This is a genomic window from Ralstonia mojiangensis, from assembly GCF_023955645.1.
Taxonomy (GTDB): Bacteria; Pseudomonadota; Gammaproteobacteria; order Burkholderiales; family Burkholderiaceae; genus Ralstonia; species Ralstonia mojiangensis.
Map to the genome: position 1 here is coordinate 1,076,634 of NZ_JAMXHU010000001.1, position 107,568 is coordinate 1,184,201.

General features: G+C 61.4%; 130 protein-coding genes, 3 tRNA genes and 1 pseudogene (2 of these 134 running past the window's edge). 95 read left to right on the forward strand and 39 right to left on the reverse strand.

Going from position 1 to position 107,568, the window contains the following annotated elements; all coding sequences use genetic code 11:
* On the reverse strand, positions 1–1,212 hold the 5' portion of the coding sequence (locus NG898_RS05140; RefSeq protein WP_252691347.1) for an AAA family ATPase. 585 nt of this gene lie to the left of the window's left edge; only the first 1,212 of its 1,797 coding nucleotides appear in the window; the start codon lies at positions 1,210–1,212; its stop codon lies beyond the left edge, outside the window.
* Between the two features lie 257 nt (positions 1,213–1,469).
* Between NG898_RS05140 and NG898_RS05145 the strand changes: the two genes are divergently transcribed.
* Together NG898_RS05145 and NG898_RS05150 are read left to right on the forward strand one after the other, a co-directional pair.
* Positions 1,470–2,096, forward strand: coding sequence for a recombinase family protein (locus NG898_RS05145; protein ID WP_252691348.1), 627 nt, complete (start codon positions 1,470–1,472; stop codon positions 2,094–2,096).
* Between the two features lie 8 nt (positions 2,097–2,104).
* Entirely contained in the window at positions 2,105–2,608 is a 504-nt protein-coding gene (locus NG898_RS05150; protein ID WP_252691349.1) for a GNAT family N-acetyltransferase, read from the forward strand.
* 25 nt (positions 2,609–2,633) lie between these two features.
* Here the strand turns inward: NG898_RS05150 and NG898_RS05155 are convergent, their stop codons facing one another.
* Positions 2,634–2,876, reverse strand: a complete 243-nt coding sequence (locus NG898_RS05155) for a helix-turn-helix domain-containing protein (RefSeq protein ID WP_252691350.1) — start codon at positions 2,874–2,876, stop codon at positions 2,634–2,636.
* A gap of 140 nt (positions 2,877–3,016) precedes the next feature.
* Between NG898_RS05155 and NG898_RS05160 the strand changes: the two genes are divergently transcribed.
* The 5 genes from NG898_RS05160 (at position 3,017) to NG898_RS05180 (ending at position 7,803) form a co-directional block, all read left to right on the forward strand.
* Positions 3,017–4,621 carry a lysozyme inhibitor LprI family protein gene (locus NG898_RS05160; RefSeq protein ID WP_252691351.1) on the forward strand — a complete coding sequence of 535 codons (1,605 nt, stop codon included), beginning with the start codon at positions 3,017–3,019 and terminating at the stop codon, positions 4,619–4,621.
* Between the two features lie 76 nt (positions 4,622–4,697).
* A complete protein-coding gene (locus tag NG898_RS05165) occupies positions 4,698–5,432 on the forward strand; it encodes a lysozyme inhibitor LprI family protein (protein WP_252691352.1) in 735 nt (244 codons plus the stop codon).
* A 73-nt stretch (positions 5,433–5,505) separates the two neighbouring features.
* Positions 5,506–6,069: a hypothetical protein gene (locus NG898_RS05170; RefSeq protein ID WP_252691353.1), complete on the forward strand. Its 564-nt coding sequence runs from the start codon at positions 5,506–5,508 to the stop codon at positions 6,067–6,069.
* Positions 6,070–6,154: 85 nt separating this feature from the next.
* Positions 6,155–7,033, forward strand: a complete 879-nt coding sequence (locus tag NG898_RS05175) for a TIR domain-containing protein (RefSeq protein WP_252691354.1) — start codon at positions 6,155–6,157, stop codon at positions 7,031–7,033.
* A gap of 8 nt (positions 7,034–7,041) precedes the next feature.
* Positions 7,042–7,803, forward strand: a complete 762-nt coding sequence (locus tag NG898_RS05180; RefSeq protein ID WP_252691355.1) for a hypothetical protein — start codon at positions 7,042–7,044, stop codon at positions 7,801–7,803.
* A gap of 123 nt (positions 7,804–7,926) precedes the next feature.
* On the opposite strand, the gene NG898_RS05185 is transcribed toward NG898_RS05180, so the two are convergent.
* On the reverse strand, positions 7,927–8,529 hold the full coding sequence (locus tag NG898_RS05185) for a DUF1780 domain-containing protein (protein ID WP_252691356.1): 603 nt from the start codon (positions 8,527–8,529) through the stop codon (positions 7,927–7,929).
* A 167-nt stretch (positions 8,530–8,696) separates the two neighbouring features.
* On the opposite strand from NG898_RS05185, the gene NG898_RS05190 reads away from it, so the two are divergent.
* Positions 8,697–9,821 (forward strand): restriction endonuclease, encoded by a 1,125-nt coding sequence (locus NG898_RS05190; protein WP_252691357.1) that lies wholly within the window; start codon positions 8,697–8,699, stop codon positions 9,819–9,821.
* Here the strand turns inward: NG898_RS05190 and NG898_RS05195 are convergent.
* From NG898_RS05195 to NG898_RS05205, 3 genes are all read right to left on the reverse strand, one after another.
* Positions 9,799–10,452, reverse strand: a complete 654-nt coding sequence (locus tag NG898_RS05195; protein ID WP_252691358.1) for a DUF6988 family protein — start codon at positions 10,450–10,452, stop codon at positions 9,799–9,801. The two genes, NG898_RS05190 and NG898_RS05195, sit on opposite strands and share 23 nt — an antisense overlap.
* 45 nt (positions 10,453–10,497) lie before the next feature.
* On the reverse strand, positions 10,498–11,046 hold the full coding sequence (locus NG898_RS05200) for a hypothetical protein (RefSeq protein WP_252691359.1): 549 nt from the start codon (positions 11,044–11,046) through the stop codon (positions 10,498–10,500).
* A 335-nt stretch (positions 11,047–11,381) separates the two neighbouring features.
* Positions 11,382–11,458, reverse strand: a tRNA-Arg gene (locus tag NG898_RS05205).
* Between the two features lie 667 nt (positions 11,459–12,125).
* On the opposite strand from NG898_RS05205, the gene NG898_RS05210 reads away from it, so the two are divergent.
* On the forward strand, positions 12,126–12,329 hold the full coding sequence (locus tag NG898_RS05210; RefSeq protein WP_252691360.1) for a hypothetical protein: 204 nt from the start codon (positions 12,126–12,128) through the stop codon (positions 12,327–12,329).
* 17 nt (positions 12,330–12,346) lie between these two features.
* On the opposite strand, the gene NG898_RS05215 is transcribed toward NG898_RS05210, so the two are convergent.
* From NG898_RS05215 to wrbA, 3 genes are read right to left on the reverse strand one after another with little or no spacing between them, the layout of a single operon-like run.
* Positions 12,347–13,759 carry an FAD-binding oxidoreductase gene (locus NG898_RS05215; RefSeq protein ID WP_252691361.1) on the reverse strand — a complete coding sequence of 471 codons (1,413 nt, stop codon included), beginning with the start codon at positions 13,757–13,759 and terminating at the stop codon, positions 12,347–12,349.
* A 6-nt stretch (positions 13,760–13,765) separates the two neighbouring features.
* Positions 13,766–14,158 (reverse strand): DUF2069 domain-containing protein, encoded by a 393-nt coding sequence (locus NG898_RS05220; RefSeq protein WP_252691362.1) that lies wholly within the window; start codon positions 14,156–14,158, stop codon positions 13,766–13,768.
* Positions 14,155–14,748, reverse strand: coding sequence for an NAD(P)H:quinone oxidoreductase (gene wrbA, locus NG898_RS05225; RefSeq protein WP_252691363.1), 594 nt, complete (start codon positions 14,746–14,748; stop codon positions 14,155–14,157). The genes NG898_RS05220 and wrbA overlap by 4 nt, the downstream gene beginning before the upstream one ends.
* 68 nt (positions 14,749–14,816) lie before the next feature.
* Between wrbA and NG898_RS05230 the strand changes: the two genes are divergently transcribed.
* Positions 14,817–16,127 (forward strand): YihY family inner membrane protein, encoded by a 1,311-nt coding sequence (locus NG898_RS05230; RefSeq protein WP_252691364.1) that lies wholly within the window; start codon positions 14,817–14,819, stop codon positions 16,125–16,127.
* Between the two features lie 4 nt (positions 16,128–16,131).
* Here the strand turns inward: NG898_RS05230 and NG898_RS05235 are convergent, their stop codons facing one another.
* From NG898_RS05235 to NG898_RS05245, 3 genes are read right to left on the reverse strand one after another with little or no spacing between them, the layout of a single operon-like run.
* Entirely contained in the window at positions 16,132–16,449 is a 318-nt protein-coding gene (locus tag NG898_RS05235; protein WP_252691365.1) for an Mpo1-like protein, read from the reverse strand.
* A 27-nt stretch (positions 16,450–16,476) separates the two neighbouring features.
* Positions 16,477–17,301 (reverse strand): alpha/beta fold hydrolase, encoded by an 825-nt coding sequence (locus tag NG898_RS05240; protein WP_252691366.1) that lies wholly within the window; start codon positions 17,299–17,301, stop codon positions 16,477–16,479.
* Entirely contained in the window at positions 17,301–18,635 is a 1,335-nt protein-coding gene (locus NG898_RS05245) for an O-acetylhomoserine aminocarboxypropyltransferase (RefSeq protein ID WP_252691367.1), read from the reverse strand. The genes NG898_RS05240 and NG898_RS05245 overlap by 1 nt, the downstream gene beginning before the upstream one ends.
* A gap of 239 nt (positions 18,636–18,874) precedes the next feature.
* Here NG898_RS05245 and NG898_RS05250 point away from each other — a divergent pair, with 239 nt between their 5' ends.
* The 4 genes from NG898_RS05250 (at position 18,875) to aroC (ending at position 23,016) form a co-directional block, all read left to right on the forward strand.
* On the forward strand, positions 18,875–19,330 hold the full coding sequence (locus NG898_RS05250; RefSeq protein WP_009240853.1) for a CBS domain-containing protein: 456 nt from the start codon (positions 18,875–18,877) through the stop codon (positions 19,328–19,330).
* Between the two features lie 83 nt (positions 19,331–19,413).
* The gene (locus NG898_RS05255) at positions 19,414–21,321 is read left to right on the forward strand and encodes an MFS transporter (protein WP_252691368.1); all 1,908 of its coding nucleotides are present in this window, start codon (positions 19,414–19,416) and stop codon (positions 21,319–21,321) included.
* 95 nt (positions 21,322–21,416) lie between these two features.
* The gene (locus tag NG898_RS05260; RefSeq protein WP_252691369.1) at positions 21,417–21,830 is read left to right on the forward strand and encodes an FKBP-type peptidyl-prolyl cis-trans isomerase; all 414 of its coding nucleotides are present in this window, start codon (positions 21,417–21,419) and stop codon (positions 21,828–21,830) included.
* 85 nt (positions 21,831–21,915) lie between these two features.
* Complete coding sequence (aroC, locus tag NG898_RS05265; RefSeq protein ID WP_024975495.1) at positions 21,916–23,016, forward strand: chorismate synthase; 1,101 nt, start codon at positions 21,916–21,918, stop codon at positions 23,014–23,016.
* A gap of 68 nt (positions 23,017–23,084) precedes the next feature.
* On the opposite strand, the gene NG898_RS05270 is transcribed toward aroC, so the two are convergent.
* Positions 23,085–24,770 carry an electron transfer flavoprotein-ubiquinone oxidoreductase gene (locus tag NG898_RS05270; RefSeq protein WP_252691370.1) on the reverse strand — a complete coding sequence of 562 codons (1,686 nt, stop codon included), beginning with the start codon at positions 24,768–24,770 and terminating at the stop codon, positions 23,085–23,087.
* A 210-nt stretch (positions 24,771–24,980) separates the two neighbouring features.
* On the opposite strand from NG898_RS05270, the gene NG898_RS05275 reads away from it, so the two are divergent.
* The gene (locus NG898_RS05275; protein ID WP_045203199.1) at positions 24,981–25,766 is read left to right on the forward strand and encodes an SDR family oxidoreductase; all 786 of its coding nucleotides are present in this window, start codon (positions 24,981–24,983) and stop codon (positions 25,764–25,766) included.
* Between the two features lie 11 nt (positions 25,767–25,777).
* Here NG898_RS05275 and NG898_RS05280 read toward each other — a convergent pair whose 3' ends face one another.
* On the reverse strand, positions 25,778–26,323 hold the full coding sequence (locus NG898_RS05280) for a LuxR C-terminal-related transcriptional regulator (RefSeq protein WP_004636022.1): 546 nt from the start codon (positions 26,321–26,323) through the stop codon (positions 25,778–25,780).
* A 153-nt stretch (positions 26,324–26,476) separates the two neighbouring features.
* On the opposite strand from NG898_RS05280, the gene NG898_RS05285 reads away from it, so the two are divergent.
* From NG898_RS05285 to NG898_RS05355, 15 genes are all read left to right on the forward strand, one after another.
* A complete protein-coding gene (locus NG898_RS05285; RefSeq protein WP_024975497.1) occupies positions 26,477–27,178 on the forward strand; it encodes a CoA transferase subunit A in 702 nt (233 codons plus the stop codon).
* Positions 27,179–27,188: 10 nt separating this feature from the next.
* Complete coding sequence (locus tag NG898_RS05290; protein ID WP_252691371.1) at positions 27,189–27,824, forward strand: 3-oxoacid CoA-transferase subunit B; 636 nt, start codon at positions 27,189–27,191, stop codon at positions 27,822–27,824.
* 22 nt (positions 27,825–27,846) lie between these two features.
* Positions 27,847–28,626: a 3-hydroxybutyrate dehydrogenase gene (locus NG898_RS05295; protein WP_065856452.1), complete on the forward strand. Its 780-nt coding sequence runs from the start codon at positions 27,847–27,849 to the stop codon at positions 28,624–28,626.
* 144 nt (positions 28,627–28,770) lie between these two features.
* Positions 28,771–29,640, forward strand: a complete 870-nt coding sequence (locus NG898_RS05300) for an alpha/beta fold hydrolase (protein ID WP_252691372.1) — start codon at positions 28,771–28,773, stop codon at positions 29,638–29,640.
* A 30-nt stretch (positions 29,641–29,670) separates the two neighbouring features.
* The gene (locus tag NG898_RS05305) at positions 29,671–30,039 is read left to right on the forward strand and encodes a RidA family protein (protein WP_252691373.1); all 369 of its coding nucleotides are present in this window, start codon (positions 29,671–29,673) and stop codon (positions 30,037–30,039) included.
* Positions 30,040–30,078: 39 nt separating this feature from the next.
* Entirely contained in the window at positions 30,079–32,304 is a 2,226-nt protein-coding gene (locus NG898_RS05310; protein ID WP_252691374.1) for a RelA/SpoT family protein, read from the forward strand.
* A 22-nt stretch (positions 32,305–32,326) separates the two neighbouring features.
* Positions 32,327–32,403, forward strand: a tRNA-Val gene (locus tag NG898_RS05315).
* A 382-nt stretch (positions 32,404–32,785) separates the two neighbouring features.
* The gene (gene thrS / locus NG898_RS05320) at positions 32,786–34,693 is read left to right on the forward strand and encodes a threonine--tRNA ligase (RefSeq protein ID WP_252691375.1); all 1,908 of its coding nucleotides are present in this window, start codon (positions 32,786–32,788) and stop codon (positions 34,691–34,693) included.
* Positions 34,694–34,735: 42 nt separating this feature from the next.
* Entirely contained in the window at positions 34,736–35,260 is a 525-nt protein-coding gene (gene infC, locus NG898_RS05325) for a translation initiation factor IF-3 (RefSeq protein WP_369812430.1), read from the forward strand.
* Between the two features lie 167 nt (positions 35,261–35,427).
* Positions 35,428–35,625, forward strand: a complete 198-nt coding sequence (rpmI, locus tag NG898_RS05330) for a 50S ribosomal protein L35 (RefSeq protein ID WP_004636003.1) — start codon at positions 35,428–35,430, stop codon at positions 35,623–35,625.
* A 28-nt stretch (positions 35,626–35,653) separates the two neighbouring features.
* The gene (rplT, locus tag NG898_RS05335; RefSeq protein ID WP_012762124.1) at positions 35,654–36,010 is read left to right on the forward strand and encodes a 50S ribosomal protein L20; all 357 of its coding nucleotides are present in this window, start codon (positions 35,654–35,656) and stop codon (positions 36,008–36,010) included.
* Between the two features lie 142 nt (positions 36,011–36,152).
* The gene (pheS, locus tag NG898_RS05340; RefSeq protein WP_027681227.1) at positions 36,153–37,187 is read left to right on the forward strand and encodes a phenylalanine--tRNA ligase subunit alpha; all 1,035 of its coding nucleotides are present in this window, start codon (positions 36,153–36,155) and stop codon (positions 37,185–37,187) included.
* Between the two features lie 54 nt (positions 37,188–37,241).
* Positions 37,242–39,671 (forward strand): phenylalanine--tRNA ligase subunit beta, encoded by a 2,430-nt coding sequence (gene pheT, locus NG898_RS05345; protein WP_252691376.1) that lies wholly within the window; start codon positions 37,242–37,244, stop codon positions 39,669–39,671.
* Between the two features lie 78 nt (positions 39,672–39,749).
* The gene (locus NG898_RS05350) at positions 39,750–40,166 is read left to right on the forward strand and encodes an integration host factor subunit alpha (protein ID WP_092969979.1); all 417 of its coding nucleotides are present in this window, start codon (positions 39,750–39,752) and stop codon (positions 40,164–40,166) included.
* A gap of 71 nt (positions 40,167–40,237) precedes the next feature.
* Complete coding sequence (locus NG898_RS05355; RefSeq protein WP_252691377.1) at positions 40,238–40,669, forward strand: MerR family transcriptional regulator; 432 nt, start codon at positions 40,238–40,240, stop codon at positions 40,667–40,669.
* Positions 40,670–40,927: 258 nt separating this feature from the next.
* Here NG898_RS05355 and NG898_RS05360 read toward each other — a convergent pair whose 3' ends face one another.
* Together NG898_RS05360 and NG898_RS05365 are read right to left on the reverse strand one after the other, a co-directional pair.
* On the reverse strand, positions 40,928–41,998 hold the full coding sequence (locus NG898_RS05360; protein ID WP_252691378.1) for a tyrosine-type recombinase/integrase: 1,071 nt from the start codon (positions 41,996–41,998) through the stop codon (positions 40,928–40,930).
* The gene (locus NG898_RS05365; protein ID WP_252691379.1) at positions 41,995–42,243 is read right to left on the reverse strand and encodes a hypothetical protein; all 249 of its coding nucleotides are present in this window, start codon (positions 42,241–42,243) and stop codon (positions 41,995–41,997) included. Before NG898_RS05365 ends, NG898_RS05360 begins: the two co-directional genes overlap by 4 nt.
* A gap of 99 nt (positions 42,244–42,342) precedes the next feature.
* Between NG898_RS05365 and NG898_RS05370 the strand changes: the two genes are divergently transcribed.
* Positions 42,343–42,651 (forward strand): hypothetical protein, encoded by a 309-nt coding sequence (locus NG898_RS05370; protein ID WP_252691380.1) that lies wholly within the window; start codon positions 42,343–42,345, stop codon positions 42,649–42,651.
* 44 nt (positions 42,652–42,695) lie between these two features.
* Here the strand turns inward: NG898_RS05370 and NG898_RS05375 are convergent, their stop codons facing one another.
* Genes NG898_RS05375 through NG898_RS05400 form a run of 6 tightly spaced genes read right to left on the reverse strand, consistent with a single transcriptional unit; the run spans position 42,696 to position 44,321 of the window.
* A complete protein-coding gene (locus tag NG898_RS05375) occupies positions 42,696–43,079 on the reverse strand; it encodes a hypothetical protein (protein WP_252691381.1) in 384 nt (127 codons plus the stop codon).
* A complete protein-coding gene (locus NG898_RS05380) occupies positions 43,079–43,360 on the reverse strand; it encodes a hypothetical protein (RefSeq protein ID WP_102065065.1) in 282 nt (93 codons plus the stop codon). Before NG898_RS05380 ends, NG898_RS05375 begins: the two co-directional genes overlap by 1 nt.
* Before the next feature lie 22 nt (positions 43,361–43,382).
* On the reverse strand, positions 43,383–43,562 hold the full coding sequence (locus NG898_RS05385) for a hypothetical protein (protein WP_206275325.1): 180 nt from the start codon (positions 43,560–43,562) through the stop codon (positions 43,383–43,385).
* Positions 43,563–43,593: 31 nt separating this feature from the next.
* Positions 43,594–43,740 carry a hypothetical protein gene (locus NG898_RS05390; RefSeq protein WP_252691382.1) on the reverse strand — a complete coding sequence of 49 codons (147 nt, stop codon included), beginning with the start codon at positions 43,738–43,740 and terminating at the stop codon, positions 43,594–43,596.
* Positions 43,737–44,168 carry a hypothetical protein gene (locus NG898_RS05395; RefSeq protein WP_252691383.1) on the reverse strand — a complete coding sequence of 144 codons (432 nt, stop codon included), beginning with the start codon at positions 44,166–44,168 and terminating at the stop codon, positions 43,737–43,739. Before NG898_RS05395 ends, NG898_RS05390 begins: the two co-directional genes overlap by 4 nt.
* A gap of 9 nt (positions 44,169–44,177) precedes the next feature.
* Positions 44,178–44,321 carry a hypothetical protein gene (locus NG898_RS05400; RefSeq protein WP_252691384.1) on the reverse strand — a complete coding sequence of 48 codons (144 nt, stop codon included), beginning with the start codon at positions 44,319–44,321 and terminating at the stop codon, positions 44,178–44,180.
* A 209-nt stretch (positions 44,322–44,530) separates the two neighbouring features.
* On the opposite strand from NG898_RS05400, the gene NG898_RS05405 reads away from it, so the two are divergent.
* Both NG898_RS05405 and NG898_RS05410 read left to right on the forward strand, forming a co-directional pair.
* Entirely contained in the window at positions 44,531–45,010 is a 480-nt protein-coding gene (locus NG898_RS05405) for a hypothetical protein (protein ID WP_252691385.1), read from the forward strand.
* Positions 45,007–45,771: a DUF1828 domain-containing protein gene (locus NG898_RS05410; protein ID WP_252691386.1), complete on the forward strand. Its 765-nt coding sequence runs from the start codon at positions 45,007–45,009 to the stop codon at positions 45,769–45,771. Before NG898_RS05405 ends, NG898_RS05410 begins: the two co-directional genes overlap by 4 nt.
* 222 nt (positions 45,772–45,993) lie before the next feature.
* On the opposite strand, the gene NG898_RS05415 is transcribed toward NG898_RS05410, so the two are convergent.
* From NG898_RS05415 to NG898_RS05425, 3 genes are all read right to left on the reverse strand, one after another.
* Entirely contained in the window at positions 45,994–46,794 is an 801-nt protein-coding gene (locus NG898_RS05415) for a hypothetical protein (RefSeq protein ID WP_252691387.1), read from the reverse strand.
* 92 nt (positions 46,795–46,886) lie between these two features.
* A complete protein-coding gene (locus NG898_RS05420; RefSeq protein ID WP_252691388.1) occupies positions 46,887–47,702 on the reverse strand; it encodes a hypothetical protein in 816 nt (271 codons plus the stop codon).
* A 126-nt stretch (positions 47,703–47,828) separates the two neighbouring features.
* Complete coding sequence (locus NG898_RS05425; RefSeq protein WP_252691389.1) at positions 47,829–48,317, reverse strand: hypothetical protein; 489 nt, start codon at positions 48,315–48,317, stop codon at positions 47,829–47,831.
* A 578-nt stretch (positions 48,318–48,895) separates the two neighbouring features.
* Here NG898_RS05425 and NG898_RS05430 point away from each other — a divergent pair.
* Complete coding sequence (locus tag NG898_RS05430; RefSeq protein ID WP_045203155.1) at positions 48,896–49,420, forward strand: phage regulatory CII family protein; 525 nt, start codon at positions 48,896–48,898, stop codon at positions 49,418–49,420.
* Positions 49,421–49,460: 40 nt separating this feature from the next.
* Positions 49,461–49,658, forward strand: a complete 198-nt coding sequence (locus NG898_RS05435; protein WP_252691390.1) for a hypothetical protein — start codon at positions 49,461–49,463, stop codon at positions 49,656–49,658.
* Here NG898_RS05435 and NG898_RS05440 read toward each other — a convergent pair.
* Positions 49,642–49,821 carry a hypothetical protein gene (locus tag NG898_RS05440; RefSeq protein ID WP_252691391.1) on the reverse strand — a complete coding sequence of 60 codons (180 nt, stop codon included), beginning with the start codon at positions 49,819–49,821 and terminating at the stop codon, positions 49,642–49,644. The genes NG898_RS05435 and NG898_RS05440 overlap by 17 nt on opposite strands.
* Before the next feature lie 541 nt (positions 49,822–50,362).
* Between NG898_RS05440 and NG898_RS05445 the strand changes: the two genes are divergently transcribed.
* The 5 genes from NG898_RS05445 to NG898_RS05465 all read left to right on the forward strand — a co-directional run bounded on the left by NG898_RS05445 (position 50,363) and on the right by NG898_RS05465 (position 53,161).
* Entirely contained in the window at positions 50,363–50,551 is a 189-nt protein-coding gene (locus NG898_RS05445; RefSeq protein WP_252691392.1) for a hypothetical protein, read from the forward strand.
* Between the two features lie 7 nt (positions 50,552–50,558).
* A complete protein-coding gene (locus NG898_RS05450; protein WP_252691393.1) occupies positions 50,559–51,560 on the forward strand; it encodes a hypothetical protein in 1,002 nt (333 codons plus the stop codon).
* Positions 51,557–51,856, forward strand: a complete 300-nt coding sequence (locus NG898_RS05455; RefSeq protein ID WP_252691394.1) for a hypothetical protein — start codon at positions 51,557–51,559, stop codon at positions 51,854–51,856. Before NG898_RS05450 ends, NG898_RS05455 begins: the two co-directional genes overlap by 4 nt.
* A gap of 31 nt (positions 51,857–51,887) precedes the next feature.
* A complete protein-coding gene (locus NG898_RS05460; RefSeq protein ID WP_232042578.1) occupies positions 51,888–52,256 on the forward strand; it encodes a hypothetical protein in 369 nt (122 codons plus the stop codon).
* 224 nt (positions 52,257–52,480) lie between these two features.
* Positions 52,481–53,161 (forward strand): hypothetical protein, encoded by a 681-nt coding sequence (locus NG898_RS05465; RefSeq protein WP_252691395.1) that lies wholly within the window; start codon positions 52,481–52,483, stop codon positions 53,159–53,161.
* A gap of 1 nt (position 53,162) precedes the next feature.
* On the opposite strand, the gene NG898_RS05470 is transcribed toward NG898_RS05465, so the two are convergent.
* Complete coding sequence (locus NG898_RS05470; RefSeq protein WP_252691396.1) at positions 53,163–53,903, reverse strand: hypothetical protein; 741 nt, start codon at positions 53,901–53,903, stop codon at positions 53,163–53,165.
* 200 nt (positions 53,904–54,103) lie between these two features.
* On the opposite strand from NG898_RS05470, the gene NG898_RS05475 reads away from it, so the two are divergent.
* The 28 genes from NG898_RS05475 (at position 54,104) to NG898_RS05610 (ending at position 76,361) form a co-directional block, all read left to right on the forward strand.
* A complete protein-coding gene (locus NG898_RS05475; protein ID WP_252691397.1) occupies positions 54,104–54,748 on the forward strand; it encodes a hypothetical protein in 645 nt (214 codons plus the stop codon).
* Positions 54,745–56,691 carry a phage terminase large subunit family protein gene (locus tag NG898_RS05480; RefSeq protein ID WP_252691398.1) on the forward strand — a complete coding sequence of 649 codons (1,947 nt, stop codon included), beginning with the start codon at positions 54,745–54,747 and terminating at the stop codon, positions 56,689–56,691. The genes NG898_RS05475 and NG898_RS05480 overlap by 4 nt, the downstream gene beginning before the upstream one ends.
* 8 nt (positions 56,692–56,699) lie before the next feature.
* Positions 56,700–56,906, forward strand: coding sequence for a phage head-tail joining protein (locus tag NG898_RS05485; RefSeq protein WP_147213642.1), 207 nt, complete (start codon positions 56,700–56,702; stop codon positions 56,904–56,906).
* A complete protein-coding gene (locus NG898_RS05490; protein WP_252691399.1) occupies positions 56,903–58,408 on the forward strand; it encodes a phage portal protein in 1,506 nt (501 codons plus the stop codon). Before NG898_RS05485 ends, NG898_RS05490 begins: the two co-directional genes overlap by 4 nt.
* On the forward strand, positions 58,398–59,492 hold the full coding sequence (locus NG898_RS05495) for a head maturation protease, ClpP-related (RefSeq protein ID WP_252691400.1): 1,095 nt from the start codon (positions 58,398–58,400) through the stop codon (positions 59,490–59,492). Before NG898_RS05490 ends, NG898_RS05495 begins: the two co-directional genes overlap by 11 nt.
* A gap of 23 nt (positions 59,493–59,515) precedes the next feature.
* Entirely contained in the window at positions 59,516–59,851 is a 336-nt protein-coding gene (locus NG898_RS05500; RefSeq protein WP_252691401.1) for a head decoration protein, read from the forward strand.
* 29 nt (positions 59,852–59,880) lie between these two features.
* Positions 59,881–60,882, forward strand: coding sequence for a major capsid protein (locus NG898_RS05505; RefSeq protein ID WP_252691402.1), 1,002 nt, complete (start codon positions 59,881–59,883; stop codon positions 60,880–60,882).
* 1 nt (position 60,883) lies between these two features.
* Positions 60,884–61,201: a head-tail joining protein gene (locus NG898_RS05510; RefSeq protein WP_252691403.1), complete on the forward strand. Its 318-nt coding sequence runs from the start codon at positions 60,884–60,886 to the stop codon at positions 61,199–61,201.
* On the forward strand, positions 61,186–61,728 hold the full coding sequence (locus tag NG898_RS05515; RefSeq protein ID WP_252691404.1) for a phage tail protein: 543 nt from the start codon (positions 61,186–61,188) through the stop codon (positions 61,726–61,728). Before NG898_RS05510 ends, NG898_RS05515 begins: the two co-directional genes overlap by 16 nt.
* Positions 61,718–62,230, forward strand: a complete 513-nt coding sequence (locus NG898_RS05520) for a hypothetical protein (protein ID WP_252691405.1) — start codon at positions 61,718–61,720, stop codon at positions 62,228–62,230. Before NG898_RS05515 ends, NG898_RS05520 begins: the two co-directional genes overlap by 11 nt.
* Positions 62,211–62,885 carry a phage baseplate assembly protein V gene (locus NG898_RS05525; protein ID WP_252691406.1) on the forward strand — a complete coding sequence of 225 codons (675 nt, stop codon included), beginning with the start codon at positions 62,211–62,213 and terminating at the stop codon, positions 62,883–62,885. The genes NG898_RS05520 and NG898_RS05525 overlap by 20 nt, the downstream gene beginning before the upstream one ends.
* Before the next feature lie 72 nt (positions 62,886–62,957).
* Entirely contained in the window at positions 62,958–63,275 is a 318-nt protein-coding gene (locus NG898_RS05530) for a GPW/gp25 family protein (RefSeq protein WP_252691407.1), read from the forward strand.
* Positions 63,272–64,159 (forward strand): baseplate assembly protein, encoded by an 888-nt coding sequence (locus NG898_RS05535; RefSeq protein ID WP_252691408.1) that lies wholly within the window; start codon positions 63,272–63,274, stop codon positions 64,157–64,159. The genes NG898_RS05530 and NG898_RS05535 overlap by 4 nt, the downstream gene beginning before the upstream one ends.
* Positions 64,152–64,772 carry a phage tail protein I gene (locus NG898_RS05540; RefSeq protein ID WP_252691409.1) on the forward strand — a complete coding sequence of 207 codons (621 nt, stop codon included), beginning with the start codon at positions 64,152–64,154 and terminating at the stop codon, positions 64,770–64,772. Before NG898_RS05535 ends, NG898_RS05540 begins: the two co-directional genes overlap by 8 nt.
* Positions 64,765–66,486, forward strand: coding sequence for a phage tail-collar fiber domain-containing protein (locus tag NG898_RS05545; protein ID WP_252691410.1), 1,722 nt, complete (start codon positions 64,765–64,767; stop codon positions 66,484–66,486). The genes NG898_RS05540 and NG898_RS05545 overlap by 8 nt, the downstream gene beginning before the upstream one ends.
* An 11-nt stretch (positions 66,487–66,497) precedes the next feature.
* On the forward strand, positions 66,498–66,962 hold the full coding sequence (locus NG898_RS05550; RefSeq protein WP_252691411.1) for an XkdW family protein: 465 nt from the start codon (positions 66,498–66,500) through the stop codon (positions 66,960–66,962).
* Positions 66,963–67,080: 118 nt separating this feature from the next.
* Positions 67,081–67,314: a hypothetical protein gene (locus NG898_RS05555; protein ID WP_252691412.1), complete on the forward strand. Its 234-nt coding sequence runs from the start codon at positions 67,081–67,083 to the stop codon at positions 67,312–67,314.
* Between the two features lie 106 nt (positions 67,315–67,420).
* Entirely contained in the window at positions 67,421–68,584 is a 1,164-nt protein-coding gene (locus tag NG898_RS05560; RefSeq protein ID WP_252691413.1) for a phage tail sheath subtilisin-like domain-containing protein, read from the forward strand.
* 12 nt (positions 68,585–68,596) lie between these two features.
* A complete protein-coding gene (locus NG898_RS05565; protein ID WP_315862491.1) occupies positions 68,597–69,100 on the forward strand; it encodes a phage major tail tube protein in 504 nt (167 codons plus the stop codon).
* A gap of 23 nt (positions 69,101–69,123) precedes the next feature.
* On the forward strand, positions 69,124–69,444 hold the full coding sequence (locus NG898_RS05570; RefSeq protein ID WP_252691415.1) for a phage tail assembly protein: 321 nt from the start codon (positions 69,124–69,126) through the stop codon (positions 69,442–69,444).
* An 83-nt stretch (positions 69,445–69,527) separates the two neighbouring features.
* Positions 69,528–71,840 (forward strand): phage tail tape measure protein, encoded by a 2,313-nt coding sequence (locus tag NG898_RS05575; protein WP_252691416.1) that lies wholly within the window; start codon positions 69,528–69,530, stop codon positions 71,838–71,840.
* An 11-nt stretch (positions 71,841–71,851) separates the two neighbouring features.
* On the forward strand, positions 71,852–72,730 hold the full coding sequence (locus NG898_RS05580; protein ID WP_252691417.1) for a phage tail protein: 879 nt from the start codon (positions 71,852–71,854) through the stop codon (positions 72,728–72,730).
* Positions 72,705–72,911, forward strand: a complete 207-nt coding sequence (locus NG898_RS05585) for a tail protein X (protein WP_252691418.1) — start codon at positions 72,705–72,707, stop codon at positions 72,909–72,911. Before NG898_RS05580 ends, NG898_RS05585 begins: the two co-directional genes overlap by 26 nt.
* 3 nt (positions 72,912–72,914) lie before the next feature.
* The gene (locus NG898_RS05590) at positions 72,915–73,982 is read left to right on the forward strand and encodes a phage late control D family protein (protein WP_252691419.1); all 1,068 of its coding nucleotides are present in this window, start codon (positions 72,915–72,917) and stop codon (positions 73,980–73,982) included.
* Between the two features lie 71 nt (positions 73,983–74,053).
* Positions 74,054–74,692, forward strand: coding sequence for a glycoside hydrolase family 19 protein (locus NG898_RS05595; RefSeq protein WP_252691420.1), 639 nt, complete (start codon positions 74,054–74,056; stop codon positions 74,690–74,692).
* The gene (locus NG898_RS05600) at positions 74,693–75,037 is read left to right on the forward strand and encodes a hypothetical protein (RefSeq protein ID WP_252691421.1); all 345 of its coding nucleotides are present in this window, start codon (positions 74,693–74,695) and stop codon (positions 75,035–75,037) included.
* Positions 75,038–75,301: 264 nt separating this feature from the next.
* Positions 75,302–75,823, forward strand: a complete 522-nt coding sequence (locus tag NG898_RS05605) for a lysis system i-spanin subunit Rz (RefSeq protein ID WP_252691422.1) — start codon at positions 75,302–75,304, stop codon at positions 75,821–75,823.
* 139 nt (positions 75,824–75,962) lie between these two features.
* Positions 75,963–76,361: a hypothetical protein gene (locus NG898_RS05610; protein ID WP_252691423.1), complete on the forward strand. Its 399-nt coding sequence runs from the start codon at positions 75,963–75,965 to the stop codon at positions 76,359–76,361.
* Positions 76,362–76,516: 155 nt separating this feature from the next.
* Here the strand turns inward: NG898_RS05610 and NG898_RS05615 are convergent, their stop codons facing one another.
* A complete protein-coding gene (locus tag NG898_RS05615; protein WP_252691424.1) occupies positions 76,517–77,164 on the reverse strand; it encodes a BRO-N domain-containing protein in 648 nt (215 codons plus the stop codon).
* Positions 77,165–77,656: 492 nt separating this feature from the next.
* Here NG898_RS05615 and NG898_RS05620 point away from each other — a divergent pair, with 492 nt between their 5' ends.
* Genes NG898_RS05620 through NG898_RS05640 form a run of 5 tightly spaced genes read left to right on the forward strand, consistent with a single transcriptional unit; the run spans position 77,657 to position 82,355 of the window.
* Positions 77,657–79,069, forward strand: a complete 1,413-nt coding sequence (locus NG898_RS05620; protein WP_252691425.1) for a cytochrome-c peroxidase — start codon at positions 77,657–77,659, stop codon at positions 79,067–79,069.
* A gap of 37 nt (positions 79,070–79,106) precedes the next feature.
* On the forward strand, positions 79,107–80,483 hold the full coding sequence (locus tag NG898_RS05625; protein WP_206275731.1) for a porin: 1,377 nt from the start codon (positions 79,107–79,109) through the stop codon (positions 80,481–80,483).
* A gap of 35 nt (positions 80,484–80,518) precedes the next feature.
* Positions 80,519–81,079, forward strand: coding sequence for an FMN-binding protein (locus NG898_RS05630; RefSeq protein ID WP_252691426.1), 561 nt, complete (start codon positions 80,519–80,521; stop codon positions 81,077–81,079).
* A gap of 8 nt (positions 81,080–81,087) precedes the next feature.
* Entirely contained in the window at positions 81,088–81,870 is a 783-nt protein-coding gene (locus NG898_RS05635; protein ID WP_252691427.1) for an FAD:protein FMN transferase, read from the forward strand.
* A 17-nt stretch (positions 81,871–81,887) separates the two neighbouring features.
* Entirely contained in the window at positions 81,888–82,355 is a 468-nt protein-coding gene (locus NG898_RS05640; protein ID WP_252691428.1) for a hypothetical protein, read from the forward strand.
* 104 nt (positions 82,356–82,459) lie between these two features.
* Here the strand turns inward: NG898_RS05640 and NG898_RS05645 are convergent, their stop codons facing one another.
* Complete coding sequence (locus NG898_RS05645) at positions 82,460–83,110, reverse strand: BRO-N domain-containing protein (RefSeq protein WP_252691429.1); 651 nt, start codon at positions 83,108–83,110, stop codon at positions 82,460–82,462.
* Positions 83,111–83,248: 138 nt separating this feature from the next.
* Between NG898_RS05645 and NG898_RS05650 the strand changes: the two genes are divergently transcribed.
* Both NG898_RS05650 and NG898_RS05655 read left to right on the forward strand, forming a co-directional pair.
* Positions 83,249–83,485 (forward strand): hypothetical protein, encoded by a 237-nt coding sequence (locus tag NG898_RS05650; protein WP_252691430.1) that lies wholly within the window; start codon positions 83,249–83,251, stop codon positions 83,483–83,485.
* Between the two features lie 349 nt (positions 83,486–83,834).
* On the forward strand, positions 83,835–84,446 hold the full coding sequence (locus tag NG898_RS05655) for a hypothetical protein (RefSeq protein ID WP_252691431.1): 612 nt from the start codon (positions 83,835–83,837) through the stop codon (positions 84,444–84,446).
* A 51-nt stretch (positions 84,447–84,497) separates the two neighbouring features.
* Here NG898_RS05655 and NG898_RS05660 read toward each other — a convergent pair whose 3' ends face one another.
* Positions 84,498–84,698 (reverse strand): hypothetical protein, encoded by a 201-nt coding sequence (locus NG898_RS05660; RefSeq protein ID WP_252691432.1) that lies wholly within the window; start codon positions 84,696–84,698, stop codon positions 84,498–84,500.
* 11 nt (positions 84,699–84,709) lie between these two features.
* Positions 84,710–84,991: a type II toxin-antitoxin system HicB family antitoxin gene (locus NG898_RS05665; protein WP_252691433.1), complete on the reverse strand. Its 282-nt coding sequence runs from the start codon at positions 84,989–84,991 to the stop codon at positions 84,710–84,712.
* A gap of 138 nt (positions 84,992–85,129) precedes the next feature.
* Here NG898_RS05665 and NG898_RS05670 point away from each other — a divergent pair, with 138 nt between their 5' ends.
* From NG898_RS05670 to NG898_RS05695, 6 genes are all read left to right on the forward strand, one after another.
* Positions 85,130–87,682 carry an RHS repeat domain-containing protein gene (locus tag NG898_RS05670; RefSeq protein WP_252691434.1) on the forward strand — a complete coding sequence of 851 codons (2,553 nt, stop codon included), beginning with the start codon at positions 85,130–85,132 and terminating at the stop codon, positions 87,680–87,682.
* Between the two features lie 2 nt (positions 87,683–87,684).
* The gene (locus tag NG898_RS05675) at positions 87,685–87,999 is read left to right on the forward strand and encodes a hypothetical protein (RefSeq protein ID WP_252691435.1); all 315 of its coding nucleotides are present in this window, start codon (positions 87,685–87,687) and stop codon (positions 87,997–87,999) included.
* Positions 88,000–88,125: 126 nt separating this feature from the next.
* Complete coding sequence (locus tag NG898_RS05680) at positions 88,126–88,449, forward strand: hypothetical protein (RefSeq protein WP_252691436.1); 324 nt, start codon at positions 88,126–88,128, stop codon at positions 88,447–88,449.
* On the forward strand, positions 88,443–88,742 hold the full coding sequence (locus NG898_RS05685; RefSeq protein ID WP_252691437.1) for a hypothetical protein: 300 nt from the start codon (positions 88,443–88,445) through the stop codon (positions 88,740–88,742). The genes NG898_RS05680 and NG898_RS05685 overlap by 7 nt, the downstream gene beginning before the upstream one ends.
* Before the next feature lie 53 nt (positions 88,743–88,795).
* Positions 88,796–89,269, forward strand: a complete 474-nt coding sequence (locus NG898_RS05690) for a hypothetical protein (RefSeq protein WP_252691438.1) — start codon at positions 88,796–88,798, stop codon at positions 89,267–89,269.
* A 166-nt stretch (positions 89,270–89,435) separates the two neighbouring features.
* On the forward strand, positions 89,436–89,753 hold the full coding sequence (locus tag NG898_RS05695) for a hypothetical protein (protein WP_252691439.1): 318 nt from the start codon (positions 89,436–89,438) through the stop codon (positions 89,751–89,753).
* A gap of 153 nt (positions 89,754–89,906) precedes the next feature.
* On the opposite strand, the gene NG898_RS05700 is transcribed toward NG898_RS05695, so the two are convergent.
* The 4 genes from NG898_RS05700 to NG898_RS05715 all read right to left on the reverse strand — a co-directional run bounded on the left by NG898_RS05700 (position 89,907) and on the right by NG898_RS05715 (position 92,553).
* Positions 89,907–90,842 carry an SOS response-associated peptidase family protein gene (locus NG898_RS05700; protein WP_252691440.1) on the reverse strand — a complete coding sequence of 312 codons (936 nt, stop codon included), beginning with the start codon at positions 90,840–90,842 and terminating at the stop codon, positions 89,907–89,909.
* A 191-nt stretch (positions 90,843–91,033) separates the two neighbouring features.
* Positions 91,034–91,567 (reverse strand): hypothetical protein, encoded by a 534-nt coding sequence (locus NG898_RS05705; RefSeq protein ID WP_252691441.1) that lies wholly within the window; start codon positions 91,565–91,567, stop codon positions 91,034–91,036.
* A gap of 343 nt (positions 91,568–91,910) precedes the next feature.
* The gene (locus NG898_RS05710) at positions 91,911–92,204 is read right to left on the reverse strand and encodes a hypothetical protein (RefSeq protein ID WP_252691442.1); all 294 of its coding nucleotides are present in this window, start codon (positions 92,202–92,204) and stop codon (positions 91,911–91,913) included.
* Between the two features lie 10 nt (positions 92,205–92,214).
* Positions 92,215–92,553, reverse strand: a complete 339-nt coding sequence (locus NG898_RS05715) for a hypothetical protein (protein WP_252691443.1) — start codon at positions 92,551–92,553, stop codon at positions 92,215–92,217.
* A gap of 126 nt (positions 92,554–92,679) precedes the next feature.
* On the opposite strand from NG898_RS05715, the gene NG898_RS05720 reads away from it, so the two are divergent.
* Together NG898_RS05720 and NG898_RS05725 are read left to right on the forward strand one after the other, a co-directional pair.
* A complete protein-coding gene (locus NG898_RS05720) occupies positions 92,680–93,903 on the forward strand; it encodes a patatin-like phospholipase family protein (protein ID WP_289812983.1) in 1,224 nt (407 codons plus the stop codon).
* The gene (locus tag NG898_RS05725; protein ID WP_252691445.1) at positions 93,881–94,885 is read left to right on the forward strand and encodes a ComEC/Rec2 family competence protein; all 1,005 of its coding nucleotides are present in this window, start codon (positions 93,881–93,883) and stop codon (positions 94,883–94,885) included. The genes NG898_RS05720 and NG898_RS05725 overlap by 23 nt, the downstream gene beginning before the upstream one ends.
* Before the next feature lie 16 nt (positions 94,886–94,901).
* Here the strand turns inward: NG898_RS05725 and NG898_RS05730 are convergent, their stop codons facing one another.
* Positions 94,902–95,204: a hypothetical protein gene (locus NG898_RS05730; protein ID WP_252691446.1), complete on the reverse strand. Its 303-nt coding sequence runs from the start codon at positions 95,202–95,204 to the stop codon at positions 94,902–94,904.
* Between the two features lie 320 nt (positions 95,205–95,524).
* Positions 95,525–95,601 (reverse strand) — tRNA-Pro (locus tag NG898_RS05735).
* A gap of 164 nt (positions 95,602–95,765) precedes the next feature.
* Between NG898_RS05735 and NG898_RS05740 the strand changes: the two genes are divergently transcribed.
* On the forward strand, positions 95,766–96,191 hold the full coding sequence (locus NG898_RS05740; protein ID WP_252691447.1) for a nuclear transport factor 2 family protein: 426 nt from the start codon (positions 95,766–95,768) through the stop codon (positions 96,189–96,191).
* Positions 96,184–96,639 carry a MerR family transcriptional regulator gene (locus NG898_RS05745; protein ID WP_252691448.1) on the forward strand — a complete coding sequence of 152 codons (456 nt, stop codon included), beginning with the start codon at positions 96,184–96,186 and terminating at the stop codon, positions 96,637–96,639. Before NG898_RS05740 ends, NG898_RS05745 begins: the two co-directional genes overlap by 8 nt.
* A gap of 19 nt (positions 96,640–96,658) precedes the next feature.
* Here NG898_RS05745 and NG898_RS05750 read toward each other — a convergent pair whose 3' ends face one another.
* The gene (locus tag NG898_RS05750) at positions 96,659–97,573 is read right to left on the reverse strand and encodes a cupin domain-containing protein (RefSeq protein WP_252691449.1); all 915 of its coding nucleotides are present in this window, start codon (positions 97,571–97,573) and stop codon (positions 96,659–96,661) included.
* A gap of 114 nt (positions 97,574–97,687) precedes the next feature.
* Here NG898_RS05750 and NG898_RS05755 point away from each other — a divergent pair, with 114 nt between their 5' ends.
* Positions 97,688–98,023 (forward strand): carboxymuconolactone decarboxylase family protein, encoded by a 336-nt coding sequence (locus tag NG898_RS05755; protein ID WP_252691450.1) that lies wholly within the window; start codon positions 97,688–97,690, stop codon positions 98,021–98,023.
* Between the two features lie 9 nt (positions 98,024–98,032).
* Here the strand turns inward: NG898_RS05755 and NG898_RS05760 are convergent, their stop codons facing one another.
* Complete coding sequence (locus NG898_RS05760; protein ID WP_252691621.1) at positions 98,033–98,971, reverse strand: aldose epimerase family protein; 939 nt, start codon at positions 98,969–98,971, stop codon at positions 98,033–98,035.
* 314 nt (positions 98,972–99,285) lie between these two features.
* Here NG898_RS05760 and NG898_RS05765 point away from each other — a divergent pair.
* The 9 genes and pseudogenes from NG898_RS05765 to NG898_RS05805 form a co-directional block, all read left to right on the forward strand.
* Positions 99,286–99,655, forward strand: a pseudogene (locus tag NG898_RS05765) (hypothetical protein).
* A 172-nt stretch (positions 99,656–99,827) separates the two neighbouring features.
* A complete protein-coding gene (gene dinB / locus NG898_RS05770; RefSeq protein ID WP_260771880.1) occupies positions 99,828–100,901 on the forward strand; it encodes a DNA polymerase IV in 1,074 nt (357 codons plus the stop codon).
* A 191-nt stretch (positions 100,902–101,092) separates the two neighbouring features.
* Complete coding sequence (locus NG898_RS05775; RefSeq protein WP_282562356.1) at positions 101,093–102,523, forward strand: branched-chain amino acid transporter BcaP; 1,431 nt, start codon at positions 101,093–101,095, stop codon at positions 102,521–102,523.
* Positions 102,524–103,065: 542 nt separating this feature from the next.
* A complete protein-coding gene (locus NG898_RS05780) occupies positions 103,066–103,356 on the forward strand; it encodes a DUF1488 family protein (protein ID WP_092970102.1) in 291 nt (96 codons plus the stop codon).
* 187 nt (positions 103,357–103,543) lie between these two features.
* Positions 103,544–104,293 carry a fumarylacetoacetate hydrolase family protein gene (locus NG898_RS05785; RefSeq protein WP_252691451.1) on the forward strand — a complete coding sequence of 250 codons (750 nt, stop codon included), beginning with the start codon at positions 103,544–103,546 and terminating at the stop codon, positions 104,291–104,293.
* A complete protein-coding gene (locus NG898_RS05790) occupies positions 104,290–105,060 on the forward strand; it encodes a fumarylacetoacetate hydrolase family protein (protein WP_252691452.1) in 771 nt (256 codons plus the stop codon). The genes NG898_RS05785 and NG898_RS05790 overlap by 4 nt, the downstream gene beginning before the upstream one ends.
* Complete coding sequence (gene hpaE, locus NG898_RS05795) at positions 105,057–106,538, forward strand: 5-carboxymethyl-2-hydroxymuconate semialdehyde dehydrogenase (protein WP_252691453.1); 1,482 nt, start codon at positions 105,057–105,059, stop codon at positions 106,536–106,538. Before NG898_RS05790 ends, hpaE begins: the two co-directional genes overlap by 4 nt.
* A gap of 44 nt (positions 106,539–106,582) precedes the next feature.
* Positions 106,583–107,452 (forward strand): 3,4-dihydroxyphenylacetate 2,3-dioxygenase, encoded by an 870-nt coding sequence (gene hpaD / locus NG898_RS05800; RefSeq protein ID WP_252691454.1) that lies wholly within the window; start codon positions 106,583–106,585, stop codon positions 107,450–107,452.
* Between the two features lie 10 nt (positions 107,453–107,462).
* On the forward strand, positions 107,463–107,568 hold the 5' end (the start) of the coding sequence (locus tag NG898_RS05805; protein WP_252691455.1) for a 5-carboxymethyl-2-hydroxymuconate Delta-isomerase. Its footprint extends 284 nt past the window's final position; the window shows 106 of its 390 coding nt (coding positions 1–106); the start codon lies at positions 107,463–107,465; its stop codon lies off the right edge, out of view.

Genomic DNA, 107,568 nt, shown 5'->3' on the forward strand with positions numbered 1-107,568 from the left:
AATTGCTGCTCTCACTTCATCTCGAAACGCTGTGGATTGGCTTAGGGCTTCCACTGCGGCGCCAATCTCGCTGAATTGGTCAACGTCAATTATGGCGCCGCTTGGCATGTCCCGAACCTCGAAGCCATCGATACCAAATTGGTCCTTCATTCCCATAAGGAAAGCTGGGCTGTGTGTCGTGATTACAAACTGCACTTTGGGAAAAAGTCTTATTAAGCTCGGCAGAACCGTTCGCTGTAGATGCGTGTGAAGGTAGACCTCTGCCTCGTCAATGATCGCAATGCCTTCAATATCTTGAAGATTTCGCTGTTGGTGTAATGTGCCTTGGTTGGCAATCGTACCGAACATAGATAGAAGCATCGACTGCCCCGCAGAAAGATGGCCCAGCGATGGAATAGCGAGGCGACGCAGATTTTGAACCGGAATGTCTGCGGCAGGTAGGCTAGTGAAAATTTGTACCCGTGGCCATATATTACGAGGCGCTATTGCAAAATGCGCTGTCGAATCCTCCAAAATGGTTTGCAAGATTCGGTTCGCCACAAGGATGCCGGCATCGGGATAGCCGGTTGCCGCATCAAGTAATCCATCCATAATCCATGTTGCCGTCTCTTCCGCTGCTGTCTCTATGATCATTCTTTTACTCAAATGATTGCCGAAACGCTGCTTATTTGAGTAGGTCTCAGGATGTAATCCTTTTTCTTGCAGCCAATGAGGTGCTTCGCGGCGTCCGCTTGGGAAGAAAACGTAAGCTCCGTTTTTTAAACACAAAGCCGCTTGTTCAATGTTCGGAGACCAGATCTTTTCCCCGGATGTGCCGCCGCTCATTACGAGATTGTCCGGCAGTTCTAAACGTCGCCGTATTTCTGCAACGCCCGTGCTTGGCCCTATATGGTCTACGTAGTGCACGTCCTGCGCTTCACTCTCGTAACGAATATGAGTTACGGAATATTCTGCTCCGATCCGGGTGTCGTAACTGCGCAAGCGATAGTAGAACGTGCCCATGCCATTCGGTGTTAGCACATCGCTGAACTTTGTGGCTGCACCTTGAAGGAGGGAATCAGCAATAAAGGATAGGGCGGTCGTCTTCCCAGACCCATTTTCGCCGACGAGGATGAGAGGCTTCGGCAAGCCCTCGATAGTGAATGGAAACGTAATGCTGAGGTTCTCTATTGCAGCAGCATTCTCAATAACTAAGCTTTTCAGCTTGAGCATAGTCTCTTCCTATCAGCCGACGTTGAATATAAGCAATATGGTGCTGACAGTGAGACTACAATTTTTGTGCGCAGTCCTCCACCCTCCCGCTTGGCGGCGCGGTTCAAAGGCGGGTTCTAGCGCGGGTCTTGTCATGGTTCGAAATGCGTATAGGTCAGGCGAACCGGTCTGGCATTGGTTCGATATGTGGCTTGACTAAACCCTAATCGAACCGATATTATGCGAACCATCCTAAGCGAACTGATCGGGGTGATTCCATGTTCGTCCGTGCCTACCTTCGTGCTTCCACTAAGGAACAAGATGCCAGTCGGGCTAAGAATGACCTGATCGAGTTTGCACGGGATCGCGGTCTTCAAATCGCGGCTTTCTACGTCGAGAACGAATCGGGCGCATCGCTTCAACGACCTGAACTGTTCCGACTGCTGGCCGATTGCCATGAAGGCGACCTGTTGCTGTGCGAACAGGTGGATCGGCTGTCCAGACTGGACAACGAAGACTGGCAGCGCCTGAAGGCCGAACTGCAATCACGTCGCATCCGTGTCGTGGCGCTCGATCTGCCGACTTCATGGATGCTGACGACCAACACCGATGACATCACCGGTCGGATGATGGATGCGCTGAACGCCATGATGTTGGACATGCTGGCCGCCATCGCAAGGAAGGACTACGACGACCGGCGTCGCCGTCAGAAGCAAGGAATCGAGAAGCTGAAGGCCGAAGGTGGATACAAAGGCCGCAAGCCCGATGTCGAACGGAATGCGGGCATCATGCAGATGCTGCGACGTGGTGATAGCTGGAACTCGATTGTTGCAGTGACCGGGTGTTCTCGGTCCACGTTGTCGCGGCTTGCTCGGCAGGTCAAAGAAGAATCGATGGCGGAGTAGTCCAACAGATGAGCCGAATTCGAGTACAGCCGGTCATTCGTGCTGATGCCACCGATCTGATCAATGGGAACAGGGCAAGTCAGCACTACCACTTGCCGTGGGTAACGTCCTTCACCGATCAAACGGGATTTGATCAGTGGTTTGCACGTACGCTTACCGGGTCACATGTCGGATTGATTGCCCGAGAAGCCGTGTCGGAACAGATCGTCGGTGTCATCAACATCACCGAAATTGTTCACGGAGCCTTCCAGAGTGCCTATCTGGGCTACTACGGAATGGCTGGGTTCAGCCGGAAAGGGTTGATGACCGAAGCACTGAACGCTGCGGTCCGGTATGCATTCGATGGTCTGGGGCTGCACCGCTTGGAAGCGAACATCCAACCGGAGAACACCGCGTCCATTGCACTCGTCAGCCGCGTTGGGTTCAAGAAGGAAGGCTTTTCTCCACGGTACCTGCGCATCAACGGGAAGTGGTGCGACCACGAGCGTTGGGCGCTGTTGGCAGATGCGTGACGCGGATCGGCGGTCGGTAGCTACTTCATAAGCCCGCTTCGGCCATCAACTCGGCCAAAGTCATCCCAAGGGCGTTCGCCAGTCTCTTCAGTGTCAGCGTGGCGGCGTTGTTGGTACCGCGTTCCACGCGTCCCACATAGCTGCGGTCCACATCGGCAAGCAGCGCCAAACTTTCCTGCGACATTTCTCGGGCCTCGCGAAGGCGACGAATCGCGTCTCCAAGCGCGACTAATGACGGGTCCCTGCGTTGATCGGTGCGAATTGGCATGCCCGCATCGTGTGCGGTAAGATCGCGCCGGACGACGGACCATGGTCCCCAAATATGCGAGGGCTGTGTGGCGGTCAGCGACTGTTGCCGGTTATCGGGGCGTGTCTGTCCAAAAAAGTAAGCAATAAGGGAGGGAGCACATGCAGAACAACCAGAATCAACCGATCTGGAACCCGTCAACGGTTACCGGTCTCAGTTTCATATTCACGCCTGCCTTCGGCAGCTACCTACAAGCATCGAACTGGACCGCGCTAGGTCAGGCGGGACGGGCATCGACTTCGAAGGCTTGGTTCTACTTCAGCTTGCTGTTCTTGGCTGCGGTGGCCGTTGGGGTCTGTTTTGCAGACAAGGCAGGTGGTGACGGCGATGCCGGTCGCGGGGTCATGAATGTCGCCGGACTGGTCTATTTCTTCATTTGGTACGTGCTGTCTGGCCGTAAGCAGGCCAGCTACGTGAAGGATGCCTTCGGTAAGACCTATGCGAAGAAGTCGATGGTCAAACCTGTGCTGGCGGCGATTGGGGCGGCTGTCCTGTATACCGCTGCTGTCTTCGGACTTCTGCTTGCCACCCAAGGGACCAGTGATGCTGCCGACAAGCCATCTGGCGGGCCGTTGTCGAACCTCACAGCCCTGCTTGGTCGCACCGGCAAGCTGGATTGCGCGGCCAAAGACGTGAAGGGCGTCATCACGGAAACCTATGCAGAACAGCTTGCAGAGACCGGTTCGCCCGATTTGGTGATGGCAATCGCGAAGGAACGCATCAAGTTCCGTGTCGAGATGATCACCGAGGTGGCGCGGAACAACCAATCCAAGAACGTCGCGTGTTCCGGCAAGCTGGTGGTCGAATTTCCCAAGGAAGACTTGGTGAAGGCTGCACAGGTCAAGGAATCCAAGGTGGTGGAAGCGGCCATTCGTGGATTCCGTATCCCGACCGATCCGGTGTTCAGCACGACACTGTCCTATCTGGTGTCCACCCCCGCAGACAAGGCCGAGAAGCAGAACGGTCCGATTGTGAAGATGACCACTCGTGCAGGTGTGAATGCGGGCGAGAGCGATCTCGGTCCTTACATGGTGGCTTACACCATGCTGGCCTATGCCGCCCCTGACATCACCGCGTCGTCCAAGAACACGAAGCCGTGGGACAAGGAGTGGAAGACCCTCGCCCTTCAAGGGTGCACTGAACACCAAAGCTCCGAACTGTGTGCATGCAAGATGGCGCAATTCGAGAAGCTGGTGACACAGGAAGACATGCAGCGCATTGGGTACACCATCCAGTCCAATGCACTTGTGGCGGCGAAGTACACCAACTTCATCGCGCTATCCGAAGCATTGAACAAGCAGTGCCCGCTGCCACAAGGCATCGCCAGTGTTCTTGCGCCGTCTGGGCAAGCCGTACCGGCACCGGCTCCGGTTGAGGAACCGGCGAAGCTAGTTGTCCAAGCAGCACCAGTGCCGACACCTGCCGCACCGGCCACGCGACCCGTACTGGCTGCCATCACTGCATCGTTTGATTGCAGCAAGGCATCGTCCAAGATCGAAAAATTGATCTGTTCCACACCTGAGACTGGTGATGCGGACCGCCGCCTTGCTGCCGCATATGCGTCCGCCAAGTCGAAGTCCTTCGATGCCAACGCACTGCGGTCTGACCAATTGGCATGGATGAAACAGCAGCGCAATGCATGTAATGACACGGCGTGTCTTCTGAAGACGACCGAAGCCCGCATCCAAGCCCTGTCGGCGATGTAAGGCGCCAGCCAACATCAATACCAACCGCCGTCTATCGGCGGTTTTTCATCATTCGACCTTTGAACCGGGAAACCCTATGAACATTCGCCATCTAATTCTGGCTGCTCTGATTGTGTCGCCGCTGGCACACGCCACTTCATTCGACTGCAAGAAGGCATCGACCTTCGTGGAGAAGACCATCTGTGCCAGCCCATTGCTTGGCAAGCTGGACGATGCCCTGAAGGAGAACTATGACGCCATGCTGGCAACCGACTTGGGTGATGGCGGTGCCTCCTTGAAGAAGGAACAACGTGCATGGATCGGCCAGCGCAACAAATGCGCCACTGAACAGTGTCTGGTCGATCTGTACCGCAAGCGCGTAGACGATGTCTGTGAGGCGCCGGTAGTCACTGGGATGCATGCATCGTGCGTTCAGGCCAGCGACATCAATGCAGGCTCGGCGACGGCCGCGTCCCAAGGTGGTTCGCAACCGGCCACCGTGCCGGTCAAGGACAACCCGGTCATCGAATCGTGGATGAAGTCGTGCATGCCATTTGCCGCACCGATGGACCTTGATGGTCAGACTCGTGCGGGCAACGTGGCCGTCCGTGGCATCAAGGTGGCAGCAGTGGAAAGTGCTGACGGTGGGTCTTCCAGCGTGGTGCCCGTGCGGTTGGATGTTCCGGTGGCCGACTTCAAGGCCAAGAACCCGGACTTGGCGAAGACGGTCAAGTTTCCGAAAAACAAGACCTGTCCTGCTGGCATCCAGCGGTCACTGACCAGCGCCAAGGGCGCGACCATTGAGTGCAACTGCGCCACGGGCGGGGACTGATCGACATCTGCCGGCGTGTCGCTGCATCATGCATGTGTAAGGAATGATCGGTGACATTTGGAGGTGCTGCGCGATGATCTCATTGTCCAAGGAAGTAGAGGAAGCCATGTGGGGCGATGAAGCGATTCTTCGTTACCTCGATCTCGGGCGGCAGCATTTCGAGGCGGGCGACCCCGGCGCCCTTATGGGAGTGTTGTTTTTATGCGCCCGATTTCAGGCCGTGATACCAGAGTGGGCGGCTGATGCCCTGCTCGACATCGAAGATCGTCTGAACGCTGGCGGGCTTACCGATTTCAATGAGGCGTTTGGGTGGGGTGGCGCGAATAAAGCAACGCGCCGAGCGACAGCGCGCCAAGCCCACGTTAGGGTGGAGGTGCTTGGTGAACTTCAAGCCGCACGTCTCGCCGGAGCCAGTCTAGGTCCCGACGACATCTTCGATGTCGTTAGAGGCAAACTGGCGGCCAGAGGTGTTCAGGTAAGCCGTCGGGACATTGAAGCCATCTACAAAGAACATGGGCAGTTTGTAAAGACCTTGCCGCGCGAACCGGAACCGCACGATGTGTATGGGCAAGTTCATCTATCCATTCCTCGCGCTAGGCGCAAGGGGCGCTCCATACTGAGCGACGCGAAGAAGTAAAACACAAGTTTCCAGAAAAGCGTGTTTGTCGCGGCGGTTGGATTGCAGAAAACTGCGATCAACCAATTCGCGGAGGCACGTAAACATGACAGATGCTGCTACCTACGGCATGGGGCGCCCGGCAGCGGCGGTAGAATCTTCGGGAATTCCAGCGAGTGGAGCGAGGGTTCCTATGCCGACGTGCTTTGTGATTCAGCCGTTCACTGACATCTACAACAAGCGGTTTGACGATTTGTACAAGCCAGCCATCGAAGCCGCAGGGATGACGGCCTATCGCGTCGATCAGGATTCGTCTGCCACGGTGCTGGTCGAGGCAATCGAGAAGAACATCAAGCGGGCCGCCGTCTGCCTTGCTGACATTACGGAAGACAACCCGAACGTCTGGTACGAACTTGGGTTCGCATATGCGGCGGGGCGGCCCGTCGTCATGGCTTGTTCAGACGAGCGACAGAAGGCCGGGAAGCGGTTCCCGTTCGACATCCAACATCGGGCAATTGTCACCTACAAGACCGAATCCCAAAGCGACTTTCAATCGTTCAAAGTCAACTTGACCGCAAGGTTGAGGGCCATGCTCGAACAGGGTGAAGTGCTGGAGGAGATGGCGGAACAGGCCAACGTCGTTGACCTTGACGGTTTGTCCTCGCAAGAGTTGACGGTACTTCGAGTGATCGCCAGCAGCGTGTCTCGCGATGACAGCGCGACACCACTGTGGGAAGTCAAAAATGACTGCGAACGCGCCGGTTTGAACAATCTAGGCTTCAATCTTGGGCTGCGTCGGTTGAAGGCCAAGATGTTCGCCGAGATAAAGGACATGAGTGATAGCGGAAGCTACGACACTTATGATGGGGTTTGTGTGACCGAGAAAGGCTGGCGGTGGATCGAGGCCAACGAAAGCAAGTTCACTTTTCATACGACAGGCTCCAAAAAGGAGGCCGACCCGTTTGACGATGAGCTTCCGTTCTAGTGTTCACTATGAGTCTCACCAAGGCGCAGCGCAGAAAACGTGCCGAGTCATTCTATTTTGAACGTGCGCAAGGGCTGCTGACTTGCTGGCCGCATGGGACTGTCGATGCAACAGGTGAGGAACCGGACATTCTTGTGGGCGGACCAGAAGGGCGGTACGGCGTTGAAGTGACCGAGCTGCTGCGCAGCGACGTGCGTGCGGTCGAAGAAACTCGCAGGCTAATCTGCGAAAGGGCACAGAAGCATTTCCTACGAAGCATCAATGCCGATTGCCTTGATGTGAAGGTGGTTTTTCGCGAACACACCGCACTGAGTCCGAAAGACCAAGATGCAGCAGCGACCGACCTTGTGGCGATAGTCAGGTCCCGGATCAATTCGATGCCTTCGGGCGTGCTGTCGGCTAGGTTAGAAGATGGTACGGACTTCGAGTCGGCCTTGTTCACTTCGGTCTGGTTACACCATCATCCAAGTTGTCCTCGTTCCCGATGGCAACCTGTCGGAGCATGGTGGGTACCGGTGGCATCGCCAGTGGATATACAAGCAACGATTGATAGAAAAGAACGCAAAGTTGCGGCGTACCGGAAACGTGTCGATGATGTCTGGCTATTGATCGTGTTGCAGGGATTCAGCGGGTCGGCAGCGTGGTCATTGGACGATGCGGTGCTCGTACATCGATACATGACAACGTTCGATGGCGTAGTGCTGCTGGACTACGCGATGAATCGTGCCCACCTGTTGGCAATCAATACGCGGACGCAGCCGCCCGGCTAATGACGTTCGATGGCTTGGGCTGCCTGATCGATCTCGGTTGTCCGGCAAAGCAGTCGGATTGCCGGGCTTGAAATCCGGGTTGGAAGGTCGTTCACTGAACAGCGCACCGGTGCTACGCCAATTTTAGGGGCGATGCGAGACGTGACCTACCGCTTGCCGGATGAAGCTTGGTGCGTCTGGGCTGGCATAGAAGCAGCTACTGTACCGGTCCATTACAAATGAAACCGAGCGCCATCCAGTTGCCGCCAGTTCAGAGGTGTTCGGATAGGGCCGCCCTGCAAAAAAAATCACTTCTTGCAGGTTGACATACAGCAGCAAGTCCGTCTGCTTCTTGAAGTCGTTCGAGTACTTGATATGCCTTATGGCTTCGTTGTGGCAAAGCCGGTATATCTCGACAAGATCAATGTCCTTTGGCGTGAATTCCTTCAGCAGGTCTCGGGCTTTGGTGATCTCGCGCACGCGTGTCAGTTCCCGCTTGTACTCGTCGTGGCGCCGCCGTCCGGGGTCTAGAATTTCTTTGATCTCGAAACGAGCATCCCGAAACTCCACATCGGGCGGATCGTCCTTGACGCTGACGATTTCACCTTCTGTGGGGACAATATCAAGGTTTCGAAGGAATGCGTCGGCCACCCAACGTTCGCGTTCCTCCTTGTTTTGACGTTTGAAGAAAGAAATGGCGTCTTCAAGGTCTTTGACGCGTTGCGCGATGAATTCTTGTTCATCCATACCGAAGATTTCTCGTCGTGGTGGGTACGACCCAGTCAGACAATCTTATCGCCGGTTCGACGGAAGATGAGCGAGAGTATTACTTCGGCATGATCTGATTGTGGCGCTTGACACCTTGGTACGAAACCGCCCATCCAAGGCGGTTTTTGTATTATTGATAATCGGTCATGCGCGTGGCCGAACATTCAACCGCTTCGGGGGATGCTGTGACAAAGATGTGGATGCTCAGAGCCGATGGTGGCCGTCTCTACGATGATTTTCGCCAGAAGGGTATCGCCGGTATTGGTTGGACGCAGCTTGCGCACCATGCCAAGCCGGGCATGACGAAGAAAGAACTGGCCGATCTGCATCTATCCATCGCGCCGGAAACGAAAGAGAAGATGGCGGTTTCAGTAGCGTCGCAGGTTTGGCGCTTCATGAATGAGATCAAGGTCGATGACTTGGCTGTCACGTACTCGCCAGCCAGCCGCACCTATCTGATCGGTAGGGTTACTGGTGCGTGCGAAAGCCGGGCTTATCTGGTGGATGCGGGCATGCCATTGGCGCGAACGGTTGTGTGGCAGGACAGGGAGGTCAACCGCGACGACTTGACAGATACCGCCAAGAACAGTCTTGGATCAATGCTGGCGGTGTTCGTGGTGCCCACTTTCGCCGTGCATGAATTGCTTGGTACTGCCGCCGGTCAGCCGGTTCAGGACACCCCAGAGGTCTTGCAAGAACCAGCAGAGGTCGATTCATCCCCGGAGATGGAATGGTCCCTCGATGCGCTTCAGCAATTGGAATGGAAGCGATTCGAGATGCTGTGCGTCTGGTACTACGAAGCGAAGGGTTTTACTGTCGAGACGGTGCCACAAGGCGCTGATGGCGGTGTCGATGCAACCTTGTACATGAAGGGGAAGCCTGATCCCATCGCACTGGTTCAGTGCAAGGCATGGAGTGAGCCAGTCAAGGTGACACCTGTGCGTGCGCTTGGCGGCGTCATGCACGCCAAGAAGGTCGAACGGGGCATTTTCTGGTCACTGACGGGTTTTATCGGCAAACCGGTGCAGGACTATGCCAAAGAAGCTGGTATTCAGTTGCTGGATGGCGCGGGCATTGTTGAACGCATCCGGGCTTTGGATACTGACAAGCGAGATGAACTGCTGACACGGGCGTTCGAAGGCGATTACCAGACGCCAACCTGTGCGGCCTGCGGGATAAAGATGGTGGTCCGGCAAGGTGATGGCGGGTCGTTCTGGGGGTGTCACAACTTCCCGAAGGGGTGTCGGGTCAAGATTCCACGTGCGGCTTGATGATTGGCACGCAGTCCGCGAAGTCCACGTGCAGCTTCTGGACCGGGTGCATGTTCTCCGCATCGCCGGACAGTATGGATACCAACTGTGCCGTGATGCAGACAAGTGCATTGGAATTCCGCAGGGCATCGGTTGCAAGCTGCGCCGGGTAGCCGGTAAGTGTTCTCGACAGCGGATGGATGCCACCGTGCGTGTAACTGCTCAGGGCTTTCCACGAGACATCTCGGAACTGCTTCAGTTGATCAATTAGTTGAACTGGGGCGTCGCTGACATCCAACTGTTTCAGCATGTCGGCCAACATCAGACCTTCGTTCGCCTTTCGCGCACTGTCCACGGTCAGCGGTTCGGTAAGCTTGTCCACCCAGTTGGCGTTGGCAGCATGGAGCAACCAGATGCCACGGACGAGGGTTTCAAATTGAGGTCGCACCAAGGCAATGCCAGAAGCGCACAAGCCGTTGCCGATCAGAACCAGCGCACCCGTCGCGTGTTCCAGCGACAGCATCCCGGCTTGGAACGAGACGACGAATCGCTTCTCCGGGTAAGGGGTGACGCGGTTTACATGCGCAGCTACGGCTTCATGCAACTGTGCCGTGCGATCCAGCGTGGTGGATAGCTTTTCTTCTTCGGTCATCGCGGGCCGGATGCGGTCAAGCCACGGATCAATAGGGCAGGCACGTCAAGGCCGAGGTACCGATTGTTTCAGCATCTGGGAATGACTTTGCGGTACGACTTCACATAATTGAGGGTGGCCCACGGCAAGTAGCAACACATCCTGCCACCTCGTCGCCTGAATAGCATTTGAATAAGTCTCGTTACCGATCCGAATGGCAATAACCCCCGATTCCCAGAATTCTCGGAACACATGAGGCCATACGAGGGCGGTGTTCCGCAGATTCCGCAATGTGAGCCACTTGGCAGCCTTCCCCGCGACGATGATCAACGTCACCGCCGCGCAAAGCCGCAACCACAATGGGAGATTGACCAGAAAAATGCCGACTGCCACAACACTTGCCACGAACCATATAAGCGCGGCACGAAGAAAAGGCCCACTTCCTGAAGCTTCGCTGGCAAGTTCGCGTGCTCTGTTCAGCTTAGTGACCGTGATTGCATGGTCAACGCATACGTGAAACGCCTTTCCATCAAGTCCGGCGAGACAGTTGGAAGCCCATTTGTCTCGATCTGCCGGGCTTAGGGTCTTCCAACGACTTGCGAAGTCGTCCTTCATCACATCCCCCGGTGCTTTTGTTCTCTGGCGCATGCTAGGGATGGCCTGAACCGGCGTCAATGCTAGTCACCGGGTCGAATCGAAGGGGCGCACCTGACAGGTCCGAACGGGCATCGAGTCAAGCGGTGGGCGGGTGGTTGATTGCAGGACCAGCAGGACTTGATGTGCACCGGACCAATCGGCAGCAGGTGGTCATTGTCCGGTGACGATCAGTGGAGATCGTGAGACACGTGCCAAGGGTAAAATCCGAGCACACTTTGAGCACACTTTCCCGCGCTCACTTGTTAAACCGTCGCAGTGACGCTCAACGTAAGTGCCTGATTCATAGAGGTTCGTGGCCTGCCCAGAGGGATTCGAACCCCCGACCGTCGGCTTAGAAGGCCGATGCTCTATCCAACTGAGCTATGGGCAGATATGCGGATGTGCTGGCTGCCCAGGCATACCAAAAACGCGCGGCCTCCGGGTGCCTGGGAGGCCGCGATTCTAACAGATGGGATGTTGCGCAGCGCTAATGCTGGGGCGGGATCTCCGGCGGTAGCTCCCCGGGTGGCAGTTCGATTGGGGGCGTTTGGGGTTCAGGGTCATGCACCGGGTCGTGGGCCGGTTCGTCGGGCGGCGGCATTTCCGGCGGCGGGTGCGGGGGCTGTTCGGGCCGCTGCGGCGGCGTGATGTGGGCGCGCTTGGTCAGATCGGGCAAAGCGGGCATGGGCTGCCTCCATACATGGGTCGAATTCCGGGTTTGCCCTAATCCAGCCCGCAAGCGTCGTTCCTGCGCATCATCCAAAAGGTCATATACCTAAAATACGTACCCCCCAATTGGGGGGATTTTTGATACATTTCGTGGCGTCGGGTAGTGCCACACAACAATAACGTTTCATTCGAAATTCCGCGCAAAGACGCGGAACACCGTGCCTACGCGCGCCAAACGGGCGTGACGAAGCCTTTTGGGTTCCGACCAGACGGGAAATGAGGGAGTCTTGTTTGGGCAGCCATGGAGTGATCCATGGGGCTGCTGTGTTTCGCCATGGCTGCAGGGAGCCGGGGCGAGGCGCTAGCCATGGGGCAGGGAGGAAACAACAATGAGCACGCGTCATGCACGACGCCCGGCAGGGGCGTCCCGCAGTACCTACATCCGTAGCGCCCAGAGCGGGCGCATTGGCGACCGTTCCAACGCCAGCGATCATCGTCTGCCGCCCAGCGGCGTACCGCGCATGCTGTTGTGGCTGCTGGGGGCAACGGTCCTCTTGGCGGTGGCGAACTACACGCTGAAGCTGTTCGGCTGAAGCAAGGCCGGATCGCTTTACAACACTTTCCCCGGATTCATCAGGCCGCGCGGGTCCAGCGCCTGCTTGATCGCGCGCATTGCCGCCAGTTCAACGGGGCTCTTGTAACGCGCGTTGTCTTCGCGCTTGAGCTGGCCGATGCCGTGTTCGGCTGAGATGGAGCCGCCATGCGCATGCACGCTGTCGTGCACGATGCGGTTGATGCCGTCTTGGTTGGCCAGGAAAGCGTCGTGCGCGTGGCCTTCCGGTGGCGATACGTTGTAGTGCAGGTTGCCGTCGCCAAGGTGGCCGAACGTCACCATGCGGATGTTGGGGTAGGCGGCGGCCAGCGCGCGGTCGGTTACGTCGATGAAGTCGGCAATGCGCGAAATGGGCACGCCAATATCGTGCTTGATGTTCTTGCCTTCATCGGCCTGCGCCAGCGGAATATGTTCGCGCAGGCTCCAGAAGTCGCGCGACTGGGCCACCGATTCCGCCACCGCCGCATCGTCGATCACGCCTCGCGCGAGCGCGTCTTCCATAAGCGATTCGAACAGCGTGCGCGCATGCTCTTCGCTTTCCAGATCGGACAATTCCAGCAGCACGTATTGCGGATAAACCTGCGTGAACGGCACGCGCAACTGCGGGTAATGCTTGCGCACCAGTTCCAGGCAAAACGCCGACATCAGCTCGAAGCCCGTCAGCAGCGTCCCTGCATGGCCTTGCGCCAGCGATAGAAACTCCAGCGCTTGCCGCGGCGATTGCAGCGCCGCCAGCGCCGTCACCTTGGCGCGCGGTTGCGGAAACAGCTTCAGCATCGCCCCGGTGATGATGCCGAGTGTGCCTTCCGCGCCGATCAGCAGGTCACGCAGGTCGTAGCCGGTGTTGTCCTTGCGAAGGCCGCGCAGGCCGTTCCACAGTTCGCCGTTGGGCAGGACCGCTTCGATGCCCAGACACAGCTCCCGCGCATTGCCATAGCGCAGGACGGCGGTGCCGCCCGCGTTGGTCGCCAGATTGCCGCCGATCGTGCAACTGCCTTCGGCCGCTAGGCTCAGGGGGAAGAGGCGCTCGGCATCGGCGGCGGCCTGTTGCACGTTGGCCAGGATGCAGCCGGCATCCACGGTGATGGTGTTGTTGATGGGGTCGACGGCGCGCACGCGTTGCATGCGCTGCAACGAAATCACGACTGCGTTGCCTTCCATGTCGGGCGTGGCGCCGCCGCAGAGGCCGGTGTTGCCGCCTTGCGGAACGATGGGCGCGCCGTATTCGCCGCACAGGCGTACGATTGTTGCCACCTCGTTGGGGCTGGCCGGGCGCAACACTGCGCGTGCGCGCCCCGTGAAACGCTTGCGCCAATCGGTAAGGTAGGGCGACTGATCTTCCGGCGCTGTCAGGACGTGTGTTGCGCCGATGGCATCAACGCAGGCTTGCAGGAAGGCATCGTGAGTCATGGCGGGTCAGGTGCTGTGGCCGGCGCGGGCTTTTGCAGCGCGCTTGAACGGGCGCAGGTAGAGGATGGTTGCGGTAAAGAACACCACGCTGAGCGCCACCTCGCCCCATGCCAGAGAGCGCGAAAGCCCAACGTCCGATGTCGCCCGCACGATGCCTTCGGTAAAGAACAGCAGGATGAACATCGACGCCCATTGCATCGTGTAGCGGTTCTTGCGCAGCACGCCGGGCAGCGGCCACGCCAGCAGCAGCGCCTTCAGCGCCAGCCACGAGCCGCCCGGGCGCACGGGCGCGAGCCACAACTCCCACGCGGCGCACAGGACGATCAATGCGATGAGACTGCCTGCACTCAGCAGAGCCAGTGCGCGGGATTCGGTGACGGCGTTGTCGGCGGGGATCATGCGGCGAGCTTGAGAGCGGTCTGCGCCAGCCGCCGGCCCATGGCTGTGGCGAGCGTGCGTTCGTGGGCGGTCAGCGGTGCGGTATCGCCGCGGTGAGCGACGTGTGACGGCCCATATGGCGTGCCGCCGGCATCGGTGGAAAGCAATTCGCTGTGCTGATACGGCAGACCGAGCACGACCATGCCATGGTGCAGCAGCGGCAGCATCATCGAGAGCAGGGTGGTTTCCTGCCCGCCATGCATGCTGCCCGTGGAGGTGAACACGCATGCCGGTTTGCCCGCCAGCGCGCCCGCCAGCCATTGCGGTGTGGTGCCATCCAGGAAGTACTTGAGCGGCGCGGCCATGTTGCCAAAGCGTGTGGGCGAACCCAGCGCCAGGCCCACGCATTCCTCCAGGTCGTGTACTTCTACGTAGGGCGGGCCGCTGTCGGGCACGTCGGGCTGCGTGGCTTCGCAGACGGTGGAGACGGCGGGCACTGTGCGCACACGCGCCTGAGCGCCGTCGACGCTTTCAATGCCTTGCGCAATGGCTTCGGCCAATGCGCGCGTGCTGCCGTGACGGCTGTAGTACAAGACCAGGATATCTTTCATAACAAAGCGTTGAGAGCGTCGCGGTATTATAGTTGCGCCCCCCAACCCCGCCTCCCGCCTCATTTTTCATGCTTTTTGACACCCGTGCGCTTCGTCAATGGAATGCCGCCAAGCTGCGTGCGCTGGCGCGTTACGCCTTGCGCCGCGCCGGTGAAGATCGCCTTCCGCAAGTGGCCAGCAGCCTGACGTTCACGACGGTGCTGTCGCTCGTTCCCATTCTGACGGTGGCGTTTGCGCTGTTCACGGCATTCCCGATGTTCAAGAGCTTCCGGGCGGACATCGAGGGCTACATGTTCAGCAATCTCGTGCCGGGCAACATCAGCCGGCCGATCCTGACGTATCTCAACCAGTTTTCAAGCAACGCCAAGGGGCTGACGGCAGCAGGCCTGATCGGCCTGGTCGTGACCTCGGTGATGACCATGCTCACCATCGAGAACGCGTTGAACGCCATCTGGCGCGTGCGCCATCGTCGGCCGCTCGCGCAGCGCGTTCTGGTGTTCTGGGCTCTGATGACATTCGCGCCGGTGCTGATTGGCGCAAGCCTGTCGGTCAGTTCGTACCTCGTGTCGATCTCGGCCGGCTATGTGCACAAGCTGCCGTTCGGCCTGGGTGTGATTGTGGGCTTGGTCCCGATCCTGCTTTCGGCGATTGCGTTTGCGATGCTGTACGTGTTCGTGCCGAACACCAATGTGGAACGGCGCGATGCCTTTATTGCCGGCCTGATTGCTGCGGCGGCATTCGAAATCGCCAAGCGCGTCTTTGGCGCTTACGTCGCGCACATCCCGACCTACACGGCCGTCTACGGCGCGTTTGCCACGCTACCGATCTTCCTGACGTGGATCTACGTGAGCTGGCTGGTGACGTTGCTCGGCGCAACCATCGCGTCGACGCTGCCGATCATCCGCCAGGGTTACTGGCAACGACGCACGTTTCCGGGCAGTGAATTCTTCGATGCGCTGGGTGTTCTTCTGCTGCTGTATCGCGCCCGCGAACAGGCGCCACGTACGGTGGCCGAGCTTGATATCGGCCGGCGCCTGCAACTGGAAGCCGATTACCTGGTTGACCTGCTGACCAAGCTGAAGGCGCTGCATTTGATCGGCAAGCTGCAGCAGGATCGCGGCGAGACCCATTGGGCGCTGCTTTGCGATGCGCGCACAACCACGCTGCGACCGCTCTATGAAAGGCTGGTGTTGAATCTGCCACGCTTGCCGCGCACCGCGCTGGCACGCCATCTGGGTGACACGCGCGCGCTGGTCAGCCAACTGCAGAATCCTGCGCTCGACGCAACCTTGGAGAGCATTTTCACGACGGGCGAACGCGGCGTGGCAGCGGCCGCGCAGGCGGCTGCGGCGTCTGCAATGGCCACTGCCCGCGCCTGATGTTTCAGAACGGGATCTTGCCGGTCCAGATGTCGCGATACATCACCCAGTCGCCCATCAGGCTGTAAAACGGATGGCGAAACGTGGCGGGCCGGTTCTTCTCGAATCCGAAGTGCCCGACCCACGCGAACGCGTAACCGCTCACCGCCGCTCCCAGCAGCCACCACAGGTTGCCCGTAAGGACAAGCAGGATCAGGCATACCAGCGCCACCGTCGAGCCGGCAAAGTGCAAACGCCGGCAGGTGCGGTCCTGGTGCTCGCTCAGGTAGTACGGATAGAACTCGGCAAAGCTGCCGAAGCTGCGGGTGTCGGTGGTGGCCATAATGCGTCTCCGGGAGGCGACTGCGACTTATGCGGCGACCGGATCTCGTTCTCGCGCAAACGCAATCAGCGCGTCGAGTGTGCCGTCGGGGCATTCTCCCATGATCGCGTGGCCGCCTGGCAGCCCGACAACGCGGCTGCCGGTCAATCCTGCCGCAACCTGACGTCCAGCTTTCGCTGGGGTCATCTGGTCTTTCTCTCCCACGATGACGAGTGACGGGCACCGCACGGCGGCCATGGCTTCGGCGCCACGTGCATAGGCGTTGCAGGCGGCAAAATCCGTGTGGAAGACGGGCGCCTCGGTACCGCGTGCGATCCGTTCCATTAGCCGCTGGCTGCCGCCATGCATCCAGAAGCCCGGCCCAGGCGACGATGGCTTGTTTGCGAGGCTGGAATGCGACCACGTATTCACCATGTCAATGGCGCCAGCCGTGTTGTTGAGCGCCGCGTCGAGCAGCGCGTCTGACACCTTCATCGGCCAAGCCGTCGCCACCAGGGCGATGCGGCGCACGCGATTTGCGTACCGTGACGCGCACTCCAGCGCAATCAACGAGCCCATGCTGTGCCCGACGACGATGACTGGCTGCCCGACGCCAGCCGCGTGTACCAGCGCCATCACCCAGTCAGCCATGGCTTCCACCGTCTGCAGCGGGGCGCCGGCGCTGCGGCCGTGTCCGGGCAGATCCACCGCCAGTACGCTGAAGCCGTGGTGCGCAAACCAGCGCGTCTGCAGCCCCCAGACCGAATGGTCGTTCTGCGCTCCGTGCACGAACACGACGCACGGCAACTCGGCGTTGAACGGCTTGCCGCCGGTGTAGGCGTAGGCGCGCTCGCCTTGTACGGTCCATTCCATCAGCAGGCTCCCGTTGCGTTTGCGGCGGCTTTGCCCGGTGCGGCGGACATCGCGCGCTCGGCGGCTTTCAGGCCGCGCTTGAGATCGTCGATCAGGTCGTCGGCGTCTTCCAGGCCGATGGAAAGGCGGATCGTGCCTTCGCTGATACCGGCTGCGGCCAGCGCGTCGGCGTCCATGCGGAAGTGGGTCGTCGATGCGGGGTGGATGACCAGCGAGCGTGCATCGCCCACATTGGCGAGGTGCGAGAACAGGCCGAGCGACTCGATGAATTGCTGGCCGGCACGCCGGTCGCCGCGCAGGTCGAAGCTGAACACCGCACCGCTGCCGCGCGGCAGCAGGCGCTTGGCCAGCGCGTGATCGGGGTGCGATTCCAGCTCGGGGTAGGCGACCGACGCCACCATCGGGTGGCTTGCCAGGAAGGCTACGACCCGGCGGGCGTTGTCAACATGCCGCGCCATGCGCAGCGGCAGTGTCTCGATGCCTTGCAGCAGTTGCCACGCGGCCATCGGGTTCATGCAGGCACCGAAGTCGCGCAGGCCTTCGCGTCGCGCGCGCAGCAGGAAGGGTGCGACGGTGCTTTCCTCGGCAAACACCATGTCGTGGAAACCTGCGTACGGCTCGGTCAGCTCAGGGTGCTTGCCGGCGGCCACATAGTCGAATGTGCCCCCGTCCACCAGCACGCCGCCGATGGTCGTGCCGTGCCCACCCAGGAACTTGGTAGCCGAGTGGTAGACGAGGTCTGCGCCATGCGCGAACGGCTGCAGCAGCCACGGCGTGGTGAAGGTCGAATCGACCAGCAGCGGCACACCCGCGTCATGAGCAATTGATGCAATGGTCGGGATGTCCAGCACATCCAGCGCTGGGTTGCCGAGCGTCTCGCCAAACAGCAGCCGCGTGTTCGGGCGGATGGCCGCGCGCCAGCCATCGATGTCGCTGGGCTTGACGAAGGTCGTCTCAATGCCGAAGCGGCGCAGTGTGTAATGCAGCAGATTGTGCGAGCCGCCATACAGCGCCGAAGACGCGACGATATGCGAGCCGGCACCCATCAGCGTGACGATGGCCAGATGCAGCGCCGCCTGGCCCGAAGCCGTGGCGATGGCGCCTACGCCGTTTTCCAGCGCGGCCATGCGTTCCTCAAACACGGCAACGGTCGGGTTGGAGATGCGCGAATAGACGTGGCCTGCGCGTTCCATATTGAACAATGACGCCGCATGTTCGCTGTCGCGGAACACAAAGGACGTGCTCAGGTGAATGGGCGTGGCGCGCGCGCCGGTGGCCGGGTCTGGCGCGGCACCGGCATGCAGGGCCAGCGTGTCGAAGCGGGCTTTGGACATGGATTCAAGCACCCCGAAACGGAGCGGGAGCGGGTTTGGACGGGGCATGCTAGCACTGCTCCCTGTTGCAGCGCATTCCGGGCAAACGCCGAGCGGGCGCGGTTTTTGACAGGTTTTTTCTGCGCTGCATGCTTGTCGAAGCGATCCGGTTTGGGCTAGGATCGAAACACAACCATAACCACAACCCGCGCGCGGTCGCCCCCCGGCAGACCGGCACCCCGAACTCTGGGAGACGCAATATGAAAGTCAGCGACATCCTCCACGTGAAGGGCAACACGCTCTACACCGTGGCACCTGAAACCAAGCTCCAAGTGGCCGTGCAGACGATGGCGGAAAAAGACATCGGCTCGCTCGTGGTCATGGAGTACGGTGAACTGGTCGGCATGCTGACCTTCCGGGAAATCATCAAGGTTGTCGCCAAGAACCATGGTTCCGTGGGCGACGGCACCACCATCCGCAAGGTGATGGACGATCATCCCGTCACCTGCACGCCCGAAACCGAGGTCAACGAAGTGCGTCGCATCATGCTGGAGCACCATGTGCGCTACCTGCCCGTGCTCGACAGCCGCACGTTGATGGGCGTGATTTCCTTCTACGACGTGGCCAAAGCCGTGTTGGAAGATCAAAGTTTCGAAAACAAGATGCTCAAGGCGTACATTCGCGACTGGCCGGAAGAAAAGGCCAACGAAGACTGATCTGCGCGATCTCTTTACCGCATTCATGAAACCCGCCCGCCGTTGCGAGCGGGTTTTTTTGTTGAACCAACAGCCTCCTGCCGATGAGCCAATCGAGCCAGTTTTCCCTGCTGAAGCAGCGTCGTTTTGCACCGTTTTTCTGGACCCAGTTCCTGGGCGCGATGAACGACAACGTTTTCAAGGTGGCGTTTTCCTCGCTGGTCACGTACCACGCCGCGCTGTTCGGCAATGCTGACCCGGCCTCGGCGGCGTTTCTGATCTCTGCGATCTTTATTGCGCCGTTTGTGCTGCTATCGGCCACCAGCGGACAGATTGCCGATCGCATGGACAAGGCGCGGCTGATCCGATTGGTGAAGACGCTGGAAATCGCCATCATGGTGATCGGCTGTGCGGGTTTCGCGCTGCGCCACGTTGAACTGCTCTACCTGTGCACGTTCCTGATGGGCGTGCATTCGACGCTGTTCGGGCCGGTGAAGTACGCGTATCTGCCGCAGCATCTGCAATCGACGGAACTGGTGGGCGGCAACGGGCTGGTGGAAATGGGCACCTTCGTTGCCATCCTGATCGGCACCATCGGCGGTGGCGAGCTGGCCAATTACACGCGCAACGGCGAGCTGATCGGTCCGATGTTCACGGGCATCGCATGCATTGTCATTGCCGTGGCCGGCTGGCTGACCGCGCGTGGTGTGCCGGTGTCGCCGGCGTCGCAGCCGGACTTGCGCATCAACTGGAACCCGATCTCCGAGACCTGGCGAAACCTGAGGCTGGCGAGCAACCAGCGCGCGGTGTTCCTGAGCCTGATGGGCATTTCGTGGCTGTGGTTCGTGGGCGCGACGTTCCTCACGTCGTTCTTTGCCTTCGCGCGCAATGTGCTTGCTGGCGACCAGAACGTCGTGACGCTGCTGCTGGCGGTGTTTTCAGTCGGCATCGGATTGGGCTCGGTGCTGTGCGAAAAGCTCTCGGGGCGCAGGGTGGAAATCGGCTTGGTGCCGTTTGGCTCGATCGGCATGACGGTGTTTGCAGTGGATCTGTACTTTGCGTCGCACGCCGAGGCATTGGTTGCGCACGACGTGCTGACGGGCATTTCCGGCTTCCTGCAGAACCACCGTCATTGGCGCGTGCTGGCTGACCTGTTCCTGCTGGCAATGTTTGGCGGCTTCTACAGCGTGCCGTTGTACGCGTTGATCCAGAGCCGCTGCGAACCGACGCACCGCGCGCGCATCATTGCCGCCAACAACATCCTCAACGCGCTGTTCATGATCGCGTCAGCCGTGCTGGCGATGGTGCTCACGCGTGCCGGATTCACGATCCCGCAGTTGTTCCTCGTTACCGGCATCCTCAACGCCGTGGTGGCGATCTACATCTACACGCTGGTGCCGGAATTCCTGATCCGCTTTGTGATGTGGCTGCTGATCCATACCGTTTACCGCGTGAAGGTGGAGGGCTCGGAGCAGATTCCCGATGAAGGTCCATGCCTGCTGGTCTGCAACCACGTGAGCTTCGTCGATGCCGTGGTGGTGGGCGCGTTCGTGCGCCGGCCCGTTCGCTTCGTGATGGACCACCGCATCTTCAAGGTGCCAGTGCTGTCGTGGTTCTTCCGCACGGTCAAGGCGATTCCGATTGCGCCAATGCACGAAGACCCGGAGATGCTCCAGCGCGCCTACGACACGATTGCGGCGGCGCTGGCGGAAGGCGAGGTCGTCTGCATCTTCCCTGAAGGCAAGATCACCGCCACGGGCGAGATGAACCCGTTCAAGGAAGGCATGCGCCGCATCATCGAGCGCACACCTGTGCCGGTGGTGCCGATGGCGCTGCGCGGCCTCTGGGGCAGCTTTTTCTCGCGCAAGGGCGGGGCGGCGATGTCGCGGCCGTTCCGTCGCGGTTTCCTCAACAGGCTGGAGCTATGCATCGGCACGCCGGTGCCGGCGCATGCCGTATCGCCGGAAGCGATGCAGGCCGCCGTGCTGGCACTGCGTGGCGAGCGGCTCTAGCGCGTGGCGGGCCTCCGGACTTCGATACACTGCCGGTCGGCCTGCAATCGGCCTTCATGCGTTTTTTCTGACCTCCAACTCTCCCGTTACCTGCCATGAAACACGTTTCCCCGCTGCTGTGCGCTTCGTTGCTTGCCCTGGCTGCCGCTACCGCGCAAGCCGCATCGCCGGCATCTGAGACGCTGCCCTCCGGTGTGATCGTCCAGACGCTGACCAAGGGCACCGGCCCGTCGCCCAAGGCCAGCGACACGGTCAAGGTGCACTACCGTGGCACGCTCACCAACGGCACCGAGTTCGACAGCTCCTACAAGCGCGGTCAACCGATCTCGTTCCCGCTGAATCGCGTCATTCCCTGCTGGACCGAAGGCGTGCAGAAGATGCAGGTGGGCGGCAAGGCCAAGCTGACGTGCCCGGCAGCCACCGCTTACGGCGAACGCGGCGTGCCCGGCACGATTCCGCCCAATTCCACGCTGAACTTCGAGGTCGAACTGCTCGGTATCGGCGGCTGACCAAAGGGCCGATAGATCGGCCTTACAATAGCGTTTTCCCGATGTTTCGCGCCGCGGCAGTCGCGGCGCTTTCCCGAGCTCGATCATGTCTGGCAATACCCTGGGCCTGCTGTTTTCCGTCACCACCTTCGGCGAGTCGCATGGCCCGGCCATCGGCGCTGTCATCGACGGCTGCCCGCCCGGCATGACGCTGTCGGCAGAAGACATCCAGCCCGATCTGGATCGCCGCAAGCCCGGCACCTCGCGCCACGTCACGCAGCGCAAAGAAGAGGACCTCGTCGAGATCCTGTCCGGCGTGTACGAAGGCAAGACCACGGGCACCCCGATTTGCCTGCTGATCCGCAATACCGATCAGCGCAGCAAGGATTACAGCAACATCGCCGAGACCTTCCGTCCCGGTCACGCCGATTACACGTACTGGCACAAATACGGCGTCCGCGACCCGCGCGGCGGCGGCCGTTCTTCCGCACGTTTGACGGCGCCGACGGTGGCTGCAGGTGCCGTCGCCAAGAAGTGGCTGCGTGAGAAGTTCGGTATCGAAATCCACGGCTTCATGTCGCAGCTGGGCGATATTCACATCCCGTTCATGGACTGGAACGAGGTGCCGAACAACCCGTTCTTCGCGCCGAATGCCGAGATCGTTCCCGAGCTGGAAACCTACATGGATGCACTGCGCAAGGACGGCGATTCCGTCGGCGCGCGCATTGAAGTGGTGGCCACTGGCGTGCCGGTCGGCTGGGGTGAGCCGCTGTTCGATCGCCTGGATGCCGATATCGCGCACGCGATGATGGGCCTGAACGCGGTGAAGGGCGTTGAGATTGGCGCCGGGTTCCACGCAGTCAGCCAGCGCGGCTCCGAACATGGCGATGAGCTGACGCCGGAAGGCTTCGTCGGCAACAATGCCGGCGGCATCCTGGGTGGGATTTCGACGGGGCAGGACATCTCCGTGTCGCTGGCGATCAAGCCGACGTCGAGCATTCGCACGCCGCGCCGTTCGATCGACAAGGCGGGTGATCCGGCGGTGGTGGAAACGTTCGGTCGTCATGACCCGTGCGTTGGCATCCGTGCCACGCCGATCGCCGAAGCGCTGCTGGCGCTGGTGCTGATCGACCACGCGCTGCGCCATCGCGCGCAATGCGGCGATGTGTCGGTGCAGACGCCGGCCATCGCGGCAAAAGCTTCCTGAATCGATTCGCTCAGGCAACAAAAAAGACGGCTTCAAGCCGTCTTTTTTGTTGGGCGCTCGCCCGGTACTTACATGCCGACGTAGTTCGGCCCGCCGCCGCCTTCCGGCGTGACCCACACGATGTTCTGTGTCGGGTCCTTGATATCGCATGTCTTGCAATGCACGCAGTTCTGCGCGTTGATCTGCAGACGCTCGGTGCCTTCGTCGCTCTTGACGAACTCATACACGCCAGCCGGGCAGTAACGCTGCTCGGGGCCGGCAAACTGCGTCAGGTTGATGCGCGTCGGAACGGTCGGATCCTTCAGCGTCAGGTGGGCCGGCTGGTTCTCTTCGTGGTTCGTGTTCGAGATGAACACCGACGACAGGCGATCGAACGTGATCTTGCCGTCCGGCTTCGGATACTCGATCTTCGGGCATTCCGATGCCGGCTTGAGCGACTGGTTATCCGATTTCGTGCCGTGCAGCGTCCACGGCGGGTTGCTGACGCCAATCTTGGGCAGCAGCCATTGCTCGATGCCGGTCATGATCTTGCCCAGCGTCGGGCTCTTCTTGAACCACAGCTTGAAGTTGCGCGACTGGTCCAGTTCTTCCTTCAGCCAGCTCTGTTCGAAGGCGGCGGGGTAAGCCGACAGCTCGTCAGCGGAACGGCCGGCCGTCACGGCTTCGAACACGGCTTCACCGCACATCATGCCGCTCTTGATGGCCGCGTGGCTGCCCTTGATGCGTGCCGCGTTCAGATAACCGGCGTCGCAACCCACCAGCGCGCCACCCGGGAACACGGTTTTCGGCAGCGCTTGCGGCGTGCCGTTGTTGATGGCGCGGGCGCCGTAGCCGATGCGCTTGCCGCCCTCGATGTGCGCACGGATGGCCGGGTGGGCCTTCCAGCGCTGCATTTCTTCGAACGGGCTCATCCACGGGTTCTTGTAGTCCAGCCCGATCACGAAGCCGAGCGTGACCTTGTTGTCTTCCAGGTGATACAGGAAGCCGCCGCCAAAGGTGTCGCCTTCCATCGGCCAGCCAGCAGTGTGCACGACGAGGCCGGGTTTGGCCTTGGCCGGGTCGATCTCCCAGAGTTCCTTGATGCCGATGGCGAAGGTCTGCGGGTCTTTGCCGGCGTTGAGCTTGAACTTCTCCAGCAACTGGCGGCCCAGATGGCCGCGCGCGCCTTCCGCGAAGATGGTGTACTTGCCAAGTAGCTCCATACCGAGTTGGAAATTCTCGGTGGGCTCGCCGTCCTTGCCGATGCCCATGTTGCCGGTGGCAACGCCGCGCACAGCACCCTTGTCGTCGTAAAGCACTTCTGCGGCAGCAAAACCCGGGAAGATCTCCACGCCCAGCGCTTCGGCCTGCGTGGCCATCCACTTCACCACGTTCGATAGCGAGACGACGTAGCAGCCGTCATTGTGGAAGTTGCGCGGCACGAGCCAGTCGGGCGTACGCTTGGCGTCGGTCTCGCTCAGGAAGAGCACGTCGTCGCCGGTGACTGCCTGGTTGAGGGGGGCGCCGTCGGCCTTCCAGTTCGGGAGGAGTTCGTTGATGGCGCGCGGGTCCATCACCGCGCCCGAAAGAATGTGTGCACCCGGCTCGGAACCCTTCTCCAGCACGACAACGGACACGTCCTTGCCCGTCTCGGCAGCCAGTTGCTTGATGCGAATCGCAGTCGCCAGGCCGGCGGGGCCGCCGCCAACGACAACGACGTCATACTCCATGGACTCTCGCGGGCCGTATTGTTCGAGGAGCTGTTGCTGGTTCATAAGTGTCTCTTCGCTTGTAGGGCGTTTGCTTATTGGTATGACGGATTGCTGCATTAGAATTTTCCGCATTGTCCGGGACACGCCCGGATGCGGCAAGGGAAATTTCTGAACGATCGTTCGATTTTTTGCTAAGCTGCGCCCAAATCACATGCCGGTGCTGCTTCGGAGCAGCCCGGCGCATGTCGAACCAACACACGGGGAACACGCATCATGGGTTTGTCGATCAATTTGGAAGGCAAGGTCGCGCTGATCACGGGCGCGTCAAGTGGCCTGGGCGCGCGTTTCGCGCACACGCTGGCGGCCGCTGGCGCAAAGGTCGTGCTGGCCTCGCGCCGTGTCGAGCGCCTGAAAGAACTGCGTGCCGACATCGAATCGAAGGGCGGCAGCGCCCACGTCATCCGGCTGGACGTGACTGATCCGGACAGCATCCGATCGGCCATCGCCCACGCTGAAACCGAAGCCGGCACGATCGACATCCTGGTCAACAATTCGGGCGTTTCAACCACGCAGCGCATGGTGGACGTTACGCCGGACGACTTCGATTTCGTATTCGATACCAACACGCGCGGCGCCTTCTTTGTGGCGCAGGAAACGGCCAAGCGCATGATTGCGCGGGCCAAGGGCGCCGAGAAGAACGGCTCGCCGCTGCCGCAGTCGCGCATCGTCAACATCGCATCGGTGGCTGGGCTGAAAGTGCTGTCGCAGATTGGCGTGTATTGCATGAGCAAGGCGGCCGTGGTGCACATGACCAAGGCCATGGCGCTGGAGTGGGGGCGTTATGGCATCAATACCAACGCGATTTGCCCGGGGTATATCGATACCGAAATCAATCATCATCATTGGGAAACCGAGCCTGGCCAGAAGCTGGTGCAGATGCTGCCGCGCAAGCGCGTCGGTAAGCCGGAAGACCTGGATGGGCTGATTCTGCTGCTGGCGTCGGATCAGTCGGACTTCATCAACGGTGCCGTTATCAACGCCGACGACGGCATGGTGTAAGGCGCTGGGGCTTAGTGCCCCATCAGCCGCTGCACAAGTTCGAGCGAGGTGTTGGCGGCGTACTTCTTCATCAACCGCGCGCGGTAGATTTCGACCGTGCGCGGGCTGATTTCCAACTGCTTGCCGATCTGTTTGCTGGTTTTGCCCTCGACCAGTTGCGCGGCGATGTCGCGTTCGCGCGGCGTGAGCGCTGCTGTAACAGGGCGATGCGCAGACAGATCTTCGAACGTCCAGATGCCTTCGCCCAGCGGCTTGGCGCGGTCGAGCGCCCGGCCCGTGACGTGGCACCAGAACAGCTCGCCATTGGCGCGCTTCATGATGCGTTCGTCCGAATAGCTGCCGCGCGCATTCATGACGGGGATGATGCGCGCGCCGGTGCGCTCGTATTCGTCGTGCGTTGGATAAAGCAGCTCGAAGGACTGCCCGATCATTGTCGTGCGTGCGTGGCCGAAGATGCGGGCGGCTTCGTCGTTGACGTCGAGCATCACCCGCTCGCGGGACATCACCATGCCGACAGGGGCAAGCTGGAACGCAGTTTGGTAGTCGAGGGCGGGCATATGTATTCGTACGTATTGCTGCGTCGCGCGACGCTTGCGTATTCTCGCCAGATTGTATCGTTACTATTTTCCGGCGCTGCATCGCACAAACCCCAACTGTGTGATCGGTCAAAACCCTGCCGGATTTGTTGGACCACCAAGGAAGGAGCACGCATGAACAAAATCTTCGCCAGCGCGAGCGAGGCGCTCGCGGGCGTCGTCAAGGACGGCCAGACCATCGCCGTGGGCGGCTTCGGCCTGTGCGGCATTCCGGAAGCGCTGATTGCCGCACTGCGCGATTCGGGCGTCAAGGGCCTGACATGCATCTCCAACAACGCGGGCGTTGACGGCTTTGGCCTGGGCCTGCTGCTGGAAACGCGCCAGATCAAGAAAATGATTTCGTCCTATGTGGGCGAGAACAAGGAGTTCGAGCGCCAGTACCTGGCTGGTGAGCTCGAGCTGGAATTCACGCCGCAAGGCACGCTGGCAGAAAAGCTGCGCGCGGGTGGCGCCGGCATCCCGGCATTCTTCACCAAGACCGGCGTCGGCACGCTGGTAGCCGAGGGCAAGGAGCTGCGCGAGTTTGACGGCGAGACGTACGTCATGGAGCGCTCGCTGGTGCCCGACGTGGCGCTGGTGAAGGCGCAGGTGGCCGACAAGTCCGGCAACCTGCGTTTCAACCTGACCGCGCGCAACTTCAACCCGGCTGCGGCCACCGCCGGCAAGATCTGCATCGTCGAAGTCGAAGAGATCGTTGAAGTGGGCGATTTGGCACCGGACGACATTCATCTGCCGGGCATCTACGTGCACCGCATGGTGCTCAATGCCACGCCCGAGAAGCGCATCGAAAAGCGCACCATCCGAGCAGCCAACTAAGGAGACCGACATGGCCTGGACACAAGACCAAATGGCGGCGCGCGCTGCCCAGGAGTTGCAAGACGGCTTCTACGTCAACCTCGGCATCGGCATCCCGACACTGGTTGCCAACCACACCGGCGACAAGGAAGTCTGGCTGCAAAGCGAAAACGGCATGCTCGGTATCGGCCCGTTCCCCACGGAAGACGAAGTTGACGCCGACCTGATCAACGCGGGCAAGCAGACCGTGACCACACTGCCCGGCAGCGCCATCTTCGGCAGCGACCAGAGCTTTGCGATGATTCGCGGCGGCAAGATCAACTTGTCGATTCTCGGCGCGATGCAGGTGAGCGAAACGGGCGACCTCGCCAACTGGATGATTCCCGGCAAGATGGTCAAGGGCATGGGCGGCGCAATGGACCTCGTGGCCGGCGTCAAGCGCGTGATCGTGCTGATGGAGCACACCGCCAAGAAGAAGGACGGCACCGAAGACCTGAAGCTGCTGCCCAAGTGCACGCTGCCGCTGACGGGTGTGGGCGTGGTGGATCGCATCATTACGGACCTTGGCGTGATCGATGTGACCGAGCAGGGCCTGAAGCTGATCGAAACCGCGCCGGGTGTTTCGCGCGAAGACATCCAGGCCAAGACTGGTGTCAATCTGCTGTAATCGCTGACCTCCGGAGACACGTATGCTGCAAGGGAAAACCGCCCTCGTTACGGGCTCGACCAGCGGGATCGGTCTGGGTATCGCCTGTTCGCTGGCCGCGCAGGGCGCCAATATCATCATGAACGGCTTTGGCGATGTGGAAGCGCCCAAGGCGCAGATCGCGGCGGCAGGCAAGAACGCCATCCGTATCGGATACCACGGCGCCGACATGAGCAAGCCGGCTGAGATCGAGGCAATGTTCGCCTATGCCGACGCGGAGTTCGGCGGCGTGGACATCCTCGTCAACAACGCCGGCATCCAGTACGTGGCCAACGTCGAGGATTTCCCGACAGAGCGCTGGGATGCCATCATTGCCATCAACCTCACCTCGGCTTTCCACACGACGCGGCTTGCTGTGCCGGGCATGAAGCGCAAAAACTGGGGTCGCATCATCAATATCGCGTCAGCGCATGGCTTGGTGGCATCGGCGCAGAAGTCGGCGTATGTGGCGGCCAAGCACGGTATCGTCGGGTTCACCAAATCGGTGGCGCTGGAGACGGCGCAGACGGGCATCACGTCCAACGCGATCTGTCCGGGCTGGGTGCTGACGCCCCTGGTGCAGAAGCAGATCGACGCGCGTGCTGAGAAGGATGGCCTGTCCGCGCTCGAAGCGAAGAAGGATCTGCTGATGGAAAAGCAGCCTTCGGGCGAGTTCGTTACGCCCGATCAACTTGGCGCGCTAGCGGTGTTCCTGTGCAGCGATGCGGCGGAGCAAGTGCGCGGCGTCGCGTGGAACATGGATGGTGGCTGGGTCGCGCAGTAAGCCGATCTGCTTCTGAAAAAGCCTCGCTCCGGCGGGGCTTTTTTGTTTTTGATGACAGCGCATGTCTGCTGCGCCGCCGCATGCCTGCGGGGCCGCGTACAATCAGGCTTCGCTGTCTCCGTCATTCACGTGTAGGAGTTGTTCATGCCAGTTTCGCCGCGCCTTGCCTTCGTGCAATGCCTGAGCCCGTCCGGCTTGCATCGGATGGCGTATCACGAGTGGGGCGACTCGCAGAATCCGCGTGTGCTGGTTTGCGTGCATGGCCTGTCGCGCACGGGGCGTGATTTCGACGTGCTGGCGCAGGCGCTGTGCAATGACTATCGCGTGATCTGCCCCGATGTGGTGGGCCGCGGGCGCTCCGATTGGCTGGCCGATCCGAAGGGTTATGTGCTGCCGCAGTACGCGTCCGACATGGTCACGCTGCTCGCGCGCGTAAATGCGGAGTCCGTCGATTGGTTCGGTACCTCGATGGGCGGCCTGATCGGCATCGGCTTGGCAGGCTTGCCGAAATCGCCGATTCGCAAGCTGCTGCTCAACGATGTGGGCCCGCGCGTGACGGAATCGTCGTTGACGCGCATCGGTGCTTACCTGGGCCTGAACGTCCGCTTCAAGACCTTTGATGAAGGGCTGACGTACCTCAAGACAATCAGCGCTTCATTTGGTCCCCACACGCCGGAGCAATGGCGTGAACTGAATACCGCGATCCTGAAACCCCAGGGCGGCGAATGGATTCTGCATTACGATCCGCGCCTGGCTGAGCCATTCAAGAACACCACGCCGGAAATGATCGCCGCTGGCGAAGCTACGCTGTGGAAACTGTTCGAGGCGATTCCTGGCGAGGTGTTGGTGGTGCGCGGCGCGCATTCCGATTTGCTGACGCGCGAGACCGTCGAGGCCATGATGCAACGCGGCCAACATGTGAACACGGTGGAAATTCCCGATGTGGGCCATGCGCCGACTTTCATCCAGCCGGATCAGGTGGCGATCGCCCGCAAATTCTTTCTCGGTCAATGACCGGTTGCTTGACCTTATTCGATTTGCAAGATGAGCACTGAACTGAAGCGTTACAACGTCGAACATCGCTATTCCGACGCAGCTGTCTACAACGGCGTCGTCTATGTGGCAGGCCAGGTGCCTGAGACCACGCTCGACGCCGGCATTGCCGAGCAGACGGTGGAAGTGCTCGCCATCATCGATCGCGTGCTGGCCGCCAACGGCAGCGACAAGACGCGCATCCTGATGTGCCAGATCTTCCTGAAAGACATCGGCGAGATTGGCGAGATGAATAAGGTGTGGGACCAATGGGTCGCCGCCGATTCCAAGAACTCGCCGCCGCGCGCCACCGTTGAGGCTGCGCTGGCCAATCCGAAGTACCGCATCGAAATCGTCGTGACGGCCGCACAGAAAAGCTGAGCCCGTCGCGCAACAGGCCAGACGCAAGCAGGACGCATCATGGAGAACAAGACCGAACGGCCGGCCGAGGGGTCCGGATCGGCGGCAGAGCAGGTCGCACGAGCGATCGAATATCTCGCGGCCAACGCCGTAGACAGCGTCACGCTGACCGGCGAGCCGCTGGAGTCGCACGCGCGCGGCACGATCGCTATTCTTGAAGGGCTGCGTGTCGATACGCCGTCGTTGCAGGCCGCAGCGCTGTTTCTGTTGCCCACGCTGGCAATGGACAACGAAAAGGCGCTCGAGCCCGCGTTCGGTGCCGAGGTTGTCAAGCTCGTGCACGACGTGCGGCAACTGCTGCGCATTGGCGCGATTGCCGGTCTCGCCAGCCCGACCGATGCCGGCATCACGCGCAAGAACGAAGCCGAAGCGCGCCGCGCGCAAGTCGAGGCATTGCGCAAGATGTTGCTGGCTTTCGCGCAGGATATTCGCGTGGTGCTGATCCGGCTGGCGTCGCGGCTGCAATCACTGCGCTGGCTTGCGCAGACGAAGCGCTCGGCGCCGGAGGGCATGGCGCGCGAGACGCTGGATATCTACGCGCCGCTCGCAAACCGTCTGGGCATCTGGCAGCTGAAGTGGGAGCTTGAAGACCTCGGTTTCCGCTTTGAGGATCCCGATACCTACAAGCGCATCGCCCGCCTGCTGGACGAAAAGCGCATCGAGCGCGAGAAGTTCATCGGCCAGGCCATCGAGCAACTCCAAAAGACCTTGCACGATGCCGGCATTCAGGCGGAGGTCAGCGGGCGGCCCAAGCACATCTACAGCATCTGGAAGAAGATGCGCGGCAAGGAACTCGACTTTGCCGATCTGTACGATGTGCGAGCCTTCCGCGTCATCGTCGACGACATCAAGGATTGCTATACGGTGCTCGGTTTCGTGCACCACATGTGGCAGCCGATCCCGAAGGAGTTTGACGACTACATCTCGCGCCCGAAAGCTAACGGCTACATGTCGCTGCACACAGTGGTGATCGGCGACGACGGCCGCGCGCTCGAGGTGCAGATCCGCACGCGCGAGATGCACCACTTTGCCGAGTACGGCGTGGCCGCGCACTGGCGCTACAAGGAGGCGGGCAACAAGGGCTATGCCGGCCAGTTCTCCGCCAGCGAGCGCTACGACGAGAAAATCGCCTGGCTTCGCCAATTGCTCGCCTGGAAGGATGACGCCGAGCACATCGTCGCGCACGAGGATTCCCCGTGGGAGCAACTCAAGCACACCGAGCTGGATGATCACATCTATGTGCTGACGCCGCAGGCGCGCGTGATCGCGTTGCCGCAAGGCGCGACGCCGGTCGACTTCGCTTATTACCTGCACAGCGATCTCGGCCACCGCTGCCGCGGCGCGCGCGTCGACGGCACGATGGTGCCGCTGAATACGCCGCTCAAGAACGGCCAGACTGTCGAGATCGTCACCGTCAAGCAGGGCGGGCCGTCGCGCGATTGGCTGAACGCCGAGCTGCACTATCTCGTCAGCCCGCGTGCCCGCACGAAAGTGCGCGCGTGGTTCAACGCGATGGAGTTGGAAGAGACGCTTGCGCAGGGCCGTGCGCTCATCGACAAGACGCTGCAACGCGAAGGCAAGACCGCCGTCAACCTGGAAGAGCTGGCCGCCAAGCTCGGCTACAAGACGCCGGACGATCTCTACGCTGTGGTCGCCAAGGACGAGCTGAGCCTGCGTCGCATCGAGGCAGTTTTGCGCTCTGATGGGGCACCGCCGCCCGCGCCCGTCGACGACGAAGCGGCCATTACCAAGAAGAGCCGCGCCACCAGCGTGGCTCGTGGCGCCAAGAGCGGCGTATTGGTGGTGGGCGTCGACTCACTCCTTACGCAGATGTCGCGCTGCTGCAAGCCGGCGCCGCCCGATCCTATCGTCGGCTTTGTCACGCGTGGCCGCGGTGTCTCGATCCACCGTCAGAGTTGCGCGACGTTTCAGCAGTTGGCTGCCCGTGCTCCTGGCCGCGTGATCCAGACGGAGTGGGGCCAACGCAGCGATTCGGTCTATCCGATCGACATCCAGGTCGAGGCCCTGGACCGGCAGGGCTTGTTGCGCGACATTTCGGAAATTCTCTCGCGCGAGAAGATCAACGTGACCGGCGTGCGCACGCTGTCGAGCAAGGGCGTCGCAAAAATGCAGTTCACCGCGGAGGTGTCAGAGGCGACACAACTGCAGCGCGCGCTGACTTTGATCGAAGAAGTGCCGGGGGTATTGACAGCCCGAAGGAAGTGACGGTATAGTTTTGTTCTTCGGCAGGCTCGTAGCTCAGCTGGTTAGAGCACCACCTTGACATGGTGGGGGTCGTTGGTTCGAGTCCAATCGAGCCTACCAACGCATTTAGCAGGGCGCGTCGGGTAGGGTGTCCAAGCCGTCATCCTCGCAATTCCCGGGTTTGTCCCGTACAACTGAACACAAGGCGAAATATGATTCAGGCACCGCGAACTACAACCGCTTCGGAGCGACAGTAGTCAAGGTGCGTTTTTCGCCCTTTGCGGTCTGCCCAAGCGGTAGATGACGCAAATGAAAACGCGGCCTTGGCCGCGTTTTTTTTCGTCCGCAGTTTCGTGTCACGCGTGGCGATCAAGCTGAAAGCGCTTCGAAGCATTCGATTCGACAACCTGCTGCGCTGACTTGGCGTGGCGCACGACAGAATAACGACCGCTGTGCATCTCTGAAACCTGAAATGCGCAACGGTGACTCCACAGGAGCAAGCATGATCGCAATCACGTTGCCGGATGGTTCCCGGCGTGAGTTTCCCGGCCCGGTGACGGTCGCAGACGTGGCGCAAAGCATCGGTGCAGGCCTGGCCAAGGCAGCCCTTGCGGGCCGCGTGGACGGCCAGATGGTCGACACGAGCTACACGATCGACCGCGATGCCAAGCTCGCCATCATCACCGACAAGGACTCCGACGGCGTCGACGTGATCCGTCACTCTACGGCCCACTTGCTGGCTTACGCCGTCAAGGAGTTGTACCCGGACGCGCAGGTCACCATCGGCCCGGTCATCGAGAACGGTTTCTACTACGACTTCGCCTACAAGCGCCCCTTCACGCCCGAAGACCTCGTCGCCATCGAAAAGAAGATGACGGAGCTCGCCAAGAAGGACGAGAAGGTCACGCGTGAAGTGCTGAGCCGCGACGAAGCCGTCAAGCTGTTCCAAGGCATGGGCGAAAAGTACAAGGCCGAGATCATTGCCTCCATTCCTGAGGATCAGGAAATTGGTCTGTACCGCGAAGGCAATTTCGTTGATCTCTGCCGCGGCCCGCACGTGCCGTCCACGGGCAAACTCAAGGTCTTCAAGCTGATGAAGGTGGCTGGCGCCTACTGGCGCGGCGACCACAACAACGAGATGCTCCAGCGCATCTATGGCACGGCCTGGGCCAAGAAGGAAGACCAGGAAGCCTACCTGCACATGCTGGAGGAGGCCGAAAAGCGCGACCATCGCAAGCTCGGCCGTGAGCTGGACCTCTTCCATATCGACGAATACTCGCCCGGCACGGTGTTCTGGCATCCGAAGGGCTGGACGCTCTGGCAGGAGATCGAGCAGTACATGCGCCGTGTGTATCGCGAGAACGGCTACCAGGAGGTGAAGGGTCCGCAGATTCTCGACAAGACGTTGTGGGAGAAGACCGGCCACTGGGACAAGTACCGCGAGAACATGTTCATCACGGAATCGGAAAAGCGCGAATACGCGCTCAAGCCGATGAACTGCCCTGGCCACATCCTCATCTACAAACAGGGGATCAAGAGCTATCGCGATCTGCCGCTGCGCTTCGGTGAATTCGGTGCCTGCCACCGCAACGAGCCTTCGGGCGGCTTGCACGGCATCATGCGCGTGCGCGGCTTCACGCAGGACGATGGTCACATCTTCTGTACTGAAGACATGATTCAGGCCGAAGTGACGGCATTTACGACGCTGCTCCAGAAGGTCTACAAAGATTTCGGCTTTACCGAGATTCTTTACAAGCTATCGACGCGGCCGGACAAGCGCATCGGCACCGAAGAAAGCTGGGATCGCGCCGAAGCCGCGTTGGCCGAAGGTTTGCGTGCCTCGGGTTGCGAGTTCGAGTATCTGCCAGGCGAGGGTGCGTTCTACGGTCCGAAGATCGAATATGTGCTTAAGGATGCGCTTGGTCGTCAATGGCAATGCGGCACGATTCAGGTCGACCCGAACCTGCCGGAGCGCCTGGATGCTGAATTTGTCGGCGAAGACGGCGCGCGCCATCGCCCGATCATGCTGCACCGAGCTATCGTTGGCAGCCTCGAGCGCTTTATCGGTATCTTGATCGAGCAATATGCCGGAGCGCTGCCGACGTGGCTTTCCCCGGTGCAGGTTGCGGTGCTCAGCATCACCGATTCGCACGCCGAGTACGCACAATCCGTTGCGCAATCCCTGCAAAAACAAGGATTTAGGGCGGTCGTCGATTTGCGGAATGAGAAGATTGGGTATAAAATCCGCGAGCATTCCGTCCAGAAGGTCCCATACCAGATCGTGGTTGGCGACAAAGAACGGGATGAAAATCAGGTGGCCGTGCGTGCCCGTGGCAACGTCGATCTAGGCTCCATGCCGGTGTCGGCGTTCGTTGAGCGACTGCAGAACGATCTCGCCAACAAGTCATGAGCTGGGCACGGCCTGTTTTTTTGATTCTTCGAGGACATCAACATCGCTACTGACAAATCTTCTCACCGCCTCAACCGCGAGATCACCGCGCCGGAAGTCCGGCTAACCGGGGTTGATAATGAGGCGCTCGGCATCGTCAAACTGTTCGACGCGCTGCGTCTGGCAGAAGAGAAGGACGTCGACTTGGTCGAGATCGCGCCGACTGCAACGCCGCCAGTCTGCCGCCTGATGGACTATGGCAAGTTTAGGTATTCGGAGCAGAAGAAGGCTCACGAGGCCAAGCTGAAGCAGAAGGTCATCCAGGTGAAGGAAGTCAAATTCCGCCCTGGTACCGACGACAACGACTACGGCGTCAAGCTGCGCAACGCAACGCGCTTCCTTGAGGATGGCGACCGGGTAAAGGTTACCTTGCGCTTCCGCGGCCGCGAAATGGCTCACCAGGAACTCGGCATGCGTGTGCTGGAGCGTATCAAGTCTGACCTGGAGGAATTCGGTCAGGTTGAGCAGATGCCGAAGATGGAAGGTCGCCAGGCAGTGATGATGTTGGCGCCCAAGAAGAAAAAGTAATGCAGTGGCGGTCGGGCGATTCCGACCGCGCTGAGCAGGTTCCAGACGGAAACGTCGGAAGACGCGGCAGGTGTCAAAGCCTGCCGCGATACAACAAGTGAGCCCGGGTCTTGCAAGTGTCGGCGCCAGCCGTCCACCTGGCTTCATGTCAAAAACGGAGTTGTTCCATGCCGAAGATGAAGACGAAGAAAAGCGCCTCCAAGCGCTTTACTGCCCGTCCTGGTGGCACGATCAAACGTGGCCAAGCCTTCAAGCGTCACATCCTGACCAAGAAGACCACCAAGAACAAGCGTCACCTGCGCGGTACCGAGGGCGTCCATGAGACGAACCTGAAGTCCGTTCGCGCAATGATGCCGTACGCCTAACCCTAACTAACTACGAAAGGAGCATTTCATGCCTCGAGTAAAACGTGGGGTCACAGCGCGGGCCCGTCATAAGAAGGTTATCAGCGCAGCCAAGGGTTACCGCGGCCGCCGCAATAACGTCTATCGCATCGCCAAGCAGGCGGTCATGCGTGCTGGCCAGTACGCTTACCGCGATCGTCGCAACAAGAAGCGCGTGTTCCGCGCTCTCTGGATTGCACGTATCAACGCAGGCGCACGCGAGCATGGTCTGACCTACAGCAAGTTCATGAACGGCCTGAAGAAGGCGTCCATCGAGCTGGACCGCAAGGTGCTGTCGGACATGGCTATTCACGACAAGGTGGCTTTTGCTGCCATCGTGAACCAGGTGAAAGCCAACGTCGCCTGAATTGGATTGGCCGGGCAGGCCGCTGGAATTGCCCAGTAAGTTTGCCGGCTGATCACCCTGACGGGGCTCTCACCGAGCCCCGTTTTTTATTCCGCGCATTTCGCGGACCCGAATCACCCCGAATTTTTTCGCTCGCCTTCCCATGTCACTGGATCTGGATCAAGTCGTCGTCGATGCCCAAAACGCGTTTGCCTCCGTGGAGGACAACGCCTCGCTGGAAAACGAGAAGGCGCGCTTTCTCGGTAAGTCCGGCGTGCTGACCGACTTGCTCAAAGGCTTGGGCAAGCTCGATCCGGAGACGCGCAAATCCGAGGGCGCGCGCATCAACCAAGCCAAGAGCCGTGTTGAGGAGGCGTTGAACGCCCGCCGCCAGGCGCTGGCCGATGCGCTGATGAACGCACGCCTTGCAGCCGAGGCGATCGACGTAACGCTGCCAGGCCGCGATGTGGCCGAGGGCAGTCTGCACCCGGTGATGAATACCTGGGAGCGGGTCGCCAAGATTTTCGGTTCGATCGGTTTCGATGTGGCTGACGGCCCCGAAATCGAATCGGACTGGATGAACTTCACGGCGCTGAACAACCCGGACAACCATCCGGCGCGCTCGATGCAGGACACGTTCTACATCGACGGTCGAGACAGCGAAGACAAGCTCCTGCTGCTGCGCACGCACACCAGCCCGATGCAGGTGCGCTATGCCCGCATGCACGTCGAGAAGTACAAGCACCTCGATCGCATCCCGCCGATCAAGGTGATAGCCCCGGGCCGCACGTACCGCGTCGACAGCGATGCCACGCACTCGCCGATGTTCCATCAGGTCGAAGGCCTCTGGATTGCAGACAACATCAGCTTTGCTGATCTGAAGGGCGTCTATACCGATTTCCTGCGCAATTTCTTCGAGCGCGACGACATCCAGGTGCGTTTCCGCCCGTCGTATTTCCCGTTCACCGAGCCGTCGGCCGAGATCGACATGGCATTCGGCAACGGCAAATGGCTGGAGATTTCCGGTTCCGGCCAGGTGCACCCGACCGTGGTACGCAACATGGGTCTGGACCCTGAGCGCTACATCGGCTTTGCGTTCGGCTCCGGCCTGGAGCGCCTGACGATGCTGCGTTATGGCATCAACGACCTGCGCCTGTTCTTCGAGGGCGACGTGCGTTTCCTGCGTCAGTTCGCATAAACGCCGTTTGCTGTTTTGTCGCCCCGTTAATCGAATTCTCTTTCCTGTCGCGCCATGCAATTTCCGGAATCCTGGCTTCGCAGTTTCGTCAATCCGTCGATCACCACGGATGAACTCTCCCATCGCCTGACGATGGCTGGCCTCGAAGTGGAAGAGGTCGACCCCGTTGCGCCGCCGTTCTCGCAGATCGTTGTCGGCCATGTGGTCGAGGTGAACAAGCACCCGGATGCCGATCGCCTTAACGTGTGTAAGGTCGATGCGGGTACGGGCGAGTTGCTGCAGATCGTCTGCGGCGCGCCGAACGTGTCGGTCGGCATCAAGGTGCCGTGCGCGATGGTTGGCGCCGAGCTGCCGCCTGGCGAGGATGGCAAGCCGTTCAAGATCAAGATCGGCAAGCTGCGTGGCGTGGAGAGCTACGGCATGCTGTGTTCGGCGCGCGAGCTGAAGCTGTCGGAAGACCACGGCGGCCTCCTGATCCTGCCGGAAGACACGCCGGTGGGCGAAGACATCCGCAAGGTGCTCGATCTGGACGACCAGATCTTCATCATCAAACTCACGCCCAACAAGGCGGACTGCCTGTCGATCCACGGCGTGGCACGTGAAGTTTCCGCTCTGACGGGCGCGCCGATCACCATGCCGTCGATGGCACCCGTTGCGGTGGCGCTGGCTGACAAGCTGCCCGTCAAGGTTGAGGCACCGGACCTGTGCGGTCGCTTTTCTGGTCGCATCATCCGCGGCGTGAACGCCCACGCGAAGACGCCGGCCTGGATGGTCTCGCGCATCGAGCGCGCAGGTATGCGCAGCGTGTCGGCGCTGGTCGATATCTCGAACTACGTGATGCTGGAGCTGGGCCGTCCGTCGCACGTGTTTGATCTGGACAAGATCCACGGTGGCCTGACGGTGCGTTGGGGCAAGGCCGGCGAAGCGCTGAAGCTGCTCAATGGCGACACCATCACCGTCGACGAAAAGGTCGGCGTGATCTCGGACGAGCAGGCCATCGAAAGCCTCGCCGGCATCATGGGCGGTGACAAGACGGCCGTCACGCTCGATACACAGAACATCTACGTCGAAGCCGCATTCTGGTGGCCGGAAGCCATCCAGGGCCGTGCACGCCGCTACAACTTCTCGACCGATGCCGGTCATCGCTTCGAGCGCGGCGTTGATTACGCGACCACCGTTGAACACATCGAACGCATCAGTGCCCTGATCCTGGAAATCTGCGGCGGCCAAGCTGGCCCGATCGACGATCAGATCGTCAATCTGCCTAAGCGCGAACCGGTGCGCATGCGTGTCGCACGTGCTGCGCGTGTGCTCGGTATTCCGCTGTCGCACGACGTTGTGTCGGACGTGTTCAAGCGGCTCGGCCTCACGTTCAGCGTGGACGGCGACGTGTTTATCGTCGAACCGCCGTCGTATCGCTTCGATCTCGAAATCGAGGAAGACCTGATCGAAGAAGTCGCTCGCATCTACGGTTTCGAGCAGATTCCCGCCAAGCCGCCGGTGGCCGAGAGCGCGATGCGCCCGACCGACGAGGCGCGTCGCACGATGCACGACGTGCGTCATGCCGTGGCCGCGCGCGATTACCACGAGGTCGTCAACTTCGCCTTTGTCGAGACCGAATGGGAAGCCGACTTTGCTGGCAACACCAACCCGATTCCGCTACTGAACCCGATTGCCAGCCAGTACTCGGTGATGCGCGGCACGCTCATCGGCGGTTTGCTGGACAAGGTGCGCTACAACCTGAATCGCAAGGCTTCGCGCGTGCGCATGTTCGAGGTGGGACGTGTGTTCCACCGCGATGCGAATGTCGCGGACGGTGGTCTGTCGATCGCCGGCTATGCCCAGCCGATGATGGCGGGCGGCATTGCGTATGGTCCGTCGAAGGAAGAGCAGTGGGGCGTGCAGACCCGTCCGGTCGATTTCTTCGATGTGAAGGGCGATGTCGAGTCGCTGCTGTGGCCGCTGCAGGCGCGTTTCGAGCGCGCCGAACATCCCGCGCTGCATCCGGGACGCTCCGCGCGCGTGGTGCTGAATGGCCGCGCCATCGGCTGGATCGGTGAACTGCACCCGCGTTGGCTGCAGAAGTACGATCTGGCGACTGCGCCGGTGGTGTGGGAGGTGGAGCTCGATGCCATCACTGCGGTGGGCCTGCCCAAGTATCGTGAAGTGCCACGTGTGCCGGCCGTGACGCGCGACATCGCGCTGGTTGTGCGCCAAGATGTAGCGGTGCAGGATCTGGTCGACACGTTCGAGAAAGCGGCTGTCGGCACCCCGTGGCAGCGTTATCTGCAGGGCGTTGTGCTGTTCGATGAGTTCCGTCCGAAGGCCGCCACGGCTACCATTGGGGCGCAGGAGAAAAGCCTTGCCTTCAGAATTACGTTGCAAGATACTGACAGCACCCTTCAGGACGACATTGTCGAGGCCGCCACACAGCAACTGATTCGAGCGGCCGGCGATGCATTCGGCGCGCGCCTGCGCGCCTGACGTCTCAGACGTCCGCACTGCGCTAGAGACAGCTCGAACGAACCTCCGCATTCGGATCGAATACGCTAAGCGAATCCTATGAACGATCAACACGCGCCAGCGTTGGCGGCATCCTTGGGCGACTCGCTCGGTTCTTCTTCGGCAGCATTGGCCGACGCACGTGATGCGCGCGGTCAGGACGTGCCGACGCTTACGAAGGCCGAGCTTGCCGAGATGCTGTTCGAGCAGGTCGGCTTGAACAAGCGTGAGTCGAAGGACATGGTCGAGGCATTTTTCGACGTGATTCGCGAGGCGCTCGAACAGGGCGACAGTGTCAAGCTGTCCGGCTTCGGTAACTTCCAGTTGCGCGACAAGCCGCAGCGTCCGGGCCGAAATCCAAAGACGGGGGAGATCATCCCCATTACCGCGCGTCGCGTTGTTACGTTCCATGCGAGCCAGAAGCTCAAGGCGCTCGTTGAAGAGCGCGTCGAGCCGCTGCCGGTCGATGTCGCGTAATTCTGCTGCGTGATCTCGTTCAGCCGTCTGTTCAATCCGTTTCTTTCGCCAGCCCTGTAGTTCCGCCCTGTATGGCCGCCGATAAACACACGGAGCGGGTCAACCTGCCGCCGATTCCTGCCAAACGCTACTTCACCATTGGGGAAGTGAGCGACCTGTGCGCCGTCAAGCCGCACGTGCTGCGCTATTGGGAGCAGGAGTTCACGCAGCTCAAGCCCGTCAAGCGACGCGGTAATCGGCGTTACTACCAGCATCATGAAGTGCTGCTGATCCGGCGTATTCGCGAGTTGCTGTACGAGCAGGGCTTCACGATCAATGGCGCGCGGAACCGGCTGGACGAGTTGCGACATGGTGTGGCTGCCGCGTCGCCGGTCGAGGCCGATGAGCAGGAAATGGAAGTCGCGGCGCCGATGTCCGTCGCTGCGAGCACGTCGGTCGATGTTCATGACTTGCGGCGTGAGCTGTCGGCCGTGTTGGAAGTGCTGCGTACCGACAAGCCATAAAGCCGATATTGCAGACAAGAAGCGCTCAGATAGAAACGAAAAAGCCCGCGTAACGTGATCCGTTACGCGGGCTTTTGTTTTGGTCGGGGCGAGAGGATTTGAACCTCCGACCACCTGCACCCCATGTAGGTGGGCAATTAGTCACAAAGCCGCGCCAATCAACGGTTCTTAGGAAAACTGTCCAATATCGTGCTTAATTCTTGAGCACGTAGCCACGCGGCTTTCCGGCACGTCGGATGGGTCATATTGGACAGAATTTCAGGCCGCCGGCAGCGTAAGACGGACGTTTGAAACTGGCACGTCGCGCTGCTTGATGTAGCCCTCGGTCGTTGCCCGATCGGTGTGTGCGCCCGCGATCTGCAGCTCGTCGATGTCGTACCCGGCGCGCTTGGCGTCGGTCAGTGCCTGGGCGCGGATGTCTTTGATCGTGTAGCCGGTGTCTGTCAGGCCGGCGCGGGCTTTGGCATCGTTCCATGCATCGCGGCAGGCGCCCGCTGTCCTCGGTTTGCCGTTCTTGTCTCGCACCACATAATCGCCGCCGATGGGCTCGATTTTCTTGGCGCGCTTCAGCACTTCTTCAATCTCGGGCGTGAGGGGCCAGTCCACGGCCTCGCCGCTGCTGTCTTCCGTCTTGCTAGGCACGAAGCGGATCAGCTTTCGCTTGGTGTCGATGTCTGCCCAGCGGAGGTTGCGGATCTCGGTTGAACGCTGGCACGTCAGGTAGCAGAGGTCGACAAACACTTGCATCATCGGGCCGGTCGGTGTCTTCTTGCCGTCGGCGGCCACGGCGAGCGCGTCGCGGATGGCGACGAAGTGCTCCGGCCGGATGTAGACCTTGCGCACCTTCGGCTTTTTCACCTTGATCTCCCGCACTGGGTTGATCTCGATGTGTTTCTTGCGCACGGCCCAGGAAAAGAACGACTGTAACCACGCCTTCATGGCCCTCTGCGTGCTCAGCTTGTCGCCCCAGTTACTGGTCAGAAATTCTTCGCAGGCCTCGACGTCCACGAGCTCGATGTCGAAGTTGGCAAACGCGGTGCGTACCACCTCGCCGCGGCGTTCCCACTCGGCCCGATACGATGCCGCGTAGCCGGCTACATGCTGGTCCATATAGATTCGCACGAGGCGCGGCATGGTGCGCTCGCCAACGTCGATCGACACCTTGCGCTTCTCTTCTGCCAGGCGCTCGTACATGCGTGTCTCGCCCTCGTCGATCCGGCAGAGCTTGATCCATTTCTGATCGTTCGGCCGTACCCAGTGGAAGCTGCCGTTGCGCTTGTAGACGCGGCTCGGTAGCCCGTCGGGCTTTGTGCGGCGGCGTGCGTTCATGCTGCCCTGCCAACGCGCACGAGTTTGGGCCGTGCCGCCGCATGCGCGTCATGCGTTGGCGTCATGCCGCCGGCTCTCCGGGCCTGCATGATCTCGTAGGCTCCCCACGTCAGGGTCAGGCTGCCGTCGGCGCTCTGCACGGGCCTTACACCGAAGTTCATCAAGAACCAGCGCACGCGCGCTGCGTTTTGCTTCAGTTTGGTCACTCGGTATAGGTCGGCTTCGGTCATCAATCGTTGGTTCATGATGTGCTCCGTGTGCGGCCGGCTCGTTTCGATGACTCGTGCTGCTGCGTTGGTCATTTGCTGCCGGTGTTACGATGGTTAAAACAGCGGGAGGTGTAGATGGCGTACTACGGGATTACCCACGCGCGTATTGACCATGCAACGGGCCGTGCAACCCATGTTCGCTATGCGCTGATCAATCCACAGACGAACTCGTGGGGATCTCCATTTGCAGATGTAGACATCGACCAGATCATCATGCTTCTCATGAGCGGTGATGTTGTCTACGCGCTCCACACCATCCAAGGGCTCAGGCCGCCCGGCCCGAAAGTGGGTGTCGTTGTTGGCGACAGCGGCTATGAGTGGATCGAGGTCGAGGAGCCTGAAAAGCACGAAGGGCGGTTGCTTCGCGATCTGTCTGCTATGTAGGCTCTTCATCAATCGCCTCGTCAGTGCCGCTTGGCCTGCCGTAGTCATTGACCTGCGCGGATAGCCGCGGCGAGCAGTTGTTCACGGGCGCTCACCAAAGCCCGATAGGTGCGAGGGCCATGGCATCCGTGCTCGATGCACCATGTCAACTCGGCCAGCGTTTCAGGCTCGCCCGTCTCCGGCACAGCCTGCTCCTCAACCATTTTGTTGACCTCACCAGAATGGTCGATAACAACCGGCTCGGCGTTCGGGGTGGGGCTGCGTGCAAGCGCGGAGGCGATCTGCAGCAGTGCCGTTCGGTACCGCCCCATCGTTTGGAACGTGGCAGCAAAGCCATCATCTGCTATCAGTGCGCGCAGCTTTGCGAGCTCCGTTGACCCGGCCGGGGGATTGAGCGTGCTTTCCTTCGGGATTTCCGCGGCCGACATCACAACGCCCCCCGCTTCGGCCGAACAGCGCCGTTGATCTTCTGCATACCCATCCGGCGCCCACCACGGCGCGCGGCCTGCATGACTTCCTGACACGAGCGGTGCGTTTTGACGGCGCCGTCGAGATCTCGTGCGCAGGGGATGCTGATGCTCTCCCACACGACAACGCCGTCGACGCGCAGGGTGTAGCTGCAATGCAGCGAGCCGGGTACGGGGCGGCGTTGCACGTCGTGCTTGCCGATGCGGAGGGTGGCGGGGGTACGGTTCACTATGCGATGCATGGTTGGTCTCCGTTGCGGCTGGTCAGTCGTCGAAGTCGCCTGCAGCCAGTTTCTTGAGGTCGACCCACACGCGGCGGGTCGTGCGAATGCGCGGATGGGTGCGGGCGTGCGCGGATGCCTCGATGGCGGTGCGGACGGGGCCCGCGGCCAGGGCCTGCGCGTCGGTGCAGATGAGGCGCAGCTTGTTGCGCTCGGCGAGCACGGCCGCGTCTGCGATGGGGCGCGGAGGCATGTCAGCCCCCGAGCACCATTGCGGCTTCGGGCGCGATGGCGCCGGCGAGGCCGAACAGCAGCACGACCAGCGCCAGGCCCAGAGCAGGGCGCTCCGATAGTGGGCCGTGTGCAAGGCGGACGACGCGCGAGTTGACGAGCTGCGTCATGCCGCCTCCGTCGCGGGCGTAGCGGCAACCCGTTGTTCTGCCAGTTCGAGCGCGTCTTTGTTCAAGCAAGACAACGTGAGCTTGAGGCGGCCCTTCTTGAACGTGGGGCTAGGGTATTGGCCCGAGCCTCGTTCTACGACCTTCCAGCCCGCGCGCAGCAACGTGCTTGCGAGTCGTATCTCGTGGCTGGGAAGAAGGCCGGAATACCTCAGTGTCGAACTCGCGAAGTCACGGGAAATGCTCTCGCCGAAGAGGCGATAACCGTTTCGTTCAATGGCTGCGCGTTCGGTCTCCAGGGCATTGAGGGCTTTCGCCATCTTCTGGATTTCGGCCATGCGCATGGCGTGGCGCTTTTCCTCGTGCCAAAGCGCCTGATCAAGCAGCGACAGGCTGCACAGTTCCTTGAAGGTGGGATGCTTCTTTGCCATGGCCGCTCCTCAAGCTTCGCGCGTCGAAACGCGATTGGGGGCGGCGATCTCCGATGTCTCGTCGAGATGGAGGGCGTATGCGTGGAAGGCTAGGACCAGGCCGAGGGCGGCGAGGTAGGCGAGGGTGGCGGTGAGCTGCGAGAGGCGATGCATTGGTGCTCCACTTAAAGTTAGTGGAGTTGAGAGTACCTATTGGTATATTTTAAAACAATACCCAATGGTATTATAAAATGTAGAGATGTGTGGCGCCTTTCAGGTTGCAGCGTGTGGGTCTGGGCTTGCTTTCCGATCCCGCGGGGACCCCTTTGGCCGAATCGACATCGGCCGCTGGATCAAGTAAGGTGCATAGGAAGCGGTTTTCTATGCACTCCATGGCAAATCATCTCGACCTTCCCCGAGCCGACGCAGAAGCGCTTCTCGCGATACCAAAGGCCGCGCCTGAGCAGGAGTGGGAATTGCTTTCCGGTGGAAAGATTGAGAAGTGGCGTCTTGCTGTGGGGGTAATCACTCAAGACGGCGAGTATAGGAAGGCTCTGGCGGTGGAGCTTTTATGCCTAAAAAGCCAGAAGCCGTTCCGCGAGTGCTACAAGTTTTCTCTGTTCCGCACGGAATTTGGGACCCCGCGACGGGCATACCAACTCGATACGACTAGCCTTCCCCTGTGCGATCCGGGCGACCATGACTGGCCGCACGAGCACGTTGGACATGACCGAATCTCTCTGGGTGAAGGCACCTATCCCGACACATTCGAGGCGGCATTGGATCATTTCTCGAGGAGAGCTAACATTGTCTTCGAGGGGCCGCCACAATCGCCATTTGCTTTTCATCTGCAACGGCAATGAACTGCTCAGAACTGTTTACATCGATCGGGTTCAAGTGCCGTCGTTTGGTCCAACCAAGCGGCGAGGTAGTGCACTGCCTCACGACGCCATTTCGCCACTTCGATGGCGATAGCATCCATATTTTCGCGGAAGAACTCGACTCCTTGATCCGATTCTTTGACGGCGGAGACACTTTGTTCCACATCGAAGGGTCGGGGATTCACTTCAGAGATAATCGCGGCCTTACCCCGGTAAAACGCCTTGTAGTCACGTCTGGAGCCGAACTGTCGGATGAGGGAGAAATTTCGACTCTCGTTCCGATTCAAAACGCTCGCGAGGGATTTGAGAAAGTTGTTGCAGCTGTGCTAGCGGTTTCCTCATGGGAAGCGGAGAACGCCGGTATTACAACTGACACGACATCACTCGCCGCCGAGGTCGAGTTCTATTTGCAACAGTGGAAACCTGGCCATGAAATTCTTCACGGTCAATCCATGAGGGGCCTATCCGGCCGTTCTCATGATTTCCACTTCAAGATCGATGGCGAGTTCATCGATGTCGTTACCTCGCGTCCACAATCCACTGCGGCAGAACTTCGAAAACTGGCCGATGTGTCAGGCGTTCCATCGCAAGCCGATGTGCCGTTCCGAGTCATCATAGACGACAGAGGAAACGCAACGCGCGCTACGCAGGAAGCCGCAATCCTGAGTCGCTTTGCAGATGTCTGGCTGTTAACGAATCTTCAACGGAAATATGCGCTCACCATGGGAACCTCCATGAACTGAGCACACCGGTCACACGCCCATAAAGCCGCTTCGTTTGTCTGAGGCGGTTTTTTTCTTGGGGATGTGCGCCTGGCGCTCTGCTCGGGCGGCCGTTCTCAATACCCTTCACGACCGGATCTTTGGGTTGCGCTTAGGTGCAGCGCCGCCTGCTTCCAATCCAACGATTCGTGATTTCTCCGAGCTCTATTGCTCTTCTCTCGTTGTGGGCGTTCTCGCGTAGGCCTAGCTCTTGTACAGCGCCCGCAGGATGGGCCCCGCCTCCTCGGGAGGGCGGTGTGCGATTTCCTCCCACAGCGTGAGCGTGATTTCGCAGGCGTCTTGTTTGTTCGCGTCGGGAGCGGTTGGGTTGTCTAGAACACGAATTCGCGAGCCATAGCGCTGCCCGAGCCGAGTCATGATGGGCCTCAGTTTGTCGCGGAGGAACGCTTGGCTGGCTTGCGGCGCTTGTGCTGAGGTCTGCAGTAGCTCAATACGGGCGTTCGTGAGGGCGTTATATGTTGCTTCGGAAGGCACAAAGTTTTGCCCGGTGTGCCCATAAATTTTGTTGTAGCAAGCGATGGGGTCGCGTTGTTGGATTTCGCGTGTGCCTTGCGCTTGAGCGCTGGCCCAGCGCACAACGACTGCATCCGGTGCTGTGGGTACGCGCTGGTTGACGATTGAGTCAACTGTGGTCAAAACCAAGTTCGTTACCTGCTCCTTCGCGTCTGGCGCGCGGTCGTCAACAGCTGCGATCCGCTTAACTAGATTCTCGAATTCCCGCGGCGCGTTGGTTGCAAGCGCATTCCCCAAAGGTGCCTTCTTGAGCCCTTCGGCAACGGAGCGCTCTCGCTCGAAGGGGCTGAGGGAGTTGCCGAGTTGACCGAGCACGCTCACGAAAATCCAGATCGCGGCAACCACAATCTGTTCCTTGCCGGTGGGCGGCTTTTGCTTAAACAAGGCCCTCTTGCCGCGAAAAATCGCGACCATGAGCGCGCCAAATATCAGTGCGGCAGCTACATGCTGGATGATGAGCTCGATCGCCATATTCCCCAACCCCGTTTTTGTTGTGTAGGACGTGCCCCCCCTTATTTTTGGAACTACATGGGGCTCCTAATAATACATCGCGGTGTGGTTCGTCACGTGCCAACGGATTCGATTGGGGGATCTTCCATGATCCGCTTTAGCGAAGCCTCGACTGCGACGAGAAGTTCGTCACCCTCGAGCAACATCTCTTCGGAGAGCGCGCTCACGTTCGCAGCAAAATATGCTTCCTCTTGGCCGGCCGGCGGCATCCACGCCGACACTTGAGCGCGAGCGTTCCGGAATAGCTGAATAGCATTCAGCGTATCCAGTTTCGTCTGCGGTGTTGCTCGTCCCGGCTGCCGAACGAGTTCCCAAAGACAGTTCGCTACCGTCTCGATGTGCAGCTGTGTGATGCTCAGCAGGATGGCCGTTGTTTCCGGCGATGCGCGCAACTGCTTACTGAATGCGAGACGAAGCATGTGCTCGCAGCGGTGATAGCGTGCAGTGGTTTCGTTCCATTTTTCCTGCAGAGTAGCTTGCATAGCTTGGTCTGGGCCTTCTGTTTGGTACTGGGGTGGGTGCTGGGCAGCGTTGGGCGTATCACGGCGCTGTGGCTCTGGACCTTGCTCCTTCGCTCGTAGCTTGATCGCAAGACGCAGCTGCATGGCGGCGTCCGCAGCATCGTTCAATCGATGCCTGTAGAAACCTCCGACTACAAATGCCGGTTTGTGAGTCGGCGACGTCGGTTTCAGGACGAGCGCGACGCCGTCGTATGCGTCGCTCTGAACGTGCTCAAGTAACAGCGCCACCGCGCGATTAAGGTCGCGCCGATACGCTGCAGCAAGATGTACGTCTTGTGATTCGCTGTGGGAAGTTATTCCTGGCGGTATGCGCGCGCCTGGCTGAGGAAACTGAATGAGGATGCCCATTGTTGATTCGACTGACGGCCCGCGCGGGCAGTCATGTTGTTGGTGGGCGGCCAACAATAGAATGAGAATTCTCCTATTCGCTTCCGTCTCAACAGGAAATAAAAAATCCCGCCGAAGCGGGATTCTTTAGCTGGCGCGCTTACGCTGCGCTTTTGCCTTGGGAAGAGGGGGATAGCCGTAGTCGGATGGCTCGGCAACTTCTGCGGGTGCTTCCTCGAAGCGTTTTGCCTTTTTTCCATCTGATCGGACAAGCCGCGCGCCACCTTTGAGCTGCTTCTTCGCAGCCAGCACGGCTTCTAGGGTCGCAATTGCGGCTTCGATCTCTCGCTCTGACAAATCATTCAGTGCGCTGATAGCCAGTGCGCCAAGGTCCGGCGCCGGTGGCGCCTCGTCTTCTGCGTCGAGGGAGAGAGGCGGCAGGTGGAGCGCTTGCTCGATCTCGCGTGCGACGTCTTCGCCGATGCGCTTGCCGCCGGCTTTGCCTTCTTCGTACAGCATGCGACCGACGTATGACGGCGCTTTGCCGATTGCTTGCGCGAGTTTGACGATCGAGCCCTCGAAGCGCGAGGCGCGAATCTGGTCCAGCCGCTGCCGACGTCGTTCGTACTTATCCATTCTTTACAAATTCCGGCCCTGTTTTTCGCGGATACGGCCCGCCAAGGTATTGAGATAAAAAATACCCGTGGGTACCATCGTCGCATGGAAAACCTGCGGGCTTACTTAAACGCAATGGCCCCGGATGAGCAGGCGGAATTCGCGCGCTTGTGTGGCACGACGATCCGCTATCTGCGCAAGGCAATCAGCCTTCGCATCCGGCTGGGGCCGCTGTTCTGCGTCGGCATCGAGAGGGAGACGTGTGCGCTCGTTACGCGCAAACACCTTCGTCCCGATGACTGGCATCTGATCTGGCCCGAGCTTGTCTCTGTTCGCGCGCCATCAACACGGCTACACCAACGGCCAATGCGGCCCAAGCCTCGAATGATACCGGCTGCAGCATCTGCGGCCCGTCTTCGGCGCATTCGTCGCGCGAGCCGGGCAAGCAGTGCTTGCTCGCCAACGAGCGCATTCAGCCGCCAGCTTCTGTGCGCTGGATCGTGCCATTCCAACGATGAGGCAAGTGTACGCGCCCACCAAAACCGCCGGTAGTGCGACCCGCACAGCCCGCCCATGACAGCTTCTTTAGGAGAGACAACTTGAGCCACCACTATTCCGAGATCAACCAACACGACGCGCTGTACTGGGTGGCGCGTGGCTACCCGGGCGGCGTTGAAGGATTGGCCGCGCGCATGGACAAGTCCGCCGCGGTGCTGCGTAACAAGCTGCTGCCGCATGTGCAGACGAACTACGTGTCGTTTGAGGAGGTGTCGGTGATCGTGGAGCACGCGGAAGGCGCTGGCGTGCCGAACGCGAAGCTGCCGATTCAGGCGCTGTGCTGGCGGCACGGGATGGTGGCGATTCCGCTGCCCGAGGTGGCCCGTGAGGATCTGCCGAATACGGATCTGTACGAGGCGCTTTGCAATGTGCTGGCAGAGGTGGGCGATGTGAGCCGCGCGATGTCTGCGGCGCTGGCGGACAACCATCTCTCGGAAGGTGAGATGCGGAAGCTGGAGCGGGAGTTTGAAGAGGCGACGGCTTCTGTGATGGTGCTGCGTGAGCTGCTGCGCGTTCGTGCGCAGCGTGATGCTGAGCGGTTGCAGCGGTTGCGTGGCAAGGCGTGATTGACTGGTTTTTGAAGCGCGAGAGCGCATAGGAGAAGTGATGCAAAGCTGTAAAGCGAATTGCGGTGGGGCGGCGAAGCTGTCGCCTGAGCATGCCCAGAAGATTGCTGATGTGCTGTGCGCCCAAGTCAAGGAATACAACGACTTCAATCTCACGATGCCCGCGCGCCTGGCTCAGACCCGTGAGGCCCTGACGCGCGAGCTGATGCTCTTGGCCGAGGTTACTGTGCCTTCTTGACCAGGCCGGCGGCGTAGGTCTCGATGAAGTGTTCGCAGAACAGCGCTGCGGCTGCTCCAGTTACACCCGCGACGGGCTGTGGAGTTTGAAGTAGATACGGCTGATGTTCGATCAACTTCAAGAGCAATTGAGTTGCAGTGTGGCGTGCTTCTTTGAGTTCCATGTTTTCTCGTTGAAAGGGTTGAAGTGATTTTCATCGGGTCCGTAAACCCGACGAAGCAGTGTTGCCGCCAGCAGCCGGGGCGGCAACCTGTAGCGCCACGTTGTATCGATTTTTGACAGGGCTAGACCGCGCATGACACAAACGCAGGACAACACGTCACGCTTTTCACACGGTATGACGTGCTGCAAGGCGGGGCGTGTTGCTGTGGGCTTGTCATGCGAGCGCGCCGATCAGATGTGTTGTGCGTGGCACCGGATTGCGGGGGCCTTCAAGCCTCGCGGGTTGCCGGTGCTGTCGAAGTTTGCGGAGCATCTATTGGATGCTTGCGCGTGGCCGTTGGCCGATGTGTTTTGGCCGTTCAATGCGGCTGGTGAGTCTTCTGCGCTGGCGTTGGCCTGCGCGTCGCGTTATCGCGCGATTTCTACTGAGGCGGAGCGCCTCGCTTTTCGATCCACTGTTGTTGCGTCGACGTCGCCGGAGTTCGTGGCGGTGTTTGATGTGCTGTGTAGGGCCGCGCCTCTGCGGCTGTAAGGGCGATTCCATGGACATTCCTATCGAGGCCGTTGGCGCTGTTTGGGCCAAGGGCAGGGCGGCTGCATTGTCGGGCCGCGCGTTGGATGAGGCGAACGAGTATCCGGTTGGCAGCGCGCATCACGCGGCGTGGCTGGCGGGGTATATGGGCGTGACGCGCACGCATGGAGGCGAGGGTGTCGGCGTATCGCATCAATGATCTTGAGTTGAGCGCGCTGGCCGGGGCGGGTGCGGAGATCGCGCATCTGTACCTGGTGGCGTTGCGGCCGCGTATGGACTTCCGTACGGGCGTGGTGGGGCGCGTGGTGCGGATCTCGTATCAGGCGCTGCGTGAGTGGACAGAGCGCACTGCGCGCCGTGGCGTGCGTTACCTGGCGCATGACAAGTCGAAGCTGCAGCGGATGCTGGCGCAGTTGGAGAAGCTGGGGCTGCTGCGCCGGCTCGGCGGGCAGTACGAGCTTGTTTTTGCGTGCCCGTTGGCGGATACGGATTCGTGCGTCCAAAAGAAAGCCGGTCGAGGTTCGATACACCCGCAAGACGGCTACGAATTCAATGCTGATGCGGGTTTTAAGGATGTGCCGGAGTCTGTGGATAACGCGAAAGCCGCCACACATCCGTATTCCGGTAACACCTATAAAACCAACCCCCCTAACCCCCCACGCCGGGGGCGTGAGAAGAAGGAGATTGAGTCCCCCACGCCTGCGGCGCGGGAGGATCGAAACGGCCCCCAACACCGTCGGGGCACGCGGCGGCACCGGCTCTCAGAGGAACGTGGTCAGAACGCGAGTGTGGTTGGGGATGGGCTTGCAGAGAGTGAGGATGGGCAGGGCGTGGCGTGGCAAGCAGACCTTGCCTGGCCGGTTGACCTGAGAGGGCCGGAGCGGGCGCGTGTTGCACGGATTGTGGCTCGGGCACCCCACTCCATGAGGCAGACGGTGATCGACGAATGGCGGGGCCGTATGGCGGCTGGTGGCGTTGATGATCCGTTTGCGATGTTGGCGTACCACGCGAAGCGGGCGAGCGATCCGGATTGGGTGCCTTCGTATGCCAATGCTGTGCGGGAATCGCGAGAGCGGGCGCGGGCGCTGCGGCTTCAGCAGGATGAGGCGTTGGCGCGGTTGCAGGCGCAGGCGGAGCAGGCGGTGGCTGGGCTGCCGTGGCACGCGGGGCGGTTGCGGCCGGCGGGCTTGCAGCGAGGTGCGGCATGACGGCTGAGGAGGCTTTTAACGCGGCGGCGCTGGCGGCGTGCGGCAAGGGTGAGTGGCCGTCGCGGGCGGTGTTCTGGTCGGCGGTGCGGTTTGGGATGCGTGCGGTCGAGGCGGCGCGCTGGGCGGGTGCTGCGCATCGGTGGTCTGCGCTCTGGCGGGTGGCGGTGGAGGAGCATCTGCCGCCGATACCGGAGGCGCCGTTGGTGGGGGCGCCGCCGTCTGTGGTGCAGGCAGAGCAGCAACTTGCGCGCATGCGCGAAATCGTCGGATCGAGGAGGCAGGATGTATTGCGTTAAGCCACGTGAGGTGACGAGGCGATCTGCGTTGGTGACGAGCGAGGATCAGGCGCTCGATGATCTGCTGTTCGCGTGGTTCTGTTGGGAGGCGCAGTATTCGGGCGAGAAGTGGTATTCGAACCGGGATGCGACGTGCGGCGGGTCGGCCAGCTCGCGGCAATGGATGTCGACGGATGACATTCACGAGGCGAGCGTGGATGCGTGGCAGATGCAGCAGGTGGCGGCGGCGATGGAGGCGATCTCGGGCGACCACGCGTTGGCGATTCGGGTGGAGTGCCGGAACAGGCGTGGGCCGGGCGTGTGGCGGAACCCAAGGGCGGGGTTGCGGCAGCCGTTGGCGTATGCGGCGGCGAAGGTGGCGATCAGGCCTTGGATTGTTAAATTCGGTGTCGAGTATTGATGGGGTGAGGGGGCGTCGCTTAAAGTTCGGTTCGTGGGGCGACGCACGCCTGTACGAAATGAAAAAGCCCGAGTGGAAATGCTCGGGCTTTTTTGTTACCTACTAAATGAGGGGTTGTCCGCGCGCAGGAGCGTTTATATGCTGCCCGTACCAACTGACGCGTACGCACGCCTACGATGACTTCAACACGTCCCAGCCAACAGCAGTCCTCCTTCGCGCGAGAAATGTTGATGCTTGCCGAGCAAGCCGAATGGGAGTTCTCCGCTATCGGGGATTATGTTTGGAAGGCGCCGCGCCTCATCGACCTAGAGAAGGAACGCGAGAAAAAGAAGCTGGAATGTTTTCCGGAGCACATGGCCGAGGCAAGAGAGTTTCGGCGAAACTTTGAGTTCTATCGCCTCGAAAACACCTTCCCGTACCTCATCGCTATGGGAAACCTGTTCAGCGTGTTCTCAATGTTTGAGACCTATCTCATGCTGCTGGTCGGCAAGGTGCAAGAGAGAACGTCCGTTAGCATCAGCGACGTGTCAGGGAATGGGGTGAACCGCGTTTTCGGTTACCTACGTCGATTAGGGATTCGTCCCGAAGAGTCACCGATCTTCGAGCAGATCAGCGCGGCGATAAAAATCAGAAATTGCATGCATCATGCAAATGGCATGCTGGACTGGTCACGCGACGCTGATGAGCTGGTGAGAATTCAGAAGGCGGCGATCTACCTGACGCGCGAGGATAGGGCCACGCGTAAAGAGGCCGGCGGAGAGTTCGATGAAGTAAAGATCGTCAACTCCGTCTTTGGCAGGAGGCTTGCAGTGAAGAACGACTATTGTCACCTTTTGACCGCCTATTTGCGCTGGTACTTCATTGGCCTTTGCTCAGCCGCCGCAGAAAAACTCACCGAAGCCTAGCTCATTCGAATCGTTCTGTTGGGTGGCAGGCCTTTTTGTCGATTTCGCGGCAACGCGCAACGAGCTTACGAATCCGGGGGTCCTCGCTGTAACTGAGGCTGAAGACGCTCTTCTCGAAAGAGGGAAGCACCCCGGTCGGCCGGCGAAAAATTCGATTCAACTCGAGCGAGAGCAGCACCAGCGTTTGGAATGAAGCGAATGCGCTGTCGAGAATTTTCCCAAACGCTGCCTGCTCTTTCTCATGCATAGCCTTGATATGGGCTTCATTCGTCGGGTCTGTGAAAGCCTCTTCAGATTTTGTATGGACCAGCCGGTTGCGGGCAGGCACAAGCATTCTTAGTCCGTTCATGGCAGGTCCTTTCGCATCTAGAGACTTGCCGAAGACCAGTCGCGGCACGACCTGCCATTTGGCGATGACGTCAAGCTTGTCCAGCACGCCTCTGGCGTACTCGTCGGACAGGTTGATCGCAGCCAGATCGTAAATGGCAGCTTCGCAGGCCATAGCCGAGAAAACGATCGTCTTGATTGCAGCCTTGAGCAACCCCTCACGGTGGGCAATGTGATCGCTGGGATCTTCTTCGGCCGTCGGGATTGGTACGGGATGCTCTTGGGAGTCCTGCAGTTTGATAAGTGCCTCCTCAGCTATCTCGTAATACGTTGCAGCTAAGTGGTTCGCTCTCGTCCAGTTCGTTCTGAGCTTGAATTCGACTGTGTTGGTGCCGTACCAATCCCATTCGGTCATGTCATCTCGGGAGCTGCTCATCAATTCCTCTGCGCGTGCTGACTTGCAAGTTGTGTCGCCGTGGGGTTGGCCCGCATCTGCGAGCTCGGGGGCCCCTGGGTTCATAGGGTACTGCGGGGGCGGGCACCCGCGATTCTTCGTTAGCGGCCAGTTTTCCAGCTTAGTGAAATTCACCTCCGACGAGGTGAAATGGTGAAATCATGAGTGAAACGACCCTCCTGACGCGCTCGGCGTTCGCGGCGCGCCAGAACTGGTCGCCCAGCTACGTCACCAAGCTCGGCAAAGAAGGGAAGCTGGTCACCACGCCCGACGGCAAGCTGGTCGACGTCGATGCCACGCTCGCGAAGATCAAGCGCGGCGCAGACCCGGCAAAGGAGGCCGTCCGCGCCCGCCACGAAGCCACACGCATCGATCGCGACGTCTACAGCGCAAGAGACTCAACGCCCGACGCCGACCCATCCCTCGGCCACGACTTCCAAGCCGCCCGCGCCGAACGCGAGTACTACCAGGCGCAGCTAGCCCGCACCGAATACCAGTGGGTCTCTGGCCTATTGGTCAGCCGCATTGCCGTAGAAGACGCCGCCGAAAAGATCGGTGCCAACCTGCGCGATCGGATCATGGGCCTGCCGCGCCAGATCGCCCCCGAGCTGGCCTCGATGACTGACCCATGGGCCGTCGAGCGCCACCTAGAAGCCGCATTGCGCAAGGTGCTCGACGACATGATCGCCCACGGCGCCAACGTGCTTTCTGAATCCATCAACGATCCCGACCGCGGCAAGTTGGCCGACCTGTCACGCGCGGGGAAAGAGAGGTACGGCTCCATGGAGCCCATCGACACATCGTGAGCCATCCCGACGGAGCCGCACTGTTCGCCCGCGCCTTCCTGGCCGGCCTCAAGCCTGACCCCGAGCTGTGGGTAGACCAGTGGTCCGAAGAATTCATGGTGATCCCCGACGAGTCGGGCGCCGCCGAAACCGGACCCTACCGCTCCGCGCGCACACCATACGCCGTCGAGCCCATGCGGTGCCTGTCGCCTGCGCACCCGTGTTTGCGCGTGGTCGCCATGGTTGCATCGCAGTTGTTCAAGACGCAGATCGGGTTGAACTGGATCTCGGCGACGATCCATCGGGCCCCGGCCAACTTCCTCGCGCTCCAACCGACGCTCAACCTCACACGCCGTTTCTCGGCCCGTGTAGCAAAGACGCTCGATGCAGTGCCGGTACTGCGTGAACGCATCGCATCTGCCCGATCGCGTGACGCCGCCAACACCGCCGAGCGCAAAGACTTCCGCAAGGGCACGCTGTTCATCAACACAGCCGGCTCAGCTGCCAACCTGGCGGAAGTCTCAGCGCGCTACGTGTACGGCGACGAAATCGACCGCTGGGTACGCGACCTCAACAACGAAGGCGACCCCATTGGCATCGCCGAAAAGCGCGCCAGCACGTTCGGCCGCAACGCCAAGTTTTACTACTCGAGTTCGCCCACCATCGACGGTGCCTCGCGCATCGCCGAGCTCTACGCCCAGAGCGACCAGCGCCGCTACTACGTGTCGTGCCCGCACTGCGGTCACGAGCACATTCTCGAATTCGAGCAGCTGCGCGCCAGCGACGATCTGAGCGACGTCTACTGCGAATGCCCCGCGTGCTTCTACAAGATCCGCGAGCACGAAAAGCCCGCGCTCTACAAGACCGGCCGCTGGATCGCACACGGGCAGGGCGACGGCGAAACAGTGGGCTTCCACCTGTCGACCATGTACGCGCCGCTCGGCTGGGTGTCTTGGCGTGCCCTCGTCAAAGAACATCGCGAGGCCAAGCTCGCGATGGAAAAGGGCGATCCCGGCCTGATGCAGGTGTTCTACAACACGCGCCTCGCGCGGCTGTGGGACAACGCCCAGCAGCGCACCAGCGCCGACGAGCTGCGCGACCGCGCAGAGGACTACCGCCTGCGCACCGTGCCCGCCGGCGCGCTGCTGCTGACCGCCGCCGTCGACACACAGGACGACCGCCTCGAACTGCTCATCATGGGCTGGGGCGAGGGCATGGAACGTTGGACGATCGACCACCAGGTGTTCATGGGCGACCCCTCCGACGCCACGTTGTGGGCCACGCTGGACGAAGCCCTGCAGGCGACATTCCTGCACGCCTCCGGCAAAGAAATGCAGATCCGCGCCGTGGCCATCGACTCCGGCGGCAGCCATACGCAAGACGTGTATCACTTCACGCGCCTGCGTCAGTGGCGCCACGTGCTGGCAGTGAAGGGCGCCAGCAAGCCCAACCGGCCCGTGATCGCCCAGCGCCCGTCGCGCGTGGATGTCACGTGGCAGGGCACCACCGAAGTCGACGGCGCCGAGCTCTGGATTGTCGGCACCGACACCGCCAAGGACTGGATCTACAACCGTTTCAAGCTGACCAGCGGCCCCGGCGCGCTGCACTTCTCGAACGATCTCCCCATGGAGTTCTACAAGCAGCTCACCGCCGAGAAGCAGATCGTGCGCTACGTGAAAGGCTTCCCGCGCACCGAATGGGTCAAGGCACGCGGCGACCGTAACGAGATCCTCGACTTGAACGTCTACAACCTCGCTGCCGCGTATTACCTCGGCGTGCACAAGTATCAGGAACCCGACTGGCGCCGGCTGCGCATGCACTTCGATCAAGGCAGCTTGTTTGCCGCGGCGCCCGTCAACGACGAAGCGCCACAAGAGGCTGCCGCACCACTGGCCGTAGAGCCGCCGCGCACCGCGCACACACGCCGCCGCGTGGCCGCATCGCGCTACCTCAAACGACGATAGAGAACCGCATGGCTTACACACAGCAAGATCTCCAGCGCATCGAGCGTGCACTGGTGAAGGGCGAGCTCGAGGTTCAGTTTCAGGACCGGCGCGCCCGATACCGCTCCGTGGACGAAATGCTGCGCATCCGAAGCGAGATCGTCCGCAACCTCGAAGACGCTGCACCGGCGTCGCGCGTGATCCGGCTGCGCTCGGCGGGCAAGGGGGTCACATGACCCGTTTCCCTGCGCTGGGCCAGCTTGGTTTCGTCTTGCCGGCGGAGCGGGCGGTTCGGGCGCAGGCGTACGAAGCGGGCGGCACCACCGGCAGCCGTGGTCGCGCTTGGCGCACCTCGGGCGCTGGGCCAAACGCCTCTGTCACGCAAAACCTCGGCACCATCCGCACCCGCGCCCGTGGCGCCGTCCGCAATGATCCGTGGGCAAAGAAGGCGATTGCCGGCCTGGTGGCCAACGCCATCGGTACCGGCATCGTCCCGCATCCGATGCATCCGGATCTCGAAGTGCGCACGACGCTCAAAGAGCTCTGGAGCGACTGGGTACCGGAAGCCGACGCCGATGGTCTGCTCGACTTCTACGGCCTGCAGACGCTGGCTGCTCGCTCTCTGTTCACTGATGGGGAGGTTCTGAACCGAACCCGGCCGCGACGCCCTGAACGCGGCTTGTGCGTGCCGCTGCAGGTCCAGCTTTTTGAAGCGGACCACCTGCCGGCCAACCTGAATCAAATGCTGCCCAACGGCGGCGAGATCGTCTCCGGCGTCGAGTTCGACCGCGATGGCGACCGCGTTGCCTACCACCTGCACCGCCGGCACCCGGGCGAGGCTGGGCGGGCGACCACACAGGCGGGAACGGTGCGCGTACCGGCCGCCGAGATCCAGCACGTATTCGAGCCGGTGCGGCCGGGTGCCGTACGGGGTTGCTCGGCGCTGGCGACGGTGCTCTTGCGATTGCACACGCTCGACAGCTTCGACGATGCAGTGCTTGTGCGGCAAGAGGTGGCAAACCTCTTCGCCGGCTTTATCACCCGGCCAGCGCCTACCAGCGTGAAGCTGGATACGTTGACGGGCCAGCCAGTCGAGTTCGACGGCGACGGCACAGCGCTCACATCCATGGAGCCCGGCTCCCTGCAGGAACTGCTCCCCGGCGAGGAAGTGCAGTTCGCCGAACCGCCCGGCGCCGGCACCGACTACGGCCCCTTCATGCGTCAGCAGCTCCTGGCCGCCGCCGCCTCCGTCGGCCTGCCGTACGAAGTGCTCACAGGTGACCTGCGCGACGTAAGCGACCGCGCCCTGCGCGTCATCCTCGGCGAGTTCCGCCGCCAGCTCGAGCAGTTGCAGTGGAACGTCTTCATCCACCAGTACTGCCGCCCCGTGTGGGCCGCCTGGACGGATGCCGTGGCGCTGTCGGGTGTGCTGCCCATGCCGGACTACTACAGGGACAGGCGCCTCTATCAGCGCGTGCGCTGGGTGCCGCAAGGCTGGCCCTACATCAACCCACTGCAAGACGTGCAGGCCCAGCGTATCGCCATCCGCGCCGGGCTGGCCAGCCGCTCGGCCACGATCCTCGCGCAGGGCGAAGACCCGGAAACCACCGACGCCGAGTACGCCGCCGACTTCGAACGCGCAGACCGGCTCGGCCTCGTTTTCGACTCTGATCCGCGCATGCGCGACAGCGCCGGCAACGTGACCGACAACCAGGAACACACCAACGATGAAAGCTAAACAGAGGAAGTGGTACGACCTCAAGGCCGCGCGCAACGCCGCTGGCAAGACGGTCGCGGAGTTGCGCATCTATGACGACATCGGCTTTTGGGGCACCACCGCCAAGGCGTTCGTCAACGAGCTCGATTCCGTGGCGAAAGACGCCGACGAAATCCTCGTGGCCGTCAACTCCGGCGGCGGCGATGTATTCGACGGCTTCGCCATCTACAACGCGCTGCGCCGCTACAGCGGCAAGGTGACGGCGCGCGTCGACGGCATTGCCGCCTCGGCCGCATCGCTCGTCGTCATGGCCGGCGACACCATCGTCATGCCCGAAAACGCCATGATGATGATCCACAACGCCTGGACCATCGCCGCCGGCGACGCCGCGCAGATGCGCAAGACCGCCGAGCTGCTCGACAAGACGCGCGACGGCATCGTCGCCGCCTACCGCAACAAGTGCGGCCTGACCGACGACGAAATCGTCGCCATGATGGACGCAGAAACGTGGATGACCGCCAGCGAGGCGAAGGAACGCGGCTTTGCCGACCAGATCGAGGCGCCCGTCAAGCTGCAGGCGTCCGTGCGCACCGAAGAGCTGCTCGCGCGGTTCGAGCACACGCCCGAAGCGTTGCTCAAAGCCCTCGAAGCCCCACCGGCGGAGCCGCCGAAAGCTGCGGCACCAGCCACGCCAGCCGCAGCACCAGTCGCCACCACGCCGCCAGCCGATCCCGGCGCGCTCGCGCAACACGCCTTTGCAGCGTGCCGCGCCGCCGGCCTACCGCAACTGGCCGAGGCCGTCGTGTCGTCCAGCGCGCTCGCCAGCAATGAAGCCATCGACGCCGTTGTCGCCCGCGCCAAAGACATCGCCGGCCTCTGCACCGCCGCGCACCTGCCCGAACTGGCCGCGCAATTCGTTGCTGACGGCCTGAACGCCGATCAGGTCCGCGCCCGGCTGTACGACCGCGTCATGGCGAGCAGCACGCCCGGCCTGTCCAACCGCCAGCCGGTGGCAGGGCAGGAAACCACCGAGCGCAAGACCGGCCCCCACGGCCCGAGCATCTACAGCGCCCGCCGCAAGAAATCGCCTCAGGCCTTCGCCTGAAGCAACCCATTGGAGTCTCCCAAATGCAGATCCAAACACAAGGCGTACAAACCGCCGAATTCCTGCTGACCGAAGCGCCGGGCAGCCTCTCGCGCGAGCAGATCTTCATTGCCGGCGGCGGCGCACTGCCAGCCGGCCAACTGCTTGAGCGCGATGCTGACGGCACCCGCTACGTGCCTTACGGCACCGCGCCCAAGGGCAAGGCCGCTGCCATCCTGTACGCGCCACTGCACGCCTCGGAGGCAGACCGCCGCGCCACCGCCATCGTGCGCCTGGCTGAAGTCGCCGAAGCCCGCCTCACCGGCCTTGACGCTAAAGCCCGCACCGACCTGCTCGCGGCCTTCATCGCCGTTCGCTAAGCACAGACACCCGAACTCAGGAGAACCCCATGGCTGATATGGCCCTGTTCAATGACGACGCCTTTACCATGACGGCGCTCACCGCCAGCATCAACGAGCTGGAAACCACGCCCTCGCGCCTGGCCGCTCTCGGCCTGTTTGAAGAAGAGGGCATGACCGTCACCACCGCGCAGATTGAGCGTGACGGCGAAACGCTGCAGCTGGTCGCTTCGGCCGAGCGTGGTTCGCCCGGCCAGGTCGTGGTCGGCAGCAAGCGTCAGGTGATTCCGTTCAACGCCGTACACTTGCCGGAAATCGCCGCCATCAAGGCAGACGAGGTGCAGAACCTGCGCGCCTTTGGCGAAGAGACCGAGCTCGAAGCCCTGCAGACAGTGGTGAGCAAGCGCCTGCAGAAAATGCGCCGCCAGCTCGATGCCACGCACGAGTTCCACCGCATTGGCGCCATCAAGGGCCAGATCCTCGACTCGGATGGCAAATCCGTCCTGGTCGATCTGTTCGAGCGCTTCGGGCTGAAGCAACAGCAACTGCCCATCCTCATCGGTGACGTGCGTTCCTCCACGCTCGAACTGCTCGACATGGTGGAGGATTCGCTCGGCGCCACACCGCATACGGGCGTGCGCGCCCTGTGCGGGCGCAACTTCTGGCGGCAGCTGATGACGTCGAAGGACATCCGCGAAACGTACCTCAACACGCAGATGGCTGCAGCACTGCGCGGTGACCCGCGCGACACGTTCGACTTCGGTGGCGTCACGTGGGAGCGCTATCGCGGCCGCGTCGGCAACATCGGCTACATCGGCGACGACGAAGCCTACGCCGTGCCCGAAGGCGTGCCGGAGCTGTTCATCACCCGTTTCGCGCCGGCGGACTACATGGAAGCCGTCAACACCAACGGCCTGCCGTACTACGCCAAGCAGGAAGCCGGCAAGTTCGGCAAGGCCGTCGAGCTGGAAGCGCAGTCCAACCCGCTGCACCTGTGCACGCGCCCGCGCGCCGTGATCAAGCTGTCGGCCTCGGCAGGCAAGGCGGCCTGATATGGCGTTTCGTGACGACGTGGCCGACCTCGACACGGCAGTCTTTGAAGCGCTGTCCGACGCGGTGGAAATCGACGGCAAGCCCGATCCGGTGATGGGCATGTTCTATTCGCCATGGCTGGACGCCGAGCCCATACGCGGCCAGCGCTCCGGGCTACGCGAGCCGTTCGTGATCCTGCGTGATGCCGATGCGGCAGGCGTCCGCCCGCGCACGCGGGTGAGGGCGCTTGGCGATGCGTTCAGCGTCATTGAACTGCAGCCGGACGGCTCCGGCATGACCAAACTCGTACTGAGGCCAGAACCATGTCCGTCACGTTAAAGACAGAGCTGGACATTGCCGCAGCGCTTGCTCCGCTTGCATACCTCGGCAAAGAAGCCATGCGCAACGCCTGGCGCCGCGCGCTCAAGAAGAGCGCCAACTGGGTTAAGGGTCAGACCGCCAAGCATGTCTCAGCAGAGATGCATATCGCGCAGAAACTGGTTCGCAAGCGCCTGTATTTCTTCTTGCATAGTGCGGATAGGGGCAAGGTCTGGCTCGGCCTTAACGCCATCGAGGCACATCGCCTGGGCAATCCGCGACAGACCAAGCGCGGTGTGTCTGTCGGCCGCTATAGCTTCAACAACGCGTGGATCTATCGCAGCGCACGCGGCAGCGACAAAGACGGCAAGGTGTATCGACGTGTGGGCAAGAAGCGCATGCCCATCTCGGCAGTCAAGCTCGACTGGGCAGACAAGGGCGAAGCCGCTTTCCGCAAAGCTGCCGCCGAGGTCGAAGCCCGCCTCATGGTCATTCTGGAGCAGGAAGTGAAATACGAAATCCTCAAGGCAACCGGCCATGCTCGCTGATCTGCAGCAACTGTTCGACGCCGTGGAGTCGCACCTCAAAGCGCAATTCCCCGACGTCGCCCTCATCGGCTGGGCACCGGAAATCGAAGACAGCATGCCGCTGCCGGCCATCCTGCTGTATGTCGGTGCGTTGCGCCCGGGCACCGACACCGGCACAGGCCAACCGCCCATCAACATCGTGATCGAGCTGCGCGTCGTTGGCGACCCGACCGAGCCGAACGCCGAGGCTGCCATGTGGGCGCTCGCCGCCCGGCTCATCAAGGTTCTGCACCACCAGACATGGGGCCTGCCGGTCACCATGGCCGAGCTGGAAAACGACGGCTTCCACCCGGACGGCATGCGCCCCGATCTGGACGGCTACAGCGTCATCGCCGCTGAATGGAAACACGAGTTCGACCTCGGCCCGCCCGAATGGGCGTTTGAAGACACCAGCGGCACGACCGTCGATTTCGACATCCAGCCGCGCCACACCGAGGCTGACTATGAGCTACGAAGCGGGTGAAACCGACCGGCGCCTCGCCTGCATCGTACAGGCTGGCGTCATCGCGGCCGTGGACGTCGCTGCCGCCCGCTGCACCGTCACCGTTGCGGACTGGACGTCCAACTGGTTGCCGTGGTGGTCGCGTGCCGCCGGTGCCGTGCGCGAATGGCGCCCGCCGTCGCCGGGCGAGCAGGCCCTGATCGTCTCGCCGTCAGGCTGCCTCGAAGGCGGCTTCGTCCTGGCTGGCTTCTACACCGACCAGCACGGCGGCGCGAACGGCGATTCGGCAGACGTTACAGCGTCGGACTACCCAGACGGCGCCCGCGAGCACTACGACCACGCCGCGCACGAATACCGGCTCTCGGTACCGGCAGGCGGCCAAATCGTTCTGCAGGTCGGCGATACATCGCTCACGCTGCGCAGCGACGGCGCCGAGTTGAAGGCGCCGCAACTGCTGGCCGACGTGCCGGCGTCCACCTTCACCGGCAATGCCCTTGTGGAGAAAGCCTTGGCATTCCTCGGCGGGCTGACCGGGCAGGGTGCCGCAGGCGGTGCCGCCGTCGCCATTCAAGGCGGCATCCAAGCCACCGACGACGTGGTTGCCGGCGATGTATCACTGCGCGGTCACTCGCACATGGAGCAGGGCGACGGCGCCCCGGTGGGCGAGCCGTTCTAGGTTTCCCAATCATCAATCGCAAGGCGGCCATGTGCCGCCTTTTTCGTTGGAGGCACTGTGGCCATCGTCGGCATGAACAGACGCACGGGCGCGCTGCTCTCGGGCATGGACCACCTGCTGCAAAGCCTGACCGACATCCTCAGCACCCGACGCGGCACCCGGCGCGAGCGGCCTGACTACGGCAGCGATCTGCCCGACCGCGTTGACCTCCCCATTACGCGTGGCTGGATTGCTGCAGCGCAGGCCGAAGCCGCCCGCTCCATCACGCGGTGGGAGCCGCGCCTGCGTCTCTCGCGCGTGCGCGTCGAAGGCATTGAAGACGGCAAAGTGGCTTGGCGTGTTGTCGGGCTCTACAACGAGCGGGCCGTCGATCTGAAGGTGTTGTCATGAGCGTAATCGACCTGTCTGCACTGCCGCCGCCCGATGTCGTTGAACCGCTCGACTTCGAAGCGTCCTACCAGCGGCTCCTGGCAACCTTCATGGGGCTGTGTCCCGAGTGGTCGGCCACCATGGAATCCGACCCCGTGGTCAAGCTGCTCGAGCTGCTCGCGTACGTCGACCTACAACAGCGCGCGCACGTGAACGACTCCGCGCGATCGACCATGCTCAGCTTTGCCGTCGGTGCGGATCTCGAACACCTGGCCGCCGGGCTGGACACGAAACGGCTTGTGGCCGTGCCGGGCGACCCGGAAGCGTTCCCGCCGGTCGCGCCCGTCATGGAGTCAGAGGCCAGCTTGCGCACACGCGCGCAGGGAGCATTCGAACGCCTGTCCGTCGCCGGACCGCGCGCCGCGTATGAGCTACACGCACGCGCCGCAGACGGCCGCGTGGCAGACGCGCGGGCAATCTCGCCGGCGCCGGCGGAGATTGTCGTTTCCGTGCTCAGCAACGAAGGCGACGGCACCGCGTCTGACGAGCTCGTCGAGCGCGTCCGGCAGGCGCTGAGCGATGAAGACGTCCGCCCGCTGGCCGACCGGCTGACCGTACAAGCGGCGCGCATCCTGCGGTACCGGCTGCGCGTCGTGCTGTATCACTACCCCGGCCCGGAGGCTGAGCCCATGGTGGCTGCCGCATGGGACCGGCTCCAAGCCTACGCGCAAGAGCAGCGGCGCATCGGCCGGGACGTCCGCCGCTCGGCCATCTTTGCCGCCGCACACGTGGCAGGCGTGCAGCGCGTGGAAGTCACCGAGCCGGCGGAAGACATCATCGTCGACCTGACAGAGGCGTCTTACTGCACGGGCATCGAGGTCGTTGTCGGGGGCGCGGATGAGTGACAAAACGCTGCTGCCCGCAAACGCCACGCCGCTCGAGCGGGCGCTGGCGCAAACCATCCTGACGCTGCTCGATACCCCCGTCCCGCTCAATCAGCTTTGGGATGCGGATACGTGCCCCGTGCCGCTGCTGCCATACCTGGCGAGCGCCCGTTCGGTCGACCGCTGGAATGCCAACTGGCCCGAAGAGGTTAAGCGGCGTGTCGTGCGGGATGCCTTTGCCGTGCACCAGCGCAAGGGCACGGCAGGTGCACTGCGTCGCGCGCTGGAGCCGCTGGGCTACCGGTTGACCGTTCGGGAGTGGTGGCAAACGCAGCCGCCGGGCAGGCGCGGCACGTTCTCGCTCGACGTCGGCATCGAAAACACGGGCGCTACTGAAGCGACCTACGACGAGATCGAGCAGATTGTCGACGACGTGCGGCCGCTATCAAGACACCTGACAGGGCTCACGCTCAGCGCAGAGATCGCCGGCCACGCCGGCACCCACGCCGCCTGCCTGGAGGGCGACACCGTAACGGTCTACCCGTATATGCCCGAGGCAATTGCCACAGAAGGCACCACGCACAGCGCGGTCGCCGCCCATGTTGTTGAAATCACTACGGTATCGAATGGCTAAGTACTTTGCGACTTTGACGGAGACGGGCGAGGCCAAGATGGCCCGCACGCTCGTCTCCAATACGATGGTCCCGCTCACCGAAATGGCCGTGGGCGACGGCGGCATCGATGGCGGCGCGGATGCGGATGTGATGCCGAGCGCCGCGCAGCGCGCACTCGTGCGCGAACGCCACCGCCGGCCGCTGAATCGCCTCGTCCGCGACGAGAAAAACCCGAGCATCGTCATTGCCGAGGTCTACTTGCCCGAAGAGGTGGGCGGCTGGTGGTCGCGTGAGCTGGGCCTGTACGACCAAGACGGCGAGCTCTTCGCCGTGGCCAACGTGCCGCCCAGCTACAAGCCTGTGCTTGCGGAGGGCTCCGGGCGTGGTCAGTTCTTCCGCATGATGCTGATCCACAAGGCGGCCGGCAATATCGTCTTGAAGATCGACCCCGCCGTCGTCGTGGCAACGCGCGAGTATGTCGACGAGCAGGTGACAGCCGTTCGCATGGCCGTGACAGGTGATGCGGACAAACGTTACGCCACCAAAGAATCGGTCGCGGCGCTGTCCCTGCACGTCGACGAAGTTCACGAGATCGCTGCCGATGCGTTGCCGCGTTCGGGTGGCGACGTGTCCGGCCCGATCAACCTCAAGGGGTCGGCGGTTGAGCTACAGCTCACCGACACACAGCAGCCCATCACGCTAGGGCGTTTCCGCCTGGTATCGAGCGGCGGCATGCTCATTGTGGACCGCAACACGGCGGGCGATGGCTCCTTTTCGACGTTCGTGCGCGCGTGCACCATCGACGGTAACGGCAACATCGCGACCCCAGCCGGCATATTGGCTGATCGGTTCAAGACCCGGAGCGGGATGAACCTGCCGGCACATAACAACGACGGGCGTGGCTTTCTGGAGTTCGGCGGCGATACCGTCATCTGGCGCCTGTTCATGGTGGGCCCTAGCGGCAACCTGGTCCTCAACGGCTACAACGCTGACGGAAGCAACCGGAACCAGCCGTTCTACATCAACTACACAACGGGCCAGTTGGCATTTGGGGTGCGCCCGAACTTCGCCGGGCATGCGCCGTGGGATACGGAAAACCTGCCAAATCCGCTTACGACGGACGGCGGGGGCTTGGCGGCGAACAGGGGTCTCAATTTCGGTGTTGGTTACGGCAGGTCCGCGCTGACGGTCTCGTCAAACGGAACGGATTCCATCGGCGGCGCATTCACGGAGTGGAACGCCAACCGGACGCCCGCGTTGCAGATCGACTGCCCATGGAACCAAGCGGCCTACATGGGCATTCGCTGGACGCAGTGGGGCACGCGCCACCTTGCGGCGATTGATTGCTATGCAGGCGGTAGCGATGCAGCCGTTCCCTATATCTCCATGCACGTCGGAGGCCGCGTCAACGCTTTTACCTTCGGCGGCAGCGGCACCCTGGTCGCTCAAGGCGACATACACGCTGGCAACGGTGGCGGCATCCTCGCCGGCAACGGAAACGTCTACATGTCGTGGGCGGGCCAGTGGCTTTCCACCTACCTGACGGGATTGGCCGGCGGCAAGGCGGGCGCAGGGGCGATTTGCCACTGGAACACCGAAATCACTGAGTTTGGCGGCGTCTCCACTGGTTCAAGTTCCGGCCAAGCCGACTTGCCGGCCCCGTATGTACTGGTCGGCCTGCGCAACGGCTTCTACACGCATTACCTGCGCGCAGTGCAACTGCGCAACCAATGAAGGCATAGCCAATGATTACCCACGATGAACTGATCTTCTGCCTACAGCAGAAGTACCCAAATCTCGCCCATGGTGTCGACTTCTGGGTTGGCCAGGAAATGAGTCGGGACTCAGGCGAGCAGATCGCACCCGCGCGCATCATCGCGTGGCACGTAGACGAACAGCCGACCGACGAAGACGTGGCCGCGCTGGTCGAGCAGTATGGGGTTGCAGCAAAGGCACACGTGCTCGGCCAGCGAGCCCGAGAGGAACGCGACCGTCGCCTCGAGCAGGCCGACGCAATGTTCTACAAAGCGATGGACTCCGGCGACACAAGCAAAGCGCAGCAGGTCGGCAAGTACCGCCAGGCGCTACGCGAGGTGCCTGACCAACCCGGCTTTCCAACCGATTTCTCCTGGCCAAGCATCCCTGGTGCGCTATCGGATCAGGCGTCTTCGAACGCCGTAGAGACCGAGACCCAGACCGCCGGCACATGACGCAAGCCCCATAGGAAACCGACGCACCGCTCCCTACCGTTACGAGAGTCATCGGCGCGCACGTCATGCACATGTGCCCATGACGATTTGTTCAACGCTCATCAACCGTGGAGCCATCATGACAAAGGTCATCGTCAATCTGGTAGGGGATAAAGAGAATCTGAAAACGCCGGCCGTCACCATCGACAAAGCGCGGTGGGGCCACAACGGCCATACGACGTTCGGCAAAGAGCAGGAAGTCACCGCCGGCACACACACCGCGACGATCTACAGCGACGGGAAAGTCCACAAGACGAAGGAAGTCACGGTGTCCGGCGCTGGGCCTGTGACGCTCAACCTGAGCGTCGACTGATCCAGAAAACAGCACCAGCACGCGCGCAGCACCGCATCCCCGAAGCAATAGCAAGCCCCGCCACAGCGCGGGGCTTTTTCTTTTCTACTTCCCATCGAGGAGCCGCATGGCATCTTCTTTCTTCCACGGCATCACCACCACGATCGTCGACACCGGCCCGCGCCCGATTGCCGTGCCGTCGTCGTCCATCATTGGCCTCGTCGGCACCTACACCCCTGGCGCGGATCTCGTGCAACCCGATGTGCCGGTGCAGATCACCAACCCGCGCGAGGCCGCGCAGGCTTTCGGTCAGAACAGCGCCATCACGCGCGCCATCAACGCCATCTATACCCGCACCTCGGCCGTCATCGTGGCAACCGGCGTGGCGGAGTCGGAAGACGCCAACGCACTCACGTCCGGCATCATCGGCGGCGTCACGGAGGGCGGCGTGCGCACAGGCCTGCAATCGCTGCTCGATGCCAAATCGCGCTTCAACGTGCAGCCGCGCTTGCTGATCGCGCCTGGGTTCTCCGCACGCCAGCCGGTGGCAACAGCCATGGATGGGCTTGCCGCCAAGCTGCGCGCCGTCAGCATCATCGACGGGCCGAACACCACTGACGAAGCTGCGCTCGCGTATGCACGCAACTTCGGCTCCAAACGCCTCTACATGGTCGACCCGGGCGTGCGCACGTGGGACACCGCTGCCAATGCCGAGGTCGATGCACCGGCATCTGCCTACGTGGCTGGCCTGTTTGCCTACACCGATGCGGAATACGGCTACTGGGCGTCGCCGTCCAACAAGGAATTTGTCGGCGTCACCGGCACCGGCCGGCCCATCGAGTTTCTCGACAACGATCCGACCTGCCGCGCCAACCTGCTCAACGAGGCGCGCATTGCCACCATCATCCGCGATGGAGGCTACCGCCTGTGGGGCAACCGCACGTTGTCGGCAGACCCGAAATGGTCGTTCGTCACGCGCGTGCGCACGCTGGACATCCTCATGGATGCCGCGCAGGCCGGCCACAAATGGGCCGTCGACCGTGGCATTACGAAGACCTACGTCCACGACGTCACCGAAGGGCTGCAAGCATTCATGCGCGATCAGCGCAACGCCGGGGCGCTCATCAATTTCGAGGTCTATGCCGACCCGGTGCTCAACACCGCCAGCCAGATCGAGCAGGGCCGCGTCGTGTGGAACGTGCGCTTTACCGACGTCATCCCGGCAGAGAACCCCATCTTCCGCTTCGAAGTCACCAACGAGTGGCTGACCGAAGTGCTCGACACCAAATAACGGAGGTGCATGTTGGTACCCGAGACACTCTATAACTTCAATCTGTTCGTGGATGGCACCAACCTCGCCGGCACTGCGCCGGAAGTCACGCCGCCCAAGCTGAAGATCAAGACCGAGGACTACCGCGCCGGCGGCATGGATGCGCCCGTTAAGCTGGACATGGGCATGGAGGCCATGGAAGCCTCCTTCTCGTTGGTCACACTGGCGCCGGCCGTGCTGAAGCTGTTCGGCTTGGCCGATCAAAACGCCTTCAACGGCACTTTCCGCGGCGCTTTTCGCACGACCGATGGCAAGACGCGCCGCGTCATTCTCGTCCTGCGCGGCATGCTGTATGAGGTCGATCCGGGCTCGTGGAAGCCGGGCGAGAAATCCGAATCCAAGTACGCCCTCAGCGTCAACTACTACAAGCTCGAAATCGACGGCCGCGTCTGGCACGAGATCGACGTGCTCGGCTGTAAGCGCGTCATTGACGGCGTTGACCAGCTCGCAGAAGTGCGCGCCGCCATCGGCCTGTAAGCCACCACAAGAGACCCACCACGATGCAAACCACCACCATCAAGCTGAAGTTTCCCGCCGTCGTCAACGGCGTCAAGGTCGATGCGCTCACGCTGCGTCAGCCCACCGTGCGCGACATGCGCGTCGCCGGCCAGCAGGCGGGCGGCGATGAAGAACTGCGCGAGATCCTGCTCTTCGCGTCGCTCGCCACCGCCGGGCAGAACGACATCGAGGGCCTGACGTACGTCGACTACCAGCGCGTGCAGCGCGGCTACTTTCGGCTGCTGGCCGACCGCGAGGCTACCGATGCCGGACATCAAGCGGCTGACCAAGCGCCTGCTGACGATGGGCGTCAGCCCGCGTGACATCGATGCGATGACGGTCGACGACATGGTCTGGTGGTTGACCGACTGACGCAGTAGCGCAGCGCCACACAGCAGGAGCACGGATGGCAACAAAAGACATAGCGCTTGGCATCCTCATTGGTGGCGCGGTCAGCTCAACCCTGGGCCGTGCCGTCAACGAGGTCGGCACCAAGCTGGATGCACTCAAGAAGCGGGCGGGCGAGGCGCGCGTCTGGCAGAACACGATCGGCGAGACGCAGCGCCTGCAGCGCGAGTTTCGCGACCTGCACGCCGCCGGCGATCGCGCCGCCGACAAGGTGCGCGTCAAGATCGAGCGCAACACCCGCGCGCTGCGCGAAGCGGGCTTCGAGGTCGACCGGCTGGACCGTTCCTACCAACGCCTCGGCCGCACCGCACGCGGGCTCGAACTGCGCGCCCGTGGTACCGCACTCGTTGCCGATGGCCGAGACGGCCTGCGCAACACCATTGGCGACACCACCAAGTTTGTCGCCGCGGCAGCGGTACCGACCGCCATCTCGGCAGGCTACGAGGCCATCATCCGCGATATCGCCATCAAAGCCGGTGCCGCGCGCACCGACAAAGAGCGCGAGATGAGCAGCGGCATTGCGGCCTCCGCGCAGCAAAGCGGCATCGGCCGCAACGTTTTGGCAGATGCCGTCAATCAGATGGTGTCAGCCGGCATGGATCTTGACCGCGCGCTGTCGTTCGCGCCGCTAGTGGGCAAGTTCTCCGTCAGCCAGGGCTCCGACGCAAAGGAAACCGCGCGGATGATCCAGGCGCTCGAGCAGAACGCCAAGATCAACGATCCGGCCAGCATGGCGCAGGCGCTGGAAACCATCGCGTTTCAGGGCAAGGAAGGCTCGTTTGAGTCGAGCGACATGGCGCGCTGGTTCCCCGTGCTGCTGGCGGATATGCAGAAGCTGGGCATTGTCGGTAACAGCTCCGTCGAGCAGCTCGGCGCGCTGCTGCAGGTGCAGATGAAAACCGCCGGCAGCGCCGACGAAGCCGCCAACAATACGAAGAACTGGTTCTCCAAGATCGGCAGCGGAGAAACAGCCGGCAACTACGCCAAGGCCGGCATCGACTACGAAGCCAAGATGCGCGAGGCCATCGGCAAGGGCTGGAGCACGATGGAAGCATCGTTCGTGCTGGCGCGCGCCTACATCGAGCAGGCCGACCCCGAGAAGGCCAAGCAGCTCGCCGCCGCCGCGCAGCAGTTCAACAACGAATCCGACCCCGCCAAGCGCGAGGCGCAGATGCGGGCGTTTGCTGAAACGATGAAGACGGGCGACCTCTTCAACGACATGCAGGTCAAGGCCGCATTGACGGCCTACATGCAGAACGCCGACCTGTATCAACGCTTAAAGAGCGAGGGCGCCAAGGCCACCGGCGAGATCGAGAAAGACCTGGCCGACCGCCGCGATAGCTCCAAACAGAAATGGGCCGAAGTCGGGCAGGCGTGGGACGAAGCCATGCGCCGCATTGGCGATGCGCTCAAGCCCGTGACGGATTCGGTAGCGGATCTCGCCGCCGGCGCCGGCACCTCCGTCGGCAAGCTGGCCGCCGAATCGCCTAAAGCCACGGTCGCCATCGGCGGCGTGCTCGCGTCGATTCTGGCGTTCAGAGGCGGGCGCGCCGTATGGAAGATCGGCAAGGGCGTGTCCGACATCGCGCGGGGTACTGCCATTGCCGCAGGCGTTGGCCGCTCCGCGGAGGCGGCGGCAACCGCCGCCAAGGTCGCACCGGCCGCCGCAAAGGCGCCGGGCGTGCTGGGCGCTTCGGGCCGGTTCCTGAAAGGGGCAGTGCCCAAGCTGGGCAAGATTGGCGGTGTCGCTGGCGTTCTGGCGCTGGTTGGCACGGCCGGCATGGCAAGCGCAGAAGCGGCCGAAAAGCCCGGCACCAAGGCCGACAAGGCCAAAGCCATCGCCGGTATTGGCGCAGGGCTGGCCGGCGAACTTGCCGGCGGCGCTGCAGGCCGTGCCATCGGCGCCGTGGCCGGCACGGCCATCGCGGGGCCCATCGGCACCGTTGTCGGCGGGCTGCTCGGCGGCATGCTCGGTTCGTACCTGGGCGGCAAGGCCAGCAGTGCGCTGGCCGACCGTGCACTCAGTGACAAGAAGCCCGAGGCCGCGTCACCCACGAGCGCGCCCGTCCTGCCCGCCGGCGCACAGGAAGCGCTCGGCACGGCGCAGGCAGCCGCCAATGCGCCGCCAGCCCCGCAACTGCAGTTCGACCAGCGGTTCGAGTTCGCGCCGCAAATCGCCGTGACAGTGCAGGGGGACGTCAAAGACCCGCGCCAGCTCGCCGAGGCATTGATGCCACACCTGCGCCGCCAGTTTGACGAATACGCCGCACAGCAACGCCGGGCCGCCATGTCGGACGGCTCGCACGTGTAACGGAACAGATCATGGATTTTCAGAAGTTCGCATCCGCAGCGGCAACGCATGCGGCGCGCGCTGCCGAGCATGTCCGGCAGATGGAGCGGTTGCTCGACAAGCCTGATGGCACCGGCGGTGCAAACGCGCGCCGCCGTGAGGCGCAGGCCTTGGGCGACCTAGGCAGCGCTGGCAGCGCCCTTGCCGCCGCCGGCGAGGCCATCGGCGGCACTGGCCGCGTGACGGCCGCCCGTGGCGCGGCACAGCGTGCCCTCAACCTGACAGACGCCGCGCTGGGCGCCATCCAACGTACCGTCGCCGGCGAGCGCTTCGCCTCCGTCCTGCGCGCCGCGCAAACCACGGGCGACGCATTGGCAACCGTGCGCCGCCGCCTCGATGCCGTGCTGCCCACCGTCACGCCCAACGTGCGCAGCCTGGTGCCGAGCTACGCCCTCGGCCCGGGCAAAATCCTCGGCGCCGGCCAAACCGCAGGCGCCACCGAACGCCTGCTCGTGCTGTCCACCGATGAGGGCGAGCAATTCCAGTTCGGCCTATCCACCGCCGCATACGACCGCCTGCGCCGCGAGACGCGTTACAACATCGCTGCGCAAGAACGCATCCAGCGGCAGGAGGCATTGCAAGCCGTGGGCGCAGGCGGCGACACCATCACCGTATCCGGCGCCATCTTCACTGCCGGCGGCGCGGGGGCAGGGCAGCTTGACCGCCTTCGCGCCATCGGTGCGGCGCTCAAGCCCGTGCAGCTCACCACCGGCTCCGGCGATGTACTCGGCCGCTACTTCCTAGACCGCGTGGGCGAAGAGCAAGACGGCCTCCTGGCCGACGGCACACCGCGCAAACAAGGTTTCGATTTGGAGTTCCGACGCTATGGCGATGACTATCAGAACATCTGACGGCGATGTGCTCGACGTGCTCTGCTACCGCGCATACGGCACGTTGGCCGGCACGGTGGAGGCTGTGCTCGATGCGAATACGGGCCTCGCCGCGCGGCGTCAGCCGTACGCCGCCGGCGTGGAGATCTTCCTGCCCGACCTTACGCCCGCGCGTGATGAACCCATCCAGCTTTGGACGTAGCGCATGGAAGCCCAATTCGAAGTCCTGGCAGACGGCCAAGACATCACCGCGCTGCTGCGCGATCGCGTGTTGGAGATCCGCCTGACCGACAAGCCCGGCATGGAAGCCGACCGCTGCGAGATCCGGCTGGACGACCGCGACGGCAAAATCGCCTTCCCGCCCAAGGGCGCCAAGCTGCGCATCTCGTTCGGCTGGGCCGGCAAGGGCCTATCCACGCGCGGCACCTATGCGGTGGATGAGATCGAACTAAGCGGCCCACCGGCCACCATCGTCATACGCGGCAAGCCGGCGGATATGCGCGCCACCGCCAAAGCGCAGCGCAACGCCAGCTACACCGGCACCACGCTGGCCGCCATCGTCGCGAGCGTGGCCGCCCGGCACGGTTGGAAGCCCGCTTGCACGATCGAGGCGCACATCGACCGCGCCGACCAGTTTGGCGAGAGCGATCTGCACTTCATCACCCGGCTTGCTCGACAGTACGGCGGCACAGCAACGGTCAAGGGCGGCAGGCTCATTGTCGCCCCGCGTGGCGGTGGCAAGTCCGCGGACGGCAAGCCGCTGGCCCCCATCGTGCTGCGGCCGACCGACCTCATGCGGTACCGCCTGACGTTCCCCGACCGCAGCAGCGTGGGCGGCGTCAGAACCCGCGCACACGATGCCAAAACCGGCCGCAAGATCGATCTGTACATCCCCAACCCGGAAGCGCCCAACGGCCCACCGGCGCAGGCTACGCACACCGACCGGCACATGCACGCCAGCCCCCAGGCAGCAAAAGCCGCCGCCAAGGCCAAGCTGCAAGACATGAACCGCAGCACCGCCGAAGGCGAGCTGGAGATGATGGGCCGCGGCGACATCAGCGCCGAGAAAACGCTCCGCCTGGAAGGCTTCAAAGCGCAGGCCGACGGCGACTACCTGGCCGAAACCGTCACGCACATCTACGCCAACAAAAGCTGGCTGGTGAACGTGAGCCTGAACGGCGGCAACAGCGGCAAGGCCAAGGCGGGGCAGGGCAAGGCCAAGAAGGCGGCCAAGGTCACCAACCTGGTCATTCCGGCGCCGCCCAAGCAATAAGACACACGCGTTCGCAATCGCGATCGCATCCAATCAGCCCGCCACCCGGCGGGCTTTTTCATTTCCAAGCCATGAACAAACAATCCTTCAGCAAGGCAGCCGCCTTGCCGCCGGCGCTCGCCGATCGCTGGTGGCCGCACATCGAGGCCACGTGCAAGCGGTTCGGTATCGCCACGCCCGCGCAGCAGGCGGCCTTTATCGCGCAGATCGGGCATGAGTCTGGCGGCTTCACCCGCGTAACGGAATCCTTCAACTATGCCGTGGCAGCGCTGCCCGCGATGTTCTCGCGCGTTACGCCCGCGCTGGCCGCCACGCTTGGCCGACAACCGGGCGAGCGCGTGGTGCCGCTCGAGCGGCAGCAGCGCATCGCCAACATTGCCTATGCCAACCGCTACGGCAATGGCGATGCCGCCAGCGGAGACGGCTGGCGCTACCGGGGCCGCGGCCTCAAGCAAATCACCTTCCTGGCCAACTACCGCGAGTGCGGCCATGCGCTGGATCTCGACCTCGTTGCGCGGCCCGAGCTGCTGGAGCGGGACGACTATGCCGCGCTCTCCGCCGGCTGGTACTGGTGGGCCTTCGGGCTGGGCAAGCTGGCCGACGCCGGCAAGTTCGACGAGATCACGCGCCGCATCAACGGCCCGGCCATGGAAGGTGCAGAGCCGCGCCGCACGCGCTGGGCGGTCGCCAAACAAGCATTGGGAGCATAGATGGCACAGCCAACAGGTTGGAGCGCGCTGCTGCGCGTGTTGGACACGATTCTGCCGAGCGCGGCTGGTGCGCTGGTGTCACTGCGGTTCATCCCGGGCACGCCGGTGCAGCGCGTCGCCTCGTTGCTGCTGGGCGTGGTGTGCGCGCATTACCTCGGCAACGGCGTGATTGGCTTGTGGCAAGTGCCGGCGGGGCTCGTGTCGGATGCCGTCAAGTTCATCGCCGGCGTGTTCGGGCTGACCATCGTCGGCTACGCATACGGCGAGCTTCCGGCGCTGCGGCGCCTGGCGCACGACTGGCTGCAGCAGGCAGCCCAACGCTGGACAGGAGGCCGCAAGGAATGACGCTCACCCAAAACGACGTGCTGACCGCCATCGACATCGTGGCGCTCGTGGCCATCTGCGCGGGCGCGGCGTGGTCTGCGCTCACGCAGGCCATACCGCATGGGCTGCGCGGCGCGCTGCTGCTGTGCGCCGTCGCCCTGTGCGCGCTCGGCAGCGCCGCCGCCTCGCTCCACGCCCATCGGGATATCGCCACCGTGCAACTGCATTGCGTGCTGGCGGTGGCGGGCCTGTGGGTCACGTACATCATCAGAAAAGGCAACGCCAATGAACTTCGCAATCGTCCGGCTCCTGGCAGTGGCAGCGGTGGCTGCGGCAGCCGCGTGGGGCTGGCAGGCCAACCGCTACCAAACCGCCATCGCGCAGCTGCAACGCGACCACGCCATCGAGCGCCAGGTCGCCGTCGATACCGTCGTGACGGCGCTGCAGGCTGCGCTAGCAAAGCACCGGCAGCTTACCGACCAGCTCGACGCGCTCGACCGTACCCATTTCTCGGAGATGCAACGTGCCACCGCTGAAAACACGCGCCTGCAGCGCGCCCTTGCTGCTGGTGATGTACGGATGTCAGTGCGCGCCCGTTGCCAGCCCGACGCCGGTGCCGGCGCAGGTGAAGATCAGCCCGGCGCCGGCGTGGGCGATGGAGCCCCCGGCCGATGTGAGTTATCTGGAGCGGATGCGGCGGATCTTGTCGATCTCTTCGCCGGGGCGGAGCGGGATGCGGAGAAACTGAGATACTTGCAGGCGCGCGAGCGTGCGCTTGAGGGGGCGGGTGTTTGTGTTCAGCCCTGAGGGGTCAACCGCTCGGGCGAGCGTGAACGTCCGCTATCGGCCAGAGGCAGACGTTCCCAATCCGGGCTTATAAAACGCTCTTCGCAGTCCGGAACGGAGGCTCGTGGATTGACATTCAGCCGTATTGGGGAGTTTGGGTATGCGAGTAGTAGGTGTTTTCCGCGAGCTGACGGGCCAGAAGGCGAGCTTCTTGCCATCCATTTACGAGGTGAAGAACAAGCTGCTGCCGCAGGATGCAACGCAACTCGTTGCGTATCTGCGCAAAGGCGTGCCGGTGTTTGACGTCATGGAAGCAACCCGTGACGCATTCGACCCCACGAAGTTCGTAAATGGTGGGCCAAGCTTGTTGTCCGATGGCACTTGGGTATGGCGCGAAGACCTGGCCTACTACGTGGAGTGTTACAGGGTGGACGTCTGCAGTGAGTTCATCGAGCACGCAAGGAGAGCGACTGCTGAAAAGCTCGATGAGGCAGCCATTACTGCGCGCTGTGAGGAGGCCCTTGCCGCATATGAGCGGTTTGAGAGTTCGGGAGAGTGATGTGCCCAAGCAGCGGGGCGGTACGCCTCGCCGCAATGTTTGGCAGCTTCAACTTCCCTCTGATTGCTAGCGACTGTTCTCGGCCAATACCGGTTATTGCAAATGGCCCGCACCGCCGCCAACCCACCCAGCGATGCGAGCCCCATCCCACCCGCCTACACCCCCGCCTCAATCAAATCCGAAATCTGCACCGACGCGCGCGCAAAGTCAGTCAGCGCGCGGGCGCGCTTGTGCCGATAGCTGCCGGCGGAGATGACGACGGGTTCTTTAGCTTCGTCGTGCTGCAGGACGACGAGCATGCCGGTGTAGCGGTCTGCCTGGTAGATGTGTTTGTTGAGCAGTTGCAGCGCGCGCTCGACGTCGGCGGGGTAGAGGCTGGCGAGGTCTGCGGGTGTGCGGGCGGTGGCGGGCGCGTCGTCGATGCACGGTTGTGCCGTGAACTGGCCGGTCTTGCGGACGGCGGGCAAGACGATGGACGTCACCCACTTGCGGAAGCGGTGCGGGACGGTGCCGGGCTTCACGGCGTCTCGGCAGCGCAGGACTAGGGTGTACATGCCGGACTCCGAAACGATGCCGACTTGTTGCCGGCCACCATGAGTGTCGGTTAAACCGACACCCTTTTCGTCGGCATCCAACTTCAGGAGTGCATCCCGGCTGTTGGCGATTTCAAGCGCGGCACACACGTCGGCTGCGACGAACCACGGCTCGTCATCGCGCATAACGACGCGCACGGTATGGGATTCGAAATTGAAGGTGTTCGGGGTAGGGGCGAGCGCGGACGCGCCAACAGACGTACCAGTCATGGCATGACTCCTTGAGTGCGGTGTGTAAACCGCCTCCCGACGCCAATCGGGGGGCGGCGACCGAGCGGGTTGGCGTACCGGACTCAAGGAACCGGCGCTCCTTACGGAGCCCGCGCCCGGCGCCGCCATAGGAGCAGCCAGACGTGCGCAAACAAAAAGCCGCGCGTGAAAAGCGGCGCGGCAATCGTGCGCCTTGAGATTACGGGACGCCAATCCCGTGTGCCGGTGTTTCCGGCGACCGGCCGAGTATACGGCTGGTTGGGAGTTACGTGCAAACCATCGGCTCACCGATCAGCTCGATGCTCGTGAGGCCGGATTGTGAGTGTGAGGGGCGACGCCGACGAAAGGAAGGTACGTGGGCCGCATTTGTCGGGCCGCTCCAAAAATGCAGGTGATTTCCCTTGGACATTCGCTTAGAATGCGAACGCGAATTGTTCCTATTACCATTAATTGAGCCACTCCGGTAGCCAAAGAGCTTGCCGCGTCAGGGAAATGAAAGCAGAAAAATGTGGAGGAGGCAGCGCAGGATCCGCGCTGTGGCGGGTGTCTCGCTTGGTGCTGTCGGCTGCGGGGTGCGCTGTTCTGGTGTCGGGGTGTGGCGGTGGCGGAGATAGTGCTGGTACTGGTACATCTACCCCTGCTGCAACAGGTGGCCTGTCGCCTATGGCGCAGGTGGGCAAGCAGATCTTTTTCGATCAGGCGCTCTCGGCCTCGGGCAAGCAGTCTTGCGCGTCGTGCCATGACCCCGCGCGCGGTTTCACTGATCCGAACAATCTGGCCGTTTCGATCGGCGGGCCAAATTCCGATTTGCCCGGCCTGCGAAACTCACCGTCGCTCAATTACGCGTCGTTCACACCGAACTTCAAGGTCGACAGCACCGGCAAGGCTTCCGGCGGTTTCTTCCGCGATGGCCGTTCGGCATCCTTGGCGGATCAAGCGCAGCAGCCGTTCACCAATGCATTCGAGATGGCCAATGCCTCGGCCGACGAGGTGTTGAAGACGCTGCTGACGCGTCCGTACCTCGATCAGTTCACGGCGGTATTCACCAAGGCGGGCATTCAGGACAGTGCGACCGCCATGCAGAGCATCGGTCGCGCGCTGGCTGCATTCCAGAGTGAAGACCCGAGCTTCCACACCTTCGACAGTAAGTTCGACGCCTACCTCGCCGGCAAAACGACGCTGACGGATGCCGAGACGCGCGGCCTGCTGCTGTTTAACAACCCGACCAAGGGCAACTGCAACGCTTGCCATATCTCGACGGGCAAAGGCAGCACGCCGGCGTTGTTTACCGATTTCACGTACGACAACGTCGGTATTCCGCGCAATTGGAGCATCGCCGCCAACCAGGAAGGCACTCCGCTGCCGTACGTGCCGAAGAACGGCCTGGCGCTGGGCGATCCGAACTACAGCTACTACGACCTGGGCATGTGCGGGCCGCTGCGTACCGACTTCCGCGTGGGTGGGTCGACGTGCGGCAAGTTCAAAGTGCCGACGCTGCGCAACATCGCGCTGACGCCACCGTATTTCCACAACGGCGTGTTCCAGACGCTTGATCAGGTGGTGGCGTGGTACATCACGCGCGATACCGACCCGGGCCGCTGGTACGTCAAGGCTGATGGCACGCCCGATGTGCCGTACAACGATCTGCCGGTTGGCTTCGATGCCAACGTGAACGTGGCCGAAGTGCCCTATAACCCAGGCACCGCGCCGTCGCTGACGAACCAGGAAATGAGCGATCTCGTGCATTTCCTGTGCACGCTCACCGATGGATTCGATCCGGCCAACCCGTCGGCCTATCGCCTGCCGGCGCAATGCAATTCCACGGCGGCGAGCGTGGGTGCCGCCCGTATCCAGACCGCCTCTGCCAGCGGAGCCACGCTGAGCAAGACGGCAGCAAGCAAATAAGCCAATTCAAAATTCCAAGACCAGGGAGCGTCACAGCATGAAACGAACCGCCTTGTCGGCAGCCGCCGTCATTGCGCTGATGGGGGCCGGCGCAGCCGATGCCGCCACCACTGCGCAACTCGAACAGAAACTCGACGCCATGGCCGCGCAGATTGAAGCGCTCAAGGCGGAGCTGAAAGAGGTGAAGGCGCAGAACGCGACGCTCGCCACCCAGCAGCAGACGCAGGCGAAAGCACAGGCACAGCAAACTGCTGCCCTGCAGGACGTACAGCAGACCGTGCAGACGGCGCAGCTCGCCTCGAGCCGGCCGTCGCCGCTCGACAACCTCACGCTGTGGGGCTACGGCGAAGTCAACTACAGCCGCCCGACGCGCCGCTCCGAAGACACCAAGATGGACCTCGCGCGCGCGGTGTTCGGCATTGGTTACAAGTTCAACGACAAGACGCGCTTCAATTCCGAGTTCGAGATTGAGCACGCTATCGCCTCGTCGTCTGACTCGGGTGAATTCGAAGTCGAGCAGTTCTACATCGATCACAAGCTGACCGACAAGATCGGCTTGAATGCAGGCCTGTTCCTGATCCCGAGCGGCTTTATCAACCGCAACCACGAGCCGACCAACTACTATGGCGTCCATCGCAACTTTGTCGAGACGCTGATCATCCCAAGCACGTGGCGTGAGGGCGGTCTCTCGCTGTACGGCGATACCGATTTCGGCCTGAACTGGAACGTTGGCCTGACGACCGGCCTGAACCTCGCCAAGTGGAATTTCAACCCGGAAAACCCGCTGTTCAACTCCGCGCTGGAGATGCAGAACAACGGTGCAGGTCCGCTGCAGCAGACACACCAGGAGCTGGGGCTGGCCAGTGCGAAGAACCTGTCGCAATACGTCGCGCTCAACTACACGGGCATTTCTGGCCTGACGCTCGGCGGCTCCATCTTTACGGGCAAAAGCAGCCGGTCAAGCACCGACGCACCGCTGCCGGAGCAGCGTGCCACGCTGTATGAGGCGCACGCTCGCTGGACGCCCGGCAAGTGGGACCTGTCAGCGCTGTACGCACGCGGCACGCTCAGCAACACCGAAGCCGTCAATCAGGCCAACCCGGGCGCAGCCAATCCGATGCCCTCGGCGTTCTATGGCTGGTTCATGCAGGCGGCGTACAACGTGTGGCAAAAGGGCGACTATCGTTTTGCACCGTTTGTCCGCTACGAGCGCTACAACATGGGTGAAAAGTACGCGGGTCTTGCACCGGGCTTCACTTTCCCTGCGGGTTGGCCCTCGCTGTCCGACACCGTGTACACCATCGGCGCGAACTTCTATCTGAACCCGAACGTGGTCTTCAAGGTGGACTACCAGCGCTTCAAGCAGAACCGCGATTTCTCGCGTGTGGATCTGGGCCTGGGCGTGTCGTTCTAGGCTGCGGGAGCGGCAAATCCAAGGAGGTGCAAGCCATGCGTTACCAGCCAGTGCCCATTGTTCTTGTCTGTGCCGCCGCCGTGGGGGCGCCGGGCATGATCGTCACCAAGGCGTTTGCGGCGGACTACCTGTCCGCTGCCGAGGCCCAGAAAGCAATGTTTCCTGACGCCACAGGCTTCGAGCCGGTGCCGCTCACGCTCTCAGCCGACCAGCTCAGGCAGCTGTCCGAACGTGCGGGCGGCCCGGCCAAGCCGGGTGCGTGGCGCGCATGGCAAGCCAAGCAAGGCGATAAGGCGCTCGGCTACTTCGTGACCGACGCCGTCATCGGTAAATTCGAGCTTATCAATTACGCCGTGGCCCTGAACCCGGCCGGCGAAATCAGCGGCGTGGAAATCCTCACCTATCGAGAAAGCCACGGCTACGAAGTCCGCAATAAGCCGTGGCGTGCACAGTTCTTAGGTAAGTCGGCGAAGTCGGCGCTGCGCATCGGCGACGATATCAACAACATCAGCGGCGCAACGCTGTCGTGCACTCACCTTACCGACGGTATTCGCCGCATCGCGGTGATGGCACAACTGGCGCTCATCAAGAGCTGAGGCGCTTGGTGGACGCGTCTGTTTGCCGGCGTGCGCGGCCGCTGCTCGGTACGCTTGTTGAGGTGCGGGCCGAAGGCTCTGATGCCGGTGTCGCCGTGGCCGCAGCGCTCGACGAGATTGCCGCCGTGCATGCATTGCTGACTCTTCATGCGGAGGACAGTGAACTGCAGGCGATCAATCGCGCGGCGGCGGGTGAGAGGCTCATTGCAGATTCTCGGACCCTTGCCGTTCTGCGCCTTGCGGCGGAACTGCATGACTTGTCGGAGCGGGCGTTCGATTGCCGTATCGGTCCCGTCGACTTCCTCGCAGATACGCGCTTTCCCGTTTCCTTCGACGGCGATATCGTCGTCAAAGAAACCTGTGCACACATGGATCTGGGAGGCATCGCCAAGGGATTTGCAGTGGACTGTGCAATCGACGTGTTACGCGGTTTCGCCGTGGAGAGCGCGCTGGTGAATGCCGGCGGCGACCTACGCCACCATGGCACCCGTCCGATGTCGGTACAGGTGCGTGACCCGCGAAACGCCGCCCGTGTTGCAGTGTCTGTGCTGCTTGATAACGCTGCACTGGCCAGTTCGACGGCTGGCGGTTTTGGCGCAGCCGTCGAAAGTGCATCCCGTATCCGCGATGCCAGCGGCAGGATGCTGCCACCTCTTGCCGGAGCAACCGTGCAGGCGCCCACTTGCATGTTGGCCGACGCGCTGACCAAAGTCGTGCTTGCTACTGGTAATGAAGCCGATCCGCTGTTGACACGGTACGGTGGGGCAGTGGTCGTATACTCGCCAGCTTAGGCGCCCCACAGTACTCCATGTCCGTTCCACCGCGTTTGTCCTTTCATCTGCGCGAAAGCGCATTTCGCCTTAGTGCCCGACGGCGCTGGCTGGTCTATGGCGCATTCGCTGTCCTGCTCGCTACGGGCCTCGCTTGGCTCGCCATGCATTTTTCAGATGACGGTAGCGAAGTCGGAACGCTGGTGCTCGCTTGGAGCATGAAGCTGCACGGTGCGGCCGCCATGGCAGCGCTTTACCTGTTTGGAATGCTGTGGGGGCCGCATATCCGCAACGCATGGATGCGAAAACGTAATCGCGCAGCAGGAGCGTTGCTCGGCTCTCTCTCATTGATTTTGGTCGCCACGGGCTATGCGTTGTACTACGTTAATGGCCAGTTGTTGCGCGAGAGTGCAGAGTATCTTCACTGGTCGGCGGGCCTTTTGTCCTGTGTCGCCCTATGGGTACACATTGCTGTCGGACGCCGCAAGCGCAAAGTGATCGTGTAAAGCTTGTCTGGCTGTCTTGCGCACACTCTCTTTGCTCGAAGTCTCACTCGGACCGCCACATCGCAAGGCCAAAGACTTCCGAGATGCTTGCGGCAGTTTGGCGTCTACACCCCCGCCTCAATCAAATCGGGAATCTGCACCGACGCGCGCGCAAAGTCAGTCAGCGCGCGGGCGCGCTTGTGCCGATAGCTGCCGGCGGAGATAACGACGGGTTCTTTGGCTTCGTCGTGCTGCAGGACGATGAGCATGCCGGTGTAGCGGTCTGCCTGGTAGATGTGTTTGTTGAGCAGTTGCAGCGCGCGCTCGAAGTCGGCCGGGTAGAGGCTGGCGAGGTCGGCGGGTGTGCGGGCGGCGGCGGGCGCGTCGTCGATGCACGGTTGTGCCGTGAACTGGCCGGTCTTGCGGATGGCCGGCAGGACGATGGACGTGACCCACTTGCGGAAGCGGTGTGGGACGGTGCCGGGCTTCATTGCGTCGCGGCAACGCAGGACTAGGGTGTACATGCCGGATTCGCTGATGACGTTGGCCTGATCGTTCCCCCGGGACAAGCCCTGAATTGAAGTTAGGGCTTTCTCATCAGCATCGAGAGAAAGAAGCGCCTTGGTCGGATTCGTGAGCTGCAAGGCGCGGCACACGTCGGCTGCAACGAACCACGGCTCGTCGTCACGCATGACAACGCGGACCGCATGGGATTCGAAATTGAAGGTGTTGGGGGTAGGGGCGAGCGCGGACGCGCCAACAGACGTACCAGTCATGGCATGACTCCGAAGTAGCGGTGTGCGAACCGCCAACCCGACGCCAATCGGGTGGGCGGAACTGTGCAGGTTGGCGTACCGGTACTTCGGAACCGGCAGGGCCGAAGCCCTCCCGCACAGCCCGCCCGAAGGAGAACCATGCTGCGCAAACAAAAAGCCGCGACCAATGTGCAGGCGCGGCTCGAATGCGCCGAAGTATACCGGGACGCCAATCCCGTGTGCCGGTGTTTCCGGCAACCGGCCGAGTATACGGCTGGTTGGGGTTGCGTGCAAACAAACGGGTTAATGCAAAGAAACCAGCCGCTTACCGACCAGATGGACCGGTTCACCCCTATTTTGAGTATTGCGCGGAGCTTCGGCCCTATGCCAAGCTAATTGGGCCCAATAATGGGGACTTCTTAAGGAGGGCCAATGTTGACCCAATTTTTGAATACCCCAACCGTTCGCGCTGGGGGCATCCAGTGAGGGTCTGACCCTATGGGGTGATGTTCTGGGAGTAACGTCAAAAGCGGCACATTCTGTGCGCTACCTCTACAGGCGCGCTCAGACCCGCTTCCATTCGACCATGCCCGGTCCGATGGAGTGCTGTTCGACATAAGACGGGAGACGGCGGGTCAGACCGCTGCATTGACGGAGCCCTGCAGGCGGATGCCTGCGGGACAACTCACGACGGCAGTGCCGAACAGGGCTGTCTCCTTCCCACCTTCCCCAGTCAGATAAAGAAATGAAATTCATCCCTGGCGATGAAACGGACGCGAACCTTTGCCGAATGCTACGGCATGAGTATTTGCGGTGCACCGAAGCGTTTCATGACTTCGTGACCGCAGCTCGGCTGTTGCAGGATGGCGAGCAAGGGCGCGAGCTTGCCTATCGGGCATACAATTCCTACGCACGTTTCATCTTCCACCTCTACGAATTCATATTGGCTTGCGATCAGCGCACGCGGGGCGATACCTCTTCAATTCAGGGAGAGGCCGCTGAGGAGGTGATCGCAGCTTGCGCGCAACGCGCTTTCAGGATTGGCACGTCATCCATCAACTCCGCACCGCTCGGTTCGTCTGTGCTGGGCTCAGGAATTAGCGTGTCGTTTCAGGAGATGAGGGACCTCGCAAAAGCGCTCCGAAAAGCTCGCAACATTGCGATGGGACACGTCAAGCATGAGCGTGCGGGCCTAAATCTATCGGAGTTCTACGGCAAGTATCACAAGTATCTCGTCGCGCTCCATCGCGCCTCAGTCACCATGTGGGGTGATTTCGGGGAGGAATTTCCGGACCTGGGTGAGGTGACTGCGTTTTCTGTGCTGGTCAAAAGCACCCCACCTAGTTCCATTTGCTAGCGGCGCGGGAGAAAAAAGGGGGCGACCAACCGGCCGCCCGTCCTACCCGCTTCACATCGGGTGATACTTGCCAAAGCCCAAGTAGTCATAGAAGACCTGATTGGCCTCCTCCCAACTCGCAGCCTCGAACGTTTTCACCAACACCGAATCCTCTTCGAAGGCATGCGGTTGCTTCTCTTTGGCCCCTTTCTCGACCAAGATCGGATCTCGTCGGAAAGACGGTGGGGAGGCCCAGATTTCATAAGTGGTCATAGTGGTCCTGGTTATGGCGCCGTGCGACCAAGCTCCTCGTCGTCGATTTCAACGAACGCCCAGATGGCACCCGCGTACTCATCTTGCTTGGTCAGGTCTTCAATTGTCGAGCAGGTTGCGTCTACGTCTTCGCCGAGCTCTGCCAGTGTCTGCAGATGACCCGCGATGGCCTCCCGCGTGTTGCGGATGGCTTCATCAACGGTATCGCCCCACGAGTGCACGCCGGGAATATCCGGCACCGTGACGCCATAGACGCTCCCCTCGTCTTTGTGAATCGCGATGGGGAATTGCATGGCTTTTCTTCCGAGGTTGGCAGGCATGCCGCAAGAGGACTTAGATCTGATAGAAATAATTTGAAATCGAGCGACGCTCTCGTTCGCATAGAGTTTGGCGCACAAACAAAGTGACGACCTTCGGGGGCGGGGGAATAGATGGGAATTTTGCGCTTGTTGATAACGGCCATCTTCATGATTGGTGCCGTTAACGCGCACGCTGAGATCGGCTCAATCGCCGGCTACAGATGGCAGTATTACTTGTCGACCACGGGTCCCTACTACCCCTCAGCGGAAGTGGCCTGCCGGACCATTGCTGGGTCCGTTCCCATCAAATACATCACGCCAACGGTGCCCGGAGAATACGCCTGTTGGTTTGACATCGGCGGTTACGACAGCAACTTTTTTGTTGACCTTGACAGCAGCGGCTGCGCCGATGGTTACACGCGTCAGGCTGATAAGTCGTGCGCTCCATCGACTCCAGAAGTGAAGGCATGCCCCGTTTCTCATCCCGTTTATCCAGGCACGGGTGCGAAGACCCTTACCGAGCGCGACGACGCGGGCAGCGAAGAGCTACCCATCTCTCGCACGTACCGTTCTGATCTTCGCTTCCGCACTAACGGCGCAGCAGGCGGGTGGATGTTCAATTGGCAGCGGGCCGTAGACGTTGCGGTTGTCAATAGCTATTCGTCCAGTCCGATCACGACTTTGCGAGACGGCGGCACGGTTCGCGTGTTTTCGAAGTCGGGCACCGTTTGGACGACGTCGGGCATTCGCGACACGATCGAGCACGTCGGATCAAATTGGGTCTACAAGGCTCCCACAGAGGGTATCGAAGAGACGTACGACGCCCAAGGCAACCTGCTTTCCGTACGCGAACGCAATGGCCGCACCACGGCGCTGCAGTACACGACCACCGGGCAACTGACCAAGGTCACAGCCCCCAGCGGCCGAAACCTGACCTTTGGGTATAACGCCCAAGGCCGCGTCTCCAGCATCACCGCGCCCGACGGCGCCATCACCCAGTACGCCTACAACGCGAACGGCATGCTGACCACCGTCACGTGGCCAGACAACACCACGCGGCAGTACGTGTATGAAGACACCCGATTCCCCACGGCCCTCACGGGCGTGATCGACGAAGCTGGCGTGCGGTATGCCACCTATGCCTATGACGATCAGGGGCGGGCGATCACCAGTGAATTGACCGCCGGCGCGGATCGGTATCAGTTCCAGTATCAGGCGAACGGGCAGACGACGGTCCTGACGCCGGATGGCGGCAGCAGCGTGTACAGCTTCCTGAAGCAGAACGGTGTGTTGTTGCCGACTGGGGTGAGTGCGCCGTGTCCGACGTGCGGCAATACCGCGCTGAGCACCAGCTACGACAGCAACAACAACGCGACCAGCAAAACGGGCTACGACGGTTCCACTACGTCATACACCTACGACACCCTCGGCCGAGAAACGCAGCGCATCGAGGGCGCCGGGACTGCCAACGCGAAGACCACCACGACGGAGTGGGACCCACAGCAATGGCTCGTGACACGCGTTGCCGCGCCGAACAAGATTGAGGCGTTTTCGTACGATGCGAACGGGAATCTGCTGTCGCATACCGTGACGCCGACGGGCGATGCGAATGGTAGCCAGGGGTTCGGGGCTGCGGCTTCGGGGCCTGTCCAGCGCACAGACTGGACGTACGACGATAGCGGCCACGTTTTGACAGCAACGGAGCGCACGGATGGCGCTGTGACGGGCACTTGGACGCTCACCTACGACGGTCAAGGCAATCTACTGACACTCACCAATCCGGACGGGAAAACCGGGCGCATCACGCTCTACGACGCAGCAGGCCGCGTGCTCGAAGCCGTGGATGTAAATGGGATCGCCGTCAAGCTAGCCTACAACGCTCGCGGGTGGGTGACTGCCTACGACTACGGTGAGCAGCACATTCGATACGAGTACGACGCCATCGGCCAGCGGACTGCCATGGTTGGCCCGCAAAACCTGGTTATGCGGTATGTCTACGATGCTGCACATCGACTGACGCAGATTCTGGACAACATTCCGACTGCCCAAAGCGACACGAGCGCCCAGACTGCCAGCCCATTTGCTACGACTGCTACCAAGCGCTCTGCAACACAGTCCATTGGTGACATGGTCAGACATGGCTGGAACGCAATGCTCGCTTGGGTGAAGAGGCAACTCGCTGGACTGATTGCATCCGCGCATGCGCAAGTGATACCGGTCCCCGGCGCTGGGGGCTCGGTATTGCCACCCATTCCAAACGTATCGCTTCCCATCAAAGGGCCGCAGTATCCCGAAGACAGCATTGATCCGAATGCTGGTGCGGTGATGTCGAAGACTCGACCACCGGGAATGAGCTCGCTTGAGGAACGACACTACGATAGAACGTGCGCGAACAGCCAAGATCCATGCGTTGCTCTGAAAGCTTCGGCTCAGAAAGCCATCGCACAGGCAAAAGTGAAGATGAACAACATGCTGTGCGACACCATGCTGTACAAGTATGCCTACGACACGCCAAATCCAGCCGTGACCGGAACCAATACGACTTGGAAGGGCCATGCCGACGATCTGGACGGCCGAATTTCGAACATATGGGCCATGATCTCCTTGGGGAGAAAAATGGGCTGTGATATGTCCGCAGAGACGGCCGCAGCTATGACTTTGTTGACTCCTGGAGCTCCTCTCTAGCCATGCAGATTGATATCGACTTCAGCATCTTCGACTCCCCAACCACTGCCTTTGGCAACGTGACCGGCAGCATTGACGTCGCATCGCTGCCTAGCATTGGAGACGTCGTAGATCTGTGTGCTGATGGAAAACATGTTGGCCCGCTAGGCGGCTTCTCTGGAAAACTGAAAGTCATCTCCGTGGTTCAAGTGGGCGATTCCGGAGCTCTGCTTTACGGCTTGGAGGACGTTGTAGTTGCATCGCTGGGCGAAGCGCAAGAATTGGCAAAGCGGCTGGAGGTCGACCTCGGCTTGTTCTGTGTAGATTACGGTCGCTAGCCGCTGCTCGACAGGCGGCAGTCCCTTTTGACAGACTCTTTCATGGGCCTATGCTTGACCGCGGCTTTCGCAATCGCTGTCGGCGGGGGAGCAGCGTTGCTCCGTCGAAAACACCGCGAAGCTAGCTTGCAGGCGCTGTTGGAGAGGGAGTCGCTCAGCGACATTGATATCTACAGGCAGTTCTACGCGAGCGGCAATTTTGACGAGGCTGCCGTTCGTTCGACATGGAACGAGATCGCAGAGACGTTGCGAGTGCCCGCCGACAAGTTACGTCCGACTGACAAGTTCGGCACCCACATCGGCGTCTGTTTCATCACCAGTGACGAGCTGGACACGCTTGGCGAGCTGGCTGCGCAGCGTGCTTGCCGGCATGGAAAGAAGGTCGACCTCTCCGCCATCGCAACCGTTGATGATTACGTGAAGGCGTTCGCCGTGAGGGGCAGATGGTAGATGACGAGATCGCAGAGAGTTGCGTTTCGAAAATTGCAAGGAGCTCTCCCTTTGGAAAAGATGTCATCTCCTACGAAATACAGGACGACTTCCAATTTGTTCTTCTTTCTGTAGTGACAGATGGGGTGAGTGATGTGTCGCCCCTCGACAGAAAGAGAATCGCGGCTATGGTGGACGGTATCGTCCCGAAGAGGGATGGGGAGTATTCCTGGATGGTGAATTTCACTCTGAACGGGAAGATCTTTGATAGCTATTTTGGTGGCGACTCGACGGCGCCTGATGCGGGCTTGTAAGCAGGGTGTCGTGGTTTTGTTAAGTCGTCGAGCGGTTCTATACAGGAGGGGCGATGCAAAGACATGAAGCGGAATACGTAGGCAACGAAGGCGCCAAGATCAACGCATTCGGGAGGGTCTTGGTCAACCTTCTCGCAAACAAAGGGAAATTCGCGCCTTTCGACGAGATTGCCTGTGTGGAAGTGAAGCGCTCAGGCGACTTTGACATCGAGCTTGACGTGCATCACGTATTGATCGGTGGCACGTTCAAACACGCTTTCAGCAAGTTATCTGGCCACATGTCGCTGTATGGTGTTCTAGTCTTAAGGGAAATCGGCCAGGATGGTCACCCAATCGGTTTGCCTTTCCTCTCGTTCTCCTTGGATGGCGAGGGAAATCTCGGCTGGAGGGGCCCGATCCACGATTTGCACGGTGCCTTGCCGGTAAATAGGGATGCTGCAAATCGGCAGCGAACTGCTTTGCTAGAGTTGCTCCGAATGAAAGTGCAAGAACACCTCTGGGAAGTTGCTCAGTCGGCCGAAAATTGAGAATTCAGCCCAGCATACAAGCCCGCCAAGGCGCCAAGGCGCCAAGGTCTAGGCATTTGTGCCAAGCACTTCGAAATAAAGCTGCAACGAAGCCCCTGAGATGGGGGTGTCGAAGCGGATCGAATCTCCTAGACTCGAATCTCGATCATAAAAGGAGCGGTATCAGATGAACGGGCCGGTTACCAAAGACGGGCTGCTGGTCGCGCTGAAGCAATCACTCGCCGCCAAAGTCTCCGCAGACATTTTGGATCGATTCCTGGCATCGATCAGCGTGGAGGACGGCTACGTGGCACATATGAGCTACGGTGAAATCGAGAGATCTCTTCCTGCCGCTGACTTTTCTCGCGTGCTGGACCAACTGCATATTCCCGGGACAACGTTCCAAGCCTATAAGGACAAATCTTGCGAAGGGAACATCCAGGCCCGCTTTTGCGTTGACAATCCAGGCAACTACTGCAATCCGTCTTACTGCCACGGAAACTGACTTAACGCGAAATACGTGTCCAGATAACTGGCGCGACCAGCTTTACACCGTCGATGGCAGAGTAAATGCCTGCCTCGCTCACGGCGCCTTTCGTGCATGAGTCGCTGTTCAGACCCCCTCGTCGACTGGTTGCAAGGGCGGTCGATGGTGTATTCACGTTGCGGCGCGATGCGCGTAATACGGCCGCAGCTTGTCCTCAAGAATCGCGTCTGACGCATCGAGGTCGCGCGCTTCCGGGTTCAGCCATGCATCAATGTTCTCTGGCTTGATCGGAATCAGCACGCGGTCGTGCCCCGTCTCCGCAATCTCCGGCGGCGGATCCTCGGTGATGATGGCGAACGACAGCAGATCCTTTTCGCCGGGCTTGGTCGCGCGCCAGTGTGACCACACGCAGGCGACGAGCAGCGTCTGCGGTGGGTCCGGGCGGAATTCGAGCACGACGTTGCTGCCGTCTGGCCGCTTTACATTTTCATAGAACGCGTCGACCAGGACGATGCCGTGCGTGTGGCCGTATTGGCCTTTCCAGAAGCCGCGCAGGTTGTCACGGCGTGCGCAGTAGGTGCCGGGATACTTCTCGTCGTAGAACGCAGGCTTGCCGGCAGGGCGGCAGTGATAGCGCATCGGTTTGACGACGCGCCGGCCGTTCTCCATGACCATCACAGGCGCGTACCAGCCGGGGAAGATGCGCGAGTCCCGCGGCTTGAGGTCGGTGCTCTTGAGGTCTTCGAGTTTGCCCTTGGCCGCCGCGATCTTGTTGGTGGCGATGCGGGCGTCTTCAGCGGCCTTCTTCGTGGCCTTGGCGGCAAGGGATTGCTGGGCTTTCTCCAGCCGTTCGGTCTGCTTGGCCAGCTCCTGCAGCAGCGCGATCTCGTCTGCGGCCATGCGCGCGCGGATGACCTCGGCGATCTTCTTTTCTTCGTCGGTCTCGGGCGATTCGAGGAAGTGCGCGGTCATCGCTCTGGGCACGCGCATCTTCGGGTTGGCGAAGTACTCCATCACCATGCGCGTGAAGTCGTCGAGCGACATGATGGCGCCGTACTCGTGTACGAACCGTCGATAGTCGGCTTCGATTTGGGCGGAGTAGCACATGGGCGCAGGGCTCCCGAGTGGGAGGTTTCATCATACGCTGTGGGGCGCTTCGCCTTCGGTTCCCGGGCGGGCGCTAAGAGTCAACTGATGTTTGTTAGTAACAGTCGTGATGCGGGCGCTACTGGGCGTAAAAAAGCCCGCACATGGCGGGCTTGATGGTGGCAAGTGTCGCCCCGGGATAGAGCTGGGGCTTAAAGGCCCACCGCCTTCTTTCTCTCCATAACAAGCGCCATGGACTCAATCAGCCCATCATCGCTGAGTGTGTGTGCGAGCGGGCCGCTGTTGCGAAGGAAGATATTTACGTCGCGGGGCGTGATACGGCCATTTGAGGCATCGTACATCCGAAAGACCACGTCGGCGGTATTGAACTTGGTGGCGTCGTCCGTACCAGACTTCCCGCGTGCCTCGATGACGTTCATAAGCTGATAAGACAGCTCGCGCGCGTCCTCTTTGCTGCCCTTGATTTTGAACGCCACCACAACCTTCGAGAAGTCTTGAAAAAATTGGACCGACGGCACGTCGCCTTGCGACGCTTTGATTGCGTTGCACACTTCGACCTCATCTGCCGTCGAAATCATGTTGATGGCGTAGGGCTTTACGCCTTCCGAGGTGCACGCCAATTGGCCGGTTGGTTCTGGCGCTTTTTCTACACCTGAGCGACCGCTATCGTCTCCGCAGCCGGCAAGTGCCAGCGCAACCAGCGCGGCAGTGGTAATCGTCCTCATCCCATCCCTTTGAAGTTGTATTAGTAGTTAAAAAACCATTCCGGACCGGTACTTGACGCTCCCTACGATGTCTATGTGTTCTAGCTGATCGACCGGAACGTCAGAAGCTGAAGGATTTTCTTCGTTGTCCCTGACAGTTCGCAGAGAGCCATCCCGCATCTTGAAGATGTATTTGACCAGTATTTCGCGAGCATAGACAAGAGCATGCTCAGCTCAGCGATGCAACTGGCTGTCCAAGCCCGGCCCATTTGCGCCAGCGCAAATTGAGCGTGAGAGGGTGCTCAAATAGTCGACGTCGATCTGCGCGTAGTTGCACATGGGTGCAGCGCTCTCGGGTGAGCTGCTACCTTCGGTCGACTGGCGGTCGCTTGCCTCTGACCTTGACGATCATCTCTGACAGCCAGCTCTCTTGTTGCAGTACTGCCCGCAAGGCCAACACCGCGGCGCCGAGCGGGTTGTCCGGGTGGACAAAATACTCTTCCGTTTCTACGCGCCACGCGTGGTAACCGATGACGTGAAGAGCGCGGATCTCCCAGAGGAGCCGCATGACGGTTTCGTTGTCTCGGTGCTCTTCGGCCAGCTGGTGCAGCTCGGCAAGAGTGAGCGCGGGAAAGCGCTCGCGGATGGGTTTCGACATGGGCGCACCGTCACCATTTGCGAGCGTTGCGCATGGCCCGGCGGTCATGGGGCGCGGGCTCGGCGGAGAGGGACGCGCGGTATGCCTCCTTGCGCGCAACTTCCTCGTGAAACCATGTCTCCGCCGCGAGCTCTTCGTGCAGCGCCGCGACGGCAATGCCGAACGCGTCTGTCCGGCCGCCCGGGCCGGCGGCCTCCGCGACCTGGTGGACGCGGAAGACGAGGTTGCGCAGCGCCTGCACTTCCATCACCAGCCGCCGCACGACAGGGTCGTGGCCATAGCGGTCGCCGATGGCCGTCAGTTGCTCGGTGCTGAGCGCGGGGTATTCGATGCGGAGGGGGTAGGGCATGGTACGAGTACTGTATGTTTACACAGTATCGTAGGCCGGATGCTACGCGTCAACGTAGACAATGCAGACGTGAGCGATGCTCCTCCCATTCCAGTTCTATCTCGTAATTCCCGTCTGCCCCCCTTAATGGGTGGGCCCTACTTCTCGGGCGGGACGTTAAACTATCTGCACATTAGTGCTCAAAAGAGCACGCACTTGGGGGCGGGGCGATTGGGAAAAACGGGCATCGCACTTTCGGGCGGTGGGGTTAGAGCCATGGCGTTTCACGCCGGTGTATTCCAAGCCCTCGCTGAGCGCCGAGCACTCGAAGGAATAGCCAAACTATCCACCGTCTCTGGCGGGTCCCTCTTTATGGGACTGCTAGGGCGGCTTACGGGCTGGCGCTGGCCCACTTCTGACCAGTACCTAAATACAGTTTTGCCCGCCGTACGCGACACCTTGACATCAGTTTGTCTTGAACGGCACACCGCCAGGCTTTTATTGCGCCCTTGGGCGTGGAGGCACATTTTCTCTCGCGCGAATCTGCTCGCGATGTCCCTGGAAGAGTGCTGGGGCATCAACGTGCCCGTCGATGCCATCAGCGGGTTCGAGAGGGAATGGTCGATCAATGGCACAACCGCTGAAACAGGTCGGCGGTTCCGATTTAAGCATGACCGCTGCGGTGATTACGAGCTGGGTTACGCCGCCGCAACGGAGTTTCCTCTTTCCCTCGCTCTAGCGTCGTCAGCAGCATACCCATTCATCATTGGGCCGGTGGCCATAGCTATGGAAAATTTTACCTGGACCAAGCGGCCGAAGTGGGGTGGCGACACATTCGATGAGGTGGCAATCGCTCCGGCATTCAGGCGCATTCACGTAATGGACGGCGGCATATATGACAACCTCGGTACGGAACCATTGTTTGATGCTGGGCGCCAAGTTCTCAAGGATGGCGTCGACGAACTCATTGTTTCCGACGCTGGTGCGCCGCTAACGCGTGAAGGCCTGGCCGCGCAATTAAGTATAAAGCGGGCGCGGCGCGCAGTAGAGATTGCGTTAGATCAAACGCGAGCGCTTAGGGTCAGAAGTTTTATAAACTCTCTTCAACGGGGTGCCATCAAAGGGCGGTATTATGGAATTGGATCGGAACCGAGTAGACGCAGGATCCTGTCCGGACCTGTTGCCGAAGGAAGTCAGTGGCTCTCATCGGATCAAATTGACATTGCCGCGCGCTGGCCTACCGATCTGAAAATGCTGAGTTACGATGCATTCGATTTGATATGCCGACATGGCTGCGAGGTGGTTAAAAAGACAGAAATGTTGGTTAATAAAAAAGAAGAGGTGGGGTATGGGAGTAAATCCATTTCTTAGCGCGAGCAAGGATCTTGCACTGCGTTCCGTCTCGACTCGCTTTCGTGCGTATCAGTTGGGGGAGGCAGGAGCTTCTTATTCGTACAGCTATGGTGATCACCTGACTTTGGTCGAGGCGAGAAGAACCGAGGCGATAAGCCACAAATCACTACTGGATGAATTTGGCGCACTGAATCGCAGTAATATTGACTGCTTGCACATTACAAGTTGGGACTATGATCACTGCAAGCCGGCTGATCTTAAGTGGATTATCGATAATCTTCATCCAAAGGTGATTGAGTATCCGGGGTACGCTCCTCATACCGAGTCGGCAAAGGAAGCTTTGTCGATAATAAAAAACTATAAAAAATCGAAGGATGCGGCGCCCGCTGGGGGTCGACCAGTAAGGATTGTCCCGGTTGATCCACCTTACATCGCATCACTTCAAAAAGGCGAGAATCTTGGATATAAAGATCTTCTTTATCATCCAAAAAAAATATATGAAGGTAATTCAAATAACAATTCAACAGTAAAGTTGTTTCGGGGTGGGGCTTTTAATGTCGCGAGTCTTGGGGATATCGAAGACGAGAAAATCGGGGCACTCCTGAAATCTTGCAAGATATTTTGCCGAGAGGTCGATATTCTAATCTTGCCTCACCATGGTGCTCCCAGTAAGGTTGCGACTAAAAATTTCTTCGAAGCGGTGCGCCCTTCTGTAGCGATCTGCACGTCTAATTTTGACAACCAGTATGATCACCCTTGTCAAGAAATTCGGGATGTTCTCTGGGAACTGAAGATCCCTCTCTTCACCACTAAAACCGGTGACGTTTTGATCGAGTCAATTGGCTCTCATACTACGAAGTACCGGTTGACAAATCTGATGTCAGATTCGTCAAAGGTGTCTTCGGTGAAGGAATTCGAGAGTAAGAAAGGGCGTTTGCTCAGCCAAAACGCCGACACCGTTCGGAATCTATACAGCCGTCAGAATCGGGGCCCGCGGTAGGCGCGGACTTCGAGGGCTACCCGCGTGCGTGCCATAGCTTGATCGCGTTATTTACTTCGGCTGTGATATCAGGGGCCGTCAACCTGTCCGTGTAGATTGACCGACTACCCGACACGCCTGGCGCCGAGTACTGGATGGCGTGCGCCAGTTCGTCCAGGTAGGGGCCGCCTCGGCGCCGGTACTTTGCGGCTTCGTCGCTGTTGAGCTGCATCGTGAAGCTGTAGTAGGCAAAGCTGTGATTGCAGTTCACGTCGAGGTACAGCTTCTGCCCGTCTCTGAGCAGGTACCACGCGTGTGGGCCATATTCGAGGACTTCCACTCTTCCCTCAATTTGATCTTGTCGTTCTATGCGGCGAACAGATCTCCGCTAGGTCGCGGATGAGTGTAGCGCTGCAAGCCGGACGAGGCAGGGCGCGTCTACCAACTGGGGCACGCGTATCTGGTCGCTTTGCGGGCTGCGGACGAACGTGTACCGTGCGACTCGTAGGAGCGCGAGGAGGTGCGGACCAGGGGATTTGCGGCGCCGGGCGACGGATTAGAGCAATCGAATATTGGACACTGTCAAATATTCAGCCCCAACTGCGCCGCGCGGAGGAATAGAAAAGCCAGTGTAATCGCTTGATTACACTGGCTTTTATTTGGTCGGGGCGAGAGGATTTGAACCTCCGACCACCTGCACCCCATGCAGGTACGCTACCAGGCTGCGCTACGCCCCGAAGCCTGAAAGTATAACAGAGGCGTAGTGCCCATGACTAGTAGTTCGCTCGCAGTTCGATCGGGCGCCGTGTGATGGTGCTCCGCATGGCTGCGGCAACGAAAGTCCTTGCGCTAGAGTGCGCTCTAGCACCTGTAATCAGAGCGTTCACACTAGGAGACTCCCATGAACGCACTCGAGAACAAGCAGATCCTGCAAGCCGCTTTTGCCGAACTGGCTGTGAGCAACGCCAAGCCCTTCGTTGATCTCATGGCGGATGATTTCAGCTGGGTTTGCACTGGCACCACGCAGTGGTCGCGACGTTATGCAGGCAAGCAGACGGTGCTGGGTGAGCTGTTCGCTCCGCTGCGAGCGAAGCTTGGTCGCATCACGACGGTTGCCCACCGCTTTACAGCCGATGGCGATACCGTGGTTGTAGAAGCGCAAGGTCGCAACACGACGCGCGATGGCGTTGCCTATAACAATCAGTACTGTTTCGTCATCCGCATGCAAGAGGGCAAGATGCACGAACTGATCGAATACTTCGACACAGATCTCGTCAACCGGGCCCTTGGCACTCCGGTGGACGTCTCCACTGAGTCCCATGGCTGAGCGCGATCCGGCTCGCTTGCTGATCGGTGCGTTGGCTGAACGCACGGGCCGCAGCATTCATACGATTCGTTGGTATGAGGCGCAGGGGTTGATTCCTGGTGTTGCGCGCGATGCAACGGGGCGACGTGTTTATACCGAGCAGCACGTCAACTGGCTTGAGTTGATGGAGCGTCTGCGCAACACGGGGATGTCGGTCGCGCAGATGCGCGAATACACGGCGCTGGTGTGCGAGGGCCGCAGCACCTTGAAAGCTCGGCATGCGTTGCTGGTTGCGCATCGCGCGCAGGTGACGCGGATGATCGCCGAGTGGACGCGCTCGCTCGCGCTGATCGACGGCAAGATCGATTTCTACGGCGAATGGGTGGCCACGGGAACGCGCCCGGCACGCGAGCCCAGCCTGTCGCAAAGCACCGCGAGCACGCGCACTCGCCGCAAGCCTGAGCGCTAGCGATGGCGATGGCGGACGATCAACCCGTCGCCCGCCGATACCGCGCTGGCGTCATTCCCAGTTGCTGCCTGAACGCCTTGCCGAACGCCGCCTCGGATTGATAACCGACGCGCGCGCCGATTTCGCCCGCACTGAGCTGCGTATGGACCAACGCGTCGCAGGCCAGCGTCATGCGCACGCGCGTAAGAAAGTCCCACACCGTCATGTCGGCGCGCGCCTTGAAGTGCCGCGCATAGGTGGCGCGCGACATGGCCGCCAGATCGGCGAGGGCGTCGATGGTCCATGCGCGTTCCGGCGCGCTAAGCATCGCCTGTATAGATGGGCCGAGGCGCGCGTCCGACAGCAGCGTCAGCGTGCCGGGGCTGGCGTTTTCGCGCTGGCCGTACACGCGCAGTGCCATCGTCAGCAACGCTTGGCTGAGCGAGGTGACAATCGCCAGCGCGCCAGGTGCGCGTGTTTCGGCTTCGTCGCGCATCAGTCCAATGAGTGCTTGCAGCGCCGGAAACGACGCACTAGCAATCAATGACACGTGCAGTGGATCGGGCAGCGTACGGACCAGCAGCGTGGTCGAACCCGGTTCGTGAGTGAAGCGGCCGCAGAGCAGGTCGACCTCTGCGGCACCGCGGCCAGTTAGGCGGAGCGGCAGCATACCGTCGTGCGAGGTGCGGGGCTTGCGGGCGGGCGCATCCGCAGCGCCGGTGTCGTGAATCGTGTGGGCCTCGCCGCGCGGGAAAAGGACGAAATCGCCCTCACGCAGCGTAAGCGTGCGACCACCGGTATCGATCAGACAACTGCCCGACAGCACGAGATGGAACAGCACTTGGCCATTTGGCTCCGGATCGTGTGGGATCGAGAACGGCCCTTGGAACAGGCACCGCAAATCGAGGCTTGCCTGCGGCCGGGTGAGTTGAATGAAATGGCTGAGTGCGTCCATTGAGACGATTGCGACAAAAATTGCCTGAATTAAGTATTCAATGGATCGCGCATAAAGACAATACTCTTTCCAACGGCGCGGCATCGGGCCCGCGCCACACCACCGGAGCACATCATGCTGAACTGGGTCGAGTATCGGAAGGAATTGCTGGGTCGCATTGGCGAGATCGGTCAGATCACGCCGGATACGGTCAAGGGCTACAAGACGCTGTCGGCTGCGACGACGGGCAGCCTCGATGCAAAGACGCGCGAACTGATCGCGCTGGCCGTGGCAGTGACCACGCGTTGCGATGGCTGTATCACCGTGCACACTGCCGAGGCGGTCAAGCATGGCGCAACGCATGCGGAGATTGCCGACGCGCTGAGCGTGGCGATTTCGCTCAATGCCGGGGCAGCGTTGGTGTACTCGGCGCGTGTGATGGACGCGGTGCAGGCCTACGAGAAGGCCTGACCGCGTTGGTTACCGTGCGATCCGCAGGCGGCAGGTTGCCTGCCGGGTGCCGCCGGGGGCGAGCAGGTGCAGGCCTTCGCCGTGGTGGATTGCGTTCGGCAAGCCCATCCATGGTTCGACGCAATAGAAGTCCGACGTGGCGTTTTCTGTCCAGGTGGTGATGGCGTGCCAGGGCACCGGCGCGCCGTCCACCTCGAAGCGAATACGCCGTCCGAGCGGCGCTTCCGCATGCGGCGGAATGACCAGCGTGGCTGCGCCGGCGTCATCGAGCAGGTGATATCGGTCTTGCAGGGCTGGGTCGTCGAGCTGGTAGGTTCTGCGCCCCGGCTCGGGTCTGTCGAGACTGCCATCGGGCAGTTGGCGCGAGAGTCGCGCCGGCGGCATCAACAACTCGGTCGCGCCGCGCAGTGCATGCGGTAGCGCCAGGTAGAAATGATGGCCGGCGTAGAAGGGCATCGGCGCATGCGCGTCGCCTTCGTCCAGATGCTTGACGGAGAAGGTCGCCTCCAGCCGGTCGTCAATCAGCCGGTACGTCACGCGAAATTCGAAGGCGAATGGATAGCCTTGGCGCGTCTGGGGGCTGTCGCGTAGCAGTAAGACGATGTGTGTGTCGCTTGCGTCTTCCACCTCGAACGGCATGTCGCGTGCAAAGCCGTGTTGCGGGAGCTCATGAAGTTGCCCGCGCGCGTCGTGCCAGCGGCCGACTTGGCCATCTACAAAATGCCGGCCGATGAAGGGAAAGAGCAGCGGATTTCCGCCACGCACTTTGGCCGGATTCGACCAGTCAGCCGTTTCGGGCCAGAAGAGGATGTCTTCGCCGCGATGGCGCCAGCGCACCAGCCGGCCGCCGGCTTCCGGCGCGAGCAGCAGCATGGAGCCGTCAGCACGCGAGTCGCCGATGCGGATGAGCGTGCGATCCTGAAAGCGAGCGGTTGGCAGGTCGTGCATAGGTTGGGTGGAGTGACTTGTTGGCATGGGAATCGCGTACTAGATTGTCAATGCGTTTTGCCCGGAGGGAAACCATGTCCGTCAATTGCGTGCTGCCCGCACATACCGTTCCCCCGCCCGACGAGCCTTCGCCGCCGGGAATTCCCCCTGATCTGCCATCGCCCGATGAACCCCCGCCGCCGGTCGAACCACCGGAGCTGTCGCGGAAGTAATCTGCTGTTACCAATCGTCACAGCTTTGCGTGAAGCGGTTCGTAAGATAGCGCCAGTCCTCGCGCGACTGCGCGTTTCTACAACGACAATACGAGCCCAATCATGTCGATTCTTCCGCGTCTGACCCTGTGCGCAGTGCTGGCGGCCTCCATGGCCGGTTGTGTCGTGGCGCCCCCGCAGCCAACGCGCACGGTGGTGGTGCGTGAGCCGGTTCCCGTTGCGGCGCCCGTAGACCCGCGCGCGCTTTGACCAAATCCAGGGCCGCCTCGCGGAAGAATTCCACCGTATCGACGTTCGCCAATCGCAGGGCTACATCGATCCGTACCGTGCCGACGGCCTGCGCGACCGCCTGCGCCGCATCCGCCAGGAAGCCAACGACATGGCCAGCCAGCATCGCGGTGGCTTGTCTGGCGATGAGCAGCACGCGCTGAACGACGAACTGGGCTCCGTCTCGCACGATATCGGCCGCTAAGCCGCATTCTTCCAGTCCCCTCATTCGCCGATGTTGCGTTGCAATATCGGCGAAATGCATTGTTGCGCGGCGTTGCGTGCGCAGCCGGCTGAAGCTGATACGCTTGCGTTCCTCCTGAACGAGCAAGCCCGACACCGACGCGGCTTCCAGCGGCCGGTTCTGGCCTTGTGCCGTGCGAAAGATCATCCACTGCGACTGCGATTGTTTTTACGCCGCCATCGAAATGCGCGACGATCCGCGCCTCGTTGGCAAGCCGCTGGCCGTCGGTGGGCGGCCGGAGCGGCGCGGCGTGGTCGCAACCTGCAACTACGAGGCGCGCAAGTTCGGCATCCATTCGGCGATGCCCATGGCGCAGGCCGTCAAGCGCTGTCCGGACTTGCTGATCGTGCCGCCGTCCATGGAGAAGTACCGCCAGGTCGCGCGCCAGATCTTCGCCATCTATCACAGCTATACGCCGCTGGTGGAGCCGCTCTCGCTGGACGAAGCGTACCTGGACGTGACCGACAGCCCCATGCTTGCGGGCAGCGGCACGCGCATCGCAGAAGACATCCGCCGCCGCGTGCGCGAAGAAATCGGCATTACCGTGTCGGCGGGCGTTGCGCCCAACAAGTTCATCGCCAAGATCGCCAGCGACTGGAACAAGCCTGATGGCCTGTTCGTTGTGCGGCCGGAGCAGATCGACGCGTTTGTTGCAGAGCTGCCCGTCGACCGCCTGTTCGGCGTGGGCAAGGTGACCGCTGCCAAGCTGCGCCGCCTGGGTGCGGAAACCTGCGGTGATTTACGCGGCTGGGGCACCGACCGCTTGCAGCAGCATTTCGGCGTGTTTGGCTTCCGGCTGCACGACCTTTGCCGCGGCATCGATCATCGGCAGGTGCAGCCCTCGCAAGTCCGCAAGTCAGTCAGCGTGGAAGAAACCTACGCCACGGATCTGCGCACGCTCGATGACTGCCAACGCGAATTGATTGTCCTCGTCGAGCAGTTGGCCGCCCGCGTCGAGCGTGCCCGCGCAGGCAACATGATCCACAAAACCTACGTCAAGCTGCGTTTTGCCGATTTTCGTGGCACGACGGTCGAGTGCATCTCTCCGCAGGTGTCCTTGCCGGTGTTCTCCAAGCTGCTGGCGCAGGGGTTTGAGCGCCGCGGCATTCCCGTGCGGCTGCTCGGCGTGGGCGTGCGGCTATATGAGTCGGATGCGCATGCGCGCCAGCAACCGCTGTTTGCCGAAGACCTGGCCGGCACCGACTGAGATTGAACCGGCCGAGCCGGCAATCGGATACGAATTGTCCTATTTTCCTGTCTGCATGCCGGCGATAGAAGGGCGGAATGTCGCCAGCGAGTAGAATGCCCGCTTTTTTGCATAATCCGCCGCCGCGCACCACACGTGCGCGACAGTGCATGCCGTCACATTCGGCAGCACGCAGACAGGAGACGCAGTCAATGAGTTTGTTTCGTACCAAAAACGTGGATCACATGATCCGCACGGGTCACAGCAATACCGGCCTGAAGAAAGTCCTCGGGCCCCTGGACCTGACGTTCCTGGGCGTCGGCGCCATCATCGGTACCGGCATCTTCGTTTTGACCGGCACCGGCGCGCTGACAGCGGGGCCGGCGCTAACGTTGTCCTTCGTATTCGCCGCGCTCGCCTGCGGGTTTGCCGCGCTGTGCTACGCCGAATTCGCCTCGACCATCCCCGTGTCGGGCTCCATCTATACGTATGCCTACGCCACGATGGGCGAGCTGGTCGCCTGGATCATCGGCTGGGATCTGATGCTCGAATATGGCTTGGCCACATCTGCTGTTTCGGTGGGTTGGTCCGGCTATTTCCAATCGCTGCTGTCTGGCTTCGGTCTCCATCTGCCTGTGGCGCTCACCGCTGCGCCGGGTGCAATTCCCGGCGTGCAGACGCTGTTCAACCTGCCGGCGCTGGTGATCATGCTGCTGATCACGACGCTGCTGTCGTTCGGCATTCGCGAATCGGCGCGCGCCAACAACATCATGGTCGCGATCAAGGTGACGGTGGTGCTGCTGTTCATCGTCGTGGGCGTGCGCCATGTGCAGCCCGCCAACTGGCAGCCGTTTATGCCGTTCGGCATGGAAGGCGTGTTCGGCGCGGCGGCCATCGTGTTCTTCGCCTTTATCGGTTTCGATGCGGTGACGTCCGCGGCCGAAGAGGTGCGCAATCCCAAGCGCGACTTGCCGATCGGCATCATTGGTTCGCTGGCGGTCTGCACGATTCTCTATGTGCTGGTGGCCGCCATCATGACGGGCATCGTGCCGTTCGCGAAGTTTGCGGGCGTGGATCACCCCGTGTCGCTGGCGTTGCAGATGGCCGGTGAAGGCTGGGTGGCGGGCTTTGTCGATCTGGGTGCCATCATCGGCATGACGACCGTGATTCTGGTGATGGCGTATGGCCAGACCCGCATCATCTTCGCGATGTCGCGCGACGGGCTGCTGCCCAAGCGGTTGTCGCACATCCATCCGCGCTATGCGACGCCGTTTCTGAACACCTGGGTGGTCGGCATCGTCTTCGCTGTGATCGCTGCGTTCGTGCCACTGAATGTGCTGGCGGAGCTGATCAACATCGGCACGCTGGCGGCGTTCTCGCTGATTGCCGTTGCCGTGTTGGTGCTGCGTCGCACGCGTCCGGACTTGCATCGTGGCTTCCGTTGCCCCGGCGTGCCGGTGGTGCCGCTGCTGGCTATCGGCATGTGCCTGTTCCTGATGAGCCACCTGCAAGCCGTTACCTGGATCGCCTTTGTGGTGTGGGTTGCGATCGGCTTGCTGGTGTACTTCGGATATGCGCGTCGTCGTTCGCTGCTGCACACGTCGGATCATGGCGCTGCGCCGGTTTCCGAAACCGTGCACTGACCAAGAAGGGCGCATCCATTCCCTGACGACATGGCTGCGACGCGGTCAAACACCGTCGTTCGAATCGCCGACTGAGTGGTTTTGAGTGGTTTTTCTCTCAGTCGGCGCGCAACTATTACAACGTCGATGTATTGCGTTCAACCCGCGCGCTTTTTTAGCGAGGGTTCCAACGCATCCCGCGCTGACACCGACGTGTCGCAAACCATGTGGTTGCATTAGCAGGCACACTTTGGCTGCACGCCCGGCACGCGCCTTGCGTGTGGCCTCCGCTTTGCTTAAAGGGGCAAGCGCGCGGCCCTGACAAAAAAGCATAGCTGCGACGAAAGGGCGCGCGAGGCCTGATGCCGCCTGGGATAGCGGCTTCAAGCCACCATTCAACGGCTGCGATGCTGCAAATGACGCTCGCACGTGCATCGCAAGCTGTGGTTAAAATGATTTGTGCAGCCAGACACGATGTCTGACGAAACCTTGCCGGCCCCCCCGCAAAGTTTCCACGCAACAGCGTGTGCGTTGTTGTCCATTGCAATCGGAGGGCTTTGACGATGGAAATCAAGTTCGAAAAGAAAGAGGCGTACGACATCAACAACGAAGGCCTGCTGTTCGACGCACTGGTCGACGGTGAAAAGGTGACTTGCGTGGCAACGCGCGAGGCGCTTTGGGAAGGCCTGGAAGGTGATCAGGTGTTGTCGCTTCAGGCAGCCTTCGAGGCTGGCCAAGAGCGGATCCAGGATGCCGCCCGCGTGCTCATTGCAGACGGCGTGCAGCGATCTCATGGATTAGATGATTTGCCGCAACCGGTCGTGGTCAAGCGCGCGCATATTGCCGTGGCCTGAGTCTGATCGATTGCCCGCGTAGACATCGGCGTGCCCGATGCCTCTGCATGGCGGACACATCGTCCGCCGTCTGAAAAGCCGGTCCGCGTGACCGGCTTTTTCATTGAGCCGCAGTTTCCCGACTTGACAGGGCCGCAATCCAATCAGATGATTAACATGTTAATTATATGAGGAGGCAGGAGACACCATGCTGCGAGGCAGAGTGATATTGCCGCAGGGGCAAATCGTGGAGCGGGTGTTCGCCTCCGCGGCAGAGCCTGCTGTTTCCTTGCGTTGGCTGCCGCCGGTCGAAGGTACCGTCGTCGGCGCGTTGCTGAACTACCGCGGCGAACTGGATGCGCTGGGCGATGCGCTATCTGCGCCGCCTTACCAAGCGCCGCCCAAGGCGCCCATCCTGTATCTCAAGCCGGCCAACACGCGCATTGGTCATGACCACGATGTTGCTCTGCCGGCAGACGTAGATGGTGTTTGGGCCGGTGCTTGCCTGGGCGTGGTGATCGGTCGTACCGCCACGGGCGTGCCCGCGCTGCAGGCCGCCAATTTCATCGCCGGCTACACCGTCGTCAACGACCTGACCGTGCCGCATGCGAGCTACTATCGCCCGGTGATCCGCCACAAGTGCCGCGATGGCTTTTGCCCGATGGGACCATGGATGGTCGATCGCGAAGATGTGCCCGACGCCGATGCGCTTGATATCACCGTGCGCATCAACGGTGAGATCAAACAGCGCGCAAATACATCGACGCTGGTGCGGCCGATCGCGCAACTGCTCGCCGACGTGACGGCATTCATGACGCTTGATGCGGGCGATGTGCTGCTCGTCGGCATGCCCGAGAATCCGCCGCTGGCGCGCGCAGGGGATCGCATCGATATCGACATCGCCCACATTGGCACGCTGACGACGACGTTGATCCGCCAATCGGAGGTTTCGCGATGAAACACGCGCGTATTGCCTATGACGGCGCGATCCATCACGCTACCGCCATGCCCGGCGACGACACCCGCCTGCGACTGGCCGACGGCCGCGTTTTGCGCGAAACCGAGGTCGTCTGGCTGCCGCCGGTGGAACCCCGCACCGTCTTCGCGCTGGGCCTGAACTACGCCGACCACGCCAAGGAGTTGGCCTTCAAAGCGCCCGAGGAGCCGCTCGCGTTCCTGAAAGGGCCGAATACGCTGATCGGTCATCGCGCCCACACCGTGCGCCCCGCTGGCGTTGCGTTCATGCATTACGAATGCGAGTTGGTCGTGGTCATCGGCAAGACCGCTCGCAATGTGCCGCGCGAGCATGCCTATGACTACGTGGCCGGATATACGGTGGCCAACGATTACGCCATCCGCGACTATCTCGAGAACTATTACCGCCCGAATCTGCGCGTGAAAAGCCGCGACACCTGCACGCCCATCGGGCCGTGGCTGGTTGACCGAGACGATGTGCCAGACCCGATGAAGCTCGCGCTGCGCACCACCGTCAACGGCCGAGTCACGCAAGAGGGCAACACGCGCGACATGATCTTCGACGTTCCGGCGCTGATCGCGTGGTTCTCCAGCTTCATGACGCTCAGCCCCGGCGACATGATTTTGACTGGCACGCCAGAGGGCTTGGCCGATACGCAACCCGGCGACGAAGTCATCACAGAAATTGAAGGCATCGGCAGGCTGGTGAGCACCATCGTTGCCGAAGAACCGAACAAGGAGCCCGCATGAGCGCCGTCAACATGGACCCTGTCAAGCATTGGATCGATGGCCGTCAGGTCGACAGCGTGGAGCGTTTCATCACGACCAACCCGGCAACGGGCGAGGCCATCGTCGAGGTGGCGTCGGGCGGTGAAGCCGAGATCAACGCGGCGGTAGCGGCGGCCAAGGCCGCGTTCCCGGCTTGGGCGAACACGCCGGCCAAGCAACGCGCCAAGCTCATGCGCCGACTGGGCGAGCTGATCGAGCAGAACGTGCCGCACCTCGCGGCGCTGGAGACGATGGACACCGGTCTGCCGATCGCGCAGACGAGCAAGCAGCTCATTCCGCGTGCTTCCGAGAACTTCCATTTCTTCGCCGAGGTGTGCACGCAGGTCAACGGCCGCACGTATCCGGTGGATGATCAGATGCTGAATTACACGCTGTATCAGCCGGTGGGCGTGTGCGCGTTGATCTCGCCTTGGAACGTGCCGTTCATGACGGCCACCTGGAAGGTCGCGCCGTGCCTGGCACTGGGCAATACGGCTGTGCTGAAGATGTCGGAACTGTCGCCGCTGACCGCGGATCAACTTGGTCGCCTGGCGCTGGAAGCCGGCATTCCGCCCGGTGTGCTGAACGTGGTGCAAGGCTACGGCGCCACGGCCGGCGACGCGCTGGTGCGCCATCCAGATGTGCGGGTGGTGTCGTTCACGGGCGGTACGACGACCGGCAAGCGGATCATGGAGCGCGCCGGTCTGAAGAAATTCTCGATGGAGCTGGGCGGAAAATCGCCCGTGCTCATCTTCGATGATGCGGACCTGGATCGCGCGCTGGATGCGTCGCTGTTCACCATCTTCTCGATCAACGGCGAGCGCTGCACGGCCGGTTCGCGCATCTTCGTGCAAGAGAGCGTCTACGACGATTTCGTACGCAAGTTCGCCGAGCGTGCCAAACGGCTTGTGGTGGGCGATCCGGCGGACGAGAAGACCAATGTCGGCTCGATGATCACGCGCGCGCATTGGGAGAAGGTCACCGGTTACATCCGCCTGGGCGAACAGGAAGGTGCGAAGCTTCTGGCCGGCGGCGCAGAGAAGCCCGCAGGCCTGCCCGACCACCTGCAGAACGGCAACTTCGTCGCGCCCACGGTGCTGGCTAACGTCGACAACCGCATGCGAGTCGCCCAGGAGGAAATCTTTGGCCCGGTGGCTTGCCTGATCCCGTTCAAGGATGAGGCCGATGGCCTGAAACTCGCCAATGACGTGGAATATGGCTTGGCTTCGTACATCTGGACGCAGGACGTCGGCAAGGTGCACCGCGTGGCGCGCGGTATCGAAGCCGGCATGGTGTTCGTCAATAGCCAGAACGTGCGCGATTTGCGTCAGCCGTTTGGGGGTGTGAAAGCATCCGGCACCGGGCGTGAGGGCGGCGAGTACAGTCTGGAGGTGTTTGCCGAAATCAAGAACGTCTGCATCTCGATGGGCAGCCACCATATCCCGCGCTGGGGCGTTTGACGCGCCGCTGGACGCACCACACAACAAGGGCGGAAGGAGACACCATGGGCAAGCTGGCCTTGGCCGCGAAGATCACCCACGTGCCGTCGATGTACCTGTCGGAACTGCCGGGCAAGCATCATGGCTGCCGCGAGGCGGCCATCGAGGGCCACCGCATCATCGGACAGCGTTGCCGCGATCTGGGCGTGGACACCATCGTCGTGTCCGACGTGCACTGGCTGGTCAACGCCGGCTACCACGTCAATTGCAATGCGCGCTTCGAAGGCGTCTACACGAGCAATGAGCTGCCGCATTTCATCAAGGACATGCGGTACGCGTATCCGGGCAACCCGGCGCTTGGTCGATTGATTGCGGAGACGGCATCGGCGCGCGGTGTGTTCACGCGTGCGCACGAAATCGACAGCCTTGAGCTCGAGTACGGCACGCTGGTGCCGATGCGGTACATGAACAGCGACCAGCACTTCAAGGTCGTGTCGATCGCGGGCTGGTGCGCGTGGCACAAACTGGAAGAAAGCCGCCGCTTTGGCGCCGCGCTGCTTGAAGCCATCGAGGCCAGCGACAGCAACGTCGCATTTCTTGCCAGCGGATCGCTCTCGCACCGTTTCAACGACAACGGAAGCCCCGAAGAATCCATCCATCAGATCAGCCGCGAGTTCTTCAGGCAAGTCGATCTGCGCGTGGTCGAACTATGGAAGCAGGGCGACTGGAAGACCTTCTGCGCGATGCTGCCCGAATACGCCTCGCTGTGCGAGGGCGAGGGCGGCATGCACGACACGGCCATGTTGCTTGGTCTGCTTGGCTGGGATGCCTATGACAAGGGCGTTGAGGTCGTCACCGAGTATTTCCCCAGTTCCGGCACCGGACAGATCAACGCGATCTTTCCGCTGCCCACGCGTGGTCAAACTGGAGTGTGAGGAGGTCGCCATGCCACATGTGATCGTCGAATACACCGATAACTTGGGCGATGACGCCCGCATTCCGGAATTGCTGCAGGCGATGAACGAGACGCTGATGGCGCAGAACGGCGTAT

Excerpts from the sequence above, each read along its gene's own strand:
- NG898_RS05390 (WP_252691382.1), bottom strand. The coding sequence starts at position 43,740 with ATGACGCAGCTCGTCAACTCGCGCGTCGTCCGCCTTGCACACGGCCCA.
- NG898_RS05725 (WP_252691445.1), top strand. The coding sequence starts at position 93,881 with ATGGGAGTAAATCCATTTCTTAGCGCGAGCAAGGATCTTGCACTGCGT.
- NG898_RS05590 (WP_252691419.1), top strand. The coding sequence starts at position 72,915 with ATGGAAGCCCAATTCGAAGTCCTGGCAGACGGCCAAGACATCACCGCG.
- NG898_RS05785 (WP_252691451.1), top strand. The coding sequence starts at position 103,544 with ATGCTGCGAGGCAGAGTGATATTGCCGCAGGGGCAAATCGTGGAGCGG.
- NG898_RS05455 (WP_252691394.1), top strand. The coding sequence starts at position 51,557 with ATGACGGCTGAGGAGGCTTTTAACGCGGCGGCGCTGGCGGCGTGCGGC.
- NG898_RS05175 (WP_252691354.1), top strand. The coding sequence starts at position 6,155 with ATGACAGATGCTGCTACCTACGGCATGGGGCGCCCGGCAGCGGCGGTA.
- NG898_RS05580 (WP_252691417.1), top strand. The coding sequence starts at position 71,852 with ATGGATTTTCAGAAGTTCGCATCCGCAGCGGCAACGCATGCGGCGCGC.
- NG898_RS05660 (WP_252691432.1), bottom strand. The coding sequence starts at position 84,698 with ATGACCACTTATGAAATCTGGGCCTCCCCACCGTCTTTCCGACGAGAT.
- NG898_RS05425 (WP_252691389.1), bottom strand. The coding sequence starts at position 48,317 with ATGGATAAGTACGAACGACGTCGGCAGCGGCTGGACCAGATTCGCGCC.
- NG898_RS05665 (WP_252691433.1), bottom strand. The coding sequence starts at position 84,991 with ATGCAATTCCCCATCGCGATTCACAAAGACGAGGGGAGCGTCTATGGC.
- NG898_RS05260 (WP_252691369.1), top strand. The coding sequence starts at position 21,417 with ATGAAACACGTTTCCCCGCTGCTGTGCGCTTCGTTGCTTGCCCTGGCT.
- NG898_RS05550 (WP_252691411.1), top strand. The coding sequence starts at position 66,498 with ATGATTACCCACGATGAACTGATCTTCTGCCTACAGCAGAAGTACCCA.
- NG898_RS05745 (WP_252691448.1), top strand. The coding sequence starts at position 96,184 with ATGGCTGAGCGCGATCCGGCTCGCTTGCTGATCGGTGCGTTGGCTGAA.
- NG898_RS05525 (WP_252691406.1), top strand. The coding sequence starts at position 62,211 with ATGAGCTACGAAGCGGGTGAAACCGACCGGCGCCTCGCCTGCATCGTA.
- NG898_RS05760 (WP_252691621.1), bottom strand. The coding sequence starts at position 98,971 with ATGCACGACCTGCCAACCGCTCGCTTTCAGGATCGCACGCTCATCCGC.
- NG898_RS05155 (WP_252691350.1), bottom strand. The coding sequence starts at position 2,876 with ATGCCAATTCGCACCGATCAACGCAGGGACCCGTCATTAGTCGCGCTT.
- NG898_RS05555 (WP_252691412.1), top strand. The coding sequence starts at position 67,081 with ATGACAAAGGTCATCGTCAATCTGGTAGGGGATAAAGAGAATCTGAAA.
- NG898_RS05780 (WP_092970102.1), top strand. The coding sequence starts at position 103,066 with ATGGAAATCAAGTTCGAAAAGAAAGAGGCGTACGACATCAACAACGAA.
- NG898_RS05595 (WP_252691420.1), top strand. The coding sequence starts at position 74,054 with ATGAACAAACAATCCTTCAGCAAGGCAGCCGCCTTGCCGCCGGCGCTC.
- NG898_RS05620 (WP_252691425.1), top strand. The coding sequence starts at position 77,657 with ATGAAAGCAGAAAAATGTGGAGGAGGCAGCGCAGGATCCGCGCTGTGG.
- NG898_RS05700 (WP_252691440.1), bottom strand. The coding sequence starts at position 90,842 with ATGTGCTACTCCGCCCAAATCGAAGCCGACTATCGACGGTTCGTACAC.
- NG898_RS05290 (WP_252691371.1), top strand. The coding sequence starts at position 27,189 with ATGGCCTGGACACAAGACCAAATGGCGGCGCGCGCTGCCCAGGAGTTG.
- NG898_RS05195 (WP_252691358.1), bottom strand. The coding sequence starts at position 10,452 with ATGACCGAAGAAGAAAAGCTATCCACCACGCTGGATCGCACGGCACAG.
- NG898_RS05520 (WP_252691405.1), top strand. The coding sequence starts at position 61,718 with ATGCTCGCTGATCTGCAGCAACTGTTCGACGCCGTGGAGTCGCACCTC.
- NG898_RS05350 (WP_092969979.1), top strand. The coding sequence starts at position 39,750 with ATGAACGATCAACACGCGCCAGCGTTGGCGGCATCCTTGGGCGACTCG.
- NG898_RS05285 (WP_024975497.1), top strand. The coding sequence starts at position 26,477 with ATGAACAAAATCTTCGCCAGCGCGAGCGAGGCGCTCGCGGGCGTCGTC.
- NG898_RS05235 (WP_252691365.1), bottom strand. The coding sequence starts at position 16,449 with ATGGCCACCACCGACACCCGCAGCTTCGGCAGCTTTGCCGAGTTCTAT.
- NG898_RS05475 (WP_252691397.1), top strand. The coding sequence starts at position 54,104 with ATGAGTGAAACGACCCTCCTGACGCGCTCGGCGTTCGCGGCGCGCCAG.
- NG898_RS05300 (WP_252691372.1), top strand. The coding sequence starts at position 28,771 with ATGCCAGTTTCGCCGCGCCTTGCCTTCGTGCAATGCCTGAGCCCGTCC.
- NG898_RS05190 (WP_252691357.1), top strand. The coding sequence starts at position 8,697 with ATGCGCGTGGCCGAACATTCAACCGCTTCGGGGGATGCTGTGACAAAG.
- NG898_RS05515 (WP_252691404.1), top strand. The coding sequence starts at position 61,186 with ATGTCCGTCACGTTAAAGACAGAGCTGGACATTGCCGCAGCGCTTGCT.
- NG898_RS05705 (WP_252691441.1), bottom strand. The coding sequence starts at position 91,567 with ATGAGGACGATTACCACTGCCGCGCTGGTTGCGCTGGCACTTGCCGGC.
- NG898_RS05570 (WP_252691415.1), top strand. The coding sequence starts at position 69,124 with ATGCAAACCACCACCATCAAGCTGAAGTTTCCCGCCGTCGTCAACGGC.
- NG898_RS05145 (WP_252691348.1), top strand. The coding sequence starts at position 1,470 with ATGTTCGTCCGTGCCTACCTTCGTGCTTCCACTAAGGAACAAGATGCC.
- wrbA (WP_252691363.1), bottom strand. The coding sequence starts at position 14,748 with ATGAAAGATATCCTGGTCTTGTACTACAGCCGTCACGGCAGCACGCGC.
- NG898_RS05150 (WP_252691349.1), top strand. The coding sequence starts at position 2,105 with ATGAGCCGAATTCGAGTACAGCCGGTCATTCGTGCTGATGCCACCGAT.
- NG898_RS05420 (WP_252691388.1), bottom strand. The coding sequence starts at position 47,702 with ATGGGCATCCTCATTCAGTTTCCTCAGCCAGGCGCGCGCATACCGCCA.
- NG898_RS05170 (WP_252691353.1), top strand. The coding sequence starts at position 5,506 with ATGATCTCATTGTCCAAGGAAGTAGAGGAAGCCATGTGGGGCGATGAA.
- NG898_RS05695 (WP_252691439.1), top strand. The coding sequence starts at position 89,436 with ATGAACGGGCCGGTTACCAAAGACGGGCTGCTGGTCGCGCTGAAGCAA.
- NG898_RS05220 (WP_252691362.1), bottom strand. The coding sequence starts at position 14,158 with ATGATCCCCGCCGACAACGCCGTCACCGAATCCCGCGCACTGGCTCTG.
- NG898_RS05510 (WP_252691403.1), top strand. The coding sequence starts at position 60,884 with ATGGCGTTTCGTGACGACGTGGCCGACCTCGACACGGCAGTCTTTGAA.
- NG898_RS05355 (WP_252691377.1), top strand. The coding sequence starts at position 40,238 with ATGGCCGCCGATAAACACACGGAGCGGGTCAACCTGCCGCCGATTCCT.
- NG898_RS05610 (WP_252691423.1), top strand. The coding sequence starts at position 75,963 with ATGCGAGTAGTAGGTGTTTTCCGCGAGCTGACGGGCCAGAAGGCGAGC.
- NG898_RS05200 (WP_252691359.1), bottom strand. The coding sequence starts at position 11,046 with ATGAAGGACGACTTCGCAAGTCGTTGGAAGACCCTAAGCCCGGCAGAT.
- NG898_RS05365 (WP_252691379.1), bottom strand. The coding sequence starts at position 42,243 with ATGAACCAACGATTGATGACCGAAGCCGACCTATACCGAGTGACCAAA.
- NG898_RS05375 (WP_252691381.1), bottom strand. The coding sequence starts at position 43,079 with ATGTCGGCCGCGGAAATCCCGAAGGAAAGCACGCTCAATCCCCCGGCC.
- NG898_RS05230 (WP_252691364.1), top strand. The coding sequence starts at position 14,817 with ATGCTTTTTGACACCCGTGCGCTTCGTCAATGGAATGCCGCCAAGCTG.
- NG898_RS05600 (WP_252691421.1), top strand. The coding sequence starts at position 74,693 with ATGGCACAGCCAACAGGTTGGAGCGCGCTGCTGCGCGTGTTGGACACG.
- pheT (WP_252691376.1), top strand. The coding sequence starts at position 37,242 with ATGCAATTTCCGGAATCCTGGCTTCGCAGTTTCGTCAATCCGTCGATC.
- NG898_RS05615 (WP_252691424.1), bottom strand. The coding sequence starts at position 77,164 with ATGACTGGTACGTCTGTTGGCGCGTCCGCGCTCGCCCCTACCCCGAAC.
- NG898_RS05585 (WP_252691418.1), top strand. The coding sequence starts at position 72,705 with ATGGCGATGACTATCAGAACATCTGACGGCGATGTGCTCGACGTGCTC.
- NG898_RS05650 (WP_252691430.1), top strand. The coding sequence starts at position 83,249 with ATGCTGCGCAAACAAAAAGCCGCGACCAATGTGCAGGCGCGGCTCGAA.
- NG898_RS05530 (WP_252691407.1), top strand. The coding sequence starts at position 62,958 with ATGAACAGACGCACGGGCGCGCTGCTCTCGGGCATGGACCACCTGCTG.
- NG898_RS05245 (WP_252691367.1), bottom strand. The coding sequence starts at position 18,635 with ATGTCCAAAGCCCGCTTCGACACGCTGGCCCTGCATGCCGGTGCCGCG.
- NG898_RS05160 (WP_252691351.1), top strand. The coding sequence starts at position 3,017 with ATGCAGAACAACCAGAATCAACCGATCTGGAACCCGTCAACGGTTACC.
- thrS (WP_252691375.1), top strand. The coding sequence starts at position 32,786 with ATGATCGCAATCACGTTGCCGGATGGTTCCCGGCGTGAGTTTCCCGGC.
- NG898_RS05740 (WP_252691447.1), top strand. The coding sequence starts at position 95,766 with ATGAACGCACTCGAGAACAAGCAGATCCTGCAAGCCGCTTTTGCCGAA.
- NG898_RS05415 (WP_252691387.1), bottom strand. The coding sequence starts at position 46,794 with ATGGCGATCGAGCTCATCATCCAGCATGTAGCTGCCGCACTGATATTT.
- NG898_RS05440 (WP_252691391.1), bottom strand. The coding sequence starts at position 49,821 with ATGGAACTCAAAGAAGCACGCCACACTGCAACTCAATTGCTCTTGAAG.
- NG898_RS05435 (WP_252691390.1), top strand. The coding sequence starts at position 49,461 with ATGCAAAGCTGTAAAGCGAATTGCGGTGGGGCGGCGAAGCTGTCGCCT.
- NG898_RS05630 (WP_252691426.1), top strand. The coding sequence starts at position 80,519 with ATGCGTTACCAGCCAGTGCCCATTGTTCTTGTCTGTGCCGCCGCCGTG.
- NG898_RS05210 (WP_252691360.1), top strand. The coding sequence starts at position 12,126 with ATGAGCACGCGTCATGCACGACGCCCGGCAGGGGCGTCCCGCAGTACC.
- NG898_RS05715 (WP_252691443.1), bottom strand. The coding sequence starts at position 92,553 with ATGCCCTACCCCCTCCGCATCGAATACCCCGCGCTCAGCACCGAGCAA.
- NG898_RS05750 (WP_252691449.1), bottom strand. The coding sequence starts at position 97,573 with ATGGACGCACTCAGCCATTTCATTCAACTCACCCGGCCGCAGGCAAGC.
- NG898_RS05180 (WP_252691355.1), top strand. The coding sequence starts at position 7,042 with ATGAGTCTCACCAAGGCGCAGCGCAGAAAACGTGCCGAGTCATTCTAT.
- NG898_RS05720 (WP_289812983.1), top strand. The coding sequence starts at position 92,680 with ATGGGTGGGCCCTACTTCTCGGGCGGGACGTTAAACTATCTGCACATT.
- NG898_RS05495 (WP_252691400.1), top strand. The coding sequence starts at position 58,398 with ATGAAAGCTAAACAGAGGAAGTGGTACGACCTCAAGGCCGCGCGCAAC.
- NG898_RS05485 (WP_147213642.1), top strand. The coding sequence starts at position 56,700 with ATGGCTTACACACAGCAAGATCTCCAGCGCATCGAGCGTGCACTGGTG.
- rpmI (WP_004636003.1), top strand. The coding sequence starts at position 35,428 with ATGCCGAAGATGAAGACGAAGAAAAGCGCCTCCAAGCGCTTTACTGCC.
- NG898_RS05710 (WP_252691442.1), bottom strand. The coding sequence starts at position 92,204 with ATGTCGAAACCCATCCGCGAGCGCTTTCCCGCGCTCACTCTTGCCGAG.
- NG898_RS05645 (WP_252691429.1), bottom strand. The coding sequence starts at position 83,110 with ATGACTGGTACGTCTGTTGGCGCGTCCGCGCTCGCCCCTACCCCCAAC.
- NG898_RS05625 (WP_206275731.1), top strand. The coding sequence starts at position 79,107 with ATGAAACGAACCGCCTTGTCGGCAGCCGCCGTCATTGCGCTGATGGGG.
- NG898_RS05560 (WP_252691413.1), top strand. The coding sequence starts at position 67,421 with ATGGCATCTTCTTTCTTCCACGGCATCACCACCACGATCGTCGACACC.
- NG898_RS05310 (WP_252691374.1), top strand. The coding sequence starts at position 30,079 with ATGGAGAACAAGACCGAACGGCCGGCCGAGGGGTCCGGATCGGCGGCA.
- NG898_RS05655 (WP_252691431.1), top strand. The coding sequence starts at position 83,835 with ATGAAATTCATCCCTGGCGATGAAACGGACGCGAACCTTTGCCGAATG.
- hpaD (WP_252691454.1), top strand. The coding sequence starts at position 106,583 with ATGGGCAAGCTGGCCTTGGCCGCGAAGATCACCCACGTGCCGTCGATG.
- NG898_RS05380 (WP_102065065.1), bottom strand. The coding sequence starts at position 43,360 with ATGCATCGCATAGTGAACCGTACCCCCGCCACCCTCCGCATCGGCAAG.
- NG898_RS05545 (WP_252691410.1), top strand. The coding sequence starts at position 64,765 with ATGGCTAAGTACTTTGCGACTTTGACGGAGACGGGCGAGGCCAAGATG.
- NG898_RS05790 (WP_252691452.1), top strand. The coding sequence starts at position 104,290 with ATGAAACACGCGCGTATTGCCTATGACGGCGCGATCCATCACGCTACC.
- NG898_RS05275 (WP_045203199.1), top strand. The coding sequence starts at position 24,981 with ATGGGTTTGTCGATCAATTTGGAAGGCAAGGTCGCGCTGATCACGGGC.
- NG898_RS05575 (WP_252691416.1), top strand. The coding sequence starts at position 69,528 with ATGGCAACAAAAGACATAGCGCTTGGCATCCTCATTGGTGGCGCGGTC.
- NG898_RS05405 (WP_252691385.1), top strand. The coding sequence starts at position 44,531 with ATGCACTCCATGGCAAATCATCTCGACCTTCCCCGAGCCGACGCAGAA.
- NG898_RS05250 (WP_009240853.1), top strand. The coding sequence starts at position 18,875 with ATGAAAGTCAGCGACATCCTCCACGTGAAGGGCAACACGCTCTACACC.
- NG898_RS05215 (WP_252691361.1), bottom strand. The coding sequence starts at position 13,759 with ATGACTCACGATGCCTTCCTGCAAGCCTGCGTTGATGCCATCGGCGCA.
- NG898_RS05670 (WP_252691434.1), top strand. The coding sequence starts at position 85,130 with ATGGGAATTTTGCGCTTGTTGATAACGGCCATCTTCATGATTGGTGCC.
- NG898_RS05470 (WP_252691396.1), bottom strand. The coding sequence starts at position 53,903 with ATGACCGAATGGGATTGGTACGGCACCAACACAGTCGAATTCAAGCTC.
- rplT (WP_012762124.1), top strand. The coding sequence starts at position 35,654 with ATGCCTCGAGTAAAACGTGGGGTCACAGCGCGGGCCCGTCATAAGAAG.
- NG898_RS05255 (WP_252691368.1), top strand. The coding sequence starts at position 19,414 with ATGAGCCAATCGAGCCAGTTTTCCCTGCTGAAGCAGCGTCGTTTTGCA.
- NG898_RS05270 (WP_252691370.1), bottom strand. The coding sequence starts at position 24,770 with ATGAACCAGCAACAGCTCCTCGAACAATACGGCCCGCGAGAGTCCATG.
- NG898_RS05360 (WP_252691378.1), bottom strand. The coding sequence starts at position 41,998 with ATGAACGCACGCCGCCGCACAAAGCCCGACGGGCTACCGAGCCGCGTC.
- aroC (WP_024975495.1), top strand. The coding sequence starts at position 21,916 with ATGTCTGGCAATACCCTGGGCCTGCTGTTTTCCGTCACCACCTTCGGC.
- NG898_RS05505 (WP_252691402.1), top strand. The coding sequence starts at position 59,881 with ATGGCTGATATGGCCCTGTTCAATGACGACGCCTTTACCATGACGGCG.
- NG898_RS05185 (WP_252691356.1), bottom strand. The coding sequence starts at position 8,529 with ATGGATGAACAAGAATTCATCGCGCAACGCGTCAAAGACCTTGAAGAC.
- NG898_RS05490 (WP_252691399.1), top strand. The coding sequence starts at position 56,903 with ATGACCCGTTTCCCTGCGCTGGGCCAGCTTGGTTTCGTCTTGCCGGCG.
- NG898_RS05295 (WP_065856452.1), top strand. The coding sequence starts at position 27,847 with ATGCTGCAAGGGAAAACCGCCCTCGTTACGGGCTCGACCAGCGGGATC.
- NG898_RS05240 (WP_252691366.1), bottom strand. The coding sequence starts at position 17,301 with ATGGAATGGACCGTACAAGGCGAGCGCGCCTACGCCTACACCGGCGGC.
- NG898_RS05395 (WP_252691383.1), bottom strand. The coding sequence starts at position 44,168 with ATGGCAAAGAAGCATCCCACCTTCAAGGAACTGTGCAGCCTGTCGCTG.
- pheS (WP_027681227.1), top strand. The coding sequence starts at position 36,153 with ATGTCACTGGATCTGGATCAAGTCGTCGTCGATGCCCAAAACGCGTTT.
- NG898_RS05400 (WP_252691384.1), bottom strand. The coding sequence starts at position 44,321 with ATGCATCGCCTCTCGCAGCTCACCGCCACCCTCGCCTACCTCGCCGCC.
- NG898_RS05410 (WP_252691386.1), top strand. The coding sequence starts at position 45,007 with ATGAACTGCTCAGAACTGTTTACATCGATCGGGTTCAAGTGCCGTCGT.
- NG898_RS05540 (WP_252691409.1), top strand. The coding sequence starts at position 64,152 with ATGAGTGACAAAACGCTGCTGCCCGCAAACGCCACGCCGCTCGAGCGG.
- NG898_RS05605 (WP_252691422.1), top strand. The coding sequence starts at position 75,302 with ATGAACTTCGCAATCGTCCGGCTCCTGGCAGTGGCAGCGGTGGCTGCG.
- NG898_RS05465 (WP_252691395.1), top strand. The coding sequence starts at position 52,481 with ATGTTGATGCTTGCCGAGCAAGCCGAATGGGAGTTCTCCGCTATCGGG.
- hpaE (WP_252691453.1), top strand. The coding sequence starts at position 105,057 with ATGAGCGCCGTCAACATGGACCCTGTCAAGCATTGGATCGATGGCCGT.
- NG898_RS05775 (WP_282562356.1), top strand. The coding sequence starts at position 101,093 with ATGAGTTTGTTTCGTACCAAAAACGTGGATCACATGATCCGCACGGGT.
- NG898_RS05755 (WP_252691450.1), top strand. The coding sequence starts at position 97,688 with ATGCTGAACTGGGTCGAGTATCGGAAGGAATTGCTGGGTCGCATTGGC.
- NG898_RS05305 (WP_252691373.1), top strand. The coding sequence starts at position 29,671 with ATGAGCACTGAACTGAAGCGTTACAACGTCGAACATCGCTATTCCGAC.
- NG898_RS05445 (WP_252691392.1), top strand. The coding sequence starts at position 50,363 with ATGGACATTCCTATCGAGGCCGTTGGCGCTGTTTGGGCCAAGGGCAGG.
- NG898_RS05685 (WP_252691437.1), top strand. The coding sequence starts at position 88,443 with ATGGTAGATGACGAGATCGCAGAGAGTTGCGTTTCGAAAATTGCAAGG.
- NG898_RS05675 (WP_252691435.1), top strand. The coding sequence starts at position 87,685 with ATGCAGATTGATATCGACTTCAGCATCTTCGACTCCCCAACCACTGCC.
- NG898_RS05535 (WP_252691408.1), top strand. The coding sequence starts at position 63,272 with ATGAGCGTAATCGACCTGTCTGCACTGCCGCCGCCCGATGTCGTTGAA.
- NG898_RS05165 (WP_252691352.1), top strand. The coding sequence starts at position 4,698 with ATGAACATTCGCCATCTAATTCTGGCTGCTCTGATTGTGTCGCCGCTG.
- NG898_RS05280 (WP_004636022.1), bottom strand. The coding sequence starts at position 26,323 with ATGCCCGCCCTCGACTACCAAACTGCGTTCCAGCTTGCCCCTGTCGGC.
- NG898_RS05500 (WP_252691401.1), top strand. The coding sequence starts at position 59,516 with ATGCAGATCCAAACACAAGGCGTACAAACCGCCGAATTCCTGCTGACC.
- NG898_RS05640 (WP_252691428.1), top strand. The coding sequence starts at position 81,888 with ATGTCCGTTCCACCGCGTTTGTCCTTTCATCTGCGCGAAAGCGCATTT.
- NG898_RS05370 (WP_252691380.1), top strand. The coding sequence starts at position 42,343 with ATGGCGTACTACGGGATTACCCACGCGCGTATTGACCATGCAACGGGC.
- NG898_RS05690 (WP_252691438.1), top strand. The coding sequence starts at position 88,796 with ATGCAAAGACATGAAGCGGAATACGTAGGCAACGAAGGCGCCAAGATC.